Annotated in this window: 107 protein-coding genes, 1 tRNA gene and 5 pseudogenes (2 of these 113 cut by a window edge); 65 read left to right on the top strand and 48 right to left on the bottom strand. The window is 71.3% G+C overall.

Annotated features, from left to right (window positions below; all coding sequences use genetic code 11):
- Together ACWZEH_RS11760 and ACWZEH_RS11755 are read left to right on the top strand one after the other, a co-directional pair.
- Positions 1–997: the 3' portion of an acyl-CoA dehydrogenase family protein gene (locus tag ACWZEH_RS11760; RefSeq protein WP_456198022.1), read on the top strand. 161 nt of this gene lie to the left of the window's left edge; only the last 997 of its 1,158 coding nucleotides appear in the window; its start codon lies beyond the left edge, outside the window; its stop codon occupies positions 995–997.
- A 47-nt stretch (positions 998–1,044) separates the two neighbouring features.
- The gene (locus ACWZEH_RS11755; RefSeq protein WP_456198021.1) at positions 1,045–1,941 is read left to right on the top strand and encodes an acyl-CoA thioesterase; all 897 of its coding nucleotides are present in this window, start codon (positions 1,045–1,047) and stop codon (positions 1,939–1,941) included.
- 162 nt (positions 1,942–2,103) lie between these two features.
- Here ACWZEH_RS11755 and ACWZEH_RS11750 read toward each other — a convergent pair whose 3' ends face one another.
- Complete coding sequence (locus ACWZEH_RS11750) at positions 2,104–2,904, bottom strand: phosphatase (RefSeq protein ID WP_456198020.1); 801 nt, start codon at positions 2,902–2,904, stop codon at positions 2,104–2,106.
- Positions 2,905–3,216: 312 nt separating this feature from the next.
- Between ACWZEH_RS11750 and speB the strand changes: the two genes are divergently transcribed.
- From speB to ACWZEH_RS11720, 6 genes are all read left to right on the top strand, one after another.
- A complete protein-coding gene (speB, locus tag ACWZEH_RS11745) occupies positions 3,217–4,197 on the top strand; it encodes an agmatinase (protein ID WP_456198019.1) in 981 nt (326 codons plus the stop codon).
- On the top strand, positions 4,194–5,879 hold the full coding sequence (locus tag ACWZEH_RS11740) for a thiamine pyrophosphate-binding protein (RefSeq protein ID WP_456198018.1): 1,686 nt from the start codon (positions 4,194–4,196) through the stop codon (positions 5,877–5,879). The genes speB and ACWZEH_RS11740 overlap by 4 nt, the downstream gene beginning before the upstream one ends.
- A gap of 78 nt (positions 5,880–5,957) precedes the next feature.
- On the top strand, positions 5,958–7,223 hold the full coding sequence (locus tag ACWZEH_RS11735; RefSeq protein ID WP_456198017.1) for an MFS transporter: 1,266 nt from the start codon (positions 5,958–5,960) through the stop codon (positions 7,221–7,223).
- Between the two features lie 77 nt (positions 7,224–7,300).
- Positions 7,301–7,693 carry a helix-turn-helix domain-containing protein gene (locus ACWZEH_RS11730; RefSeq protein ID WP_456198016.1) on the top strand — a complete coding sequence of 131 codons (393 nt, stop codon included), beginning with the start codon at positions 7,301–7,303 and terminating at the stop codon, positions 7,691–7,693.
- Positions 7,694–7,774: 81 nt separating this feature from the next.
- On the top strand, positions 7,775–8,185 hold the full coding sequence (locus ACWZEH_RS11725; protein ID WP_456198015.1) for a VOC family protein: 411 nt from the start codon (positions 7,775–7,777) through the stop codon (positions 8,183–8,185).
- 288 nt (positions 8,186–8,473) lie between these two features.
- Positions 8,474–9,820 (top strand): AAA family ATPase, encoded by a 1,347-nt coding sequence (locus ACWZEH_RS11720; RefSeq protein ID WP_456198014.1) that lies wholly within the window; start codon positions 8,474–8,476, stop codon positions 9,818–9,820.
- Between the two features lie 144 nt (positions 9,821–9,964).
- On the opposite strand, the gene ACWZEH_RS11715 is transcribed toward ACWZEH_RS11720, so the two are convergent.
- Both ACWZEH_RS11715 and ACWZEH_RS11710 read right to left on the bottom strand, forming a co-directional pair.
- Positions 9,965–10,186: a DUF397 domain-containing protein gene (locus ACWZEH_RS11715; RefSeq protein WP_456198013.1), complete on the bottom strand. Its 222-nt coding sequence runs from the start codon at positions 10,184–10,186 to the stop codon at positions 9,965–9,967.
- Complete coding sequence (locus ACWZEH_RS11710) at positions 10,179–10,973, bottom strand: helix-turn-helix domain-containing protein (protein ID WP_383807628.1); 795 nt, start codon at positions 10,971–10,973, stop codon at positions 10,179–10,181. The genes ACWZEH_RS11715 and ACWZEH_RS11710 overlap by 8 nt, the downstream gene beginning before the upstream one ends.
- A 77-nt stretch (positions 10,974–11,050) precedes the next feature.
- Between ACWZEH_RS11710 and ACWZEH_RS11705 the strand changes: the two genes are divergently transcribed.
- From ACWZEH_RS11705 to ACWZEH_RS11695, 3 genes are all read left to right on the top strand, one after another.
- A complete protein-coding gene (locus ACWZEH_RS11705; protein ID WP_456198012.1) occupies positions 11,051–11,533 on the top strand; it encodes a hypothetical protein in 483 nt (160 codons plus the stop codon).
- Complete coding sequence (locus ACWZEH_RS11700) at positions 11,530–11,892, top strand: hypothetical protein (RefSeq protein WP_456198011.1); 363 nt, start codon at positions 11,530–11,532, stop codon at positions 11,890–11,892. Before ACWZEH_RS11705 ends, ACWZEH_RS11700 begins: the two co-directional genes overlap by 4 nt.
- Before the next feature lie 350 nt (positions 11,893–12,242).
- The gene (locus tag ACWZEH_RS11695; protein WP_456198010.1) at positions 12,243–12,548 is read left to right on the top strand and encodes an ALF repeat-containing protein; all 306 of its coding nucleotides are present in this window, start codon (positions 12,243–12,245) and stop codon (positions 12,546–12,548) included.
- Positions 12,549–12,651: 103 nt separating this feature from the next.
- Here ACWZEH_RS11695 and ACWZEH_RS11690 read toward each other — a convergent pair whose 3' ends face one another.
- On the bottom strand, positions 12,652–13,479 hold the full coding sequence (locus ACWZEH_RS11690) for an endonuclease I family protein (protein WP_456198009.1): 828 nt from the start codon (positions 13,477–13,479) through the stop codon (positions 12,652–12,654).
- 378 nt (positions 13,480–13,857) lie between these two features.
- Between ACWZEH_RS11690 and ACWZEH_RS11685 the strand changes: the two genes are divergently transcribed.
- The 3 genes from ACWZEH_RS11685 (at position 13,858) to ACWZEH_RS11675 (ending at position 19,690) form a co-directional block, all read left to right on the top strand.
- Entirely contained in the window at positions 13,858–17,589 is a 3,732-nt protein-coding gene (locus ACWZEH_RS11685) for an ABC transporter ATP-binding protein (protein WP_456198008.1), read from the top strand.
- 135 nt (positions 17,590–17,724) lie between these two features.
- Entirely contained in the window at positions 17,725–18,111 is a 387-nt protein-coding gene (locus ACWZEH_RS11680) for a hypothetical protein (RefSeq protein ID WP_456198007.1), read from the top strand.
- 145 nt (positions 18,112–18,256) lie between these two features.
- Positions 18,257–19,690 carry a S28 family serine protease gene (locus tag ACWZEH_RS11675; RefSeq protein WP_456198006.1) on the top strand — a complete coding sequence of 478 codons (1,434 nt, stop codon included), beginning with the start codon at positions 18,257–18,259 and terminating at the stop codon, positions 19,688–19,690.
- A gap of 71 nt (positions 19,691–19,761) precedes the next feature.
- Here the strand turns inward: ACWZEH_RS11675 and ACWZEH_RS11670 are convergent, their stop codons facing one another.
- The 3 genes from ACWZEH_RS11670 to ACWZEH_RS11660 all read right to left on the bottom strand — a co-directional run bounded on the left by ACWZEH_RS11670 (position 19,762) and on the right by ACWZEH_RS11660 (position 23,789).
- Positions 19,762–20,415, bottom strand: a complete 654-nt coding sequence (locus tag ACWZEH_RS11670) for a hypothetical protein (RefSeq protein ID WP_456198005.1) — start codon at positions 20,413–20,415, stop codon at positions 19,762–19,764.
- A gap of 169 nt (positions 20,416–20,584) precedes the next feature.
- Positions 20,585–22,480, bottom strand: a complete 1,896-nt coding sequence (locus ACWZEH_RS11665; RefSeq protein WP_456198004.1) for a glycoside hydrolase family 3 protein — start codon at positions 22,478–22,480, stop codon at positions 20,585–20,587.
- Positions 22,481–22,811: 331 nt separating this feature from the next.
- Positions 22,812–23,789 (bottom strand): LysR family transcriptional regulator, encoded by a 978-nt coding sequence (locus ACWZEH_RS11660; RefSeq protein WP_456198003.1) that lies wholly within the window; start codon positions 23,787–23,789, stop codon positions 22,812–22,814.
- A gap of 89 nt (positions 23,790–23,878) precedes the next feature.
- On the opposite strand from ACWZEH_RS11660, the gene ACWZEH_RS11655 reads away from it, so the two are divergent.
- A complete protein-coding gene (locus tag ACWZEH_RS11655; RefSeq protein ID WP_456198002.1) occupies positions 23,879–24,901 on the top strand; it encodes an EamA family transporter in 1,023 nt (340 codons plus the stop codon).
- Between the two features lie 191 nt (positions 24,902–25,092).
- Here ACWZEH_RS11655 and ACWZEH_RS11650 read toward each other — a convergent pair whose 3' ends face one another.
- The 3 genes from ACWZEH_RS11650 to ACWZEH_RS11640 all read right to left on the bottom strand — a co-directional run bounded on the left by ACWZEH_RS11650 (position 25,093) and on the right by ACWZEH_RS11640 (position 27,875).
- Positions 25,093–25,893 carry a sugar phosphate isomerase/epimerase family protein gene (locus tag ACWZEH_RS11650; protein WP_456198001.1) on the bottom strand — a complete coding sequence of 267 codons (801 nt, stop codon included), beginning with the start codon at positions 25,891–25,893 and terminating at the stop codon, positions 25,093–25,095.
- Positions 25,894–25,904: 11 nt separating this feature from the next.
- Entirely contained in the window at positions 25,905–26,438 is a 534-nt protein-coding gene (locus ACWZEH_RS11645; protein ID WP_456198000.1) for a dihydrofolate reductase family protein, read from the bottom strand.
- Positions 26,439–26,828: 390 nt separating this feature from the next.
- Positions 26,829–27,875, bottom strand: a complete 1,047-nt coding sequence (locus ACWZEH_RS11640) for a LacI family DNA-binding transcriptional regulator (RefSeq protein ID WP_456197999.1) — start codon at positions 27,873–27,875, stop codon at positions 26,829–26,831.
- Between the two features lie 311 nt (positions 27,876–28,186).
- Here ACWZEH_RS11640 and ACWZEH_RS11635 point away from each other — a divergent pair, with 311 nt between their 5' ends.
- From ACWZEH_RS11635 to ACWZEH_RS11620, 4 genes are all read left to right on the top strand, one after another.
- Positions 28,187–29,338, top strand: coding sequence for a Gfo/Idh/MocA family protein (locus ACWZEH_RS11635; protein ID WP_456197998.1), 1,152 nt, complete (start codon positions 28,187–28,189; stop codon positions 29,336–29,338).
- The gene (locus tag ACWZEH_RS11630) at positions 29,335–30,486 is read left to right on the top strand and encodes a dihydrodipicolinate synthase family protein (RefSeq protein ID WP_456197997.1); all 1,152 of its coding nucleotides are present in this window, start codon (positions 29,335–29,337) and stop codon (positions 30,484–30,486) included. Before ACWZEH_RS11635 ends, ACWZEH_RS11630 begins: the two co-directional genes overlap by 4 nt.
- 41 nt (positions 30,487–30,527) lie before the next feature.
- Positions 30,528–31,328, top strand: a complete 801-nt coding sequence (locus ACWZEH_RS11625; RefSeq protein ID WP_456199549.1) for a sugar phosphate isomerase/epimerase family protein — start codon at positions 30,528–30,530, stop codon at positions 31,326–31,328.
- 497 nt (positions 31,329–31,825) lie between these two features.
- Positions 31,826–32,479, top strand: a complete 654-nt coding sequence (locus ACWZEH_RS11620) for a DUF7691 family protein (RefSeq protein ID WP_456197996.1) — start codon at positions 31,826–31,828, stop codon at positions 32,477–32,479.
- Positions 32,480–32,575: 96 nt separating this feature from the next.
- Here ACWZEH_RS11620 and rbsD read toward each other — a convergent pair whose 3' ends face one another.
- From rbsD to ACWZEH_RS11570, 10 genes are all read right to left on the bottom strand, one after another.
- The gene (gene rbsD, locus ACWZEH_RS11615) at positions 32,576–32,965 is read right to left on the bottom strand and encodes a D-ribose pyranase (RefSeq protein ID WP_456197995.1); all 390 of its coding nucleotides are present in this window, start codon (positions 32,963–32,965) and stop codon (positions 32,576–32,578) included.
- Complete coding sequence (locus tag ACWZEH_RS11610; RefSeq protein WP_456197994.1) at positions 32,962–33,867, bottom strand: ribokinase; 906 nt, start codon at positions 33,865–33,867, stop codon at positions 32,962–32,964. Before ACWZEH_RS11610 ends, rbsD begins: the two co-directional genes overlap by 4 nt.
- Positions 33,868–33,943: 76 nt before the next feature.
- A complete protein-coding gene (locus ACWZEH_RS11605; RefSeq protein ID WP_456197993.1) occupies positions 33,944–35,899 on the bottom strand; it encodes an ABC transporter permease/substrate-binding protein in 1,956 nt (651 codons plus the stop codon).
- Positions 35,889–37,454 carry a sugar ABC transporter ATP-binding protein gene (locus tag ACWZEH_RS11600; RefSeq protein WP_456197992.1) on the bottom strand — a complete coding sequence of 522 codons (1,566 nt, stop codon included), beginning with the start codon at positions 37,452–37,454 and terminating at the stop codon, positions 35,889–35,891. The genes ACWZEH_RS11605 and ACWZEH_RS11600 overlap by 11 nt, the downstream gene beginning before the upstream one ends.
- On the bottom strand, positions 37,451–38,554 hold the full coding sequence (locus tag ACWZEH_RS11595; protein ID WP_456197991.1) for a LacI family DNA-binding transcriptional regulator: 1,104 nt from the start codon (positions 38,552–38,554) through the stop codon (positions 37,451–37,453). The genes ACWZEH_RS11600 and ACWZEH_RS11595 overlap by 4 nt, the downstream gene beginning before the upstream one ends.
- Before the next feature lie 417 nt (positions 38,555–38,971).
- Positions 38,972–40,372 carry an FAD-dependent oxidoreductase gene (locus tag ACWZEH_RS11590; protein WP_456197990.1) on the bottom strand — a complete coding sequence of 467 codons (1,401 nt, stop codon included), beginning with the start codon at positions 40,370–40,372 and terminating at the stop codon, positions 38,972–38,974.
- Entirely contained in the window at positions 40,365–41,555 is a 1,191-nt protein-coding gene (locus ACWZEH_RS11585; RefSeq protein WP_456197989.1) for an MAB_1171c family putative transporter, read from the bottom strand. Before ACWZEH_RS11585 ends, ACWZEH_RS11590 begins: the two co-directional genes overlap by 8 nt.
- Positions 41,552–42,163: a toxin gene (locus ACWZEH_RS11580; protein WP_456197988.1), complete on the bottom strand. Its 612-nt coding sequence runs from the start codon at positions 42,161–42,163 to the stop codon at positions 41,552–41,554. The genes ACWZEH_RS11585 and ACWZEH_RS11580 overlap by 4 nt, the downstream gene beginning before the upstream one ends.
- A complete protein-coding gene (locus ACWZEH_RS11575) occupies positions 42,160–42,654 on the bottom strand; it encodes a hypothetical protein (protein ID WP_456197987.1) in 495 nt (164 codons plus the stop codon). The genes ACWZEH_RS11580 and ACWZEH_RS11575 overlap by 4 nt, the downstream gene beginning before the upstream one ends.
- 582 nt (positions 42,655–43,236) lie before the next feature.
- Positions 43,237–43,743: a CGNR zinc finger domain-containing protein gene (locus ACWZEH_RS11570; protein WP_456197986.1), complete on the bottom strand. Its 507-nt coding sequence runs from the start codon at positions 43,741–43,743 to the stop codon at positions 43,237–43,239.
- A gap of 108 nt (positions 43,744–43,851) precedes the next feature.
- Here ACWZEH_RS11570 and ACWZEH_RS11565 point away from each other — a divergent pair, with 108 nt between their 5' ends.
- Positions 43,852–44,727 (top strand): alpha/beta fold hydrolase, encoded by an 876-nt coding sequence (locus ACWZEH_RS11565; RefSeq protein WP_456197985.1) that lies wholly within the window; start codon positions 43,852–43,854, stop codon positions 44,725–44,727.
- A 444-nt stretch (positions 44,728–45,171) separates the two neighbouring features.
- On the opposite strand, the gene ACWZEH_RS11560 is transcribed toward ACWZEH_RS11565, so the two are convergent.
- The gene (locus tag ACWZEH_RS11560) at positions 45,172–45,744 is read right to left on the bottom strand and encodes a Uma2 family endonuclease (protein ID WP_456197984.1); all 573 of its coding nucleotides are present in this window, start codon (positions 45,742–45,744) and stop codon (positions 45,172–45,174) included.
- Between the two features lie 69 nt (positions 45,745–45,813).
- Here ACWZEH_RS11560 and recD2 point away from each other — a divergent pair, with 69 nt between their 5' ends.
- Together recD2 and ACWZEH_RS11550 are read left to right on the top strand one after the other, a co-directional pair.
- On the top strand, positions 45,814–48,066 hold the full coding sequence (recD2, locus tag ACWZEH_RS11555; RefSeq protein WP_456197983.1) for an SF1B family DNA helicase RecD2: 2,253 nt from the start codon (positions 45,814–45,816) through the stop codon (positions 48,064–48,066).
- 243 nt (positions 48,067–48,309) lie between these two features.
- Positions 48,310–49,599 (top strand): citrate synthase, encoded by a 1,290-nt coding sequence (locus ACWZEH_RS11550; protein ID WP_456197982.1) that lies wholly within the window; start codon positions 48,310–48,312, stop codon positions 49,597–49,599.
- 822 nt (positions 49,600–50,421) lie between these two features.
- On the opposite strand, the gene ACWZEH_RS11545 is transcribed toward ACWZEH_RS11550, so the two are convergent.
- Together ACWZEH_RS11545 and ACWZEH_RS11540 are read right to left on the bottom strand one after the other, a co-directional pair.
- Positions 50,422–50,661, bottom strand: a complete 240-nt coding sequence (locus tag ACWZEH_RS11545) for a heavy-metal-associated domain-containing protein (RefSeq protein ID WP_456197981.1) — start codon at positions 50,659–50,661, stop codon at positions 50,422–50,424.
- Between the two features lie 380 nt (positions 50,662–51,041).
- Positions 51,042–51,236 (bottom strand): helix-turn-helix transcriptional regulator, encoded by a 195-nt coding sequence (locus ACWZEH_RS11540; protein ID WP_042170865.1) that lies wholly within the window; start codon positions 51,234–51,236, stop codon positions 51,042–51,044.
- 486 nt (positions 51,237–51,722) lie between these two features.
- On the opposite strand from ACWZEH_RS11540, the pseudogene ACWZEH_RS11535 reads away from it, so the two are divergent.
- From ACWZEH_RS11535 to ACWZEH_RS11510, 6 genes and pseudogenes are all read left to right on the top strand, one after another.
- Positions 51,723–51,834 (top strand): annotated as a pseudogene (locus tag ACWZEH_RS11535) (5-deoxy-glucuronate isomerase); the annotation flags it as partial.
- Between the two features lie 158 nt (positions 51,835–51,992).
- Positions 51,993–54,650 carry an alpha/beta fold hydrolase gene (locus tag ACWZEH_RS11530; protein ID WP_456197980.1) on the top strand — a complete coding sequence of 886 codons (2,658 nt, stop codon included), beginning with the start codon at positions 51,993–51,995 and terminating at the stop codon, positions 54,648–54,650.
- Complete coding sequence (locus tag ACWZEH_RS11525; RefSeq protein ID WP_456197979.1) at positions 54,647–55,567, top strand: ABC transporter permease; 921 nt, start codon at positions 54,647–54,649, stop codon at positions 55,565–55,567. Before ACWZEH_RS11530 ends, ACWZEH_RS11525 begins: the two co-directional genes overlap by 4 nt.
- A gap of 184 nt (positions 55,568–55,751) precedes the next feature.
- A complete protein-coding gene (locus ACWZEH_RS11520; protein ID WP_456197978.1) occupies positions 55,752–57,419 on the top strand; it encodes a vWA domain-containing protein in 1,668 nt (555 codons plus the stop codon).
- Between the two features lie 145 nt (positions 57,420–57,564).
- Entirely contained in the window at positions 57,565–59,481 is a 1,917-nt protein-coding gene (locus ACWZEH_RS11515; RefSeq protein ID WP_456197977.1) for an AMP-dependent synthetase/ligase, read from the top strand.
- A 370-nt stretch (positions 59,482–59,851) separates the two neighbouring features.
- Entirely contained in the window at positions 59,852–60,775 is a 924-nt protein-coding gene (locus tag ACWZEH_RS11510; protein ID WP_456197976.1) for a chaplin, read from the top strand.
- Positions 60,776–60,895: 120 nt separating this feature from the next.
- Here ACWZEH_RS11510 and ACWZEH_RS11505 read toward each other — a convergent pair whose 3' ends face one another.
- Both ACWZEH_RS11505 and ACWZEH_RS11500 read right to left on the bottom strand, forming a co-directional pair.
- Positions 60,896–62,164, bottom strand: coding sequence for an FAD-dependent oxidoreductase (locus ACWZEH_RS11505; RefSeq protein WP_456199547.1), 1,269 nt, complete (start codon positions 62,162–62,164; stop codon positions 60,896–60,898).
- A gap of 2 nt (positions 62,165–62,166) precedes the next feature.
- Positions 62,167–63,420 (bottom strand): carboxylate--amine ligase, encoded by a 1,254-nt coding sequence (locus tag ACWZEH_RS11500; RefSeq protein WP_456197975.1) that lies wholly within the window; start codon positions 63,418–63,420, stop codon positions 62,167–62,169.
- Positions 63,421–63,624: 204 nt separating this feature from the next.
- Between ACWZEH_RS11500 and ACWZEH_RS11495 the strand changes: the two genes are divergently transcribed.
- Positions 63,625–64,968 (top strand): glycoside hydrolase family 26 protein, encoded by a 1,344-nt coding sequence (locus ACWZEH_RS11495; protein WP_456197974.1) that lies wholly within the window; start codon positions 63,625–63,627, stop codon positions 64,966–64,968.
- A gap of 71 nt (positions 64,969–65,039) precedes the next feature.
- Here ACWZEH_RS11495 and ACWZEH_RS11490 read toward each other — a convergent pair whose 3' ends face one another.
- From ACWZEH_RS11490 to ACWZEH_RS11455, 8 genes are read right to left on the bottom strand one after another with little or no spacing between them, the layout of a single operon-like run.
- The gene (locus ACWZEH_RS11490) at positions 65,040–65,696 is read right to left on the bottom strand and encodes a YveK family protein (RefSeq protein WP_456197973.1); all 657 of its coding nucleotides are present in this window, start codon (positions 65,694–65,696) and stop codon (positions 65,040–65,042) included.
- Positions 65,693–66,865, bottom strand: a complete 1,173-nt coding sequence (locus ACWZEH_RS11485; protein ID WP_456197972.1) for a glycosyltransferase — start codon at positions 66,863–66,865, stop codon at positions 65,693–65,695. The genes ACWZEH_RS11490 and ACWZEH_RS11485 overlap by 4 nt, the downstream gene beginning before the upstream one ends.
- Before the next feature lies 1 nt (position 66,866).
- On the bottom strand, positions 66,867–67,676 hold the full coding sequence (locus ACWZEH_RS11480; RefSeq protein WP_456197971.1) for a polysaccharide deacetylase family protein: 810 nt from the start codon (positions 67,674–67,676) through the stop codon (positions 66,867–66,869).
- A complete protein-coding gene (gene murJ, locus ACWZEH_RS11475; protein WP_456197970.1) occupies positions 67,660–69,369 on the bottom strand; it encodes a murein biosynthesis integral membrane protein MurJ in 1,710 nt (569 codons plus the stop codon). Before murJ ends, ACWZEH_RS11480 begins: the two co-directional genes overlap by 17 nt.
- Positions 69,366–70,733, bottom strand: a complete 1,368-nt coding sequence (locus ACWZEH_RS11470; RefSeq protein WP_456197969.1) for an O-antigen ligase family protein — start codon at positions 70,731–70,733, stop codon at positions 69,366–69,368. The genes murJ and ACWZEH_RS11470 overlap by 4 nt, the downstream gene beginning before the upstream one ends.
- Positions 70,734–70,738: 5 nt before the next feature.
- Complete coding sequence (locus ACWZEH_RS11465) at positions 70,739–72,166, bottom strand: exopolysaccharide biosynthesis polyprenyl glycosylphosphotransferase (RefSeq protein WP_456197968.1); 1,428 nt, start codon at positions 72,164–72,166, stop codon at positions 70,739–70,741.
- Positions 72,163–73,485 (bottom strand): glycosyltransferase, encoded by a 1,323-nt coding sequence (locus ACWZEH_RS11460; RefSeq protein ID WP_456199545.1) that lies wholly within the window; start codon positions 73,483–73,485, stop codon positions 72,163–72,165. Before ACWZEH_RS11460 ends, ACWZEH_RS11465 begins: the two co-directional genes overlap by 4 nt.
- 50 nt (positions 73,486–73,535) lie before the next feature.
- Positions 73,536–74,645: a DUF3344 domain-containing protein gene (locus tag ACWZEH_RS11455; RefSeq protein WP_456197967.1), complete on the bottom strand. Its 1,110-nt coding sequence runs from the start codon at positions 74,643–74,645 to the stop codon at positions 73,536–73,538.
- Between the two features lie 544 nt (positions 74,646–75,189).
- Between ACWZEH_RS11455 and ACWZEH_RS11450 the strand changes: the two genes are divergently transcribed.
- The 3 genes from ACWZEH_RS11450 (at position 75,190) to ACWZEH_RS11440 (ending at position 76,962) form a co-directional block, all read left to right on the top strand.
- The gene (locus ACWZEH_RS11450) at positions 75,190–75,462 is read left to right on the top strand and encodes a hypothetical protein (RefSeq protein ID WP_456199544.1); all 273 of its coding nucleotides are present in this window, start codon (positions 75,190–75,192) and stop codon (positions 75,460–75,462) included.
- A 137-nt stretch (positions 75,463–75,599) separates the two neighbouring features.
- Positions 75,600–76,112, top strand: coding sequence for a tyrosinase family oxidase copper chaperone (locus tag ACWZEH_RS11445; protein ID WP_456197966.1), 513 nt, complete (start codon positions 75,600–75,602; stop codon positions 76,110–76,112).
- On the top strand, positions 76,096–76,962 hold the full coding sequence (locus tag ACWZEH_RS11440; RefSeq protein ID WP_456197965.1) for a tyrosinase family protein: 867 nt from the start codon (positions 76,096–76,098) through the stop codon (positions 76,960–76,962). Before ACWZEH_RS11445 ends, ACWZEH_RS11440 begins: the two co-directional genes overlap by 17 nt.
- 74 nt (positions 76,963–77,036) lie before the next feature.
- Here the strand turns inward: ACWZEH_RS11440 and ACWZEH_RS11435 are convergent, their stop codons facing one another.
- Positions 77,037–77,288, bottom strand: a complete 252-nt coding sequence (locus tag ACWZEH_RS11435; protein WP_456197964.1) for a chaplin family protein — start codon at positions 77,286–77,288, stop codon at positions 77,037–77,039.
- A 306-nt stretch (positions 77,289–77,594) separates the two neighbouring features.
- Between ACWZEH_RS11435 and ACWZEH_RS11430 the strand changes: the two genes are divergently transcribed.
- From ACWZEH_RS11430 to ACWZEH_RS11415, 4 genes are all read left to right on the top strand, one after another.
- Positions 77,595–77,864 carry a hypothetical protein gene (locus ACWZEH_RS11430; protein WP_266081413.1) on the top strand — a complete coding sequence of 90 codons (270 nt, stop codon included), beginning with the start codon at positions 77,595–77,597 and terminating at the stop codon, positions 77,862–77,864.
- Between the two features lie 142 nt (positions 77,865–78,006).
- Entirely contained in the window at positions 78,007–78,285 is a 279-nt protein-coding gene (locus ACWZEH_RS11425; RefSeq protein ID WP_456197963.1) for a hypothetical protein, read from the top strand.
- 148 nt (positions 78,286–78,433) lie between these two features.
- Positions 78,434–78,700, top strand: a complete 267-nt coding sequence (locus tag ACWZEH_RS11420) for a hypothetical protein (protein ID WP_456197962.1) — start codon at positions 78,434–78,436, stop codon at positions 78,698–78,700.
- Positions 78,701–78,842: 142 nt separating this feature from the next.
- Positions 78,843–79,121, top strand: a complete 279-nt coding sequence (locus tag ACWZEH_RS11415; RefSeq protein ID WP_456197961.1) for a hypothetical protein — start codon at positions 78,843–78,845, stop codon at positions 79,119–79,121.
- Between the two features lie 121 nt (positions 79,122–79,242).
- On the opposite strand, the gene ACWZEH_RS11410 is transcribed toward ACWZEH_RS11415, so the two are convergent.
- From ACWZEH_RS11410 to ACWZEH_RS11400, 3 genes and pseudogenes are all read right to left on the bottom strand, one after another.
- The gene (locus ACWZEH_RS11410) at positions 79,243–80,217 is read right to left on the bottom strand and encodes an alpha/beta fold hydrolase (protein WP_456197960.1); all 975 of its coding nucleotides are present in this window, start codon (positions 80,215–80,217) and stop codon (positions 79,243–79,245) included.
- A gap of 253 nt (positions 80,218–80,470) precedes the next feature.
- Positions 80,471–80,765: pseudogene (locus tag ACWZEH_RS11405) on the bottom strand (chaplin).
- Positions 80,766–80,917: 152 nt separating this feature from the next.
- Positions 80,918–81,880 (bottom strand): annotated as a pseudogene (locus tag ACWZEH_RS11400) (D-2-hydroxyacid dehydrogenase family protein).
- 613 nt (positions 81,881–82,493) lie between these two features.
- Between ACWZEH_RS11400 and ACWZEH_RS11395 the strand changes: the two are divergent.
- The 3 genes from ACWZEH_RS11395 (at position 82,494) to ACWZEH_RS11385 (ending at position 84,446) form a co-directional block, all read left to right on the top strand.
- Entirely contained in the window at positions 82,494–82,712 is a 219-nt protein-coding gene (locus ACWZEH_RS11395; RefSeq protein ID WP_456197959.1) for a hypothetical protein, read from the top strand.
- A gap of 93 nt (positions 82,713–82,805) precedes the next feature.
- The gene (locus tag ACWZEH_RS11390) at positions 82,806–83,876 is read left to right on the top strand and encodes a sporulation protein (RefSeq protein ID WP_456199542.1); all 1,071 of its coding nucleotides are present in this window, start codon (positions 82,806–82,808) and stop codon (positions 83,874–83,876) included.
- A 114-nt stretch (positions 83,877–83,990) separates the two neighbouring features.
- Complete coding sequence (locus tag ACWZEH_RS11385) at positions 83,991–84,446, top strand: tellurite resistance TerB family protein (protein ID WP_456197958.1); 456 nt, start codon at positions 83,991–83,993, stop codon at positions 84,444–84,446.
- 472 nt (positions 84,447–84,918) lie between these two features.
- Here ACWZEH_RS11385 and ACWZEH_RS11380 read toward each other — a convergent pair whose 3' ends face one another.
- The 3 genes from ACWZEH_RS11380 to ACWZEH_RS11370 all read right to left on the bottom strand — a co-directional run bounded on the left by ACWZEH_RS11380 (position 84,919) and on the right by ACWZEH_RS11370 (position 86,816).
- Entirely contained in the window at positions 84,919–85,848 is a 930-nt protein-coding gene (locus ACWZEH_RS11380; protein WP_456197957.1) for a M56 family metallopeptidase, read from the bottom strand.
- Positions 85,849–85,853: 5 nt separating this feature from the next.
- Positions 85,854–86,258: a BlaI/MecI/CopY family transcriptional regulator gene (locus ACWZEH_RS11375; RefSeq protein WP_456197956.1), complete on the bottom strand. Its 405-nt coding sequence runs from the start codon at positions 86,256–86,258 to the stop codon at positions 85,854–85,856.
- Between the two features lie 159 nt (positions 86,259–86,417).
- Entirely contained in the window at positions 86,418–86,816 is a 399-nt protein-coding gene (locus ACWZEH_RS11370; RefSeq protein WP_456197955.1) for a BlaI/MecI/CopY family transcriptional regulator, read from the bottom strand.
- Between the two features lie 198 nt (positions 86,817–87,014).
- Between ACWZEH_RS11370 and ACWZEH_RS11365 the strand changes: the two genes are divergently transcribed.
- From ACWZEH_RS11365 to tatA, 5 genes are all read left to right on the top strand, one after another.
- Positions 87,015–88,418, top strand: coding sequence for an LCP family protein (locus ACWZEH_RS11365; protein WP_456197954.1), 1,404 nt, complete (start codon positions 87,015–87,017; stop codon positions 88,416–88,418).
- Positions 88,419–88,570: 152 nt separating this feature from the next.
- A complete protein-coding gene (locus ACWZEH_RS11360) occupies positions 88,571–89,146 on the top strand; it encodes a TerD family protein (RefSeq protein ID WP_456197953.1) in 576 nt (191 codons plus the stop codon).
- A gap of 134 nt (positions 89,147–89,280) precedes the next feature.
- Complete coding sequence (locus tag ACWZEH_RS11355) at positions 89,281–90,027, top strand: hypothetical protein (protein ID WP_456197952.1); 747 nt, start codon at positions 89,281–89,283, stop codon at positions 90,025–90,027.
- 175 nt (positions 90,028–90,202) lie between these two features.
- Positions 90,203–90,781, top strand: a complete 579-nt coding sequence (locus tag ACWZEH_RS11350) for a TerD family protein (protein WP_456197951.1) — start codon at positions 90,203–90,205, stop codon at positions 90,779–90,781.
- 42 nt (positions 90,782–90,823) lie between these two features.
- Complete coding sequence (gene tatA, locus ACWZEH_RS11345; RefSeq protein ID WP_456197950.1) at positions 90,824–91,099, top strand: Sec-independent protein translocase subunit TatA; 276 nt, start codon at positions 90,824–90,826, stop codon at positions 91,097–91,099.
- A gap of 908 nt (positions 91,100–92,007) precedes the next feature.
- Here tatA and ACWZEH_RS11340 read toward each other — a convergent pair.
- The 4 genes and pseudogenes from ACWZEH_RS11340 to ACWZEH_RS11325 form a co-directional block, all read right to left on the bottom strand.
- Positions 92,008–92,436, bottom strand: coding sequence for a VOC family protein (locus tag ACWZEH_RS11340; RefSeq protein ID WP_456197949.1), 429 nt, complete (start codon positions 92,434–92,436; stop codon positions 92,008–92,010).
- Positions 92,437–92,589: 153 nt separating this feature from the next.
- Positions 92,590–93,045 (bottom strand): type II toxin-antitoxin system VapC family toxin, encoded by a 456-nt coding sequence (locus ACWZEH_RS11335; RefSeq protein WP_456197948.1) that lies wholly within the window; start codon positions 93,043–93,045, stop codon positions 92,590–92,592.
- Positions 93,035–93,304, bottom strand: coding sequence for a type II toxin-antitoxin system Phd/YefM family antitoxin (locus ACWZEH_RS11330; RefSeq protein WP_456197947.1), 270 nt, complete (start codon positions 93,302–93,304; stop codon positions 93,035–93,037). The genes ACWZEH_RS11335 and ACWZEH_RS11330 overlap by 11 nt, the downstream gene beginning before the upstream one ends.
- 489 nt (positions 93,305–93,793) lie before the next feature.
- A pseudogene (locus ACWZEH_RS11325) lies at positions 93,794–94,553 on the bottom strand (GntR family transcriptional regulator).
- Between the two features lie 78 nt (positions 94,554–94,631).
- Between ACWZEH_RS11325 and ACWZEH_RS11320 the strand changes: the two are divergent.
- From ACWZEH_RS11320 to ACWZEH_RS11285, 8 genes are all read left to right on the top strand, one after another.
- Positions 94,632–94,910 carry a hypothetical protein gene (locus ACWZEH_RS11320; protein WP_456197946.1) on the top strand — a complete coding sequence of 93 codons (279 nt, stop codon included), beginning with the start codon at positions 94,632–94,634 and terminating at the stop codon, positions 94,908–94,910.
- A 12-nt stretch (positions 94,911–94,922) separates the two neighbouring features.
- Positions 94,923–95,237, top strand: a complete 315-nt coding sequence (locus tag ACWZEH_RS11315; RefSeq protein ID WP_456197945.1) for a hypothetical protein — start codon at positions 94,923–94,925, stop codon at positions 95,235–95,237.
- A 196-nt stretch (positions 95,238–95,433) separates the two neighbouring features.
- Entirely contained in the window at positions 95,434–95,658 is a 225-nt protein-coding gene (locus tag ACWZEH_RS11310) for a hypothetical protein (protein WP_456197944.1), read from the top strand.
- A 7-nt stretch (positions 95,659–95,665) separates the two neighbouring features.
- Positions 95,666–96,397, top strand: coding sequence for a GntR family transcriptional regulator (locus ACWZEH_RS11305; RefSeq protein WP_456197943.1), 732 nt, complete (start codon positions 95,666–95,668; stop codon positions 96,395–96,397).
- Positions 96,394–96,696 (top strand): hypothetical protein, encoded by a 303-nt coding sequence (locus ACWZEH_RS11300; protein WP_456197942.1) that lies wholly within the window; start codon positions 96,394–96,396, stop codon positions 96,694–96,696. Before ACWZEH_RS11305 ends, ACWZEH_RS11300 begins: the two co-directional genes overlap by 4 nt.
- A 785-nt stretch (positions 96,697–97,481) precedes the next feature.
- A complete protein-coding gene (locus ACWZEH_RS11295; protein WP_456193830.1) occupies positions 97,482–98,330 on the top strand; it encodes an IS5 family transposase in 849 nt (282 codons plus the stop codon).
- Positions 98,327–98,725 (top strand): hypothetical protein, encoded by a 399-nt coding sequence (locus ACWZEH_RS11290; protein ID WP_456193829.1) that lies wholly within the window; start codon positions 98,327–98,329, stop codon positions 98,723–98,725. The genes ACWZEH_RS11295 and ACWZEH_RS11290 overlap by 4 nt, the downstream gene beginning before the upstream one ends.
- Positions 98,726–99,010: 285 nt before the next feature.
- Positions 99,011–99,850: an IS5 family transposase gene (locus tag ACWZEH_RS11285; protein WP_456192207.1), complete on the top strand. Its 840-nt coding sequence runs from the start codon at positions 99,011–99,013 to the stop codon at positions 99,848–99,850.
- A 215-nt stretch (positions 99,851–100,065) separates the two neighbouring features.
- Here ACWZEH_RS11285 and ACWZEH_RS11280 read toward each other — a convergent pair whose 3' ends face one another.
- A complete protein-coding gene (locus ACWZEH_RS11280) occupies positions 100,066–100,521 on the bottom strand; it encodes a hypothetical protein (protein ID WP_456197941.1) in 456 nt (151 codons plus the stop codon).
- Positions 100,522–100,756: 235 nt separating this feature from the next.
- The gene (locus tag ACWZEH_RS11275; RefSeq protein ID WP_456197940.1) at positions 100,757–101,245 is read right to left on the bottom strand and encodes a polysaccharide deacetylase family protein; all 489 of its coding nucleotides are present in this window, start codon (positions 101,243–101,245) and stop codon (positions 100,757–100,759) included.
- Between the two features lie 464 nt (positions 101,246–101,709).
- Here ACWZEH_RS11275 and ACWZEH_RS11270 point away from each other — a divergent pair, with 464 nt between their 5' ends.
- Positions 101,710–102,735, top strand: a complete 1,026-nt coding sequence (locus ACWZEH_RS11270) for an HNH endonuclease signature motif containing protein (protein WP_456197939.1) — start codon at positions 101,710–101,712, stop codon at positions 102,733–102,735.
- Between the two features lie 332 nt (positions 102,736–103,067).
- On the opposite strand, the gene ACWZEH_RS11265 is transcribed toward ACWZEH_RS11270, so the two are convergent.
- The gene (locus ACWZEH_RS11265) at positions 103,068–103,532 is read right to left on the bottom strand and encodes an NUDIX hydrolase (protein WP_167534432.1); all 465 of its coding nucleotides are present in this window, start codon (positions 103,530–103,532) and stop codon (positions 103,068–103,070) included.
- Between the two features lie 18 nt (positions 103,533–103,550).
- Here ACWZEH_RS11265 and ACWZEH_RS11260 point away from each other — a divergent pair, with 18 nt between their 5' ends.
- From ACWZEH_RS11260 to ACWZEH_RS11210, 11 genes and pseudogenes are all read left to right on the top strand, one after another.
- Positions 103,551–104,330: a GntR family transcriptional regulator gene (locus tag ACWZEH_RS11260; RefSeq protein WP_456197938.1), complete on the top strand. Its 780-nt coding sequence runs from the start codon at positions 103,551–103,553 to the stop codon at positions 104,328–104,330.
- Positions 104,331–104,469: 139 nt separating this feature from the next.
- Positions 104,470–104,826, top strand: a complete 357-nt coding sequence (locus ACWZEH_RS11255) for an SCO3933 family regulatory protein (RefSeq protein WP_456197937.1) — start codon at positions 104,470–104,472, stop codon at positions 104,824–104,826.
- A 3-nt stretch (positions 104,827–104,829) separates the two neighbouring features.
- On the top strand, positions 104,830–106,188 hold the full coding sequence (locus ACWZEH_RS11250; protein WP_456197936.1) for an FtsK/SpoIIIE domain-containing protein: 1,359 nt from the start codon (positions 104,830–104,832) through the stop codon (positions 106,186–106,188).
- Positions 106,189–106,272: 84 nt separating this feature from the next.
- Positions 106,273–106,941, top strand: a complete 669-nt coding sequence (locus ACWZEH_RS11245; RefSeq protein ID WP_456197935.1) for a DUF2637 domain-containing protein — start codon at positions 106,273–106,275, stop codon at positions 106,939–106,941.
- 27 nt (positions 106,942–106,968) lie between these two features.
- Positions 106,969–107,163 carry a hypothetical protein gene (locus ACWZEH_RS11240; protein WP_456197934.1) on the top strand — a complete coding sequence of 65 codons (195 nt, stop codon included), beginning with the start codon at positions 106,969–106,971 and terminating at the stop codon, positions 107,161–107,163.
- A 1-nt stretch (position 107,164) separates the two neighbouring features.
- Complete coding sequence (locus ACWZEH_RS11235) at positions 107,165–107,356, top strand: mobile element transfer protein (RefSeq protein WP_456197933.1); 192 nt, start codon at positions 107,165–107,167, stop codon at positions 107,354–107,356.
- Positions 107,357–107,368: 12 nt separating this feature from the next.
- Entirely contained in the window at positions 107,369–107,524 is a 156-nt protein-coding gene (locus ACWZEH_RS11230) for a hypothetical protein (RefSeq protein ID WP_456197932.1), read from the top strand.
- A gap of 12 nt (positions 107,525–107,536) precedes the next feature.
- On the top strand, positions 107,537–107,851 hold the full coding sequence (locus ACWZEH_RS11225) for a SpdD-like protein (RefSeq protein WP_456197931.1): 315 nt from the start codon (positions 107,537–107,539) through the stop codon (positions 107,849–107,851).
- Positions 107,852–107,940: 89 nt separating this feature from the next.
- Positions 107,941–109,329 carry a replication initiator protein RepSA gene (gene repSA / locus ACWZEH_RS11220; RefSeq protein ID WP_456197930.1) on the top strand — a complete coding sequence of 463 codons (1,389 nt, stop codon included), beginning with the start codon at positions 107,941–107,943 and terminating at the stop codon, positions 109,327–109,329.
- Positions 109,326–109,522, top strand: a pseudogene (locus ACWZEH_RS11215) (helix-turn-helix transcriptional regulator). Before repSA ends, ACWZEH_RS11215 begins: the two are co-directional and overlap by 4 nt.
- A complete protein-coding gene (locus ACWZEH_RS11210) occupies positions 109,522–110,916 on the top strand; it encodes a tyrosine-type recombinase/integrase (protein WP_456197929.1) in 1,395 nt (464 codons plus the stop codon). The pseudogene ACWZEH_RS11215 and the gene ACWZEH_RS11210 overlap by 1 nt, the downstream one beginning before the upstream one ends.
- Positions 110,917–111,094: 178 nt before the next feature.
- On the opposite strand, the gene ACWZEH_RS11205 is transcribed toward ACWZEH_RS11210, so the two are convergent.
- Positions 111,095–111,167: transfer RNA gene (locus ACWZEH_RS11205), tRNA-Arg, on the bottom strand.
- A 320-nt stretch (positions 111,168–111,487) separates the two neighbouring features.
- On the opposite strand from ACWZEH_RS11205, the gene ACWZEH_RS11200 reads away from it, so the two are divergent.
- Positions 111,488–112,443 carry the 5' portion of a dynamin family protein gene (locus ACWZEH_RS11200; RefSeq protein WP_456197928.1) on the top strand. 649 nt of this gene lie beyond the right edge of the window, so only the first 956 of its 1,605 coding nucleotides appear in the window; the start codon lies at positions 111,488–111,490; its stop codon lies off the right edge, out of view.

The raw sequence follows: 112,443 nt of genomic DNA, 5'->3' as shown, positions 1-112,443 counted from the left end.
CAACGTGCCCGAGGAGTTCGGCGGCGCGGGCCTGGACAGCCACAAGTTCGAGGCCGTCCTCTACGAGGAGACCGCTCGCGCGGGCGTGCAGTTCGGCGGCTCCGGCGTGCACGTGCTGCTCGCCCTGCCCTACATCAAGATGCTCGCCACCGACGAGCAGAAGAAGCGCTACCTGCCCAAGTTCGCCACCGGCGAGGAGATGTGGGCCATCGCGATGACCGAGCCGGGCACCGGCTCCGACCTCGCGGGCATGAAGACCACCGCCAAGCCGAGTGCGGACGGCACGCACTACGTCCTCAACGGCGCCAAGACCTTCATCACCGGCGGCGTCCACGCCGACAAGGTGATCGTCTGCGCCCGCACCGACGCGCCCACGGCGGAGGACCGCCGCCACGGCATCTCCCTGTTCGCCGTCGACACCAAGTCCGAGGGCTACTCCGTCGGCCGCAAGCTCGACAAGCTCGGCCTGAAGACCTCCGACACCGCCGAGCTGGCGTTCGTCGACGTCAAGGTCCCCGTCGAGGACCTCCTCGGCGAGGAGAACAAGGGCTTCTCCTACCTCGGCCACAACCTGGCCTCCGAGCGCTGGGGCATCGCCTTCGGCGCCTACGCGCAGGCCAAGGCCGCCGTCCGGTTCGCCAAGAGCTACGTGCAGGAGCGCACCGTCTTCGGCAAGCCGGTCGCCCACTTCCAGAACACCAAGTTCGAGCTGGCCGCCTGCCAGGCCGAGGTGGACGCCGCCGAGGCCGTCGCCGACCGCGCCACCGAGGCCCTCGACGCGGGCGAACTCACCCCCGCCGAGGCCGCCTCCGCCAAGCTGTTCTGCACCGAGGTCGCGCACCGCGTCATCGACCGCTGCCTCCAGCTGCACGGCGGCTACGGCTACATGAACGAGTACCCGATCGCCCGCCTGTACGCGGACAACCGCGTCAACCGCATCTACGGCGGCACCAGCGAGATCATGAAGACGATCATCGCCAAGGACATGGGCCTGTAAGGCCACCGACATCCCTGGCCTCTACAAGTACCGGTACAACTGACCCCATGAGCCAGGCACTACAGGAACTCCTCGATCTGCTCGACCTCGAGCAGATCGAGGAGAACATCTTCCGCGGCCAGTCCCGCTTCGCCGTCGTCCCCCGCGTCTTCGGCGGGCAGGTCGCCGCGCAGGCGCTGGTCGCCGCCGGGCGGACCGTCCCCGCGGACCGGCCCGCCCACTCGCTGCACGCGTACTTCCTGCGCCCCGGCGACGCCGGCGCGCCGATCGTCTACACCGTCGACCGGATCCGCGACGGCCGCTCCTTCACCACCCGCCGCGTCGTCGCGGTCCAGCACGGCAAGCCGGTCTTCCACCTCTCGGCGTCCTTCCAGACGCACGAGGAGGGCCTGGAACACCAGGAGCCGATGCCGTCCGCACCCGACCCGGCCACCCTGCCCACCTCCGAGGCGCGGCTGCGCGACTACGGGCATCTCGCCCCCGACGTCGTCGAGCGCTTCCTGGAGGCCCGCAGGGCCGTGGACCTGCGCTACGTCGACGAGCCGCCCTACGGCCGCTTCGGCGTGCCCCGCGCCCCCCACTCCCAGGTGTGGTTCCGCACCAACGGCAAGCTGGGCGGTGAGGTCGACGAACCCCTGCTGCACGTCGTCCTCGCCACGTACGTCTCCGACATGACGCTGCTGGACTCGGTCCTCCTCGCCCACGGCCGCGGCGGCTGGGCGGTGGGGGACGTGGTCGGGGCCTCCCTCGACCACGCCATGTGGTTCCACCGCCCGTTCCGCGCCGACGAATGGCTGCTGTACGACCAGCAGTCCCCGTCCGCGCACGGCGGCCGGGGACTGGGCCAGGCCCGCATCTACACCCAGGACGGCCGCCTCGCGGTCTCGGTCATCCAGGAGGGCCTGGTCCGCGTCCCCCGCGAGGAGGCCCCACCGGCGCCCTGAGGTGTGTTTCGAAAGTCCCGTCCGGCCCGCGACGCCCGGCACGGCACCTCACCGCGTTGTCGGGGCCGTCCGCGGGCCCGGTACGCGGACGGCCCCCCCCCGCCCTGCGACGCACCGCACCGAACGCCGCGGGCCCCGCCCTCCGGGCGGACGACGCCCTTGTCAGAACACGCCCTGGTCCAGTCCCGCCTCCGCCAGCAGGTACGCCGTCATCGGGTCGTAGTGGCGGGGGCTGACCACGTGGTCGTCGAGGGGGACCGTCACCTGGACGGTGCCCTCCGCCTCGGCCAGGAACAGCGCCGGGTCGTTGCAGTCCGCGTAGCCGACGGAGTCGACGCCGTGCTGCCCCGCGTAGCCCGCCCAGCCGTGGTCGGCGACCACCAGGTCCGGCAGCGGGCGGCCCTCGCGCTCCAGGGCGGTGAGAACGGCCTTCATCGGCTCACCGGAGTGCGTGTGCCACAGCGTGGCACCGTGCTCCAGCACCGCCACGTCCGCGAACTGCATCACGTAGCCCTCGTCCGTGGCCAGCCCCTGAGGGATCACCACGATCTCGCAGCCGGCGGCGCGCAGCGCGGCGGCCGTGGCCCGGTGCACGTCGAGCAGCCCGCCGGGGTGACCGGTGGCGAACAGCACCCGCTGCTGCCCGTCGGCCGCCTTGCGCAGCCGCCCCGCCATCCGCTCCAGGCCGGCCACGGTCAGCTCGGGATCGATGGTGTCCTGGCCGTACCGGTGCTCGGCGTCGTCGCTGACACCGACCCGCTCCGCCATCACCGCGAGCACGTCCTGCTCGTCGCTCCAGCGGTCGCCGAGCTCCAGACCGAGCCAGTAGTGGCGGTCGCCGTTCGCCAGCTTGCGGTAATGGGAGAGGTTGTTCTCGCGCGGGGTGGCGACTTCCCCCGCGATACGGGTGGCGGCGAGGTGGACGAGGAGTTCGGCGCGGCTGGGCGTCCCGGATATCGGCATGCCTCCCATTGTGAAGCAGCCCGGGGCGGGCGTACCCGGCGTATTACCCCCTGGGACGTGCGTCACGTACTCGGACGGCCTGCGTACGCGTACTCACCGTGGCCGTGTCCCCAAAGGGACGACCGTGGGGTCCGGCGGGGTGGACGTTTCCTCCATGTCCGCCGTCCGAAGTGGATGAAACGTACACTTTGCAGCCCGCTTTCCGGCCGCCTAACGTCGCTGACAGTGAGGCCGGGCCAGGCCCCCGGCGTCAGTGGAGTCATGCGACAGACAGTGCCCACGCGACGAAGCGCAGGAAAGAAGGCAGTACCCATGAGCAGCAACGAGACGCCCCGCGGGCCCGTCGACTCGTCCCGCGTCCCCCGGTACGCGGGCCCCGCGACCTTCGCCCGGCTGCCCCGGCTCGACGAGGTCGGCCGCACCGACATCGCCGTGGTGGGCGTGCCGTTCGACTCGGGCGTCTCCTACCGGCCGGGCGCCCGGTTCGGCGGCAACGCCATCCGTGAGGCGTCCCGGCTGCTGCGCCCCTACAACCCCGCGCAGGACGCCTCCCCCTTCGCCCTCGCCCAGGTCGCCGACGGCGGAGACATCGCCGTCAACCCGTTCGACATCAACGAGGCCGTCGAGACCGTCGAGGCCGCCGCCGACGACCTGCTCGGCACCGGCGCCCGCCTGATGACCCTCGGCGGCGACCACACCATCGCGCTGCCGCTGCTGCGCTCGGTCGCGAAGAAGCACGGCCCGGTCGCCCTGCTCCACTTCGACGCCCACCTGGACACCTGGGACACCTACTTCGGCGCCGAGTACACGCACGGCACCCCGTTCCGCCGGGCCGTGGAGGAGGGCGTCCTCGACACCGAGGCCCTCTCCCACGTCGGCATCCGGGGCCCGCTCTACGGCCGGCAGGACCTCACCGACGACGAGAAGATGGGCTTCGGCATCGTCACCTCGGCGGACGTCTACCGCCGGGGCGCCGACGAGGTCGCCGACCAGCTGAGGCAGCGCGTCGGCGACCGTCCGCTGTACATCTCCATCGACATCGACTGCCTGGACCCGGCGCACGCCCCCGGCACCGGAACCCCCGAGGCGGGCGGTCTGACCTCCCGCGAGCTGCTCGAGATCCTGCGCGGGCTGGCCTCCTGCAACCTGGTCTCGGCCGACCTCGTCGAGGTGGCCCCCGCGTACGATCACGCGGAGATCACCTCGATCGCCGCCTCCCACACGGCGTACGAGCTGACCACGATCATGTCCCGCCAGATCGCCGGGGCCCGCGAGGAGAACGAGAGCAAGTGACCCACGACCACGACCTGGTGCTCCGCCCGACCGCCGCGCAGACGGAGGCCGCGCTGAACCCTCCCGGCGGCCGCACCGGCGGCGACCTGGTCGTGGAGACCCTGGCCGGCCTCGGCGCGACGACCGTCTTCGGCCTGCCCGGCCAGCACGCGCTCGGCGTCTTCGACGCCCTGCGCCGCTCGGACCTCAGGTACGTCGGGCTGCGGGTGGAGAACAACGCAGGGTTCGCGGCGGACGCGTACGGCCGTGTCACCGGCGAGGCGGCCCCGCTGCTGCTGTCGACCGGGCCGGGCGCGCTGACCGCGCTGCCCGCGCTCCAGGAGGCCGCCGCCGCCTCCGCCCCCGTGCTGGCGATCTGCAGCCAGGTGCCGACGGCGGGACTGGGCGGCGGCCGCCACGGATATCTGCACGAACTGCCCGACCAGGCCGCCTCGTTCCGGGGCGTGGTCAAGTCCGTCCACACCGCGCGCACCGCGTCCCAGATCCCGTCGGCGGTCACCGAGGCCTGGAAGTCGGCGCTGACGGTGCCGCACGGTCCCGTGTGGGTGGAGATCCCGCAGGACGTGCTGGCGGCCCCGACGCCGCTCCCGGTCGTGACGGCCATGGACGCCACTCCCGACGAACTGCCCCCGCGCCCCGAACTGACGGCGGTGGCCGCCCACTGGCTGACGCACGCGGAGCGCCCCGCGATCATCGCGGGCGGGGGAGTGATCCGTTCCGACGCCTCGGGCAAGCTCCGCAAGCTCGCCGAGCGCCTCCGGGCGCCGGTCGTCACCACCCCCGGCGGCAAGGGTGCCTTCCCCTGGGCGCACCCGCTGTCGTTGCGGTCCTGGCTGGAGGACCGGCACACGACGGACTTCCTCCAGGACGCCGACGTCCTCCTGGTCGTGGGCTCGGGACTGGGCGAACTCTCCTCGAACTACCACACGTTCACGCCGCGAGGCCGGGTCGTCCAGATCGAGGCGGACCTCGGCAAGCTGGAGTCCAACCACCCCGCGCTCGGCATCCACGCGGACGCCCGCCTCGCCCTCCAGGCCCTCCTGGAGACGGTGGAGCCGCGCGAGGACGAGGCGGCGCCGGAACGCGTCCGCACGCTGTTGTCGAAGGTCGCCGAACGCATCGCGTCCCAGGAACTCACCCTGGAGCAGGAGGTGCTGGCGTCCGTCCGCCGCGCCCTGCCCGACGATGCGCCCTCCTTCTGGGACATGACGATCCTGGCCTACTGGGCCTGGTCCGCCTTCGACGCCAAGGGCCCCAACCGCCTGCACTCCGCCCAGGGTGCCGGCGGCCTCGGCTACGGCCTCCCGGCCGCCCTCGGCGCGGCGGTCGCCGACCCCACCCGTCCGGTCCTCGCGGTCTCCGGTGACGGCGGCGCCCTGTACTCCGTCGCCGAACTGGCCACGGCCCGCCAGTACGACCTCGACGTCACCTGGCTGATCGTCGACGACGGCGGCTACGGCATCCTGCGCGAGTACATGACCGACGCCTACGGCGAGGCCACGGCGACCGACCTGACCCGCCCGGACTTCGTGGCTCTGGCCGAGTCCTTCGGCGTCCCGGGAGTGCGGACCACCCCCGAGTCACTGGAACGCGACCTGGCGGCGGCCCTGGCCACCCCGGGCCCGTCCGTGGTCGTCCTCCCCGTGGTCCTGCGGATGTTCGCACCGACGCACCTGGACTGAGCACCGTCGGCCGAACTACCCTGTTATACTGTGCGAGTTGGCCTCCGGCGCCCAGCGGGCGTATCCGGAGGCTTTTTCATGCCTTCCGACGACGCCTCCGCGCCCCCTTCCGCGCCCCCTTCCGCGCCCCCTTCCGCGCGCACTCCCGCTCCCACCGGGGCTCCCCCCACCGGCTACCGCACCCTGCTCCGCAACCGTGAGTTCGCCGGTTTGTACGTCGGTTCCACGCTGACGGTCGCCGCGAGCACCCTGTCGGGCTTCGCGCTCGCCATGCTGGTCGACGACAGGACCGGGTCCCCGTTCCTGACAGCCGTGAGCATGTACGGCGCCACGTTCGCCACGGTGCTCGGCGCGCTGACCCTGATGTCGGTCGCGGACGGGCACCACCCGCGCCGGACCCTCGTCACGCTCCAGTGCGTCTCCCTGGCGGGCGTCGCCGCGCAGGCGGTCCCGGGACTGCCCCTGACCGCCCGGTTCGGCCTGCTCCTGGTGCTGGGGTTCTTCCAGTCCCTCGGCACCGGAACGCGGTTGGGGCTGCTCACCGAAGTCGTCCCCGCCTCCACGTACGCGTTGGCACGGTCGCTGATGAACATCACCTCGGGCGGCACGGCAGTCCTCGGCTTCGCCGCCGGCGCGGTCCTGCTCCGCCACCTGAGCCCGCACGAGGTCTTCGCCGTCGCCGCCGCCCTGACCGCACTCGGGCTCGTCACCGTGGCGACCACCGTCCGGGAACACTCGGCCCGTACGGCCGATCCGGCCCGTACGGCCCGTCGTCCCGGACCGCGCCGGACCTGGGCGGTCAACGCCGAACTCCTCTCCCACCCCGGCAGGCGCGCGCTGCTGCTGAACCTGTGGGTTCCCAACGGTCTGATCGTCGGCTGCGAGGCCCTGTTCATCTCCTACGACCCGGAGCACGCCGGCCTCCTCCTGGCCGCCGGTTCGGCGGGCATGCTGCTCGGAGACCTGACCGTCGGACGACTGCTCACCGCCGACCGCCGACGCCGCTGCGCCTTCGCCCTGCGGCTGCTGCTCGCCGTGCCGTACCTGCTGTTCACCATCGGCCCGCCCACCTGGACGGCGGCGGTCGCCGTGTTCGTGGCCGGCGCCGGGTTCGCCGCCACCCTGCCGCTCCAGGAGCAGCTGCTCGCACTGACCCCGGACCCGGTCCGCGGCCAGGTCCAGGGCGTCGAGTCCGCCGGCCGGATGACCTGGCAGGGCATCGGAGCCGCGATCGCCGGAGGCCTCGCCCTGTACCTCGGTCCCGGCCCCACGATCACCGCCCTGGCCGCCCTCTCCGTCGCCGTCACCGTCCTCTCCAGGCCCTTCGTGGTCCGTGCCCGGTAGTCCCGGGCCGAGGCGGCGATCGAGCAGAGCCGGTCCGCGCGTGGTGGGCGGCCGGTGGACCGTGCTGGGATGGCACCGTGAGCCGAGCCGTCGAAGAGACCAACCGCCGTATGCTCCGGGCGCGGGACGCGATGGACCGCGACTACGCGCAGCCGATGGACGTCCCCGCCCTGGCGCGCATCGCGCACGTGTCACCGGCGCACTTCACGCGGACCTTCCGGGCCGCGTTCGGTGAGACACCGCACCGCTACCTCCAGCGCCGTCGGGTGGAACGGGCGATGTTCCTGCTGCGGGAGACCGACCACAGCGTGACGGACATCGGCTTCGAGGTCGGCTTCAACAGCCCGGGAACCTTCAGCCGCACGTTCCGCGACATCGTCGGCCGGTCACCGCGCACGTACCGCAAGGAGGCGGCGGCCGTGGGCGTGCCGACGTGCTTCACGATGGCGTGGACCCGGCCGAGTACCTGACCTTCCGGCAGTCGGTGGACACCCGGCAACCGAGTAGTTCTGGATAAGTTTTTGTCCCGCCGACTGGATAGCGTGGGCGTCATGTTCAACGCCATCACGCAGTCACAGATATACGTCCTCGACCAGGACGAGGCCCTCGACTTCTATGCCGGCAAGCTCGGTCTGGAGGTCACCGCGGACATCGACATGGGCTTCATGCGCTGGCTGACCGTCAGCGTCCCCGGCCACCCCGAGCGGCAGATCCTCCTGGAGAAGCCGGGCCCTCCGGCGATGTCGGAGGAGACGGCGGAGCAGGTGCGCGAGCTGCTGACCAAGGGCGCCATGGGCGGTTGGCTCGTCCTCACCACGGACGACTGCCGCAAGACCTACGAGAGGCTGCTGGAGAAGGGCGTGGAGTTCACCGAGGAACCCACCGAGCGCCCGTACGGAATCGACTGCGGTCTGCGTGACCCCTTTGGCAACCGCATCCGCTTCACCCAGCCGAAGGCCTGAGGCGCTCCGGGCAGATGCCGGGCGGGCCAGGACGGGCTCGCACACTCCGCGAGGCACCTGCGCGGAGCGGATGTCCGGTGCCCGTCGCCGCCCGTATCAGGGGACCGGCCGCTACCGGATCGCCTCGACCCACTCCGAGCAGTCGACCTTCCGATGACCGCGGAATCCTGATCACTCGATCGGCTGCGGAGGCGATCCGGTGAGCGATATGTTCTCCGAGTTCACAGGCCTCCCGGTCAGGCTGTTGTCGGACGCGACGACTACCCTGAGCGCGGAGAGGAGGACGGCTTGCTACTGAGATTCCGCGTCGCGAACGTGCGGTCCCTGCGTGACGAGCAGGAGCTGTCCTTCGTCGCGCCCGGTGACGGACCGGACGCATCGGCGAACCCGGTGGACCTCGCGGGCGGCGGATCCCTCTCCGTGCTCCCGCTGATCGGCATCTTCGGGGCCAACGCCTCCGGCAAGTCCAACGTGCTGACCGCGATGACCGACATGCGCAACGCGGTCCTCAACTCCTACGCGCACTGGGCCTCTTACGACGGCATACCGCGTCAGGTCTTCTCCCTGGACCCCAAGAGCGAGAGCGAACCCTCCTTCTTCGAGGTCGATGTCGTCATCGACGGGGTCCGCTGGACGTACGGCTTCGAGCTCGGAGCCACCCGTGTCGAGTCCGAATGGCTGCACAGCTACCCGCGCGGTCGCCGTCAGGAATGGCTCGACCGCGACGCCTCCCGGCCGGACGTCTTCAAGTGGCCCGGCGGACGGGTCAGGGACCGGGCCCAGCTCGTACGGCGTACGCGGCCGAACGCACTGCTGCTCTCCACGGCCGGCACGGACAACCACCCGCAGCTCTCCCCGCTGTTCCACTGGTTCCGCCGCAACTTCTGGATGATCAGCCCGGAGGTCGAGCGGGACGAGCGCGCGCGGTACACCACGAAGGAACTGTCCGGTCCGAGGGCCACCAGGATCCAGGGGCTTTTGAGGGTCGCCGACCTCGGCATCACCGGAGCGACGGTCGTCCAGGACGGCCCGGGCCAGGACACGGTGAAGCTGACGCACCACTCGGCTGCCGGGGACGTGTCCTTCGACTGGCAGGAGGAGTCCTACGGCACCCGGTCCTGGTTCGCCCTCCTGGGCCCTCTGCCCCTCGCCCTCGACGAAGGCGCGGTCCTCCTCGTCGACGAACTCGACGCCAGCCTGCACTCCCGCTTCGCGGCCGAGGTCGTCCGGCTCTTCCACGACCTGTACGCGAACCCCAGGGGCGCCCAGCTGGTCTTCACGTCGCACGACGCGACGGTGCTCACCACCCCGGGCGGCGAGCGGCTCCTCGACCCGGCGCAGGTGTGGCTGACGGAGAAGGACAAGGACGGGGCGACCGGGCTGTATCCGCTCACTGATGTGGAGCCGGGCGAGGACGAGGACCTCACGCGGTCCTATCTCGCGGGGGCCTTCGGCGGGGTTCCGGCTCTCCTGGAGGGGCAGATCGCGCGGCGGCTGCTGGTGGCGCGTGAGGCCGGCGCGTACGACGGGACGGGCGAGCGAACGGTCGTAGGGAGTCGTACGTGGCCAAGCTCACGCTCGCCCAGCTGGAACGGCATCTGTGGGCCGCCGCGGACATTCTGCGCGGCACGATGAGCTGAACAAGCTCCGTCAGCTCAAGCAAGGGCTTGTGGACGATCTGTTGTCGGGGCGAGTCAAGGCTTCTGACGTGGCGGTCTGAGGGAACGGTGTCCGGCCCGCCCAAGGGACGCGGGCCGGATGAATTGTGGCGGTGAGCGGTCAGGCGGACAGGTGGCCGTCCTTGACTGCTGTGACGAACGATGTCCAGCCGGTCGACAGGAAGACCAGTGCAGGCCCCTGAGGGACCTTGGAGTCACGGACCGGGACGCCGGTCGGGCAGCCGTCCAGGACCTCGATGCAGCTGCCGCCTTCGTTGCCGCTGTACGTCGACCTGCGCCAGCCGTGCAGGGAGGAGGCGTCGGGGATGCTGGGTTCATTCACGGTGTTCGTAGTCCTTTGCTGTCGCCCTCATCAGGGTTACTGACTCCTTGAGCGGCATTGCGTCGCCTAGCGCGAGATCGTAGGTGCCTTCAAGGCGGTCGACCATGGCGGGGGAGTCGTGAATCTTGCCCACCTGGATGCCTTCGGAGTACGCCACCGGCGGCTGATCCTCGAACTTGAGCAGGGTGAGCATGCTCTGCATGAGGGGGTGGACCCCCAGTCCGAAGGGCAACACGTGGACGCGTACGCGTCCTGATTCCACCAGCTTCACGATGTGGCGGAGTTGTTCCGCCATGGCCTCCGGCCCGCCCACCACTCGCCGCAGCACAGCCTCGTCAAGCAGTGCCCACACTACGGGTGTCACCGGGTCTTCCAGGATCTTCGCCCGCTCAAGGCGTGTGACAACGAGCCTGTCACATTCCACTTCACCCACCGGAGGGAACGACGTGCTCAGAACCGCACGCGCGTACCTTTCCGTCTGGAGGATGCCAGGGATGAACGACAGGGCGAACTCCCGGATCATCGTTGCCTGCTGTTCGAGTTGAAGGGCCGCCTCGAAGTACCCCGCGACAGCGGTGTCCTCGTCCGGCAGGAAGCTGCTGAGTACATCGCCCGTGTTCAGCGCCCTGTCGAGGCGTCTCGCGTCCTCCTTGGACGGGGTGCGCCGGCCTGCTTCGATGTGCGCGATGTGCGAACGCGTCATGACGGCGGCCGTGGCCAGTTCCTGCTGCGTCAGCCCGGCCGCCTCGCGTTGCGCCTTCAACCACTCCCCGTAGATGTTGCTCATCGTCAACTCCCGTGTGACGGATGCGTTGTCACCCCTGACCCCCTGGCGAGCCTAGCTCGGCCGGTCTCACTCTGTGAGTGGATCGCTACACAGCGACGTCCATGCACGTCGACCTGCCCTCGGGCACGGAAGACCCCCGCGACCGCTACCGACGGCCCGGGGGCATGGCCCTCAACCGCATCGGAGTTGAAGACGTGTTGAACCGTATCGCCCGCCTCGTTGAGCCGCTGCTGCGGCTCCTGTGGCCCGCCTCCGGGCGCCACCGGCACCGGAACCGGCACCGCGCCGGGGGAGTGGCGCGGCCCACCCCCGTACCGGCCGGCCCCGTCGCACCCGGCCGCCACCCCTCCCCGCACGAAGTCCTCCTCCACGGCGAGGACTCCCGGCTCGTCCGCCCCTACCTCCTCGCCCACGAGCGGCGTACGCAGGCCAGGCAGCAGCGCGCCCGTCGCCGGACCATCTGGCTCGCCGTGCACGGCATCGACGTAGGGCCACGGCACATCCACGGTGTCGACGTCGGCCCGCGCCGATTCCGGGGCAACGAGGCGGCTGTCTCGTGATCTACAAGAGCCACGACGGCGCCGCCACGGTCGGCCGGCCCCGCCTCCTCCCCTGGTCCAACCTCGACGGCAACCCTTGCTACCTCGTCACCGACGGCACCGGCACGGGCCGTCTTGCACGCCTCGCCGACGACGTCGAGGCGGTCCAGCTCGGCATGGCCGACGACCTTCTCGGCCACGCCGTCGATCTCCTGGGCGACGGCAAGGCCACCGCGCCTCGACTCCGTTACCTCGCGGCTTGCTTGGCCGAGGCGCTCCATGACGTGCATCGCATCGCCCGCAGCAGGGGAGCGCGTCTCCCCGTGCCCCACGACGACGAAGCCTCCCACGTCACCCCTGAAGAGGCCCCCGGCGTCTGACCCGCCCCCTCCGCCGAGCGTGCGGACGTACCGGAACAACGCCCCGTACGTCCGCACGCTCAGCCGTGTCCTGATCCGCTTCACCCGGCCGAAGGTCTGAGTTCGTCCGGACAACCGCAGGCAGGCGCGGGATGGTTGCGGGCGGGCGCGGGCAATGAGCGGGCGGTGAAGGCTCCCTGATTCGGGCATTGATGCGGACGGTTCCGCCCGGGGAGAACCTCTCGGCCGTACGACATGCCTACGACACAAGGTGGTTGCCCCTGTGAGACTGTCCCGCGCGACCCTCGCCCTGGCTGCCGGCGCCCGCCGCTGTCGCCGAGGCGTCGGAGACGGGCTCCCCGTACGACGAGATGGACGTGCACGGCCTGCGCATCGCCATCCTCCGGATCCTGTCCGCCCCCGACAGCGGTAAGCGGGTGACCCGGGAGGCGAACCAGCTCCTCGACAACGGCACCGTGGAGGAGATGCGGGCCTGGCTCGGGACGGGCTATCGCGTTGCCCGGTTCGAGGGTGACCGTGTTGCCGTCTTCCGGATCCTCGCCGGCCCCGGTATCAGTGACGCCCTGCGCGCAGCGGCGGAGACGGCTCCGGACGAACGCACCCCGGAGGCGCTGCGGCACTTCCTCGAGGTCGGACGGTACGAGGTCGACGGGTAGGGCTTCGTCCGGGCGGGCGGGCGTCCGGGCAGGCAGGCGGGGCTGCCGGGGTGGTGCCGTGGTGCCCGGGGCGGTGTCGCCGGGCACCACGGGAGACGGTGGGCTACCAGATCGCCTCGACCCACTCCGGGTGGTCGATGAACGGGTTGCGGTTGTGCTGGTAGGAGTCGTAGATGACCTGGTTGCGGCGCTCCTCGAAGGCGTCCGGCGGGTCCTGCTCATTCCAGGCCTTCAGTACGGAGAGCCTGCCCATGTACGGGGCGCTGCCGTTGTTGACGTTGCCGTTGACCTCCAGGTCGGCCCAACCGTCGCCGCCCTCGTAGCGGACCGCCATGTAGAAGATCATGCGGGCCACGTCGCCCTTGACGGCGTCGCGGGGCTCGAAGGAGTCGGAGTCGGTGAGGCTGCCGCCGCCGCCGGAGACGGCGCTGCCGCCGTTGTCGAAGTCCTTGTTGCCGCGGACGCTGTTGACCCGGACGTCCGTCGGGCGCAGGTGGTGGATGTCGGTGCCGGGGCCGGTGGAGGTGCCGAAGTCGCCGTGGGACTTGGCCCACACGTGCTCGCGGTTCCAGTCGCCGGTGTCCCCGCCGTTGAGGGACTTGCTGCGGGAGAGGCCCGAGTACAGCAGGACCACGTTGTTGCTGTTGCGGGGGTCCTGGTCGGTGGCCTTCAGCGCGTTCCAGACGCCCGAGTAGGACAGCTTCGTCTGGCTGCTGATGATCGTGTGCAGCGAGGACCTGAGAGCGGTCCCCGTCTTGCCGACCGCGTTCTTGTAGTACGTCGAGTCGTAGGACGTGGTCGTGGCCGTGGCGGGGACCGCGGCCGTGGCGGGGGTCGCGGTCAGGGCGGGGACGGCGAGGGCGGTGAGCGCGGCGGCCGTGGCGAACGCCACCGCCTTGTGGCGCCGGGTGCGCATGCGTATCGCGAGCATGTGGGGGCGTCCGATCTACGCGGGTTGAATGAAGGTGCTCGCATCGTGACATGGACATGAGGTCGAGGGAATGTACGTGACGTGTCGGTCGCGTGACGTCCTTCAGGAGGAGCGCCCCGCTCCGGGGTGACCGGCCTGGGCGCGACGGGATCCGGCGACGGGCCGGAAGGTGCCCGGCCCGGGGCCGGGGCGACGGAGCTGGGGGCGACGGGGTCCGAGGCCGGCCGGGCGAACCGGGGCCGCCGGTCCGCCCAGCCCGGTCGTCCCGCCGGAGGCGGCCGCCCCGAAGGGGTCGGAGGGATGAAATCCGGTGCGGTGGACGTTGGTGTCTTCCGGTAGATCAGAACAATCGGATCAGTACGACCGGAGGGCACCCGCGTGACACCGCAGCAGGGATGGGCACGGCGACTGGGCACGTACGCGTGGCGTCATCCGGGGGACGTCGTGCTGGCCCTGGGCTCGTCCCTCGGCGGCATGGCCGTGATGGCGCTGGTCCCGCTGTTCACCAAGGTGATCATCGATGACGTGATCGGCGACCACACCCGCGCCATGGCCCCCTGGGCGGGCGCACTGATCGGTGCCGCGGTCGTCGTCTACGTCCTCACGTACATCCGCCGCTACTACGGCGGGCGGCTCGCCCTGCACGTCCAGCACGACCTGCGGACCGACATGTACCGGACGATCACCCGGCTCGACGGCCGCCGTCAGGACGAGCTGTCCACCGGGCAGGTCGTCGGACGGGCCACCAGCGACCTCCAGCTGATCCAGGGCCTGCTCTTCATGCTGCCGATGACCATCGGCAACATCCTGCTGTTCCTGATCTCGCTCGGGATCATGGCGTCGCTGTCGCTGCCGCTCACGGCCGTCGCCGTCGCCGTCGCCCCCGCCCTGTGGTGGATCGCCAGGCGCAGCCGCACCCGGCTGCACCCGTCCACCTGGTACGCGCAGGCCCAGGCGGCCGCCGTCGCCGGCGTGGTCGACGGCTCCGTCAGCGGCGTCCGCGTGGTGAAGGGCTTCGGGCAGGAGGAACAGGAGACGGGCAAGCTCCGCGAGGTCGGCCGCCGGCTGTTCGCGGGCCGGCTGCGCACCGTCAAGCTGAACTCCCGGTACACCCCGGCCCTCCAGGCCGTCCCGGCCCTCGGCCAGGTGGCGATGCTCGCGCTCGGCGGCTGGCTCGCCGTGCGCGGCAACATCACCCTGGGCACGTTCGTCGCCTTCTCCACCTACCTCGCCCAGCTGGTCGGCCCGGTCAGGATGCTCGCCGTCGTACTGACCGTCGGGCAGCAGGCGCGGGCCGCCACCGAGCGCGTCCTGGAACTGATCGACACCGAGCCGTCCCTCGCCGACGGCACCAAGGAACTCCCCGCCGACGCCCCGGCGACCGTCGAGTTCGACGACGTCTCCTTCGGCTACGACCCCGCCCGCCCGGTCCTCAACGGTCTGTCCTTCGAGATCCGGCCCGGCGAGACCCTCGCCGTCGTCGGCGCGTCCGGCTCCGGTAAGTCCACCGTCTCCCTGCTCCTGCCGCGCTTCTACGACGTCACCGGCGGCGCCGTCCTCGTCGGTGGGCACGACGTGCGCGAGCTGACCAGCGAGTCGCTGCGGGCCGCGATCGGGCTGGTCCCGGAGGACTCCTTCCTCTTCTCCGACACCGTGCGGGCCAACATCGCGTACGGCCGCCCGGACGCGACCGGGGAACAGATCGTGGCCGCCGCCCGCGCCGCCCAGGCCGACCGGTTCATCGCGGAGCTGCCCGACGGTTACGACACCACCGTCGGCGAGCACGGACTGACCCTCTCCGGGGGCCAGCGCCAGCGCGTCGCGCTCGCCCGCGCCATCCTCACCGACCCGCGCCTGCTGGTGCTCGACGACGCCACCTCCGCCGTGGACGCCCGTGTCGAGCACGAGATCCACGAGGCGCTGGCCGGGGTCATGCGCGGCCGCACCACCCTGCTGATCGCGCACCGCCGCTCCACCCTGGGCCTCGCCGACCGCATCGCCGTCCTCGACGGCGGCCGGCTCGCCGACATCGGCACCCACGAGGAGCTGCAGCGGCGCTCCGCCCTCTACCGACGGCTGCTCACCGACCCCGACGAGCTGGGCGGCGTCTCCCCGGGCCACCACCCGACCGTCGTCCTGCGCGAGGACGACACCGCCGACACCACGGTCCGCGCGGAGCTGGACGCCGAGTTCGACGCCGAACGCGGAGTCACCCCCCGCCTGTGGACCGGCGACCGCGAGCCCAAGGACACCGCCCTGGCCGACAGCCCGGCCACCCCGGAGCTGCTCGCCCAGGTCGCGGCACTGCCTCCGGCCGACGACGTCCCCGACGTCGACGAGCGCCGGGCCGTGCAGCCGGAGGAGTCCTACGGACTGCGCCGCCTCCTGCGCGGCTTCCGCACGCCCCTGCTCATCAGCCTCGGCTTCGTCGCCGTGGACGCCGGCGCGGGCCTGCTGCTGCCGGTGCTGATCCGGCACGGCATCGACGACGGCGTCACCCAGGCGGCCCTCGGCGCGGTCTGGGCGGCGGCCCTGCTCGGCCTGCTCGTGGTGGGGGTCCAGTGGGCGGCGCAGACCGGCGAGATCCGGATGACCGGACGCACCGGCGAACGCGTGCTGTACTCGCTGCGGCTGAAGATCTTCGCCCAGCTCCAGCGGCTCGGCCTCGACTACTACGAGCGCGAGCTGACCGGCCGGATCATGACCCGGATGACCACCGACGTCGACGCGCTGTCGACGTTCCTGCAGACGGGCCTGGTCACTGCGTTCGTCTCGGTGGTCACCTTCTTCGGCATCATGGCGGCCCTGCTGGTGATCGACGTCCAGCTCGCCCTGGTCGTCTTCGCCACGCTGCCCCCGCTGATCATCGCCACGTACTTCTTCCGCCGGGCCAGCGTGAAGGCGTACGAGCTGGCCCGGGAGCGGGTGTCGGCGGTCAACGCCGACCTCCAGGAGTCGGTCTCCGGGCTGCGGATCGTGCAGGCCTTCGGGCGTGAGCGGGAGGGCAACCGGCGCTTCGCCGAGCGCAGCGACGGCTACCGGGCCGCCCGTATCCGGGGCCAGTGGCTGATCTCGGTGTACTTCCCGTTCGTGCAGTTCCTGGCGTCGTCGGCAGCGGTGGCGGTCCTCGTCGTGGGCGGGATCAGGGTCGACAACGGGACGCTGACGACGGGCGCGCTGGTCGCGTACCTGCTCTACATCGACCTGTTCTTCGCCCCGGTGCAGCAGCTCTCCCAGGTCTTCGACGGCTACCAGCAGGCGTCCGTCTCGCTGGGCCGCATCCAGGAGCTGCTGCGGGAGCCGACGTCCACCCGGGACGCCGCGAAGCCGCTCGGCGTGCCCTCGCTGCGCGGCCGGGTCGCCTTCGAGGACGTGCGCTTCGCCTACGGGGACGAGGAGGAGGCGCTCAGCGGCATCGACCTGGACATCCCCGCCGGGCAGACCGTCGCGTTCGTCGGCGAGACCGGGGCGGGGAAGTCCACCCTGGTCAAGCTGGTGGCCCGGTTCTACGATCCGACCGGGGGCAGGGTCACCGTCGACGGCGCCGATCTCAGGGACCTCGACATCACCGCGTACCGGCACCGGCTCGGCGTGGTCCCGCAGGAGGCCTACCTCTTCCCGGGCACGGTCCGCGACGCCATCGCCTACGGCCGTCCGGACGCCACCGACGCCGAGGTCGAGGCGGCGGCCCGCGCGGTCGGGGCGCACGAGATGATCGCCACGCTGGAGGGCGGCTACCTGCACGAGGTCGCCGAGCGCGGCCGGAACCTCTCCGCCGGCCAGCGCCAGCTGATCGCGCTGGCCCGCGCCGAACTCGTCGACCCCGACGTCCTGCTGCTCGACGAGGCCACGGCCGCGCTCGACCTGGCCACCGAGGCCCAGGTCAACCAGGCGACGGACCGGCTGGCGGGACGGCGTACCACGCTGGTGGTCGCGCACCGGCTGACCACCGCGGCCCGCGCCGACCGGGTCGTCGTCATGGACCACGGCCGGGTCGTCGAGGACGGCACGCACGGCGAACTGCTGGCCCGCGACGGGAAGTACGCCGCGCTGTGGCGGACCTTCGTCGGGCAGGCCGAACCGGAGGAGCCGGTCGGCGCGGGACGGTGAGCTCGCGGCGGCCGGCGCGGGGCCGGGGTGGCGGTCGGGAAGGCGGGCGGGCAACCATCCGGGGTACGCCGTGCGTCCGTACACCCGTACGTCGTCGGTCGCGGCACACGCGGTGCGGTACGGGGAGGAACGGCAGTGGGAAGTGGAGCGACACACCGGCGGCTCGCGCTCGGCCTGGCGGTGCTGACCTCGGCGGGGCTGCTGGTGGTCGCCGCGCCGGCCGACGCACAGGCCGCCGCGCACTGCCCCGGGCGCAAGATGCGCACCCTGCCGTTCTCCACCGGCTCGGTCGTCGTCTACAAGCGCGGCGGCTACCTCTGTGCCGTCACCCTCGCCAAGAAGCCCGGCACCAAGCGGAAGATGTCGGTGAGCATCCGGGCGCGCGGCGGCCGTCCGGTGGTCGACGAGGGCCACTACAAGCGGCACGCCGGCCCGGTCACCGTGCACGCCGGGCGCCGCTGCGTCTGGGCGAAGGGCAGGGTGGCCGGCGGTTCGGTCAGCTCCGGTTGGATCCTGTGCTGAACGCGCGCCCGGACCCGAGCCGCGATTTCTGTCCGGCGTAAGGCCTTTGCCCTCTTCTGCGCAGAGGGTTATCCCCATGTCCCCTGGTGCTCGGGCGAGTTGGTCGGTTAGCTTCCGGCCACATCTGTTCGACAGGGGAGTGTGCATGCGCAAGGCGCTCAGATGGCTGCTGACGCTCACGATGCTGATCGGCACGGTGGGCGCGGCGAGTGCGGCCACCGCCGCCGAGACCGACGTCACCGCCGGCACCGACATCAAGGAGAGACTGCTCTCCGTCCCGGGCATGAGCCTTCTCGAGGAGAAGCCGTACACCGGGTACCGCTTCTTCGTCCTCGACTACACCCAGCCGGTCGATCACCGCAGGCCCTCCAGGGGCACCTTCCAGCAGCGGATCACCGTGCTGCACAAGGACGTGGCGCGGCCGACCGTCTTCTTCACCGGTGGCTACAACGTCTCGACGACGCCCCGCCGCAGCGAGCCGGCCCAGATCGTGGACGGCAACCAGGTCTCCATGGAGTACCGCTTCTTCACCCCCTCCCGCCCGGACCCGGCCGACTGGTCCAAGCTGGACATCTGGCAGGCCGCCAGCGACCAGCACCGCATCCACCGGGCGCTGAAGGGGATCTACTCGAAGAACTGGATCTCCACCGGCGGCTCCAAGGGCGGCATGACCGCCACGTACTACGAGCGTTTCTACCCGCGCGACATGGACGGCGTCGTCGCCTACGTCGCCCCCAACGACGTGGTGAACAAGGAGGACTCCGCCTACGACCGCTTCTTCCGGAAGGTCGGCACCAAGGAGTGCCGCACCCGCCTGAACGGCGTGCAGCGCGAGGCGCTGGTGCGCCGCGGGGCGCTGAGCGAGAAGTACGAGGCCCTCGCCGCCGAGAACGGCTACACCTTCGACACCGTCGGCAGCCTGGACAAGGCGTACGAGGCGGTCGTCCTCGACTACGTGTGGGGCTTCTGGCAGTACGGCAGCGTGGCGGACTGCGCGCAGATCCCGGCGGACGCCGAGAACGCCACCGACGACGAGATCTGGAACTCGGTCGACACGATCTCCGGCTTCTCGTTCTACACGGACCAGGGCCTGGCCCCGTACACGCCGTACTACTACCAGGCCGGTACGCAGCTCGGTGCGCCGACGATCCACTTCCCGCACATCGAGAGGAAGTACGTCCGCTATGGCTACCAGCCGCCGCGCCACTTCGTGCCCCGCTCGATCCCGATGACGTTCGACTCCCGGGCCATGCGGGACGTCGACACCTGGGTGCGGCACAACGCCCGGCAGATGCTGTTCGTCTACGGCGAGAACGACCCGTGGGGTGCCGAGCCCTTCCGCCTCGGCAGGGGCGCGCGCGACTCGTACGTCATGACCGCCCCCGGCATGAACCACGGTGCCAACGTGGCCGGTCTGGTCGACGAGGAGAGGGCGCTCGCCACGGCCCGCATCCTCGACTGGGCGGGCGTCGCGCCGGACGCGGTCAAGGACGACCCGGCCGAGGCGAAGCCGCTGGCGAAGTTCGACCGCAAGCTGGACGTGCGGGACATCGAGCGGGAACCCGCGCTGCACCGTTAGGGTCTGCTGCGAAAGTGACGCCTGCCGCGGCGTCACTTTCGCAACAGGCCCTGGGCGTGGGCGGTGACGGCTCACACCGGGCGGGCGCAGCCCACCGGTGAACTGCCGCCGAGCCGGACGTAGAGCGTCGTGGACGCCGGGCACTCGTGCCTGGCGTCCACGGCCTTCGTCACCTCGTACTCCGGCGCGTGCTCCCCCGTGCCGTCGCAGGCCGTCTCACGGACCTGTCCGTCGTCCAGGTCGCGGACGCAGTCGCCGACGATGGTGCGCGGCCCGCCCCCGCCGCCGGGATCGCCCGGGTGAGGGGGCTGGAGGTTGCGCATGCAGGCGTAGCCGCGCGGCACCGCCCCGTCGCCGTCCTCGTCGGACGCGGGACGCTGCTCGCCGATGTGCAGGACGAAGTCCGTGGTGGCGGGGCAGCGCGGCCCGTCCCGGACGGTTCCGTCGTGGCGGGCGACGACCCGGGCCGCCGCCCGCTCACTCGTGCACGGCACCTCGGTGAAACTGGTCCGGCCGAACGAACTGCACTCGTCGATCGCGAGGAACACCGCCCCGTACCCGGAGGGCCGGGCCGGCACCGGCGACACCGTCACCGTCCGCCGTCCGTCCGGGTGGCCGTTCTTCTCGGCGCCGCCCGGCGCGCTCTGGCAGCCGGCCGACAGGGCCGCGGCCAGCACGGAGAGCGCGCACACCGCACCCAGGGAACTTCTCACGTGCGTCACCATCCCCCGAACACCCCCGTCCAGCGTGACCCGCCACAGCGGGTCACACCAGGGATACGGCATGCTTTGCGCACGTCGGTGAGGATGTGTCGGGTGTGTGACGTACGGGTGCTACGTCAGGCGGGCTACCCGGGGCGGGCGAGACCACGGACGCCGTGGCCGCCTGCCGTGGTCAGTACGTCAGCCCGTGCCCGACCGGGTACAGCACCGCCGCCGGGTCGTCCGCCCGCTGCACCGGTACCGGCAGCGTCCCGCGCGGGTCCACCCGGCCCGCGATCACCCGGGCCGCGGCCCGCAGTTCCACGTCGGTCCAGGAGTACGTCGCCAGGTACGCCGGTACGGCGGGCAGACGGGCCACGTCGTACGGGTTGCGGATCGCCACCGCGACCACCGGCCTGCCGGTCGCCAGGAGCCGCTCGACCAGCGTCCGCTGGCTGCTCGCCGCCGTCACGTTGTACGTCCCGACGACCACGGCGTCCGCCTCCTCGGCGGCGGCCACGGCCCGGTCGATCATCGCCGCGGACGGTGCCGTACCGGTGGACAGGGCGGTGGCGGTGAACCCCAGTTCGCCCAGCGCGCCCGCCAGCACGCCGGTCGGCGGTCCCGTCGTACCGGACGGGGAGGCCGGGTCGGCGCCGACGACCAGCAGCCTCGGCTGCCTGCGCCGGGACAGTGGCAGCACGCGGTCCTCGTTGACCAGCAGGGTGGTGGTCCGTTCGGCGATCCGGTCGGCCGCCGCCCGGTGCGCCCGGGTGCCGACCGTGCGGTCCACCCCGTCCGGGGAGGCGTACGGGTCCTTGAACAGGCCCAGTCTCGCCTTCAGCCGCAGCACGCGCAGGATCGATTCGTCGAGCCGGGCCTCGGTCAGTTCGCCGTCCTGGACGGCCTTCAGGACGGCGTTCCACGCCACGTCCAGGGACGGCGGGTTGAGCAGCTGGTCCACACCCGCCTTCAGGGCCAGCACCGGCACCCGGTCGTCACCGTACTTCGTCCGCACCCCCTCCATGCCGAGGGAGTCGGTGACCACGACCCCGTCGTAGCCCAGCTCCTCGCGGAGGATGCCGGTGAGGATCGGGCGGGAGAGGGTCGCCGGGTCGTCGGAGGCGTCGAGCGCCGGGACCATCAGATGGGCCGTCATGATCGAGTCGACGCCCGCGGCGATCGCCGCCCGGAACGGCGGCGCGTCCAGCTTCTCCCACTGCTCACGGCTGTGGGTGATCACCGGGAAACCGGTGTGGCTGTCGACGCCGGTGTCGCCGTGCCCGGGGAAGTGCTTGGCGGTCGCCGCGACCCCGGAGCGCTGGTACCCGGACACCTCGGCCGCGACCAGCTCCGCCACCGCCCGGGGCTCGGACCCGAAGGACCGTACGCCGATGACCGGGTTGGCCGGGTTGACGTTCACGTCGGCCACCGGGGCGTAGTCCTGACGAATGCCCAGGGCGCGCAGCTCGCGCCCCGCGATCCGGCCGAGGTCGCGCGCGTCGGAGCGGGAGGCACCCGCACCGACGGCCATCGCGCCCGGGAACAGGGTCGCCGGCTCGCCGACGCGCGCCACGATGCCGTGCTCCTGGTCGGTGGAGATGAGCACCGGCAGCCCGCGCGGCAGACCGAGGGACGCCTTCTGGATGCCGTTGGAGAGGCTCGCGATCTGGTGCGGATCGCGGGTGTTGTGCGCCCAGGTGAAGTAGATGATGCCGCCGACCCGGTACCTCTCCAGCAGTTCGGCGGCCGTGCGCACGCCGATCTCCTCGAGGTTGGCGTCGATGTCCGCCTGGTCGGGTTCGGTGGCGGAGTGGCCGTAGACCCGCGCCACGAACAGCTGGCCGACCTTCTCCTCCAGGGTCATCCGGGAGAGGAGGGCGCGGAGCTTGCGGTCGTCCGGGGAGGCGGGGTCCGCGGCGACGCCGGAGGCGCCGGCCGCGTGCGCGGTGGCTCCGGCGGCGAGGGCGGTGGTGACCGCCGTCGTGGCGGCGAGGACGGCACGTCTGGACGGACGCGCGGCAGCGCTCCCCTGCGTGCTCTCCGTGCTCTCCGTGTTTCCTGTGCTTCCCGTGCTGCTGTCGGGCACGTGCGCTCCTTTGGGAGATGATCCGCGGGGACCCGCTGAAGGAAACTGCCGAAGAGTCACCAATATCCGGGAAGTTTCTGCCAGTCAAGGGTGTGGACGTGGTGGGCGCGGTCGGCGGGCGCGGTCGGCCGGGGGTGCGGGCGGGGCCGCCATCGGCGCTTCGGGAGGGGGCGCGCCGATGGCGGTGCTGCCGGCCGCGGCACGGAGGAGAGGGTGGGTCGGCGTCGCAGCCAGTGGCGAGTGGCCGACACCGCGCCGCGCGGACCCTTCCGGCAGTCCGCGTAGGGGACGGGAGGGCGCGGGCGTGGGTTCCCGGGTGCGGGCGGAGAACTCAGCTCGGGGCGGACACCGGGTCCTGGGACGCCTGGGATGACCGGGGTGTCCGGGGCACGGGTGGCCGGTGTGCCGAGACGGCGGGCCAGTGGGCGCCCAGGGTGCGGACGGTCTCCGCGATCGCCGGACGGCGGGCCGCGCCGGCCCGCCACAGCGCGTACACGTGCCGTACGGGCATCGGGTCGAGCGGGACCTCCACCACCCCGTCAGGCAGCGGGCCGCGCCCGAGCCGGGGGATCAGCGCGATGCCGAGTCCGGCCGCGACCAGGGCGACCAGGGTCGGGTTCTCGTCCGCCTGGTGCACGATGTCCGGCTCGTGCCCGGCGGTACGCAGGGTGCGCACCAGCCACTCGTGGCAGACCCGCCCCGGCGGCTGGCAGATCCACCGCTCGCCGCCCAGCTCCTCGCGCCGTACCGCCGTGCCGCGCTCCGCGAACGGATGCCCGCGCGGCACCAGCAGATCGCACAGGTCGTCCCCGACGACCGCCTGCTCCACGCCCGCCGGGGCGGGCAGCGGCGCGATGTCCCAGTCGTGCGCGACGACGAGATCGACCGCGCCCTTGGCTACCAGGTCCACGGACAGGTGCGGGTCGACCTCGGTCAGCCGGGTGTCGAGCGCGGGATGCCGCCCGGCCAGGTCGGCCAGCACGGGTGGCATCAGTCCGCGCGCCGCCGACGCGAAGGCGGCGATGGTCAGCCGTCCGGACGGCACCCCGCGCCGTTCCTCCAGCTCGGTCTCGGCCCGCTCCACGATCGCCAGCAGTTCCTGCGCGGTGGTGACGAGATGGTGCGCCGCGTCGGTCAGGCGTACGCCCCGGCCCTCCCGCTCCAGCAGCACGGTCCTGGTCTCCCGCTCCAGTTTGGCGATCTGCTGGGAGACGGCGGAGGAGGTGTAGCCGAGCGCCGCGGCGGCGGCCCCGACGGTGCCGTGCACGGAGACGGCGTGCAGCGCGCGCAGACGCTGGAGGTCGAGCATGACGGCTCCCGATCGGTAAGCGGTGCTTCATCCCACCATGCAGGAATCTTCGCTGGTGCTGAAGGGTCGCGGGCGGTGATCCTCGACGTATGCGACCTTCCCACGTCCTGCTCGCCGTTCTCGTCGCCGCCGTCTGGGGCGTGAACTTCGTCGTCATCGAGATCGGCCTCGACCACTTCCCGCCGCTGCTGTTCTCCGCGCTGCGCTTCCTCGTGGCGGCGGTGCCCGCGGTCTTCCTGGTGGGGCGTCCGAAGGTGGCGTGGAAGTGGATCGTCGGGGTGGGCCTCGCGCTCGGGGTGGCCAAGTTCGGGCTGGTCTTCGTCGGCATGGACGCCGGCATGCCGGCCGGGCTGACCTCCCTGGTGCTCCAGATCCAGGCGGTCTTCACGGCCCTGTTCGCGTTCCTGCTCCTCGGTGAACGGCCCGCGCGCGTCCGGCTGGTGGGCATGGCGGTGGCCCTGGCCGGAATCGGCGTCGCCGCCGTCGACGAGGGCACCTCGGGCCCTCTGGGCGCGTTCGCCCTGATCATCGCCGCGGCGGCCTGCTGGGGCGTGTCGAACGTGCTGACCCGCAGGGCCGCGCCCGACGACGCCCTGAACTTCATGATCTGGGTGAGCACGGTGCCGGTCCTGCCGCTGCTGGCGCTCTCGCTGCTCCTGGAGGGCCCGTCGCGGGACCTGGAGGCACTGGGCGCGCTGGACCCGCCAGGGGCGGGCGCCCTGCTGTTCGTCGCCTGGGGCGCCACCGTGTTCGGCTTCGGGGCCTGGGGCTGGCTGCTGCGCCGTCACCCCGCGTCGACGGTGGCGCCGTTCTCCCTTCTGGTACCGGTCTTCGGGATGTCGTCGGCAGCCCTGTTCCTGGGCGAACCGGTGAGCCCGCTGCGGTGGTGGGCGGCGGCCCTGCTGGTGGGCGGGGTGGCCCTCGCGTCGTTCGGGGGACGGGAGCGGCGGGCGGGCCGGGAGGGGGAGCCCGCGGCCGGGGCGGACGGGGCCGGCGGCGAGGTGAGCGGGCCCGGCGACGGCGTGCACGGATCCGGCGGGCGGGGGGCCGTGCCGGCGGGGCGGTGCGCGGGGCCGGCCGGGGGACGGGAGCCGGCTGTGCCGGGTCGTTGAGGGGTGGAACCGGCGGGCGGGCGGGCCGGGAGGAAGGGCCCGGGGCCGGGCGTGCGGGGCTTGCGGCGGGGTGGTCCGGTTCGGTGGCCGGGTGGCCGGGAGCAGCGGGCCCGGCCGCAGAGCCGCCGGCCCGCCGACGGGGGCCCGTCGGCAGGCCGGGGTGCCGGGTCGGCCGACGTGACGGGAGCCGGTTACGCCGAGTCGTTGAGGAGGCGGGAGAGGTGGGCCCGGCCGGGACCGAGGAGGTCGGGGAGCGGGGCGGCCTCCTCGTACCAGCGCTTCTCGTACTCCCAGCAGAGCCAGCCGTCCCAGCCGTGGCGGGAGAGGATCTCCACGCAGTCGGCCAGCGGGAGGATGCCCTCACCGAGGGGGAGCGGGGTGGTGTCCTCGGTGGAGGCGATGTCCTTGACCTGGACGTAGCCGAGGTGGGGGGAGAGGGCCGCGTGGCTCTCCGCGGGCTGCTCACCGCCCATCCAGGTGTGCATCACGTCCCAGAGGGCGCCCACCTGGCGGTGGCCCACGAGGCCGAGGATCCGCATCGCGTCGGCGCCGGTGCGGTGGGAGTCGTGGTTCTCCAGCAGGATGCGCACGTCGAGGTCGGTCGCGTACTCGGCGGCCGTGCCCAGCCGCCGGGCGGCCGTCGCGTCGGCTTCTTCGGGGGTCTGCTCGGGGGAGCCGCCCGGGAAGACCCGGATGTAGGGGGCGCCGAGGTCGCGGGCGAGGTCGAGGAGGGCGCGGAGCTCCGCGACGACGGCCTCGTCGTCGCCCGGCGCGGCGACCCTGGTGTAGCCCGCGACGCTCAGGATCTCGATGCCGGCCGCCTTGAACTCGGCGGCCACATCGGCCCGTTCGGCGGGGGAGAGACCGGGATGGACCGGTTCCTCGGGGTGCGCGCGCACTTCGACGCCGTGGTAGCCGTGCGCGGTCGCGAGACGCAGTACGTCGGCCATCGGAAGGCCGGGGACACCGAGGGTGGAGAACGCCAGCTTCATGAAAACGGACCCTACCCGGGACCCGCGCGGTCACTCCCCCCTCGCCGCTCCTCGCCACTCCGGTGTCGCGCGAGGGTTCGGGGGCGCCGGTCCGGTCGTGCGGGCGGTGGCGCCCCCGTCCGGGGACCCCAGGCTCCGGCGGGCGCCTTTGTGGCGCGGCGGCAGACGCACACCTGGGCGCCGGACTTCGCGGTCTTCGCCGAGGCCGGCTCGAACGGGCGCTTCGCGCCGTCCATGGGGAAGACCGACCTGCCGCCGCCCAGGACCACCGGCATGACGAGGAGCCGGAGTTCGTCCACCAGGTCCTCGCCCGGCAGGGTGCGGGCGAGCGTGGGTCTGCCCATCGTCACGAGGTCGCCGCCCTCGGCCGCGCGCAGCTCCCGGATGCGGGCGACGGCCTCCCCGGCGGGAAGGAGCCGGCTGTTGTTCCGGATGAGGCCGGACTCGCCGAGGGCGCCGGAGACGACGTGCTTCGGCAGGCCGTTGATCCGGTCGGCTGGGGGTCCCCCGCTAGCGGGGGAGGGCCCCCAACCTGCCGGGGCCACGCCTCGGCCGTGGTCTGCCAGGTGCGGCGCCCGTACAGGAGCCCCTCGGTTTCTCCAGCGCCGCGTCGAAGGCGCCGCCGAGGACCTCCGGACCGAAGTGGGCGTGCGACCAGCCCCGCCGTGGGCGAAACCGCCGTCGGTGTCCTCCTCGGGACCGCCGGGGGCCTGCACGACACCGTCGAGGCCGATGGACTCGGTGATCACGATCCGCACGGCTGCCACTCCTGTTGTCCGCTCGTCCGCTCGTCCGCTGAGGCGGTGACGGAAGTGCGGACCGACAGTAGCGGCGGTAGCGGCGGTAGCGGCGGGACTCATCGCCGCCGTCGGCAACCGCGTACTCCGACCGGGCGGCACAGGTACCGGCGTCGGCGCGGACACCGGCCCGCAGCCTCACACCCGAGGCGCCCCCGAGGACCCCCGCACCATCAACTCGCCCCGCACGGAGGCGATCCCCCCGGGCGGCGACTCCTCGCGGCCCATCGCGATGCGGCCGGCCCGCGCCCCCGCCTCGGCGAGCGGCAGGCGCACCGTCGTCAGGGCGGGCACCGCGTCGATGCTGAACGGCAGGTCGTCGAAACCGGCGACCGACACGTCGTCGGGGATCTTCCGGCCGGAGTCCCGCAGCGCCGCGCACGCGCCCAGCGCGACGGAGTCGTTCGCCGCGACCACCGCCGTCAACTCGGGGTCCCTGCGCAGGAGCTCGAGGGCGGCCTCGTAGCCGGAGCGGCGGTCGTAGCGGCCGTGGACGGTCCAGCGGGGATCCTCCTCGATGCCGTGCGCGGCGAGCGCGGCCCGGTGCCCTTCGAGGCGGTGGCGGGTGGTGGTGCGCTCCTGCGGGCCCGCGACGTAGCCGAGGCGGCGGTGACCGAGCCCGATCAGATGCTCGGTGAGTTCCCGGCCGCCGCCGCGGTTGTCGAAGGTCAGCGCGATCGCCCCGGTGTCCGGTGCCGGCGGCCGGCCGCACAGCACCACCCGGGTCCCGGCCTCCGCCAGCCTGCGCAGCTTCGCGTCCATCGCCGCCCGGTGCGGGACGTCCTCGATGGCACCGCCGGTCAGCACCACCGCCGCGGCCCGCTGCCGCTGGAGCAGCGTCAGATACGTCAGTTCGCGCTCCGGGGAGCCGCCCGTGTTGCACACGACCGCGAGTCTCTCCCCGCCGGCCCGCCCGCCCGGCCCTCCGATCTCGCCCTGGATCGCGCTCGCCATGATCCCGAAGAAGGGGTCGGCGATGTCGTTCACCAGGATGCCCACCAGGTCGGAGGTGGCGGCTGCCAGGGCACTCGCGGGGCCGTTGAGCACGTAGTCGAGTTCGTCCACGGCCTTCAGCACCCGCTCGCGGGTGGAAGCCGCCACGGGATAGTTCCCGTTCAGCACGCGCGACACCGTCGCGGGGGAGACCTGCGCGCGGGCCGCCACGTCCGCCAGGGTCACCGTCATCTCTCGTCCTCCGGTCGCGCATCTCGTCGTATCGGCGCCGGCCGCGGTGCCCGGGCGCGTCCGGGCACGGAACCCGATGTCCCGCCCCCGACCAGACCCTATGGCCCCGCGTCCACTTGTTCGCCCCCTCGAACAAGTCGGGTTCGCCATGGTCTTGTCCGGACCGCCGTTCAGAGGCTAGCTTCTAGATACATAGAAAGCGCTTGCTGTGACGTTCACCGGACCCGTCGCGCGTCGGCCGCCACTCGCCGGCCGACGCGTGACGGGTGGGGCGTACGCGGCGCGCGGGGACCGCGTACGAAGGGAACGACGTGACACGCAAGACGGTGCGTATCGCCATGAACGGTGTGACGGGACGGATGGGTTACCGGCAACACCTCGTCCGCTCCATCCTGGCCCTGCGCGAGCAGGGCGGCCTCGACCTCGGTGACGGCACCGTGCTGTGGCCGGAGCCGGTCCTGGTCGGCCGCCGGGAGCACGCGCTGCGCGCGCTGGCCGAGCGGCACGGCCTGGAGCACGTCTCCACCGACCTGGACGCGGTGCTCGCCGACGAGAGCATCGACATCTACTTCGACGCCCAGGTCACCTCCGCCCGCGAGGAGGCCCTCACCAAGGCGATCGCGGCCGGCAAGCACGTCTACACCGAGAAGCCGACCGCCACCGGCCTCGACGGCGCCCTGGAACTGGCCCGGCTGGCGAACGCCGCCGGAATCAAGCACGGCGTGGTGCAGGACAAGCTGTTCCTGCCGGGCCTGCTCAAACTGAAGCGGCTCATCGACGGCGGCTTCTTCGGCCGGATCCTGTCGGTGCGCGGCGAGTTCGGCTACTGGGTCTTCGAGGGCGACTGGCAGGACGCGCAGCGCCCGTCCTGGAACTACCGCGCCGAGGACGGCGGCGGCATCGTCGTCGACATGTTCCCGCACTGGGAGTACGTGCTGCACGAGCTGTTCGGCCGCGTGCGCTCCGTCCAGGCCCTGACCGCCACCCACGTCCCGCAGCGCTGGGACGAGAACGGCAAGCCCTACGACGCCACCGCCGACGACGCCGCCTACGGCGTCTTCGAACTCGAGGGCGGCACCGTCGCCCAGATCAACTCCTCCTGGACGGTCCGCGTCAACCGCGACGAACTCGTCGAGTTCCAGGTCGACGGCACCGAGGGCTCCGCCGTGGCCGGCTTGCGCAACTGCCGCGTCCAGCACCGCTCCGCCACCCCCAAGCCCGTCTGGAACCCGGACATCCCCGCCACCGAGGTCTTCCGCGACCAGTGGCAGGAGGTCCCGGACAACGGCGAGTTCGACAACGGCTTCAAGGCCCAGTGGGAGCTGTTCCTCAGGCACGTCTACGCCGACGCCCCCTACCACTGGGACCTGCTGGCCGGGGCCCGCGGCGTCCAGCTCGCCGAGCTGGGGCTGAGGTCGTCGGCCGAGGGCCGCCGCCTCGACGTACCGGAGATCTCGCTGTGACCATCGAACTGCCCGACGCACAGGGCCGGCTGCGGACCTACGAGCCCCGCGCCGAGCCCCTCGCGTTCACCACCGGAGCCCCCTTCACCTCCCGTACGGTCTTCTCCGCGGCACACGTCGTCGCCGACCCGTACGCCGACACGACCCCCGACTCGCCCGCCGCCGTCGACTGGGACGCCACCCTCGCCTTCCGCCGCCACCTGTGGTCGCACGGCCTGGGCGTCGCCGAGGCGATGGACACCGCCCAGCGGGGCATGGGCCTGGAATGGGCGGGCGCGGCCGAGCTGATCCGCCGGTCCGCCGCCGAGGCGAAGGCCGTGGGCGGCCGCATCGCCTGCGGCGTCGGCACCGACCAGCTCGCCACGGGCACGCTCGAGGAGGTGCGGGCGGCCTACGAGGAACAGCTCCTGCTCGTCGAGGAGTCGGGCGCGCAGGCCATCCTGATGGCGTCCCGCGCCCTGGCCGCCGCGGCCCGCTCCCCCGAGGACTACCTCGAGATGTACGGGTACCTGCTGCGCCAGTCCGCCGAGCCGGTGATCCTGCACTGGCTCGGCCCGATGTTCGACCCGGCGCTGGAGGGCTACTGGGGCTCGTCGGACCTGGACGCGGCCACCGAGACCTTCCTGGAGGTCATCGCCGCCCACCCCGACAAGGTCGACGGCATCAAGGTCTCGCTGCTGGACGCCGGCCGTGAGGTCGCCCTGCGCCGCCGCCTGCCGCAGGGCGTGCGCTGCTACACCGGCGACGACTTCCACTACCCCGAGCTGATCGCGGGCGACGAACAGGGCTTCAGCCACGCCCTGCTCGGCATCTTCGACCCGCTCGGCCCGCTGGCGGCCCAGGCCGTCCGCGCCCTGGACACCGGGGACACGGCGGGCTTCCGCGCCCTGCTCGACCCGACGGTGGAGCTGAGCCGGCACCTCTTCCAGGCACCCACCCGCTTCTACAAGACGGGCGTGGTGTTCCTGGCCTGGCTGGCCGGCCACCAGAGCCACTTCGCCATGGTCGGCGGCCTGCAGTCGGCCCGCTCGCTGCCGCACCTCGCCCGCGCCTACGAACTCGCCGACGGAATCGGCCTGTTCCCCGACCCGAAGCTCGCCGAGGACCGCATGCGGACCCTGCTGCACCTGTACGGAGTGACCCCGTGACCGAGTCCGACAACGCTCTCGCGCGTTTCAGCGTCAACCAGATGACGGTCAAGCAGCTGTCCCTGCCGGAACTCGTCGACGGCTGCCGCGACCTGGGCATCCCGGCCGTCGGCCTGTGGCGCGAACCCGTCCAGGCCTACGGCGTGGACGCGGCGGCGAAACTGGTCCGGGACGCGGGCCTCACGGTGACGACCCTGTGCCGCGGCGGTTTCCTCACCGCGACCGACCCCGCCGAGCGGGCCGCGGCCCTGGCCGACAACCGCCGCGCCGTCGACGAGGCCGCCACCCTGGGCACCGACACCCTGGTCCTGGTCTCCGGCGGCCTCCCGGCGGGCTCCAAGGACCTGCGCGGCGCCCGCGAACGCATCGCGGACGCCCTGGCGGAGCTGGGCCCGTACGCCGAGGAGCACGGGGTGCGCCTCGCCATCGAGCCGCTGCACCCCATGTACGCCTCCGACCGCTGCGTGGTCTCCACCCTCGCGCAGGCCCTCGACCTCGCCGAACGGTTCCCGGCCCGGCAGGTCGGCGTCACCGTCGACACGTACCACATCTGGTGGGACGACACGGCGCCCGCGCAGATCGCCCGCGCCGGCGCCCAGGACCGCATCCACACCTTCCAGCTCGCCGACTGGACCACCCCGCTGCCCGAGGGCGTCCTCAACGGCCGCGGCCAGATCGGCGACGGGAGCATCGACATGCGGGAGTGGCAGGGCCACGTGGAGGCGGCCGGCTACACCGGCGCCATCGAGGTCGAACTCTTCAACGACGTCCTGTGGGCCAGGGACGGCCGCGAGGTCCTGGCGGAGACGGCACGGAGGTTCACGGAGAACGTCCGGCCGTGAGCGGTGAGCGGTGAGCGGTAAGAGGTGAGCGGCGACCCGGGTCCTGTACCCCGTGACCCGGGTCCCGCCCGAGGCGCCGCCGGCGCGCAGGACGACGTCAGGCCTCCGCCTCCGTCTCCGCCCCCGTCGTCGACGGTCCGCGAACACCTTGCCGCCCTGCGGGCCGGCACCGCCGAACCGGGCCGGGCCGGGATCCCGGGCCCCCGCACGGTCACTTCGTGGATCATGCGGTCGCGTGAAGCGCCCACCGAGAGCCGGACCGACCGGCTGCTCCAGGTCCGTCTCGCCGGCCCGGACATCACCCGGGCCCGCGACCCCGCCCGAGCGTTCGCCGATCTGGTCCGCCACCAACGCGGATACAACACTCAAGCGAGCGATGTACGGCCGGGCCTCGTTCGAACTCCTCCGGACCCGCGTCCTCTCTCACCGATGAGAATCCGTGAGAGAGGCCCTGTCCGCCGAGTCGGATGTCAGTGGTGGCTGACAGCATTGCGATCATGAGCCGGATCATTTCGTACAGCACAGCCGACAAGGCCGACGTCCTGGGCTTTCTCGGAGCCGCCGGAAACCTCACGTCCGACCAGCAGCGCATCCTCGGCAGGGTGCGCGAGAGGGCGCAGAGAAGCCAACTGGAACTCGACCGCCAGGGCATCGACTGGGGTCTGTCGATCCCTGACGCCCTCGAACACCTCCTGGCCGGTCACGCGAGTTCGAACGCGGAGTACGCGGCCGGCGCCTACTACCGTGCCCTTCAGCACATCATCGACTGCAACGCGTCCGACCCCTCCGACCTGGGCGTGTACTCCAAGCCGTCCACCTTCTTCGGCCTCGTCGACGAAGAACTGCGCCGCCTGGAGGTGAGCGCTGATCTGCTGCTGCACGAGCACCTGTTCTCGGGGCCACCGAAGGAGATCCCCTTCCACATCCCCCACCCCGTGGACGGCCCGCACATCGGCATGCTCCCGTTGGCCAAGGCCAAGCCCGCTGCCGACGCCTACCGTGCCGTGCTGGACCGCATGGAAGAGGGACTCCGGTACGACATCCAAGAACTCATCGAGAAGCTCGAGTTCGAGCACGACGAATGGGAGTACTCGACGAAGAACATCGACTGGTACACCCAGGACACCATCTTCTTCTCCATCACCGGATGATCGATCGGGACGCGGCACCCTGTCGTCGCCCACCTCGGGGGCGACGACAGGCTGCGGGCGTCACGGAACCGCGGACAGAGCCTCGCGGGCCGTCCCTCAGAAGAACACCCCGCACCGCAGCAGCACGTTCGCGTACGGCCGGGCCTCCCCGGTGCGGACGACGAGCCGGGCGCCGGCGGTCAGTTCCTTGAGCCGTTCGTGCGGGACCAGGGCGAGATCGGGGAAGTGGCCCGCCAGCAGCTCCGCGGCCGCCGGGTTGGCCTGCCGGATCTCGGTCGCGGCCGTCGCGCCCTCGATCACCAGCTCGGCCAGCAGCCCCTCCAGCACCTCCGCGAAGGACGGCACCCCGGCACGGAACGCCAGGTCCACCACGCGCGGCCCGTCCGGGATGGGCATGCCCGCGTCGCACACCAGCACCCGGTCCGTGTGGCCCAGTTCGGCCAGCGCGGCGCTGAGGTGCCGGTTCAGGATTCCGCCCTTCCTCACAGCGCCGCGACCTCCTCCGCGGTCGGGAAGGACACCTGCGCGCCCTCCTTGGTGACCGTCGCCGCCCCCACCCGGGCCGCGTACGCCGCCGCGTCGGGCAGGGACTCGCCGAGGCCCAGCCGCCAGGCCAGCGCGGCGGTGAACGAGTCGCCCGCGCCCGTGGTGTCCACGGCGCGCACCTTCACGGAGGGGATACGGGTGACCCCGTCGGACGAGGCCACCAGCGCGCCCTCGCCGCCCAGCGTCACCACCACCGAACGGGGCCCCTTGGCGAGCAGCAGCCGCGCCCAGTCCTCGGGCCCCTCACCGGCATGTGCCGCCTCGCCGAGGATCACCTTCGCCTCGTGCTCGTTGACGATCAGCGGGTCGCACGCCGCCAGCACCTCCCCCGGCAGCGGCCGCGGCGGCGACGGGTTCAGCACGAACCGGCTGTCCGGCGCCAGCGAGCGCACCACCTCCACCACCGTCTCCAGCGGGATCTCCAGCTGCGTGGAAACCACCCTCGCGGCGTGGAAGAGGCTCCCGGCGGCCCGTACGTCACCGGGCGTCAGCCGGCCGTTGGCGCCCGGCGAGACGACGATGCTGTTGTCCCCGGACGGGTCCACCGTGATCAGCGCGACGCCGGTCGGCGCCCCGCCCACCAGCACACCCACCGTGTCCACCCCGGCCGCCCGCTGCGAGTCCAGCAGCAGCCGCCCGTGCGCGTCGTCGCCGACCCGGGCCAGCAGGGCCGTACGGGCGCCGAGCCGGGCGGCGGCGACCGCCTGGTTCGCGCCCTTGCCTCCCGGGTGGACGGCCAGGTCGGAGCCGAGCACCGTCTCCCCGGCATCCGGCCGGCGCTCGACGCCGATCACCAGGTCGGCGTTGGCCGACCCCACGACCAGCAGGTCGTAGTCGTACATGGAATGGCTCCCCACATGGTCGCTTCGGGGGCGGGCGGTCGTCACGACCGCCCGCCCCCGTTGATGATCCTCGGTGTCAGCCGCTGAACTCGGCCACGTTCTCCTTCGTGACCACCTTCACCGGAACCATCACCGTCTCGTCGAGCTTCCTGCCCTCGGCGGCGCGCAGTGCGTTGTCCACCGCGATCCTGCCCAGTTCGCGCGGCTGCTGCGCGACGGACGCGTACAGCGTGCCCTGCTCGACCGCCTTGAGGCCGTCCGGCGTGCCGTCGAAGCCGACGACCCGGACGGACTTCCCGGCCTTGGAGCCGAGCGCCTTGATCGCGCCGAGCGCCATCTCGTCGTTCTCGGCGAACACGCCGTCGATGTCGGGGTGGGCCTGGAGCAGGTTCGTCATCACGTCGAGGCCCTTGGTGCGGTCGAAGTCCGCGGGCTGCTTGGCGACGACCTTGATGCCCGGGTACTCCTTGAGGCCCTCGGCGAAGCCGGAGCCGCGCTCGCGGCTGGCGGAGGTGCCGGCCTGGCCCTGGAGGATCACGATCGTGCCCTTGCCGCCCAGCTTCTCGGCGAGTGCCTCGGCGCCCTGCCGGCCGCCGGCCACGTTGTCGGAGGCGACCAGCGCGGACGTCTCGGCCTTGTTGACGCCGCGGTCCACGGCGACGACCGGGATGTCCGACTCGTTGGCGGAGCGCACCGCGGGTCCCGCCGCGTCCGAGTCCACCGGGTTGACGATGATCGCGTCGAGGCTGCCGCTGGTGAAGTTCTGCAGCTGGTTGGCCTGCTGGGAGGCGTCGTTCTGCGCGTCGGTGACGGTCAGGTCGAGGCCCTGCTTCTTCGCCTCAGCCTCCGCACCGTCCCGGATCTGCACGAAGAACGGGTTGTTGAGGGTCGACACGGACAGGCCGACCTTCTGCGCCTTCGCCTCCGAGGAGCCGTTGTGCAGGAAGGACAGCGCGCCGACGACCGCCGCCGCGACCACCGCGGCGAGCAGATAGGTCGCCGCCTGCTTCTTCCGGTCGCCCCCGCCCGTCGCACCGGACGCGGTCGGGGTCGCCCCCGCCTTGCGGCGCAGCGTGTCCAGGAGCACGGCCAGCGCGATGACCACGCCGATCACGACCTGCTGCCAGAACGCCGACACGGAGAGGAGGTTGAGGCCGTTGCGCAGCACCGCCAGGATCAGCGCGCCGATCAGCGTCCCGGACGCCTTGCCGGTGCCGCCCGCGAGGGAGGCGCCGCCGATGACGACGGCGGCGATCGCGTCGAGTTCGTAGCCCTGCGCGGCCTGCGGCTGCGCGGAGGACAGCCGGGAGGCGAGGACGATGCCCGCGGCGGCGGCGAACAGGCCGGAGAGCGCGTAGATGGCGAGCTTCTGCTTCTTCACCCGCAGCCCGGACAGCCGGGCCGCCTCCTCGTTGCCGCCGATGGCGTACATGGAGCGGCCGATGTACGTACGGCCGAGGATGAATGCCGTGATCAGGCCCATGACGATCATCACGAGCACCGGCACTGGCAGCCAGCCGCCGAGGGTGTCGCCGAGGTGCGAGACGGAGTCGGGGAACGGGATCGGGGAGCCCTGGGAGATCACCAGGGACAGACCGCGGGCCACCGACAGCATGGCGAGTGTCGCGATGAACGACGGCAGCTTGCCGTACGACACCAGGATGCCGTTGACCAGGCCGCACGCGATGCCGGTGGCGATGGCCAGCAGCACCGCCAGGGGCACCGGGACGCCCTCGGACGTGGCGCTCCAGGCGAGGACGGTGGCCGACAGGGCGGCGACCGAACCGACCGACAGGTCGATGCCCGCGGAGACGATCACGAAGGTGACGCCGAAGGCGAGGATCGCGACGACCGCCGCCTGCACACCGATGTTGAGCAGGTTGTCGGCCGTCAGGAAGTCGCCGGACAGCGCCGACATCGCGATGACGAGGACGATGAGCGCGGTGAGCGCCCCGTTGTCGAGCAGGAGGCGGCGCAGGCCGCCCGAGGAGGCGCTCCTGCCCCCCGAGCTCTTGAGCGTGTCAGTGGCCACGGGGGGCCTCCTTGCCGTTCTTGTCGTTCTTGTCGTTCTTGTCGGTCTGGTCGTTCTTGTCGGTGGGGCCGGTGCCGACCGCGAGGGCCATCACCGCGTCCTGCGTGGCGTCCTCGGCCGGGAGTTCGCCCGCGATCCGGCCCTGGGCCATCACCAGCACCCGGTCGCTCATGCCCAGCACCTCGGGCAGGTCGCTGGAGATCATCAGCACGGCGGCGCCGGCCGCGGTGAGTTCGTTGATCAGCTGGTAGATCTCGACCTTGGCGCCGACGTCGATCCCGCGCGTCGGCTCGTCGAGGATCAGCACCCTGGTGTCGGCGAGCAGCCACTTGCCGATGACGACCTTCTGCTGGTTGCCGCCGGAGAGCGTGCGCACGTGCTGGCCGAGGCCCGCCATCCGCACCCCGAGCTGCTCGGCGATCCGGGCCGCCGCGGCGCGCTGGCCCCTGAGGTCGACGAGCCCCGCGCGGGTGGCCGAACGCAGCGTGACCAGGCCCAGGTTCTCCTCCACCGAGGCGTCCAGGACGAGGCCCTGGCCCTTGCGGTCCTCGGGGACGAGCCCCATCCCGGCCGTCATCGCCGCGTTGACGTCGTGGCCGCGCAGGGAACTGCCCGCGACGTGCACGGTCCCGCTGTCGTACGGGTCGGCGCCGAACACCGCGCGGACGACCTCGGTACGGCCCGCGCCGACCAGGCCCGCGATGCCGACGACCTCACCGGCGTGCACCTGGAAGCTCACGTCGTGGAAGACGCCGTCACGGGTGAGGCCCTCGACCCGCAGCAGGGTGTCACCGGTGGCGGGCCGCCGGCGCGGGTACTGCTGCTCGATGGACCGGCCCACCATGAGGCGGACGAGTTCGTCCTCGGGCGTGGTGGCCGGGACCTGGCCGACGCTGCGGCCGTCCCGGATGACCGTGACCCGGTCGCCGAGGGCGGCGATCTCCTCCAGGTGGTGCGTGATGAACACGACGCCCACGCCGTCCTCGCGCAGCCTGCGCACGATGGAGAAGAGCTTGTCGACCTCCTCGGAGGTCAGCACGGCGGTCGGCTCGTCCATGATCAGTACCCGCGTGTCCAGGCTCAGCGCCTTCGCGATCTCGACCATCTGCAGCCGTGCGATGCCGAGTTCGCGGACCCGCGCGGACGGCGACACGTTCACGCCGACCCGCTCCAGGAGGACGGCGGCGTCGGCCTCCATCCTCTTGCGGTCGATCATCCCGAAGCGGCGCGGCTGCCGCCCCAGGAAGATGTTCTCGGCGACCGTCAGATCGGGTACGAGGTTGAACTCCTGGTAGATGGTGGCGATGCCGAGGCGCTCGGAGTCCTGCGCACCGTGGATGCGCACCTCCTCGCCGCCGACCAGGATGCGGCCCTCGTCGGGCGTGTAGGCGCCGGACAGCATCTTGATGAGGGTGCTCTTGCCCGCGCCGTTCTCACCGAGCAGCACGTGCACCTCGCCCCGGCGCAGGTCGAAGTCGACACCGTCGAGGGCGACCACGCCCGGGAAGGTCTTGCGGATGCCCTCGATGCGCAGCAACTCGTCCGGGTCGCTCACGACGTACTCCTTCGTACGGGGGACTGGGTGGGGGTCTGCTGTCCGGGGGCCGGTGGGTCGGATTCCGGCGGCTCGGGTGCCGGTGGTCGGTGGGCCGGCGGTCGTTGGGCAGGTTCGCCGCACGAGCGGCGGACGACGAGCCGGGCGGGGAGGGTGACGGACTCGCCGGGCCGCCCCTCGATCCGGTCGACCAGCGCGCGCACGGCGGCCCGCCCGAGGTCGCCCGTGGGCTGGGCGATCGCGGTGACCGGCGGATCGGTGTGCACGAACCAGGGGATGTCGTCGAACGCGGCGAGCCCGATGTCCTCGGGAACCCGCAGCCCGCGCGCGCGTACGGCGTCCAGCGCGCCGAGCGCCATCAGGTTGTCGGCGGCGAAGACGACCTCGGGCGGCTCGGGCAGCGCGAGGAAGCCCTCGGTGACCCGGCGCCCGCTGTCGGCCTGGAAGTCGCCCTGGCCGATGTAGACCTCGGGGAGGGGGAGCCCGTACGCGCCGAGCGCCTCGCGGAAGGCGTCGACGCGCTCGCGTCCGGTCGTCGTGGCGGCCGGCCCCGCGATGATCGCGAGCCGGCGGTGCCCGAGCCCGTACAGGTGCGCCACGAGGTCCCGTACGGCGGCCCGCCCGTCCGACCGGACCACGGGCACGTCCACGCCCGGGATCCAGCGGTCGACGAAGACCATCGGCGTCCCCGCGCGGGCGGCGTCCAGCATCCGTGGCGAACCGCCGTCGGTGGGGGAGACCAGCAGCCCGTCGATCCGGCGGTCCAGCAGGGTCGTGACGTGGTGGTCCTGGAGGTCGGGCCGCTCGTCGGCGTTGCCGATGATGACGCTGTAGCCCAGCGCGCGGGCCTCCTCCTCGACGGAGCGGGCCAGCTCGGTGAAGTACGGGTTCATCACGTCGCTGATGACCAGGCCGAGGGTCCGGGTCTGGTCGGTGCGCAGCGACCGGGCGACGGCGTTCGGGCGGTAACCCAGCGTCTCGACGGCGGCCAGCACCCGCTCGCGCGCGGCCGCGCTGACCGACGGATGGCCGTTCAGGACACGCGACACCGTGGCGACGGACACGCCCGCCTCGGCGGCGACGTCCTTGATGCCCGCCATCGCCCCCACCTCCTCGTGGAATCGATTACACCTGCTGTGCACCAAGGATTGGAATCGATTACACGAAGGGAAACAAGGGGGTGCGGGTGGCCGAAATCGAATCGTGACCGGGGTGCGGGCCGCCGTGGGCGCCCTCCCACGACGGGCCGGAACCGAGCACCGCCGGCCGGTGTCGTGATGCTCATGGAGCACGGCGGGAGCACGGCGGGAGCACGATGGGTGAGGAACCGACGTGGGCGGAGGCAGTGCTGAACCTCGTCCTCATGGCGTCGATTCCCACGGCGTCGGGGGAGCGGTGATCCTTAATGATCGGCGTGTGGTGGCGGGACCTGCCCGAACGGTTCGGGCAGTGGAGACCGTCTGTGAACGCCACCGGCCGTAGTCGCCCTGCCTGCCTTGCCGCAGTGGCGCACCGGACTACGGAATAGCGGTCTTCCGCTCCGCTTCCGTAAGAGGTGGGCCCTGCAGGTGCGGCTTCTTCGGGCCGAAGAGCATAGGGACGAGCATGTCGGACGAGAACAAGCGGATGGCAGGTTTCTCCAGGCTCATGACGTCCAGGAGTGCTGCCATGGCGCGCGGGTTGCCCGCACCGGTTTCAACGGCTTTGTCGACGAAGCGTGCCAGGAGGCGTTCGACGGTGTTGGGGCGGGCGTCGGCCGCTCCCGGGTAGAAGGCGTCCTGGCCGACGGCCAGGTTCCAGGCGGCGGCAACAGGCCGAGCGGCGGCGCGCTGGAGACGGCGTGCGAGGCCAGGGCTTTCGAGCTCGGCCGTGCGGAGCAGGTCGCGGACGGCGAGAGCGCACTGGGCGGCCACCGTGAGGCCGTGGCCGTAGACGGGGTTGTATCCGGCGATGGCGTCACCGAGGACGACGAAGCCGTCCGGCCAGCGTTTGGCCTGCTCGTAGTAGCGGCGGTGGTTGGCTGTGGCGCGGGTGGTGCATACGTCCCCGAGGGGCTGAGCGTCTTTGATCAGCTCGCCGATGACGGGTTCGTCCAGGCCGAGTGCGAAGTCGACGAAGGCGTCGGGGTCGCCGGTGGGTTCGCCGCCGCGGGTGCCGGAGAGGGTGACGATCCAGCGGTTTGCCTCGATGGGCAGGATGATGCCGCCCCGCCCCGGTGCCTTGGCCGGGTTGGCCTGCACGTTGATGAGGGGGAAGTTGATGTCCCTGGTCGTGCCCGGGGCTCGGTAGAGACGGGTTGCGTAGGCGACGCCGGCGTTCACCTCGCGCTCGGCGACGGCCGGCAGTCCCAGATCCATGAGCCACTGTGGTGCGCGAGAGCCTCGGCCGGAGGCGTCGATGACCAGGTCCGCGGAGAGAGCGAGTTCCTCCTCGCCGGTGCGGATGTGGATGCCGGTGACGCGCGTGGCGTCTCCTTGAAGACGGAGTGCGGTGGTCTCCTGGCGGAGCGTGATGCGTTCGTCGGCCAGGACGCGGTCGCGCAGGACGAAGTCGAACAGGTCGCGAGAGCACACCAGGTTGCGGTGGTGGGTGGCCAGGAAGCGGCGGAACCACACCTCATTGGGTGCTCGGGAGACCATGTCACCCATGATGTGCACCAGGCGGCCGCCGTGGGCGACCACCTCCTCGGTGAAGCCCGGCAGGAGGCTGCCGAAGGCCTTGACCCCGCCACTCCACACCAGGTGGGCGTGGCGTGCCTGGGGGACGCCGCGGCGTGGTCGGGGTCCGTCGGGCAGGCGGTCGCGTTCGACGATGGTGACATCGGCGAAGTCGGTGAGAGCCGCAGCGGTGAAGAGGCCGGCGGCGCTGGCACCGATGACCACGGCGGTGGGCCGGCGGGGGGTGGGTATCTCAGGCATGGCTGTTCGTGCTTTCTGTGGTGGTTGCCTTCTGGCGGATGTCTTCGACGGTGTGGGGATGGTGCAGAGCGATGGCGACGTCTTCGATGTGGTCGCTCACGGCCGGGCCCAGGGGCAGGGCTTGGGGGTGTGCGGGTGGTGGTCCACCTCTTCGGTGGGCGTCGATGGCGGCGCGGATCGTTATGGCTCCTGCGATGCCCCGCGCCTTCCGGGGGCCATGTGCGGCTTGTGCCGCTTGACAGGCCTTCTGGTGGAGGGCCGCGTCGAAGTAGGGGTTGAGCACACGCAGGGCGTCGTGGATGCGCTGCTGGCGTTGCACGAGCCGTAGGTCGAGGGGAGCCCACAACCCGAAGCGTGCTTTGGCTGCCGACGGGGCGAGGACGCGGACCGCACGCCATAACGGGCGCAGTCGGTGGTAGTCGCGTTGGTCGCGGAGCCACTTCTGCAGGAACGGTCCGGCTTGGGGAACGATGAAGCCGAGTGCGACGAGTGCGGCCTCCAGGAGCGCGAACGGTGGTGCCGCCTGAGTACTGAGCATGTCCCAATCGCGCCCTGCCCAGCGGGCACTGATCGCGGCCAGCTTTGCCGCGTCGAAAATGAGCCCTGAGGCGAAACCCAGTTGCAGGAACACGACTCCTGCCTTCAGCCAGCGGTTGACGACCTCGGGAAACCACTTCCAGAGCATGGAGGCGGCCACGAGGGAGGAGACCATGTGCGCGGCGATGTAGAGCAAGATGTGTTCGCGCATCCAGGGGGTGCCGGCGTAGTAGGTGTCCAGGTCGTAGACGCGTGCCGTCGGCACGTCGGCGAGGAGGAACGTCAGCCACAGGACGGCGATGATGCCGGCGTAGGTCCAGTAGACGCGGCGCATTCTGCGCCGGCGTTTGTCGGAGGGTTCCTCCCGCCAGCGCATGATCATGGTCAGGCCGGTGGCACAGAACGCGGTGAGGAACGAGTAGGCCCAGGGGGCGGCGATGTTCGGTATGCCGGTGAGGACGTTGAGACGCTCGATGTTGACCGGGGTAATGACGACGAGAACGGCGGTGGCCCAGGTCAGCAGGAGGGTCGTGGCCCGGACATCGGGGTCGCGTGAGGCCCGTAGGAACGTCGGGAACTTCAGTACGAGGGCCAGTGCCAGCAGTGCGGTGGGCAGGATGTAGGGAACGTGGAAGGAGGGATTCATGACAGGATGCGTCCGCCGCGGTTACTCAGCGACAGGTTGATGCGTCCTTCCACGGTGGCCGGATTGACCGGGCCCTGCGCGTAGCGGCCCTTCATCCATGTGCGGACTTCACGGCCGAAAAGCAATCCGAACGTCTCGGCGTCCACCTCGTGGTCGTGGGCTGATCCGGCGCGGGCCGCAACGGCAAGGAATGCGTCGCGGGGCACCTCGTGCGCCGTGAGGATCTGCTCGACGGCCCGTTGCATATCCCCAGTTGTCCGATCTGCGGTCGGCGCGCGGGCAGCCGCCGGCATCCCTGCGACGTGGTGACCGCAGTCGCCCTGCTCCTCGTGCCACAGCTCGTGGCCGAGGATGACCAACTGGGCTTCAGGCACCGTATGTTCCTCCACGACGATGATGGAGTGATCCCCGCAGTCCAGGCGCATGCCGGAGACGGGGATGTCGGGCGGGAAGGCCCGGAAGACGAGGCGGATCGGCCGACCGGTGCGTAAGGTCATGGCCTTGCAGAACGCTCCCATGACGTCCCGTGGTTCGGCGGGTCTGTGAAGGGACCGCGCCGCGTGCCGGCCCAGTACGGTGAGCAGAGACTTCATGGCCTTGGTGCTCACTGTCTGTGGTCTCCTTCCGGAGGCACCACCGACCGCAGAACGCCTTCGAGGAGACGCTCCAACTGCTCGCGGGTCAGGGAGCCGTGCACACGCAGATCCGTCGACTTCACGCCGTAGCGGTCCATCAGGGCGAGCACGGGGTCACCCTCGGGGTCTTCGAGACCGTGCAGGAGAGGGAGCAGGGCACGGTTGAGGGCGTCGGTGGCCGACGCGGTGAAGAACCCCTCTCCTCCGTCGACCTCGAAGTACTCGACGAGCCCGTGGAGAAGCTCGATACTGGGTACTTTCCTGCCGTCGCAGACTTGACGGACCCAGTACTCGGACACACCCAGGTGTTTGGAGACTTCCGCGGCCAGATCCGACATGCGCCTGCCCGTTGCCGCCAGATTGGCCTGGGCCAGCGTCTTGAGACGCGTCCGAACCCGGTCGTTGACCGTGTCGACCGGCGGCGTACCGCCTTCGAGCAGGAGGCGGACGGTGGACTCGGGCAAGGACGTTTTGACCGACAGTGCAGCCGGATCAAGGAACTCCGGCCACTCCAGGCCCTGTTCTGCAGCAAGTGTCCCAAGGCGCTCCAGCGTCTCGGGGAGAGGCGGGACTGGTTCCACCGAATGTGCTCCTGAGGTCTGGGGCCTTATGGGGAGCGTGCGAGTGGAAGCCTAGCCACTCCACCCCCGGCACTCAACGATAGTTTTCGGCTATACAACGATCGTTGAGACCCGTTGTTCGCGCATGGCGCCGTCCGGGATCGCGAAGGCGGGGCGTCCGGCCACCGGGCCGGAGCGTTTTCGAGCTGCATCCTGCCCGTCCTGCTGTAGTGGAGAGCCGCGCGCACAAGCGCCTGAATCGGACGGAACCGATGGCTGCCCGTCCTTCCTGGGTGCCGGGCAGCAGGCATCGGAGCGGAGCGGATCGGCTCGCACGCACAGCTCGTGGCCGGGGCTTTTGCTCACCTCGGGCCTGAACCGGGCCCGGTGCGCTCTCCTGTCCTCCGTGCAGTGCGGAGTGTGCCCCGGCTGCGCCGGTTGCCGTGACCGCCCGGGCCGATGTGCGAGCGCCGACTCGCCGGCGCTCTACTCGGGTCGTGGGGTCTCGCGCGTCCGAGCCTGGTGCCGGCGGGCTTTGAGCCGGTTTCCGCAGGTCTTCATCGAGCACCACCGTGCGGTGTTGGCGCGGCTGCGGTCCAGGAGGAAGAGGCGGCATTCGGGGTTCTCGCACGGCCGCAGACGGCCGGGCATGCGCTCCTTGACGTCCGCCCACGCGAGCACGAGTTCCACGGCGAGCCTGCGCTCCGGCGGCACCTCCAGGTGCCACTCGATGCCCGACGCGCCGGGCTGCGGGACTTTGCGAACGCCTGCGAGGACCCGGCGCAGCCGGGGCTCCGCCGGCGTGCCCGACGCCACCGCCTGGAGCGCGTCCCGGGCGGTGCGCAGCCACCGGCGCTCCTCGTCGCCGCCGGGACCCCCGTGCTCCCGCGCCCACCTGTCCACCTCGTGGTCGTCGTCCCACAGGTCCTGGCGTCGGCCCTCTGTGACAGGGGTGCTGTTCAGCGCCTGCATCAGGGCTTGGTCGTCCAGCACGGCCCTCACCTTCCCACCTAACTCCATCAAGTTGTTTGACAGGTTACTCCAGGAGCGGTCTACTGGGCACCGAAGGGTAACCCCCAAGAGGCATTGAAGGAGTTAGTCATGGCTGAGGTCCGCCACCAGTACGCGACAGTGCGGGGACATCGCGTCTTCTACCGCGAGGCAGGACCCCGCGAGGCGCCCACGCTCGTACTCCTGCACGGATTCCCCTCCAGTTCACGCATGTTCCGCCACCTCGTTCCGGCGCTGGCCGATCGATTCCACGTCATCGCCCCCGACCACCTCGGCTTCGGCAACTCCGACACCCCGGCCGTGGACGAGTTCACCTACACCTTCGACTCCCTGACCGACATCACCGAAGCCCTTCTGGCCCAGCTCGGCGTCACCCGCTACGCCCTGTACGTCCAGGACTACGGCGCCCCCATCGGCTGGCGGCTGGCCCTGCGCGCCCCGGACGCGATCACCGCGGTGATCACGCAGAGCGGCAACGCCTACGAGGACGGCTTCGTACCGGATTTCTGGAAGCCCGTATGGGCGTACGCGGAGAACCCGGGCCCCCGGACCGAACCCGCCGTCCGCGGTGCCCTCTCGCTCGACGCCATCCGCTGGCAGTACCTGCACGGAGTGGACCGACCCGAGCTGGTCGACCCCGACACCTGGGCCGCCGACCACCGCGAGGTCAACCGGCCGGGCAACGACCTCGTGCAGCTCGCCCTGTTCCGCGACTACGCCGGCAACCCGCCCCTCTACCCCCAGGTGCATGCCTACTTCCGGGAACGCCGGGTTCCCCTCCTCGCGGTCTGGGGCGCGAACGACGAGATCTTCGGCCCGGACGGAGCACGCGCCTTCACCAGGGACCTGCCGGACGCGGAGATCCACCTCGTTCCCGGAGGCGGCCACTTCCTGCTCGAAAGCCACCTGGACACCGTGGCCGGGTACATGCGCGGATTCCTGACCGCCACCGCATCACCGGCGTGAAGCCCGCGAAGAGTTCCCGGGGCGGGCGAACAGGCTTTCCGAGGCCGAGGCCCGGCCGCCCCTGCCGCCACCGCCTCGACCGGCGGGCCGGCCGCCGCCCGCATCCGGAAGGGCTCCAGGCGGTTTCGAAGAGGGTGGCCGGCTCGCACCCACGCACCTGCCCCGGTTGCCCTCCCTGGCCAGGGGCTGCCGTCCCCTACGTCGGCGCAGGCCCGCACCAGCGCGAGTCCTCGCCCCGGCTTCAGCTCCTCCCCCGAACCGCCGGAACCGGCGGCTCTGGCGGTTCGGGGTCCGCGTCCCATGCCCCGAGTGGAAGTCGCGGTCTCCCCCCCCGCGTCGCCGTCCGTGACTCGAAGGACCCCACCCGAGCCGCCCTCGCGTTTCCCGCCACCGCCTTCATCGGTTTCCGGGACTACGAGTTCCAGAATTCGAGGTCGCATGGCTTTAGGGGTCCTTGCCGTACCGCCGGAACTCCGACGTCTCCACCGTCCACGGCCCGAACGGCACCGAGTCGCCGAAGATGTACGGCTCCTTACTGCTGTAGCGGCCCTTGCAGGGGTCGGAGTGCACCCGGATCGTTCCGGTGCGTGGGTCGACGATCCTGTAGTGCGGGATGCCCATGGCCGGACAGTCGGCCGGCTTCTCGTCGTAGTCGTTGCTCGGATTGGACGGCGAGACGATTTCGACGACAGCCGGCGCCTGCGTCGCGTCGACGGCGAGGCCTTCTTCGTCGAGGGTGGCCTCGGGAATCACGACGGCATCGGGGCGGCGCATACGGCCGATCGCCGGATGCTCGATCTCGGGGCCGCTCGCGCAGATGTGACCGGGACGGGTGCTGAGGAGTTGCGTGTCCAACTGCTTGCAGACGCGACGGATTGTGCCCTCGCGGCGCTTGGACGGGCACATCATGGCCAGTGTCGGGCCGGACGGCCCGATCTCGACGCTCCAGGCCCCTTCGAGCCGCTCCGCGTATGCCCCGAGGTCTTCGGCGATGGCGCGCATCCTGGCGCAGTCCATGTCCCAAGAGTTATGGGCAAGCCCCCTTCCGGGCCGCCCTTTGTCACACCCCACCGGTACCGTCGGACCATGTCCAACCAGTCCGCAGCGGCCTCGGGCGAACGGCGTCTCGCCACCCTCGAAGGCGTGCTGGAGCGCGTCACGTACTCCAACGAGGAGAACGGCTACACGGTCGCCCGCGTCGACACCGGCAGAGGCGCCGGCGACCTGCTCACGGTCGTCGGGGCGCTGCTCGGCGCGCAGGTGGGCGAGTCACTGCGGATGGAGGGCCGCTGGGGGTCGCACCCGCAGTACGGGAAGCAGTTCCACGTCGAGAACTACACGACGCTGCTCCCGGCCACCGTCCAGGGCATCCGGCGCTACCTCGGCTCCGGGCTGGTCAAGGGCATCGGGCCGGTCTTCGCCGACCGCATCACGCAGCACTTCGGCCTGGACACCCTGGCCGTCATCGAGGAGGAGCCCAAGCGGCTCATCGAGGTCCCCGGCCTCGGGCCCAAGCGGACCAAGAAGATCGCCGACGCCTGGGAGGAGCAGAAGGCGATCAAGGAGGTCATGCTCTTCCTCCAGACCGTCGAGGTGTCGACGTCGATCGCGGTCCGGATCTACAAGAAGTACGGGGACGCCTCGATCTCCGTCGTGAAGAACCAGCCGTACCGGCTGGCGTCCGACGTCTGGGGCATCGGCTTCCTCACCGCAGACAAGATCGCCCAGTCCGTCGGCATCCCGCACGACAGCCCCGACAGGGTCAAGGCAGGCCTGCAGTACGCGCTGTCGCAGGCCACCGACCAGGGCCACTGCTATCTGCCCGAGGAGAAGCTGATCGCCGACGCGGTGAAGCTGCTCCAGGTGGACACCGGGCTCGTCATCGAGTGCCTCGCCGAGCTGGCCGCCGAACCGCAGGAGGGCGAGGACCCCGGAGTCGTACGCGAGAAGATCCCCGATCCGGAGGGCGGCGACCCGGTCACCGCCGTCTATCTCGTCCCTTTCCACCGTGCCGAACTGGCCCTCTCCGCCCAGCTGCTGCGCCTCCTGCGCACCGGGGAGGACCGGATGCCGGGCTTCCGGGACGTCGCCTGGGACAAGGCGCTGACCTGGCTGAAGGGGCGTACCGGGGCCGATCTCGCTCCCGAGCAGGAGGCCGCCGTGAAGCTGGCGCTCACCGAGAAGGTCGCGGTCCTCACCGGCGGCCCCGGCTGCGGCAAGTCCTTCACCGTGCGCTCGATCGTGGAGCTGGCCCGCGCCAGGAAGGCCAAGGTGGTGCTCGCGGCCCCGACCGGCCGCGCCGCCAAGCGCCTGGCCGAGCTGACCGGCGCCGAGGCCTCCACCGTCCACCGCCTGCTGGAGCTCAGGCCCGGGGGCGACGCGGCCTACGACCGGGACCGCCCGCTGGACGCCGACCTGGTGGTGGTCGACGAGGCGTCGATGCTGGACCTGCTCCTGGCCAACAAGCTGGTCAAGGCCGTGGCTCCCGGCGCCCACCTCCTCTTCGTCGGCGACGTGGACCAGCTGCCCAGCGTCGGCGCGGGCGAAGTGCTCCGGGACCTGCTGGCCGACGGCGGCCCCGTCCCCGCCGTCCGTCTCACCCGCGTCTTCCGCCAGGCCCAGCAGTCGGGCGTGGTGACCAACGCGCACCGGATCAACGCCGGACAGCACCCGCTCACCGACGGCATGAAGGACTTCTTCCTCTTCGTCGAGGACGACACGGAGGAGGCGGGCCGGCTCACCGTGGACGTGGCGGCCCGGCGCATCCCGGCGAAGTTCGGGCTCGACCCGCGCCGGGACGTCCAGGTCCTGGCTCCCATGCACCGCGGCCCGGCCGGCGCCGGCACGCTGAACGGCCTGCTCCAGCAGGCCGTCACCCCGGGCCGCCCCGACCTGCCCGAGAAGCGGTTCGGCGGCCGGGTCTTCCGCGTCGGCGACAAGGTCACGCAGATCCGCAACAATTACGAGAAGGGTGAGAACGGGGTCTTCAACGGCACCGTCGGAGTGGTCACCTCTCTCGACCCGGTCGACCAGCGGCTGACGGTGCTGACGGACGAGGACGAGGAGGTGCCGTACGAGTTCGACGAGCTGGACGAGCTGGCCCACGCCTACGCGGTGACCATCCACCGTTCCCAGGGCAGCGAGTACCCGGCCGTCGTCATCCCGGTGACCACGGGGGCCTGGATGATGCTGCAGCGCAACCTGCTCTACACGGCGGTCACCCGCGCCAAGCGGCTGGTCGTCCTCGTCGGCTCCCGCAGGGCGATCGGGCAGGCGGTGCGCACGGTCTCGGCCGGCAGGCGCTGTACGGCGCTCGACTTCCGGCTCGCGGGCGCCTGAACCGTCGTTGTTGCGGCCCTTCGTCCCCACCCCGGAAGAAAAATGATCGATCAAACGAGTCGGGAACGTCACAGGAGCCTTCCGGAAGGGGAACGCAAGAGGCAGGATGGGCAAGTTGGCGGCACTCAGTGCCGTCGATAGGCCCGATGGTCGACCCCGAGTGCACTCTCCTGAGCCAAGTGGGGGATGGTAGAGGCAGTCAGGGCACCTCGAAGATGAGGCACTACGTCGGTGAGGGAAGACGTGAGCGACAACTCTGTAGTACTGCGGTACGGCGACGGCGAGTACACCTACCCGGTGGTCGACAGTACGGTCGGTGACAAGGGCTTCGACATCGGGAAGCTCCGCGCCAACACCGGTCTGGTGACGCTGGACAGTGGCTACGGCAACACCGCCGCATACAAATCCGCGATCACGTACCTGGACGGCGAGGGAGGCATCCTCCGTTACCGCGGGTACCCCATCGAGCAGCTGGCCGAGCGCTCCTCCTTCCTGGAGGTCGCCTACCTGCTGATCAACGGCGAGCTGCCGACCGTCGACGAGCTCACCGCGTTCCAGACCGAGATCACGCAGCACACCCTGCTGCACGAGGACGTCAAGAACTTCTACAAGGGCTTCCCGCGCGACGCCCATCCGATGGCCATGCTGTCGTCGGTCGTCTCGGCGCTGTCGACGTTCTACCAGGACAGCCACAACCCGTTCGACGAGCGTCAGCGCAACCTCTCCACGATCCGGCTGCTCGCCAAGCTTCCGACGATCGCGGCCTACGCGTACAAGAAGTCGATCGGTCACCCGTTCGTCTATCCGCGCAACGACCTCGGCTACGTCGAGAACTTCCTGCGCATGACGTTCTCCGTGCCGGCCCAGGAGTACGACCTCGACCCGGTCGTCGTCTCGGCCCTGGACAAGCTGCTCATCCTGCACGCGGACCACGAGCAGAACTGCTCGACCTCCACGGTGCGCCTGGTGGGCTCCTCGCAGGCGAACATGTTCGCCTCGATCTCCGCCGGCATCTCCGCCCTGTGGGGCCCGCTGCACGGTGGCGCCAACCAGTCGGTGCTGGAGATGCTCGAGGGCATCCAGGCCGAGGGCGGCGACGTCGACTCCTTCATCCGCAAGGTGAAGAACAAGGAGGACGGCGTCCGTCTGATGGGCTTCGGCCACCGGGTCTACAAGAACTTCGACCCGCGCGCCAAGATCATCAAGGCTGCCGCGCACGACGTGCTGTCCGCCCTCGGCAAGTCCGACGAGCTGCTGGACATCGCGCTCAAGCTGGAGGAGCACGCGCTCTCCGACGACTACTTCGTCTCGCGCAGCCTCTACCCGAACGTGGACTTCTACACCGGTCTGATCTACCGGGCCATGGGCTTCCCGACCGAGATGTTCACGGTCCTGTTCGCCCTCGGCCGCCTGCCGGGCTGGATCGCCCAGTGGCACGAGATGATCAAGGAGCCGGGCTCCCGCATCGGCCGTCCGCGCCAGATCTACACGGGCGTGGTGGAGCGCGACTTCATCCCGGTCGAGGAGCGCTGACCGAACGCGCGAACCGCGACACGGGAACGACGACGGACAGCACGCCCACCTCACCTCGAGGGGCGTGCCGTCCGTCGTCGGTTCGTCTTCGGCCGGCCGGCCGGTCCGGGGCCGGTGTGCCGACGCGTGCCCCGTCGAAAAGAAGAAGGCGCCCTGCGCCGGTCCCCCCACGGGCCGGCGTCAGGGCGCCTTCCCATGTCCCGGTGCGGATTCCCCCCACGGGATCCGGCCGGGCGTCTGTGAAGATCAGCGCCTGAATCGCTGTCTGGTGAGCACGGTGAGCGGAGCTCACGGCACTCGTTGCGGTCTGCCGGGACGCGCACCGTCGGGAGGGCCGCTCAAAGCTCTCCGATGTACGTGCCCCGGCAACGCAGCTCCGGGAAAGTCCCCCAAGACATTCCCAGATGCCAGGTCGCGCCCCCCAAGACGCTTCCCGACATCGCCAACTTAGACCTTCGAACCCCTTCGATGGTTACGTTCACGTCACTGTGATCTGCGTCTCTTGCATATGTCCGCTAGGTACGCAAGGGCCCTGAATTACCGACGCGCCCCAAGCGTAAGGAAGATGCGCGAGCCTTGTGAAGAGCTTATGTGAAATGTCGTACCGGACTCCAGGGGGTGAGGTCGGTTGAGACCTCAATGAAACGAGCGTGGCCGCAGGCCGTCGGTGACGACGGAGGCGAAGGGGGTCGTGACGGCGCGCCCGGTGAGCGGCCCGACCCCGGAGGCGGGTGGGCCTCCGGGGTCGGGGGGCTGCCGGAGTCGCCGCGGCGCCTTCGGCGGGCTCGGGGCGCGCCGTCGTGGCGCCGCGCCGTCGTCGCGTCAGGCGGGGCCGACGAGCTCGAAGCCGGCCTCGTCGACGGCGGCGCGGACGGCCTCCTCGTCGAGTGGGGCGGCGGAGACGACGGTGACCTCGCCGGTGGCGGCGACGGCCTTCACCGAGTCGACCCCGGGGATCCCGGAGATCTCGCCGGAGACGGCGCCTTCGCAGTGGCCGCAGCTCATGCCGCTCACCTTGTAGACGGCGGTGACGGAGCCCTGGGTGTCGGTCTGGGCGGTCATGTCGTTGCTCCTCGTCGAGGTGTACGGGATCGAGGAGGCCCGCGGGAGCCGGGGTCTCCTCGACCAGTTTATACCCCTGGGGGGTATTAATCCACGACCGGTGGACCGAGGTGGCGGAACAGGGCGTCCGGGTCCGCCGCGCCGGGTCCACGAGCGGTTCGGGCTCGGCGGGGGCGGGGGCGGGGGTGGGGGTGGGTCGGCGTCGAAGGCCGGAGGGGCCGGAGGGGCCGGAGGGGCCGGCCCGGACCCGGGGCCGACTCCCGGTCCAGGACCGGGCCGGTCCGCGCGGCCGTGCGACCGGACCGTGCGACGGGGGCGACTGAACGGCTGTGCCCCGCCTGCCTGGTGGGGCACAGCCGTCGTCGTGGGCGGGGCGGGGTTCAGCGGCGGGGCCGGTTGCCCGGCCGGGAGGCCACCCAGCGGCGCACCGTGTCCGCGTACCAGTACGGCTTGCCGCTCTCCACGTGGTCGGGCGGGGGCAGCAGGCCGTGTTTGCGGTAGGAGCGGACGGTGTCCGGCTGCACCTTGATGTGCGCCGCGATGTCCTTGTAGGACCACAGGCGTCGGTCGGTCATGCGTCGTACCTCCCCGCGAGCACCACGGAGGCGGCCAGGGGTCGGCCGTCAGGGGGAGCCGGGTGCTGCGCTTGCGATCACCAGGCGTTCTGCCCGGTGAACGACGCCCTACGGGTGCGGAGCCCCGTTGTGCGCCGGGCGTGACGGAAGAATCGCGTACACGGGACATGTGCGACACGAGCGGGATGTTTGTGACACAGGTGATGCAAAGGTGCGTACGCGTTCATCGGCGGGGCGGATTGACCCGCCCCGCGGCGGCGCTTCACCCGCACCTCTCACCCGCCACTCGCCCGTGCCGACCGCTCCGTCCCTACCGGCTGCCCGCCCGCTTTCCCGTTCCGGGGGGTGTACGGTCAAGATCTCGTCCGAATGTCCGGACAAAACATTGACAGGGCTTCGCCTCCACGACTAGAAACCGTGGGAGAGCCGTCGGGGACGACAACGACACGTCACGAACGCCGCCGCCGGCCTCTGTACCCCGGGGCGCCCCTGACGGCCCCGGCACCGATCGCCTCCGGCGCGGGCGGCCGCTTCGCTTTGGCAGGAGCGAAGTGCGTGCGACGACTCCCCGCCCGCTTACGGCCCCGCGCCGGAGGTTTCCCGTCCGCCACCGATATGGGCGCTCCCGGGGCGTTCGCGGCGTGTTCGCGTACCACGGACGCGGTACGGGGCAGTGGGTGCGTACGCCTGGAGGATGTGGCGAGGTCGGTCTGCGGTCGACATCGGGCCGGCAGGTCGACCCCGTACCGTTGACGCATGGATCTTCGACTGCCCGGACCGCGGTGGCCCAGGTCATGGCGTCCGCGACGGACCGTCGCCGCCGTGGCCGCCGTCGTCGTGCTCGCCGGGGCCGGCACCTGGACCGCCGTCGCCTCCGAGGACCCGGCGTCCCCGGTGGAGCGGGCCGACCGCGTCGTCACGACGGCCGACGAGGTGCGCATCGACACCTCGTACTTCACCGCGGGCCCGGCCGGCCGCCGTCCCGCCGTCCTGCTCGGGCACGGCTTCGGCGGCAGCAAGGACGACGTACGGCAGCAGGCCGAGGAACTGGCGCGCGAGGGGTACGCGGTGCTCACCTGGTCCGCGCGCAGCTTCGGCGAGTCCACCGGGAAGATCGGGCTGAACGACCCGGACGGCGAGGTCGCCGACGTCTCCCGGCTCATCGACTGGCTCGCCGAGCAGCCCGAGGTCGAGCTGGACGAGGACGGCGACCCGCGCCTCGGCATGGCCGGCGGCTCCTACGGCGGCGCCATCGCGCTGCTGACCGCCGGGCACGACGACCGGGTGGATGCCATCGCCCCCGCGATCACCTACTTCGACCTCGCCGAAGCGCTGTTCCCGAACGGCGTGTTCAAGAAGCTGTGGGCGGGCATCTTCGTCAACTCCGGCGGCGGGTGCGAGAAGTTCGAGCCCGCGCTGTGCCGGATGTACGAGCGGGTCGCCGAGTCCGGCGCCCCGGACGCGGCGGCCGTCGAGCTCCTGAAGGAGCGGTCCCCGTCCGCGGTCGCCGACCGCATCGACGTGCCGACCCTGCTGATGCAGGGTCAGTCCGACTCGCTGTTCCCGCTCGGCCACGCCGACGCCGCCGCGCAGGCGATCCGCGCGAACGGCGCCCCGGTCGTCGTCGACTGGATCGCCGGCGGGCACGACGGCGGCGACTCCGAGGGGGAGCGCCTCCGCGCCCGGACCCGGGCCTGGTTCGACCGGTACCTGAAGGACGACGAGGGCGCCGCCACCGGCCCCGCCTTCCGCGTCACCCGCACCGGGGGCGTCGACTCCACCGACGGGCGGGCCGTACTGAGCGGCGCGAGCGCGGACCGCTACCCGGGCCTGACCGGCGGCGGGAAGGCCTTCCCGCTCACCGGACGCGAGCAGAGCTTCGCCAACCCGGCCGGCGCCAGTCCGCCCGCCGTCTCCGCCCTGCCCGGCCTCGGCGGCGCCGGCGGTCTCTCCCAGCTGTCGTCCCTCGGCGTCGGCGTCTTTCTGGACTTCCCCGGCCAGCACGCCCGCTTCGAGTCCGCCCCGGTCACCGAAGACCTGCGGATCACCGGCTCGCCGACCGCCACCGTCCACGTGAAGTCGACCAGCGACGACGCCGTCCTCTTCGGCAAGGTGTACGACGTCGGCCCGGACGGCCGGCAGCAGGTGCTGCCCTCCCAGCTGGTCGCGCCGGTCCGGGTCGAGGGCGCCGAGGCGGGCAAGGAGGTCACCGTCACGTTCCCGGCCGTCGACCACGAGGTCCGGCAGGGCCACCGACTGCGGCTCGTCCTGGCCTCCACCGACCTCGGCTACGCCTCCCCGGCCGCCCCGGCCACGTACACGGTCTCCCTGAAGAGCGACCTCACCGTGCCCACCGCGCCCGAGGTGGACACCGCGGCGGCCCCGCTGCCCTCCTGGGTGTGGTGGCTGCCGCTCGCCTCGGCCGTCGCCGCCCTCGCCCTGGTGCTGACCGGCCGCCGCCGCACGACGGCCACGCCCCCCGATCCCGAACTCGCCGGCGTACCGCTGCAGATCACCGGCCTCGGCAAGCGCTACGCCCGCTCCGCCGACCGGTACGCCGTACGGGACCTGTCGTTCCGGGTGGAGAAGGGCCAGGTCCTCGGCCTGCTCGGGCCGAACGGCGCGGGCAAGACCACCACCCTGCGCATGCTGATGGGGCTGATCAAGCCCGACGGCGGCGAGATCCGCGTCTTCGGTCACGCCATCCGGCCCGGCGCGCCGGTGCTCTCCCGGGTCGGCGCCTTCGTCGAGGGCGCCGGCTTCCTCCCGCACCTGTCCGGCCGGGAGAACCTGGAGCTGTACTGGCAGGCCACCGGCCGCCCGGCGGAGGACTCCCGCATCGAGGAGGCCCTGGAGATCGCGGGCCTCGGCGACGCCCTCGCCCGCGCCGTGCGCACCTACTCCCAGGGCATGCGCCAGCGACTCGCCATCGCCCAGGCCATGCTCGGCCTGCCGGACCTGCTCATCCTGGACGAACCGACCAACGGCCTCGACCCGCCCCAGATCCGCGAGATGCGCGAGGTGATGATCCGGTACGCGGCCGCAGGACGCACCGTGATCGTCTCCAGCCACCTGCTCTCCGAGGTCGAGCAGTCCTGCACCCACCTCGTCGTCATGGACCGCGGACGGCTGGTCCAGGCCGGGCCGGTGCAGGAGATCATCGGCTCCGGCGACACCCTGCTCGTCGGCACCGGGTCCCCCGTGGACGAGCCGCTCGCCGAAAAGGTGGCCGCCCTGCCGGGCGTCGCCTCGGCGGTCCTCACCGACGACGGGCTGCTGGTCCGCCTCGACGCCGACGGCACCGCCCCGCGCCTGGTCGCCGAACTGGTGCGGCTGGAAGTGCCGGTGACGTCGGTGGGACCGAACCGCCGCCTCGAAGACGCCTTCCTCACGATGATCGGAGGTTCCGCATGAGCGCGCTCGACGAACGGACCGGGCCCGCCGGACCCGCCGGAACGGGGCAGGCGGCCGGCAACCCGGCGAAACCGGTGGAGGTCGCCGACGGCTACCGTGCGGGCCGCACGCTGCCGCTGCGCGTCGAACTCGTCCGGCAGCTCAAGCGCCGCCGCACGATCGTCATGGGCGCGATCCTCGCCGCCCTGCCGTTCGTGCTGGCCGTCGCCTTCGCCGTCGGCGGCGAGCCGGAGGGCCGTGAGGGCCGGGTGACCCTGATGGACACGGCCACCGCGTCCGGCGCCAACTTCGCCGCCGTGAACCTGTTCGTCTCCGCGGGCTTCCTCCTGGTCGTCCCCGTCGCCCTGTTCTGCGGGGACACGGTCGCCTCGGAGGCAGGCTGGTCCTCGCTGCGCTATCTGCTCGCCGCCCCGGTGCCGCGGATGCGGCTGCTGTGGTCCAAGCTCGTCGTCGGCCTCGGACTCAGCCTCGCCGCGATGGTGCTGCTGCCGGTGGTCGCGCTGCTCGTCGGCACGGCCGCCTACGGCTGGGGCCCGCTGCAGATCCCCACCGGCGGCTCGCTGGACCCCGCCACGGCGGCCCAGCGGCTCGTGGTGGTCGTGGCGTACGTCTTCGTGTCCCAGCTGGTCACCGCCGGGCTCGCGTTCTGGCTGTCGACGCGCACCGACGCCCCGCTGGGCGCGGTCGGCGGCGCGGTCGGCCTGACCATCGTCGGCAACGTCCTGGACCAGGTGACCGCCCTCGGCGACTGGCGCCACTTCCTGCCCGCGCACTGGCAGTACGCCTGGGCCGACGCCGTCCAGCCGACCCCGCAGTGGTCCGGCATGATCCAGGGCACCGCGATCTCGGTGACGTACGCGCTCGTCCTGTTCGCGCTGGCCTTCCGCGGCTTCGCCCGCAAGGACGTGGTCTCCTAGCTCCGGTGGGAGCGGTAGGAGCGGTAGGTCCGGTTCAGGTCGACGGAGGATCACCCACCGGTCTCGGCGGGCGCGTTCCGTGCCCGCTTCGAGACCCATCCGCAACGCCCCGTAGCGCACGTTTGGCCCCGCCCCGGCGTCACAGTCGAGAAGTCGACGCCAACGGCAGTAGGGGGAACGGACGATGAAGAGGACGACGGACCGGACACCGGACGGGACGAGGGTGACACGACGGAACGGAGCCCGGACCCCCCACCGGACACCCCAGGGGGCCCGCCGCCTCCGCGCCGCGCTGGTCGCCCTCACGGCGGCGAGCGGTCTGCTGCTCACCGCGTGCGGCGGCGGGAGCGGGAACGGCGGCAAGGCCTCCGACTCCTCGTACGAAGGCGGAGGCGGGCCCGGGGGAGGCGTCGGCGGCGGGGAGCGGGGCCGCGACGGTGACGCGGCCCCGCTCCCCGCGCCCGACGGCACCCGGGGCACCGACCGGCAGCGCGAGGGGGAGCAGGACGGGCGCCGGGACGTCGCGCCCGACCCCGGCCACCTGTCCACCTTCGCCCTCGACGTCGACACCGCCTCCTACGGCTATGCCCGGCGCACCCTCTCCGAGGGCAGGCTGCCCGACCCGTCGACGGTCCGGCCCGAGGAGTTCGTCAACAGCTTCCGGCAGAACTACGAACGCCCGGACGGCGACGGCTTCACGGTCACCGTCGACGGCGCCCGCACCGACGAGGACGACTGGTCCCTGGTCCGCGTGGGCCTCGCCACCCGGTCCGCCGGACCGGGCGGGGACCGCCCGCCCGCCGCCCTCACCTTCGTCATCGACATCTCCGGTTCCATGGACGAGCCGGGCCGCCTGGACCTCGCCCGGGAATCCCTCGCCACCATGACGGACCGGCTGCGCGACGAGGACTCCGTCGCGATCGTCACCTTCAGCGACGAGGCCGAGACCGTCCTGCCGATGACCCGCCTCGACGGCAACCGGGGCGAGATCCACGACGCCGTCGACGCCCTGGAGCCCGCCCGGTCCACCAACCTCGGCGCGGGCGTCGAGACCGGCTACGGGGCCGCCGTCGAAGGACTGCGCAAGGGCGCCACCAACCGGGTCGTCCTGGTCTCCGACGCGCTCGCCAACACCGGCGACACCGACGCCGACACGATCCTCGAACGCATCGGGGAGTCCCGCCGCGAACACGGCATCACCCTCTTCGGCGTCGGCGTCGGCAGCGACTACGGCGACGCCCTCATGGAACGCCTCGCCGACAAGGGCGACGGCCACACCGTGTACGTGTCCGACGAGGAGGAGGCCCGCGAGGTCTTCAGCGAACAGCTGCCCCGCAACATCGAGCTGACCGCCCGGGACGCGAAGGCCCAGGTCGCCTTCGACCCCGGTACGGTCGCCGAGTTCCGCCTCGTCGGCTACGACAACCGCCGGGTCGCAGACGAGGACTTCCGCGACGACGACGTCGACGGCGGCGAGGTCGGGCCCGGCCACACCGTCACCGCCCTGTACGCGGTCCGTACCCGGTCCGACGCCCCCGACGGCCACCTCGCCACGGCCACCGTCCGCTGGCTCGACCCCGACTCCCGCGCCCCGTACGAGGAGAGCGGCGACCTGGAGGCCGGCGACCTCGGCGACTCCGTCTGGACCGGCGACCGCGGCCTCACGGTCACCGCGACCGCCGCCTACTTCGCCGACGCCCTGCGCACGGACGGCCGCCGCCACCGCGCCCTGCCCGGCGCCCCGCGCCTGGACGAACTCGCCGACCACGCGGCCGGCCTGGCCGACCGCACCGAGGACGAGGACCTCCACGACCTGGCCGAGGCGATCCGCACCGCCGACCGCCTCCACTGACCGGAGCACAGATCCCCAGGGCCCGCCCGGCCCGCCCGGGCGGGCCCACCCCATTGACTCGTCATTACGCACCGGTAAGTTTACTTCGGAGTAAGTAAGCGGGGCAGCACCAGCACGACCGCATCAGCCGCGACCGGGAGCCGTCATGGGTGTACGCAAGGATCTGAAACGGGCGAAACGACGTACCGACCTGGCCGCCCGCACCAGAACCGGGACCACCAGGGACGAGCACGGCGTCGTGCGCGAGGTCCGTACGGAGCCCCTCGCCCCGCCGCCGGCCACCGGCAGCACCGCCGACATCCCCTTCACCAACGCGGCCGAGGCCCCCGACGACGTCGTCCTGCGCCGCGAGCGGCACGGCACCTGGCACGCCGTCACGGCGGCGGCCTTCGCCCGGGAGGTCACCGCCGTGGCCAAGGGCCTCGTCGCGGCCGGCCTCGCACCCGGCGACCGGGTCGCGGTGATGTCCCGCACCCGCTACGAATGGGCGGTCCTGGACTTCGCGATCTGGTCCGCCGGCGGCCAGAGCGTCCCGGTCTACCCCACGTCCTCCGCGGACCAGGTCGAATGGATCGTCCGCGACTCCGGCACCCGGTTCGTCGTCACGGAGACCGGGCAGAACACCGCCACCGCCACCGCCGCCACCGCCGACCTGCCCGAACCGCCGCGCACCTGGGAACTCGACGCGGACGCCCTCGCCGGCCTCACCGCCCTCGGCCGGGACGTCCCCGACGAGGAGATCACCGAGCGCCGCGCCGCGCTCACCCCCGGCACCACCGCGACGATCTGCTACACCTCCGGCACCACCGGCCGCCCCAAGGGCTGCGTCCTCACCCACGCCAACCTGCTCGCCGAGGCCGCCAACACCGTCGAACTCCTCCACCCCGTGTTCAAGGAGGTCACCGACCAGGCCGCCTCGACCCTGCTCTTCCTGCCGCTCGCCCACATCCTCGGCCGCACCCTGCAGATCGCCTGCCTGATCGGCCGCATCGAGACCGGCCACTGGCCGAGCATCAAACCCGCCGAACTGCGGCCCGCCCTCAAGCAATTCCGCCCGACCTTCCTCGTCGGCGTCCCCTACCTCTTCGAGAAGATCCACGACACCGGCCGCGCCACCGCCGAGAAACTCGGCCGCGGCGCCTCCTTCGAACGCGCCCACCGCACCGCCGTCCGCTTCGGCGCGGCCCACCTCGACCGCTTCCTGGGCCGCGGCAAGGGCCCCGGCCCCGGCCTGTACGCCGCCTGGGCGCTGTACGACCTGCTGGTCTACCGGCGCGTGCGCAAGGAACTCGGCGGCCGGGTGCGCTACGCCATCAGCGGCGGCTCCCCGCTGGAACGCGACCTCAACCTCTTCTTCTACGCGGCCGGCATCCTCGTCTACGAGGGCTACGGCCTGACCGAGACCACCGCCGCCGCCACCCTCGTCCCGCCGCTCGACCCCCGCCCCGGCACGGTCGGCCTGCCGATCCCCGGCACCGCGGTCCGTATCGCCGACGACGGCGAGGTCCTCGTCCGGGGCGGCATCGTCTTCGGGACCTACCGGAACGACCCGGCAGCCACCGACGAGGTGCTCGACGACGGCTGGTTCGCCACCGGCGACCTCGGCTCCCTCGACGAGGACGGCTATCTCACCATCACGGGCCGCAAGAAGGACATCCTCGTCACCTCCGGCGGCAAGAACGTCTCCCCGGCCGTCCTGGAGGACCGCCTGCGCAGCCGCCCGCCCGTCGGCCAGTGCCTGGTCGTCGGCGACAACCGCCCCTACGTCGCCGCACTCGTCACCCTCGACCCGGAGACGGTCGCGCACTGGCTGGCGGTACGCGGAATGCCCGCCGGCACCCCCCTGTCCGAGGTGATCGAGGACCCGCGGATGCGCGCCGACGTCCAGAAGGCCGTCGACTACGCCAACGAGGCCGTCTCCCGCGCCGAGTCGATCCGCGCCTTCACCCTCGTCGAGGGCGAGTTCACCGAGGAGAACGGGCTGCTGACCCCGTCCCTCAAGGTCAAACGCCAGGCGGCACAGGCGGCGTACGCACAGGAGATCGAGAAGTTGTACGTCTGAGGGGGCCGGGCGGGGTCGGGCCGGCCCGCCGAGGGGCCAACCGGGTGAATCTGCGAAACCGTTTCCCGTGTGTCGGGTTACTGAAGCAGTAGGGCACGCGACGCCACGAGAAAGGAACGCGCTGTGCTGCTCCGTCCGCGGTTGCACGGGCTTGTCCCGCAGGCACTCCCGCCTGCGAGTCGAGGGCCGGACACGGGAGCCGCTGCCGACGCCGGGTCCGCCGCCGTCGGACCTCCGGGTGTTCTCCTCGACGCGTAGCACGCTGTGGCGTCCGACGCGCCGGCCTCCCGGCTCCGCCAAGGCCGGCTCCGGACGTCGATCTCCGTGCCCGGGCCGGCTTTCCACCTCTTCAAGCAGGAAGACCACGACATTGCGACAGACCCTGAGCAGGGGAGCGTTCGCGGCGGCCGCCGCCACGGGCATTCTCTCGCTGTACGGCGCCCCCGCCCTTGCCGACACCCACGCGGAGGGAGCCGCCACGAACTCTCCCGGCATGCTGTCCGGTAACAACGTCCAGGCACCCATCGAGGTGCCGGTGAACGCGTGCGGCAACACCATCGGTGCGGCCTCCGCGCTCAACGAGGCGTCCGGCAACACGTGCGTCAACGGTTCGCACCAGGACGACAGTTCCGATCAGCAGGCCTCCAGCACCCCGCAGGACCGCTCCGGCGGCGGCGCGTACGCGGAGGGAGTCGCCGAGGACTCACCCGGCGTGGCATCCGGGAACAACGTCCAGGCGCCGGTCCACGTGCCGGTGAACGCGTGCGGCAACTCCGTCGACGTGGTCGGGGTGCTCAACTCCGCCTACGACAACACGTGCGTCAACGGTTCGCACCAGGACGACAGTTCCGATCAGCAGGCCTCCAGCACCTCGCGGGACCGCTCCGGTGGCGGTGGCGCGTACGCGGAGGGAGTCGCCGAGAACTCCCCCGGCCTGCTGTCCGGGAACCTCATCCAGATTCCGGTCCACGCGCCGGTGAACGCGTGCGGCAACGCCGTCAACGTGATCGGGGTGCTCAACTCCGCCTACGGCAACGACTGCGGCAACGGGTACACGCCGGACGGGCCGGACGAGCCCGACGAGCCCGAGGTCAAGACGCCGCTGTCCCCGCCCGACCGTACGCACACCCCGCCCACGCACGAGACCCACACGCCGCCCCCGGCCACCGGCGAGGAGCCGCCCCACCTGGCCGAGACCGGCAGTGACAGCGTGCTGGCGGCCTCGGCCGCCGGGGCGAGCCTGCTCGTGGGCGGGGCGCTGCTGTACCGCCGCGCGCGCGCCGCCCGCGGCTAGCGGTTCCAGGAGCCGGACCTCCTCCCGTCCGGCTCCGACGGCCCGTCCGGCCGCACACGCCCCCGGGACCGGTCCGGGCCACCGTTCGAGGTGGCCCGGACCGGTCCCGGGGCTGCTCCGTCAGCCGCTCACCGGTGTCGGGGACTCGGCCCGGCTGCTGCCTCCGGGAACGGGGACCGCCGCCCCGCGCGGCGGAGGCGCACCGAGCCGACGGCGTACTCCCTGGACGAGGGCGGGCGCCGTGAACGTCGCGCCGTGGACGAAGCGCATGGCCGGACCGAACCCGGAGGCGGTCACCAGGCCCGCGAGGAACAGACCGGGGTGGGACGACTCGAAGCCGCGCCCGGTCGCCGGGGAGCCGTCGGGCAGGACCGCCAGCGCCCCGCGCAGCTCGGCGGAGAGCATGCCGAGCCTCTCGCGCTGCGCCCGGAACCCCGTGGCCGCGATGACGTGCTCGGTCTCCAGGGCACCCGCGGTGCCCTCACCGTTCATCGTGTCCAGCCGTACACCACCCGGCACCGCGCAGGCCGCGGTGACCCTGTGGCCCGGCAGCACCTCCACCGCGCGTTCCACCCGCTCCCGCACCCACCACGCGCCCGCCGGCCCCAGCGCCGTCGCCGCGATGCGGGCCCGGGTCGGCTGCGGCAGCCTCCGGAAGAGGCCGGGACGCTCCGCGTAGAACCAGTTCCGCCAGCCGGGGCCGAGACCGCTGTGCGGGGAGCGGGCCGACTGCCACCAGGGGCGCTCCAAGGGCGGCGGAACATCGTTCCACACCAGCCGCTCCGCCCGCGCCAGCACCCGTACGCGCGTGCCCTGTTCGGCGAGCAGCGCCGCCGTCTCCAGGGCCGCCTGGCCGCCGCCGATCACCGTGACGTCCTTGCCGCGGAACTGGTCGAGGCCGCTGTGGTGGCTGCTGTGCGTCACCAGCGACGGGTGCAGTCCGCGCAGGGCGGACGGGACCTCGATGAACGGCATCACCCCGACCGCCAGCGCCACCGTCCGTGTCTGCAGCGCCTCCCCGTCCGCGGTCGCCACCGTGAAGCCGTGCGGGCCCGACGACACCCGGGTCACCATGCGCTCGTCCACGTCCGGTACGGCGTGGCGCGCGAACCACAGGCCGTACGACGCGAACTCCGCCACCGGAATCGGCTCGGCGTGACGTGCCGTCAGTCCCTGCTCCTCGCAGTACGCGGCCAGGCCCCAGCGTCCGCCCGGATCGGAGAGATTGGACGCCCAGGGCTCCGACTTCAGGAACATGCCCCCGGGCATGTGGTCCCGCCAGGACGCCATGGGCCGGCCGAACACGCGCAGGTTCAGCCCGGCGGCCGCCGCGTGGGACGCGACCGACAGACCGTACGGACCGGCGCCGACCACCACAAGGTCGTACATCATCAACTGCTCGCTTTCTCGTTGTCGGTCGGGGAGGGGGAGGCCGCCCGGGGAATCCGGCGGAGTGCCGGTGCCGCCGCGCCGGAGCCCAGCCGCTCTCGCAGCCGGCCGGACACATGACGGGCCCACAGGGACCACATCGCCCGTCCGGGACCGCGGTCGTCCGGGGCGTACCAGGCCAGTTCGCGTCCACCCGGCGCCGCACGCAGCACCGCGAGCGGCGCGTAGTTCTCCACCACGAACGTCCTCCCGGCCACCGGGCCCCCGTCCGGCAGCGGGCGGCCCGTCAGGTCCAGGTGCAGGGCGCGTACGACGTCCAGTCCCGCCCTGTCCTCGAAGAGCCGGAACTGGGCACCGGGGCGGGGGTTGAAGTCGAGCAGGTGGTGGCGGCCCGTCGCGTGACAGCGGCGGAAGTCGAGGTCGAAGACGCCGCGGTAGCCCAGTTCGCCGGTGAGCCGCTCGGCCAGGGCGCGCAGTTGCGGATTGGGGGCCCAGCTGCCCACCGCGGTCAGTCCCGCGCCGCGCGGCCAGGCCAGCCGCTTGACGCCCGGTCCGCCGGCGCGCACGGCACCCGACCGGTCGGCGTAACCGTGGAAGAACCAGTCCCGGTCCGGGCCCGGCGGCAGGTACGCCTGCAGCAGGAGCGGGCTGCCCGCCTCCTCGGTGCGCAGGTACAGCTCCCGGGCCTGCTGCGCGGAGCGCACCAGCAGTGTGCTGCGCAGTCCGCTGCCGGCCGGCAGCAGCCAGGGCCGGCTCCACTTCGCCACCACCGGCAGCCCGAGCCGCGTCGCGTCGTCGGCGGCCCGCTGCGGGCTGTCGGGGACGAGTGTCGTGGGGTGCGGAAGGCCCGCCGACGCGCACACGGCCGCCAGTTCCGCCTTGTCGGCGACGCGTTCGGGCAACGTGCCCGGCATCTTGGGCAGGAGGTAGGAGGGGGCGAGAGCGTCCCGCAGGCGTCCCGCGGCGATCGCGCTCGCGTCGTCCATCGGGACGAGGACGGCGGGCCGCGCGATGTGCCGGGCGACGCGGCGCAGTACGGCGAGGACGTCGTCCGGGGACGCTCCGGGCAGCGGCGGGGGATGCAGCCGGTGCACGTAGCGCGAGCTGCGCACGGGGCTTCGGGACTCGTCGGCGACGACGTGCACCTCCACTCCCGCCCTGCCCAGCGAGCGCACGGCCCCGAGCGTTCCGTGATGGAAGGGATTTCGGTCGACCCGCAGAATCACGGCGGGGACACGTGTGTCGAGCAACGGCACGAACTCTCTCTTTCTTTTTGAATTCGCTCACCCGCACGGGCGAGCATGGCACTCGAAAGCCGCAGTGGCAGTGGCGCCGGGGGAATTCTTGTGACTGACTTTCGGATGACTGTTCGTCAACAGCGAGCCCAGGGACAGAAGGTCAAAAGGACGGACAGGCGAAAGGCCGGAAGGCCGGAGACGAGAGCGAAGACAGGAGCAGGCATGGCCCCACAGCACGAACGTGTCCGGGTTCGCGGGCTGGTCGTGGGCGCGGTGGCGATAGCCCTGTCGGCCACCCTGGCGTCCGGACCCGCGGCAGGGGCGGCGAGCGCCGGCGATCCCCGCGTTCCGGCGCCGGAGCCCACGGCGTCCGCGGCCGCTTTCCCGGACCTCGCACAGCGGCCCCTCCCCGTGCCGTCGGTCCCCGTCCCGTCGGTCCCCGCCCCGTTGATCCCGAGGCCGTCGCTCCCCGCACCGGCGGTCCCGGGCGGCGTGCCCCCGGCCGCCCCGGTGCCGGGCGCGCAGGGCCCGCCCTTCGGCGCCTTCCTCGGCTCCGACGAGCGGGGTGTGGCCCGGATCCGGGAGTTCAGCCGCTGGCTGGGCGGCGCCGAACTCCGTGTCGGCCACACCTACCTGCCCGGCAACCACTGGAGCGACATCGAGGGCGACATCGGCTTCCTCGAGTCGTGGGCGCGCTGGCGCAACGAGAAGGCCGACCGGATGCTCGTCCTCAACGTGCCCCTGCAGGAGCGCAACGAGGCGGGTGTCCCGGACCACGAGGTGCGGGAGCTGCTGCGGCGGGGCGCGGCCGGGGAGTTCGACCACCACTTCCGCGCGCTGGCCGAACGGCTGGTCCGGCTGAAGGTGCCGGACACGATCCTCGTGCTCGGCTGGGAGATGAACGGCATCACGTACACCCACCGCTGCGGGCCGGACCCGGAGGCCTGGAAGACGTACTGGAACAGGATCGTCACCACCATGCGTGCGGTGCCGGGCCAGAAGTTCAGGTTCGACTTCACGCCGAGCCGCGGCCGGGACGACGTTGCCTGGACGGAGTGCTACCCGGGGGACGACACGGTCGACATCATCGGTATGGATTCCTACGACCAGCCGGCCGGAATGCCCTTCGACGAACAGGTCGAGGAGCCCTACGGGCTGCAGGCGCACGTGGATTTCGCGAAAGCCCACGGAAAACCCGTCTCCTATGCCGAATGGGGGCTTTTCCACAACGGTGACAATCCCGATTACATGCGGCGCATGCTTGCCTGGATGGACCAGCACAAGCCGCTGTACAACACGCTGTCCGACTACTGCCCGCACGGTGTGTGGCGGTGCGACGGAAACCCTGCCTCGTCCCGCGTCTACCGGTCCGTCCTCTTCGGGCGCGGCACTTCGGTGCCCCCGGTACTCGCCCCTGTGCCGCCCGTCCCGCCCGTCCCGCCCACCCCGTCCGTGCCACCCGTCCCCGCCGTACCGCTGCCCGAGGAGGACTGCTCGCCGTTGGATCTGGGCAGCAGGGTGGAGTTCTGGCTCGGCGGGAAGTTCTGCCTCCGTTTCGACTGGTGACCGCGCCCCCGCCGACGCGCCCCTGAGCGCGCCCGCCCCAGCCGTCGCCGGCCCGGCCGGGCTCACCGTCGTCACCGTTGTCCGCGCGCATCGGCGGCGGGGGCGGGGCCGGGCACCGAGGCGGCGGGGACGGGGGCGTCGTCCCCGCCGGTCCGCCGCGGCCGGGCCAGCAGGGCGATTCCGCCCAGCAGGCCGCCCGCGCTCGCCCCCACCAGGGCGGTCAACGCCGGTGAGGCGGATGTCGGCCTGCTCGGCTTCACCGCACGCGAGAACTGCACGAGCCGGACCTGAGTACTGCTCCTGGTGGCGTCCGCGTGCCGGGTCAGTGCGCTGGAGACCGCGTTGGCCATGTCGACGGCGAGGTCGGGGCGCGAGGAGGTGGCCGAGACGGCGACCATCGGCGCGTCCGGCGAGGTCGCCGTGCGCACGCTGTCCTGCAGGGTCCGCACCGGCACGCCCGCCCACACCTGAGCGTCCCCGAGCACCGCGAGCTGCGTGGCCACCCGTCCGTACGCCTGTGCGAACCCGCGGGCGGATTCCGGGGTGGACTGCGAGGTCGGCACGGCGACGACGTAGCTGGTGGCCGTGTACGTCGTGGAGGTGAACAGGCCGTACGCGCCGCCGGACAGGCAGCCGGCCAGAGTGCCGGCCACGATCACGGACCAGGCCGGCAGCCTCCTGGCACGGGCCAGGAACAGACGGAGCCGGAGGGTCGGAGTGTCGGTCATGAGGAGCTTGCTCCCGAAGAGGAAGAGGAAGAGGAAGAGGAGGGGAACGACGACGGACGGGCGACAGCCGCCGCGTACACGTCCATGAGCCGGTCCGCGCTGCGGGTGATGCTGTAGCGGTGCGCGACCTGCGGGGCGGTGCGCGGCAGCGGGCCCGCCGCCCGGACCTCGGCGATCGCCCGCGCGTACGCCTCGGGGCCGCCCCGCACGCGCCGGGCACCGGCCGCGGGCGACGGCGGCAGGTCCTCGATCGCCGGGCAGGAGGCGTAGGCCACGGGCAGGCCCGACGCCAGCGCCTCCACGACCGCCAGGCCGAAGGCCTCCTCCAGGGACGGGGACGCCAGCACGTCCATCGCCGAGGTGAGCGACGGCAGGTCGGGTCCCGGGGAGCCGTCCGGAACGTAGGGGCGTTCGCCGGTGAACAGGACCCGGTCGGCCACGCCGGCCGCACGGGCCGTGCGGCGCAGGGCGTGCTCCTCGGGGCCGCCGCCCACCAGCAGCAGCCAGTGGTCCTCCGGGAGCCGGGCGAGCGCGTGGACGAGGACGTCGAACCGCTTTCCGGGGGTGAGCCGGCCGACGCCGCCCACGACGAAGGCCCCCTCCGGCAGGCCGAGACGGCGGCGGGTGTGCGCGCGACGCTCCGCCTCGAAGCGGAAGCGGTCCAGGTCGATGCCGTTCGGGACGACCTCGATACGGGGAGCGGGCACGCCCCAGCGCCTCAGGCGGTCGGCCACCGCCGGGGACACGGCGACCGTCGCCGAGCCGAGCCGCTCGCTGGAGACGTACAGCGCGCGCACCCCCGCCGTCAGCCTGCGGCCCTCCATCTGCGAGTCGCCCAGGGAGTGTTCGGTGGCGACGACCGCGCGGACCCCGGCGATGCGCGCGGCGAGCCGGCCGTAGACGCAGGCCCGGTACAGGTGCGTGTGCACCAGGTCGTAGCCGCCCGAGCGGATCAGCCGGACCAGCCGCGGGAGTGCGGTCACGTCACGGTTGCCGCCCATGCCGAGATGCGTGACGCGGACACCGTCGGCGGTCAGACCCTCGGCGACCGCACCGGGGTTGGTGAGCGTCACGACGTCGCAGTCGACGGGCAGGTGCCGCAGCAGCAGACGCAGCTGCTGCTCGGCCCCGCCGACGCCGAGGCCGGTGATGATGTGCAGGGCCCTCATGTCACAGGCCCTCCACCGGGCGCCGGCGCAGCCGGTGCAGCCGGTACTTCAGACGCAGGCGCCAGGCCGTGTCGTTCTGGCCGATGTGCACACGCGGCAGGGCGTGCGGGCCGGTCAGCGGGCCGGGGTCGATGGCGCAGGCGTAGGCGTAGCCCGCCTCCCGCACGGCCCGTACGGCGCGGGCGTCGACCGCGCCGTACGGGTAGCAGAAGCCGTCGACCCGGGCGCCGGTCAACTCCGCCAGCCGCTCGCGGCTTTCGGTCACCTCGGTGGTGAGGGCGAGGTCGTCCGCCCGGGTGAGATCGATGTGGGTCAGCCCGTGCGAGCCGATCTCCACTCCCTCGGCCGCCGCGTACCGGATGCCGTCCGCGGTCAGCAGCGGCTTGCGGGGGCCGAGCGGGTCCCACGCGTTGTCGCCGCCGAGCCGCCCGGGCAGGACGAAGAGCGTGGCGCCGCAGTCCCAGCGGCGCAGCAGCGGCAGGGCGTCGGTGACGAAGTCGGCGTACCCGTCGTCGAAGGTCAGCCCGACCAGGCGCCGCCCGGCGCCCCGGGCGCGGGCGCAGAGCAGGTCCGCCACGGACACACCCCGCAGCCCCCGCCGGCGCAGCCAGGCCAGCTGCCCCTCCAGCCGCTCGGGCGTGACCGTGATGCGGTACGGATCGTCCGAGCAGTCGTCCACCGAGTGGTACATCGCCACCCATGGGACAGGGCCCGGGGGCGCGGCGGGACGTCTGCCGGTGTCGAAGGAATCGACGGAGTCGACGGAGTCGGCCGGGTTCGCGGAACCGACGGAATCAACGGGAGCGGCCATGGGTGAGCCTTCGTGTGACGGTGCGTACGGAGCGCACGGCGGATGCGGAGCCCTGGACGCCCAGGGCCAGGGAGAGAGTGACGAAGACGCCGGTCACGCTCAGAACGCCGGCCGCGAGCCCCGCCACCGGGGACGCGAACCGGCTCGCGGCGAACGCCCCGGCGGCGGTGGCGAGGACGGCGGCGAGTACGGGCCTGCTCAGCTCGGCCAGGACCGGCCGGACCCGCAGGCGGACACCGTGAGGGCTGCCGCGCCGGGACGCCCGCAGACCGGTCAGCAGCAGGGCGGCCGTGACGGTGATGCCGAACGCGTTGGCGGCGGCGATCCCCGCGACCCCCCAGGGGCGCACGGCGACGGCGCCGATCACCGACGTGGCGGCGATGCCCGCGCCCATCACCGCGAGGGGGTACCAGCTGGGCCGGCCCGCCGAGAAGTACGAGCGCACCAGCGCCCCCACCAGGGTCTGCCCCAGCAGTCCGAGGGCGTACACGCGCATGACGTCCGAGGTCGCCACGGTGTCGTCCGCGGTGAACGCGCCGCGCTGGAAAAGCAGTTCGATCATCTGCGGGGCGCAGGCGATCACCGCTCCCATGCCCGTCAGCACCACACAGGAGGACAGCACCAGATCCCGCTCCACACGGTCGCGGGCGCGTTCGGTGTCCCCGTCCGCCAGCGCCCGTGCCACCACGGGGAAGGTGACGGTGCACACCATCAGCGACAGTGTCATCGGGATCTGGGCGACCTTCTGCGCGTAGTTCAGGTGCGAGATGGCCCCGGAGGGCAGCGAGGAGGCGAGGAAGCGTTCGACCAGGACCTGCGACTGGCGGCACAGCGCGAAGAGGAGTACGGCGGCGATCAGGGCGAGCCGTACCGGCCGCTCCTGCGCGTCACCCGCCGCCCCCTCCACGGCGGCCGGCGTGCGGGACGCCAGCTGCCGCCACAGCGAAGGCAGTTGCACCAGCACCATCAGACAGCCGCCCACCGCGACCCCGGCCGCGGCGGCGCGCACGCCCCACGTGCGGCCGAGCAGGAACATCGCGGCGATGATGCCGGTGTTGTAGGCGATGTAGATGGCCCCGGGCGCGGCGAAGCGGCGGTGCGCGCGCAGGGCGGCACTGCAGTAGCCGGCGATCCCGAAGGCCAGCAGGCTGATCGCCGTGAGCCGGGTGCAGTCGACGGCCAGCCGGGGGTCGGGCAGGCCCGGCGCGAGGACCCGGACCAGGAACGGCGCCACGGCGGCGACCAGGGCGGCCGTCGCGGCGAAGGCCAGGCACAGCCGGGGCAGCGTGGCGGCGACCAGGGCGCGGACCGGGTCGCCCGGTTCGCCCCGGGCACGTCGGGCCAGCGCCATGCTGAACGCCGGGATCAGCGCGATCGCCAGCCCGTCCTCGATCAGCAGCGTGGCGGCGATCTCCGGCACGGTCCACGCGACCAGGAACGCGTCCGTGTCGCTGCCGGCACCGAAAAGACGCGCCAGCGACTGGTCGCGCACCAGGCCGAGCAGGGAACCGGCGATGGACAGCGCCGCCGTGACGAGCGCGGCCCGGGCGAGGAATTTCCGGGAGGCCGGGGCCGAGCCCGGGTCGGCGCCGTTCCCGGCGGGCGTGGCGGCCCGCGCCGCGGGCACGGTCACCGCCCCGTCGGTGTCGGTGTCCGAGTCGGGTACGGGGCTCTGCGAGGGCACCACCGTCATCGCGTCGCGGCCCCCTCGACACGCTCCGCCACCGCGCCCGACGGCACGACGTCCTCCCGCTCGCCGGGGGCCAGTGCCCACCACGCCGCGAGCCCGAGGCCCAGGGCGACCAGCATCGTCGAGGGGCCGCCGATGTCGCCGTACACGAAGTCGGTCAGCAGCCAGATCAGCAGCCCGCAGGCGACGAGCCCGCAGTCGGGCCCGGGTCCGGGCCCACGGCCGGGGTCCGGCCGGCCGCTGCGGACGCGCAGCAGCCTCCGCAGCCCGCACACCAGCAGCGTCAGCCAGCCGCCGGCGAGTGCGAGCAGCCCGATCAGGCCCTGCTCGCTCAGCACCAGCAGGTACATGCTGTGCGGCGAGAGCAGCGCCTGCTTCCGGTACTCCGTCCCCGCGCCCCCGACGTCACTGCCCGAGGACAGCGCCAGGGTGGCGTGCCCGTCGCGGTACTCGGGGAAGTCCTTGAGACCCACGCCCGTCAGCGGCTGCTCGCGCCACATGCCGCCGGCGGCCGCCCACAGGGCGTACCGGTCCACGACGGACTGGTCGGGAGCGTCGCCGACCCGCGCGATGCTGTCGATCCGCTCCTGCAACTGGGCCGTGCCGATGCCGAACCCGCCGGTCAGGATTACGCCCGCGGCGGCCACGGCCAGGCCCACCTTCAACGCGCGCCGCGGCCCGGCCAGGACCAGCTGCACGGCGCACGTCAGGGCGGTCGCGATCCAGGCGCCCCGGCTGAAGGAGAGGGCGAGCGGCAGCAGCAGCGCCACCGCGCATCCGGTGGCCGCCGTCCGCTGCCACACGGCTGTCCGGCCCAGCGCGATCCCGACCGCGCACACCAGGCCGAGGGAGACCGCGGTCGCCATGCCCATCACGTCGTGGGCGCCGAAGGTGCCGACCGCCCGGATGTCCTCGCCCCGGTAGGAGGCGCCGGTCCCGGTGGCGTACTGGTGCACGCCGACGGCTCCCTGCCACAGCGCGAGGCCCACGAACGACCAGGCCAGCACCCGGAAGCCGGTGCGGTCACGGACCAGGACCAGCACGGCCGCCGGGACGAGCACGAAGACCTGCAGGTAGCGGCCCAGACCGGTGAACCCGGCCTCCGGCGAGGACGCCCCCATCGCGGCGAGCGCGAGCCCCACGACCGGCAGGCCCAGCACCACGGCCGCGGCGGGCGACAGCGGGCGCCGCCGCTCACGCAGCAGGAGGATCACGCAGTACACCACCACCAGGGCGGAGACCACGTCCGCGGGCCCCGCTCCGTCGTAGGTCAGGGGCAGGGCCAGCAGGGCGGGCAGAGCCACCAGGGGCAGCACCGGCACCAGCCCGGCGGCCCGGCGCGGGAGTGCTGCGGGGGCGGAACTCACGTCGGTCAGCTCCCCGTCGGACGGACCAGCGTGACCGCGGTGCGCAGCAGGATGCAGACGTCCTGCCACAGCGACCAGTCGTCGATGTAGGCGTTGTCGAACCGGCAGCGGTCCTCGATCGAGGTGTCACCGCGCAGCCCCTGGACCTGGGCGAGGCCGGTGATACCGGTCCGCATCCGGTGGCGGGCCGCGTAACCCGGATAGGTCTGGCTGAACTGCGAGACGAAATAAGGGCGTTCGGGACGCGGCCCGACCAGGCTCATGTCGCCGCGGAGCACGTTCCACAGCTGGAGCAGTTCGTCGAGCGAGGTGCGCCGCAGCATGCGGCAGAACCGGCGCATCTCGTTCTCGTCGGCCACGCTCCACCGGGTCGCCGACTCGTGTTCGTCGACCGGCCGGTGCGTACGGAACTTCAGCAGCGTGAACGGCTCGCCGTTCCTGCCGATGCGTTCCTGCCGGAACACCACGCCCGGCCCGTCACTGAGCCGCAGCGTCAGCGCGCACACCAGCAGCAGCGGACCGGCCAGCAGCAGCAGCGCCCCCGACACGAGGATGTCGAGCACGCGCTTGCCCGCACTGCCGCGGCGCGCCGGTGACAGGTCCAGGCGACGGCACGGGAACCCGGCCAGCCGTTCCTGAGCCGGGTACGCGGGGGAGTCGGCGTCGACCTCCCAGAGCACGCAGCCCGAGTCGGCCAGTGCGCGCAGCAGCGGCCCCTGCCCGGCGCGTACCGAGGGGTGGACGGCCAGCACGGCCCGCACCCCGTTCTGGATGACCGCCCGCTCGACCTCCTCACCGGTGCGCAGCACCGGCAGGCCCTCGGTGCCGTCCGGCTGCTCGGCGACCACCCCCACCGGCCGCACGCCGCACCGCGGGTGCCGCAGCAGAGCGGCGGCCACGCGCTGCGCGGTCGCCGCCGGGCCGACGACGAGCGCCGCGTGCGGGTGGCGCCGCAGCGCCGCGCGCCGCCGCCCGTGCACGGCCGCGCGCAGCGCGCAGCCGGCCGCCGACTGCAGGACGAGGCCCGTCAGCACGGTGCCGGCGGACAACGCCTGCTCCGGCCGGTACGCCGCCCAGAGCGCCGCGGGCGCCAGCCAGGCCACCGCGGCACGGCCGCACACGGCGGGCAGTTCGTCCAGCAGCCCCGGCCCCGGCCACCGGCCGCCGCGAGGGCGCAGCAGCAGTGACGCGGCGATCAGCAGGACGACGAGCGGGGAGTGCCGCTGGGTGCCGGACAGCGCCAGCGTGCCCAACAGGGCGGCGGCGGAGTCCGCGAGGAGCAGCGGGACGGGCGAAGCCGGCCGAGCCACAGACCGCGGGACGGGCGACCGCGACCCGTCTGCGGCGCCGCGCGGTGGCATGACGGAAACGGGTGAGGAGTCGTGGTCCCGCGGCGGTACGCCGGGGGAGGACACGGTGCGTTCGGCGGTCACGAGCGGATGGGCTCCCTGTACTCGGTGGGCTCGGTGAGCTCGGTGGGCTCGGTGGACTCGACGCGCTGCGCGGTCCGGTCCGCCGTTTCGGCACGGCAGCCCGCGGCGCCGAGCGGCCGCGCCCGCTCGGCGCCGCGGGCCCGGCCCCGCCCGACGGCCCGGGACGGACGTGCCCTCCTGCTGGAGGGCCGGGTGCCGAGCAGGTCGCGGTAGACGTCGGCGACCTGCGCGGCGGTGTGCCGTACGTCGTGGACGGACAGCACGTGCCGACGGCCCAGGTCACCGAGCGACTCACGCAGCGGCGGGTCGAGCAGCAGCCCGGACAGGGCCCCGGCCAGCGCCTCCGGGTTCTCCGGCGGTACCAGACAACGGGGGGCGAAGGACGGCGGCAGGCTCTCGCGGGCGCCGTCGACGTCCGTGACCACCACGGGACGCCCGCAGGCCATCGCCTCCAGCGGGGCGAGGGCCATGCCCTCCCAACGGGAGGGCAGGACGACGAGATCGGCGGCCTGGTACCAGGGCGAGGTGTCGGGGACGGCTCCCACGAACAGCACGGACCCCGGGGCCCGTGCGCGCAGCCGGTCGTGGTCCGGCCCGTCGCCGACCAGGACGAGCCGTGCGGCGGGCACCCGCCGCACGACGGCGTCCCACGCCCGCAGCAGGACGTCCTGCCCCTTCTGCCGGCAGAGCCGCCCCACACAGACCACGAGCGGCGTCGTGGGGTGGAGGGCGGCGAGCTGGGCGAGCCCGGCGCGCACGGTGTCGGTGCCGGCCGGGCAGAAGCGCTCGGGATCGACGCCGTTGGGGATGACGGTCCACCGTCCGGTGATCCCGGCGCGCACGCCGGTCGCCCGTTCCGCCTCGCTCACGCACACCACCCGTGCGGCCCAGCGCGCCCCCCACCGCTCCCACGTGAGCGCGAGCGCCGCGGTGGCTCCGCCCACCGCCTCGAACGACCAGGCGTGCGGCTGGAAGACCGTCGGAATCCGTCCGCGCACCGCGAGCCGCCCGGCGAGCCCGGCCTTCGCGCTGTGCGCGTGCACCAGATCGGGGCGCACCTCGTCGATCAGCCGTGCGAGGTGCGCCACCTCCCGCACGAGCGACGGACCGGGCGACCGCGTCGCCCGCCAGTTCCGTACCTGCGCGCCGAGCCCCCGCAGGTGGAGTGCGAGTGGGCCGTCGGGGCAGACCGCGGTGACGTCCAGGCCGTCCGCCACCTGCGTACGGACCAGATCGGTGAGCACGCGTGCGACTCCGCCGTCCACCGGCTGGGTGAGGTGCAGCACCCGTGGCCGACGGCCGGTGGGGGACAGGTCCATGCGCACGGACTCCTCGCTCGCGACGGCGTCCGGGGCGGGTGGTGGCGTGTTCATCGCCGGGCGTCGAGGGCGGTGAAGAGCACGCCGGCCCAGGCCGCGTCCGCCCGGGACGAGAGCAGGAGGCTCACCCGGTCGCCGGCGCGCAGCAGGCCACTTCCGAGGGTGAACACGTCGGAGTCGTAGCCGAGGGTGTTGGAGTACGCCGGCACCCGCGCCGGGGCGGCCCCGGCGGGCCCGCTGATGGTGGAGTTCAGGACGTCGCCGGCCGGGTTGGCGGAGTCGGCGAGCGCCGCGGTGGAGGCGGGCGAGCCGCTGGTCACGGTGAGCGAGTCGCCGGTGGTGCCGCGGTCGCCGTTGTACGCGACCAGCCCCACCAGGCCCTCCGTGCCACCGGGGAGGTCCAGACCGTCGAGCCCGACCTCGGGGCCCGTGCGGGACTTCAGCGGCGCGAAGCCGTCCCAGAGCGAGAGGTGCCGCAGCGGCTCCGCCGGGTTCTCGTACGCCACCACCAGGGTCCAGCCGCCCCACGCGCCGGCCGCCGACCGGCCGGCGGCCACGTTGACCTGTGCCACGGTGTACAGGCCCGGCCCGCTGTCGCGCACCAGCCCGGTCACGTCCGCCGAGGCCTGGAAGGCGTCCGCGCCGTCCGCCACGTGGTGTCCGACGACGGTGTCGGCGAGGAGCTCCTTGTACTCCCCGCCGGGTTCGGCGATCAGCACCCGCTCGTTGTCCTGTGCCGGTTTCTGTTCGCCCACGCGCAGGTTGCCGCCCCAGTACAGGCGCGCGTACGTCACCCGGGAGCCGGAGGGCAGGCGGACCTCCGAGCGGGAGGAGTTGTAGGTGTTCGGGTCGCGGTCGACGTCGACGTAGAACATGTCGAAGTCGCCGTTCACCGCCTGCGCGCCCGCCTGCACGTCCGTGCAGGCGGGGGGCCGGTTCGTGCGGCAGGTGGCGGAGGAGTTGGCCGCGCGCACGATGCCTCCGTGCTGGAGCGCGTGATACCGCTGGTCGAACGGGAGACTGCTCGCCTCCGGCGCGGGCGCCGCGGCAGGGGAGGTGACCGGCGAGGCGGCCGGGGAGCCGCAGGGTGCCCACATCGCGACAAGTGCGAGGACGCCCACCGTGGCAGGGCGGAGCAACTGGCCCAGGGAATGGCGCATGACCGTCGGAGCCTTTCGGAACGGATGGCGGTGACCGGATGGATGAGGACGACGTCCGCGGCCGGCAGCGCCGCCGGTGTCGGAGCCGTGCCTGAGGACGGCGACGACGAGCAGGACCACCGGGATGAGCAGGCAGCACGACGAGTGCGATGCGTCCGCCTCCGGGGGCGCGTCGGCGCAACTCTAGCCATCAGCCGGACAAATTTGCCGAAACTCAATCAACGCCGACAAGTGTGTTGGAATCGTGAAGTCGGTTCTGCGCGGGGCGATGCACAGACACTCCCCGCCCGCCCACTCGTCGGGCAGGACAGGGCCACACGGGTGAGAACGCGGCGCCAAAGACCCGCCGCGCCACTCGGGCGGGCCGGGAATCCCGGCGTCCGCGCCCACCGTCGCGCCGACGCCGGTGGTGCTGCCTGCCGTTTGATCTCATATGACGACTCGCCAATCCGTGGTCGCCCGGTTTCCGCACCGGCCGGGGATCGTTAGGCACGACGACACAAAGCCCCCTCCGGCGACGCGCGTTGCCGAAGAAAGGAACATGATGAAGTCCCTGAAGGCTGCTGCCGTCATTGCCGGGTCCCTGATCGCCGCCGGCATGGCCGCGCCCGCGTACGCGCAGGAGATCGACCTGGCGTCCACCGGCCTCGACACCGGCCTGAACACGCGCACCGCGGTCCCCTTCGAGCTCATGTCGCCGCAGGGCGAGTCGAGCGGCGACGAGACCCGGACCTCGGTGTTCGGCACCGCGGAGGAGGCGGCGGACGTGGTGAACCAGGCCAAGCCGGTGCACGGCGATCTGGGGCTGCACGCCTGAGGCACGCCGTACGAAGTCGGCCCCCGGTACGGACCGGGGGCCGACTTTCGTATGTGCACCCGTTCGCCGCGCGGCGGTGACCACGTGGCAGGTCCGGCGGTTAGAGCGGCGGCAACCGTTCGAACAAGGAGTGGATCATGGTCGTCGCCATCGGCTCGGCACCCGTGGGTGCCGAGGACGCAGCGCCGGGCCCGGCGCTGCCCGGGCCGGGGGGCAGAACACGGCGGGACGTGGCACGCGGTCTGCGGGCCGGCGTCCTCGCCGGCGCCCTGGCTCCGGTGCTCGCCGCCTTCCGGTCTCCGCGCCCCGGACCCGAGGCACCCGCGGCAACGGACGCGCCGGACCGTGCCGCCTTCGAGCAGACCCATCGCGGCCGTCGCATCCGGGGGGTGTGGGCGCCGGGGCGCACCGCGGCCGAGGACGGGCGGTGGCACGTCACGGTGGACGGCCGCCCCCTGCATCTGATGCGCCGCGCCGACGGCGGCTGGCTGAGCACGGTCGACCACTACTGCTCCTACCGGACACCGCTCGAGGCCGCCCGCGCCGCCGTCGACGCGCTCGGTCCCGGCGAGCGGCTGCGTGCTGCGGCGTCGGCACCGGCGGGCGCGGGACACGCGCACGGGGAGGACCGGCATGGCGTACGTGCGTAAGGACGCCGGCACGCTCACGGCGGCCGAGAGGCGACGGTTCGTCAAGGCGCTGCTGGAGGTCAAACGGCGGGGCGAGTACGACGAGTTCGTGCGGATGCACCTCGCGTACTACTCCTCCGACGGCGAACGCGGGCTGCGCACCGCCCATATGGCGCCCTCGTTCCTGCCCTGGCACCGCCGGTTCCTGCTCGACCTGGAGGACGCCCTGCGCCGGGTGGACCCGGCGGTGACCCTTCCGTACTGGGACTGGACCCGTGACCGCACGACCACGTCCGCACCGTGGACGGCGGACCTCCTCGGCGGCAACGGGCGCCGCTCGGACCAACAGGTGATGACGGGGCCGTTCGCGTACGGGGAGGGCAACTGGGCCATCGAGGTGGGTGTGACCGAAGGGGCGTTCCTGACCCGGGACCTCGGCCGCCGGCACGACCCGATCGCCCTGCCCACCACGAACGACCTGGAGCAGGCGCTGAAGGACCCCGTCTACGACGTGCGGCCCTGGGACTCGACGGTCACGCGGGGATTCCGCAACAGGCTGGAGGGCTGGAGCACCGGCCGGGGCAGTGCCTCCTGGCGCAACCACAACCGGGTGCACCGCTGGGTCGGCGGGGCCATGCTCGGTGCCGCCTCCGTTAACGACCCCGCCTTCTGGCTGCACCACGCCTTCGTCGACCTGCAGTGGTACCGCTGGCAGCGCCGGCACGGCGGAGCCCGCTACCTTCCCGCCACGCCGCCGGGCCGGGGCGACGAGCAGCACGGCCGGGTCGTGGCACGGCACGAGAAGCTGCCGCCGTGGGACGTGACACCGGACGAGCTGGAGGACGTCGGCCGGATCTACCGGTACGCCTGAGGGCGGTCACCGGTACACGGGGAGAGCCCCGGCGCTCGGGTGTGCCGGGGCTCTCGGGTGTGTCGCGACGGACGTCAGCCCGCGTGGCCGCCGTTCACGCAGGTGTTGCCGAACGCCGGGTTCAGCGCGCCGACGACGTCGACGGTGTTGCCGCACACGTTGACCGGCACGTGCACCGGAACCTGGACCACGTTGCCGGAGGCGACCCCCGGCGAGTGGGCCGCCACGGCGTCGGCGCCGGCGTCCGCCGCGGCCATGCCGGCACCGCCGAGCACCACGGCCCCCGTGCCGAGAGCGACAGCGCCGACCTTCGCGATGCGAGACATCACGTTCTCCCTTACTGATCCGGTGAGCACGGCGGCATGACACGCCGCCGCACGCCCCGCTCAACGCGAGGACCCCGCCTCGGTCACGGTGTTCGTCCCGGGACCACCCGAAGGTGACCGAGCCGGGCGGACACCCGCCGCCAGGGCCGCCCGGCGCGCGCGTGACAGGCCTGCGACCTGCAGATTCACAAGAAAATTACGCAGATGGGCGTTTTGGCTGTCCAAAGCCGCAAACGTCGCTTACGTTATCCACTGTCAGTAACCAACCCAACACGGGTTGTGTCGATTCGTGAAATCGGAGAAGTAATGCGCAAGTACCAGAAGACCGCGGTCGTCATGGCCATGCTCGGCAGTGTGGCCTTCCTCGGCGCCGGCGTCAGCCACGCCGGAGACGACCCCTCGTTCAAGCTCAGCAACGAGCAGGTCACGAACTGCGCCCAGGACAACTCCGTCCAGGGTCTCGTGAACATCGACGACGTCAACGCCGGCGTCGGCGCCATCCTGGGCCTCGGCAACGCGGAGAACACCGAGACCAACGCGGTGGCCTGCGCCTCCAGCTTCACCTTCGGCGGCTGATCACCGTCAGGTGATCCGGGTGGGTCCCGGGGCTCGAACCGAGCGTTCGGGCTCCGGGCCCGCCCGGCGGGTCGGCCGGTCCGGGTGTCCGGACCGGTTCCGCCGCCGAGTCGCGGCGGGGTGATCGTCAAGGAAAAGGCAGATGTCCAAGTCGAAGAAGATCACGGCGGCGGCGGGGGTCCTGGGCGGCGTGGCCCTGATCGGCGCCGGTGCCGTCCAGGCTGTCGGCGTCGAGGGCTCCGGCAGTTGCGTCAGGGACGGCAGGGGCGCCATTCGCTGCGAGCAGGTGAGGGAGTACCGACTCCCGGCCGGTACGCAGGGGAAGGTCCGCTTCGCCGGCGAACAGGAGCAGGCCTGCTCCGGTTCGGGTGCCGAGGTCTCCTGCGTGGACGGCTCCGTCCTCGGTGGCAGGAAGGCCTGAGGCCTCCGCCGCCCGGGTGCGGTGGTGCTTTGTTTCAAAAAAAGGCGCGACACGGCGTTTCATCTACCAATTGCCGTAATCGTCGCCTACATTAGCGACTGTGAGTGACCGGACCATCACGGACCGTGTCAAATCAGAAGGAGAAGTAATGCGCAAGTACCAGAAGGCTGCGGTCGTCATGGCCATGCTCGGCAGTGCCGGCTTCCTCGGCGCCGGTGTCGGTCACGCCAACGACGGCCCGGAGGTCGAGGTCAGCAACTCGCAGGCCACGACCTGCATCCAGGACAACTCGAAGCAGGGCCTCATCAACATCGACGACATCAACCTCGCGATCGGCATCCTGGGCCTCGGCAACGTGGAGAACGAGGAGACCAACGCGGTCTCCTGCACCTCCAGCTTCGCCATCGGCGGCTGATCACCGCCAGGTGCTCCAGGTGGGTCCGGGGTTCGAACCACGCGTTCGAACCCCGGGCCCGCCCGGCACATTGACCGGTCCGGGTGCCCGGACCGGCTCCGCCGCTCAGTCGCGGCGGGCTGACCGCCAAGGAAAAAGGTAGATGGTGAAGTCGAACAAGATCGCAGCGGCGGTGGGAGCCCTCGGTGGGCTCGCGCTGATCGGTGCCGGTGCCGTCCAGGCCTTCGCTGCCGAGGACCCGGACAACTGCGTCAAGGACGAAAAGGGCACCGTTCGCTGCGTGCAGGTGAGCGAGCAGAAGATCACGACCGACCAGTACGGGACGATCCACTTCGTCAACAAGTCGGAGCAGACCTGCTCCGGCGAGGACGCCGAGGTCTCCTGCACCAACAGCGTTGTCCTCCCGGACGAGAAGTCCTGACGTCTTCGACGGCCGAGTGCCCCTTCCCGGCATTCCTCACGTCGGCATCCCCGCGTCGGACCACCCGTACGGGGGAGAGTGGCCGGGACCCGGTACGGGTCCCGGCCACTCGTCGTGTCCGTCACCGGTGTGCCGTCGCGCAGGCGAGGCCGGCGCCCGGTGACTCCACGGGGGCGCAGTACGGCAGGTCGTCGATGGGGAGGTCGGTGCAGAAGCGGCCGATCAGGTCCGACGACTCCTGCCTGCGCTCGACGGTGACCAGATGGTCCGCCTCCTTGACCGTCGTGAACCGCGCCGCCGGAATCGTCGCGGCGAGCTCCCGGCCCATCCGGGGGGTGCACAGGGTGTCGTATTCACCGGTGAACACCAGGGTCGGCACATCGGGGACGGGCAGGGGCTCGTAACAGCCGTGCGTCACCAGCCTCGTGTTGTGCTCGACCGCCTTCTTCAGCTCCTCCGGCGTCTGGTTCATGAACTGGTGACGCAGGAGACGTGCGACGGCCGCGTGCCTGCGGACCTGACCGGCCCCCGGGTTCGACATGAAGAGTTCCACCAGGCCGCCGGCCGCCGCTTCGATCTCACCCCGTTCCAGCGCCTGCGACAGACGCGGTACCGCGTCGGTGTAGACGTCGGGGAGACGCATCGCGGCGCCGCAGAAGACGATGCGACGGACGGAGTCGGGATGCAGCTGCGCGAAGCGGAGGCCGACGACTTCACCGAAGCAGCCGCCGAAGAGATTCACCGGCGGCATCCCGGTCTCCACCAGCATGTGCTGGACCGCGGCGGCGAGGAAATCGATCCCGTAGTGGGAGGGCAGGAAGTCCGCACTGCCGTATCCGGGAAGATCCACGGTGATCACCGTGCACAACGGTGCCAGCCATTTCTCGTGCGCCTGCCAGGAGTACCGGTCCTGGGACGATCCGCCGAGCAGCAGCAGCGGGGCCGTTCGCGGAGCACTCTGATGGATGATCCGGCACCCGTACGCGAAGCCCTCGAAAGCCAGGTTCCGCTCCTCCACCCGCTCCGACGGCGGAGAAGCGGACCCGTGGCGCTGTGTGGTCAGTGAACCCTGGGCGGTGGGGAGGGCAGTGCGCATGGACGGCTCCGGAGCAAGGGAGATGACGGCGAACCAGTCCATGATTACCAGTAATCACGCGTTTTTCCCGTAATCACTCATTTGTGGGCGATCCTGGCGATAAGGTGTATGTGGCCCGCAAGGCGGCAACCGCCGTGGACCCACCGCCGAGTCCGAGGGCCGGGGTTTCGGGGAGGGTGCCAGGAGTGCCGAGAGCCCCGGCGCTCGAGGCGCCGGGGCTCCGGACGTCACTGCTGATGACGCGTGAGGGGGATCAGTTCCCGTACGCGCTCTTGTGGTTCTCGTGGTGCTTGTGGCCCTGGCCGTCCTCGTTCACGCAGGTGTTGCCGAACGCCGGGTTCAGCGCACCGATGACATTGATTGACGGTGTTCCCGCACACGTTGACCGGCACGTGGACCGGGGTCTGGGCGAGGTTGCCCGACAGGACTCCCGGGGAGTGGGCGGCGGCGCCCTGGGCGCCCGCGTCCGCCAGAGCCGTACCGGCCCCGCTCAGGGCCACGGCACCCGTGCCGAGTGCGACGCGGGCAGCCTTCGCGGTGCGCGGTATCACGTCCTCCTTCTGATTCGACGAGCACGGCCGCAGGGGGCGCGGCCGTGCTCCCCGTCCAACGCGAGGACGCACGACGGGTCATGGGTCGGCCACGGATCACCCAGGGCGAGGGGGATTTCTTTTGCCCCGGCCCTCGGCCACCGGCCCCTTCAGGGCAGGCGCCGGATCGGCGCGCCGTCGAGGAGGGCACGGATGCCCTCGATCGCCCGGCCGTGGTACGCGGCGTAGTCGGCGCGGGAGACATGGCCGAGGTGCGGGGTGGCCGGCAGACGCGGCGCGGTACGCGCCGGGTGGCCGGCGGGCAGCGGTTCGACGTCGAAGACGTCCACGCCGGCACCGGCGATGCGGCCCTCGCGCAGCGCGGCGAGCAGGGCGTCCTGGTCGACGATCGCCGCGCGGGAGGTGTTGACCAGGCAGGCGGTCGGCTTGAGCAGGGCGAGTTCGGCGGCGCCGAGCAGGCCGCGGCCGCGTTCGCCGAGCGCGAGGTGCACGGAGACGAAGTCGCTCTCGCGAAGCAGGTCCTCCTTGGACGGCGCGAACTCCACATCCACCTCGTCGGCACGCTCCCGGGTGAGGTTCGGGCTCCAGACCCCGACGCGCATGCCGAAGGCGAGACCGACCTGTGCCACCCGGCTCCCGATCTTCCCCGGGCCGAGCAGCCCGAGGCGCCGTCCGCGCAGGTCGGCGCCCACGGTGCGCTGCCAGGGGGCAGCCGGCGCGCAGGCCGTTGTTCTCCTCGACGATGCCGCGTGCCAGGCCGGGGAGCAGGGCCCAGGTCGGTTCGACGGGCGGGGTGCGGGAGATGGCCGTACCGCACACGGTGACGCCGTGCGCCTCGGCGGCGGCGTAGTCGATGACCGAATTGCGCATGCCGGAGGCGACGATCAGCCTCAGCCGGGGCACAGCCGGGCGATCAGCGACCCGGGGGCGGACACCCGTTCCCGCGGTGTCACCACGGTGTCGGCGTCGGTGAGCGCGTCGGCCAGACTGTCCTCGTCGGCGAAGTGACCCTCGTACGAGACCACTTCGATGTCCTTCGCGACCGGCCCCCGGCCGGCGGCCCCGACGGCCGCACCCTGGTAGTCGTCCAGCGCCGCACACCGCAGCCGCATGCCGCTCCTCCTCGCCGGTGGTCCGGGGCGATCAAGTTACTCCTCCTGCGGCCGGCGCCCGGTCCGGGTGCCGCCGGCCCCGCCCGGACCGCCCGGCCCGGACCGCCGCGGCCGGCCACCGGCTCCGCGAGCGGACGCCTCTCCCCGTCCGCGGGCACGGCCGGCTCGTACGCGCGGCGCGTGGGCGGATCGCACGGCACGGACGCCTGCGAGATCCCGCGGTCCGCGCGGCAGGCCGGCGAGAGACGGCCCGACGAGCATGCCGGTCACCGGTGAGGCCACCGTGATGGCCGGCTGCGCGTCGAAGAGCCGAAGGGCCGGCCCGCATGCGGCCTTCAACGCGCCGTCCGCGCAGGGGCGGGCTTCCGCCACCTCCGTAGGAGTGCTTTTCGGACGTTCCGCCGGGATGTCGTCCGTGAGCGGTGGCCTGCCTTTATGCTTCTACATGCGTGTAGATGACGCGCGGGGTGGCCCGGATGTTTCCGGTTGCCCTGCGGGCGGCGGACAAGGGGGCGGGAGGGTGCGCGCCGGTTTGAGCGGGAACGTACCGCCGGTCGCACCCCCGGCGGTACGTCGCCCTGACCATCCAACCGTTTTCCCTGGGAGGGCTGTCGTGGCTTCGATCGACCTGGACAAAATGCTGGACAAGGCGTGGGCGGACAAGAGTCTGCCGGAGATCCTCGCCGCGCCGGTCGCCGCGCTGAAGGGGGTCTCGGACCGGGACGGTGAACTCCTGCAGGAGGCGTTCGGCGTCAAGACGGTCGCCGATCTGGCCGAGCTGAAGTACGCGCGCTGGGCGCAGGCCCTGGCCGCGCTCGACGCCACCAAGTAACCCTTCCGCCGGGCGGCGGGCTCCACTTCCTTCGGGGTCTGCCGCCCGGCGGAGTCAAGAACCGTACGTACACATGAAGGAGTGAACGCCACGATGGTGTTCAAGCGGCTGCTCGGTTCGCTCGGCGTGGGTGGGCCCACGGTGGACACGGTCCTCGCCCCGGGCGCGGTGCTGCCCGGCGGGGCCCTGAGCGGACAGGTCCACCTGAAGGGTGGCGACGCCGACTTCACGATCGAGCACATCACCCTGGAGCTGGTGGCCCGCGTCGAGGCCGAGCACGACGACGGGGAGTCCGAGGGCGCGGTCGTCTTCGACCGGTTCAGCGTCGGCGGGAGCTTCCGGCTCGCGGCCGGCGAGACGCGCAGCGTGCCCTTCAGTGTGATGCTGCCGTGGGAGACCCCCGTCACCGAGCTGTACGGGCAGCCTCTGGGCATCGTGCTCGGGGTGCGCACCGAGCTGGCGGTGGCGGGCGCGAAGGACAAGGGCGACCTCGACCAGCTCGCGGTGCGCCCGCTGCCCGTCCAGGAGGCGGTCCTGGAGGCGCTCGGGCAGCTCGGCTTCGGCTTCAAATCCGCGGACCTGGAGTGGGGGCACATCGGCGGGACCGGCCAGCAGCTGCCCTTCTACCAGGAGGTGGAGCTCGCCCCGGCGCCGCAGTACGCGCACCAGGTCAACGAGATCGAGGTGACCTTCCTCGCGAACCCGGGCGGCGTGGAGGTGGTCCTGGAGGCCGACAAGCGCGGCGGCTTCCTCTCCGGGGGCCACGACGCCGTGACCCGTTTCACCGTCAGCCACCACGGCGTCGAGCAGGTCGACTGGAGTGCCGAGGTCGACGGCTGGATCCGCCGACTGGTCGAGCACCGTGCCTCCTACGGTGCTCACGGTTCGTACGGTCATGGCGCATCGCACCACGGCAGCCCCTACGGACACGGTGACCACTACGGTCACGGCGACCCCTACGCCTCCCACGGCCCTCACGCCCACAAGGGCGACCACGGCCACGGTGACGGTCACGGCGGCGGCTCCGGGCCCGGCATGGGCACCGTGATCGCGGCCGGTGCGGCGGGGCTCGCCGTCGGTGTGGTCGGTGGCATGGTCGCGGCCGAAGTCGTCGACGAGGTGGGCGACTTCTTCGAAGGTGACGACGAGGGCGACGAGGGCTGAGAAGTCCTCGCGCCGCTGCCGCCCCTGGTAGTTTCTACATCGATGTAGAAGTCGTGGTCGTCCGGGCCGTTCTCTCCTTCGGCCCGGGTGGCCCCTGGGACGTACGGAGTGGGCATGGCCCTGTGGGACCGGATCAAGGAGTCCGCATCGACGATGCAGACCCAGCTCATGGCGAAGAAGAACGATCTGAAGAGCGGCGCCTTCCGCGATGCGAGCATGGCGATGTGCGCGCTGGTGGCCGCCGCCGACGGCACCATCGACCCGTCCGAGCGGCGCCGCGTGGCGCAGTTGATCGCGAGCAACGAAGTGCTGCAGAACTTCGACGCCGCGGACCTGCAGCGACGCTTCGAGGGCAACCTGGACAAGCTGACCGCGGACTTCGACTTCGGCAAGGTCGGCGTGCTGCAGGAGATCGCCAAGGCGAAGAAGAAGCCGGCCGAGGCGCGCGCCGTGATCCAGATCGGCATCGTCATCGGCGGCGCCGACGGCGACTTCGACAGGACCGAGCAGGCGGTCGTCCGCGAGGCGTGCTTCACGCTCGACCTGCCGCCGCACGAGTTCGACCTCTAGGGGCCGCCCGGCGGGTCGAGGCGGAGGGAAACCGGCGGTGCCTGCCCAGCCCGGGGAGGGGCGTGCAGGCACCCGCGTCCGCGGCATGCTCCGCCGGAGCCCTGAGCCTTTCCGCACGGGGCGGGAAAGGGGACGGGCGCGGAGGTCTCCGGAGTCACCGATGCCCTCCTGACCGGCGTCGCCATCGGGGCGCCGGGACGGCTGGTTCTGCCGAACCGTCAGCGCGTGGCGTGCCGTGGACGGTCGGTGCGGGTATCGCCGAGAGCCTCGTGGGCACCGGTGTCGCCGCGGGCCGGGAGCGGCGGACACCAAGGTCGTCGGCCGGACCGGATGGTTCGTCCGGATCGGCCTCGATGCCGCGGGCGTGGCCGCCCTCGAACGCCTCAAGGCCCGTGGCCGGCCGGCAGGGCGCCCTCCAGGGGCCGGCGCCGAACGGAAGTCCCGCCCTTCGCACCGCAGGGCGGGACTTCCGTTACGGCGGGGTGGCCGCGTGCAGGATGAGGAACAGTGTGACGGCCGAGTTCGCCGAGGACAGCGCCGAAACGGCGGTGCCCGCGGCGGCTGTCCAGGCGGCCAGGCCCACCGTGGTGAAGACCGGCGGCCAGATCCGGGTGGCAGGAGCCGGCCCGAACAGGGCGGCGACCCGGCGCGGCACCGGACCCGGGGCCGCGAAGTGCGCGAGCGTGGCGACGGGCGCGCCCCGGGAGATCAGGGCGGACTTGCCGATCGCCAGTGCCACGGTGCGCCGGCTGCCCACAGCGGTGGCCGCCTCCTCGTCCGCCCACCGCTCCGCGCAGTACGTGACGGCGGTCCGCAACGGCCGCAGGAACGGGTTGGCCCGTGCGGCGAGCCGCACCGTGAGCAGGAACCGGTGGTGGCGGTGGGTCAGATGGGCACGCTCGTGGGCGAACAGCGCCCGCCGCTCGGCCGAATCGAGCCCGTCGAGCATCCCGGTGGTGACCACGATCCGGTTGCGCCTGCCGGGCAGCGCGTAGGCGTACGGCAGTTCGTCGGGCAACACCGCCACCGCCCTTGCCGGCAGGCCCGCGAGGGCGCTCTCGGCCCGGCGGCGTACGCGGTGATGGCGCCACGCCGTCCTGACGCACGCGGCGAGTACCGCGATCAGGGCGGGAATGGCGGCCTTTCCCGCGATCTCGTCGTAGGGCACCGCCTCGCGGACCTCCGGGTCCGACCAGCCGTCGGGCAGCGGGTTGCCGGGAAGCTGCGCGGTGCCGACCACCATCAGCAGGGCCAGGCACAGGGTGCTGCACACCGCGAGGACCCCGGCGACCGCCGACAGCAGCCAGGTCGCCGCCCTGGGCTGCAGATGCTGTTCGGCGAGGCGGGCGACCGGCCAGGCCGTTAACGGCAGCACCAGCGGCAGGAAGACGAAGACCCCCATGGCGTTCAGCCCTTCTCCTCACCGGGGCCCTGGGCCAGCAGATCGCGCAGCAGCTGACCGTCGCCCGGTGTCAGGCTGGTCAGGAAGTGGGCCAGGACCGCTTCCCGGTCGCTCTCGGCGTCCAGGACCTTCCGCATCCGCAGAGCGGCCAGCCCGGCCGCGTCGGCGACGGCGGTCCACTCGAACGAGCGGCCCGCCCGCCGGCGGGCGACCGCGCTCTTGGCATGCAGACGGGTCAGGATGGTCATCACCGTGGTGTAGGCGAGGGTGCCGCCGAGGCGTTCTTGGACCCAGCCCGCGGTGACCGCTCCGGGAGCCTGGTGCAGCGCAGCGAGCACCTGCGTCTCCAGCTCACCCTGGCCGCGCCGGCGCGGGGACTGCTCGGGGCCGCCCCTGTTCTGGTCCGTCATACCGCCAACCTCCCGCCTCTCGGCCCCGCCCGCCGCTGCGGGGACGGTTCATCGTACTGAGCCCGCCCCGCCCGCCCGGCACCGTTCCCACGATGCCCGCTCCCGGGCGTTGGGCAAGGCCCCGCTCCGGCGGGGCGCGGCCGTGGCGGGGCGCAGGCATCAGCCGCCCGTGTCCGTGGCGGCGTCGAGCCTCAGTCGCAGCGACCGTTCCTCGTCCGGGGACAGGCCGGCGACGAAACGGCTGAGTACGGCGTCCCGGTCGCTCTCCTCGTCGAGAACCCGGTGCGTGCGCCGGGCGGCCGGCTCCGCCGCGTCGGCGACGGCGCTCCAGACGTAGGAGCGTCCGTCGCGGTGGCGTACCACGGCCTGCTTGCCGTGCGGCCTCGTGAGCGTGGTCACCACCGTGGTGCAGGCGAGAGCGGGATCGACCCGCTCACGTACCCAGCCGGCCGTCACCGGCCCCGGCGCACCGCCCAGGGCGGCCGGCACACCGGCCTCCAGCTCGCCCGGCCCTCTGCGGGGACGGCCACGCGGCGGCTCGTCACGCTCCTCGTCCACCTGTCGCTCCTCTCCGCCGCTGCCGGACGCGAGGCAGGGAAGCATGCCCTCGCACACGTTCACGATGCCCCCTGGCCCCGCCATCTTCTACGCCGTTGTAGATTCTTGACTCCGCCGGTCCGGAGGCAGGGGGCCGCCGGGCGGAATCACGACACAGCACAGCCGACCGTCGAACCGGGCGGCAGGGGAGGCGGACACGTGGACGGACAGCATGGCGCGGCCCGCCGACGCGGCGGGCCGGGTGCCCGTTCCCGGGACGGCCGGCGCACCGGGACCCGGCTGACCCGGCGAGGGAGGGTCCTGGCCCTCACCGGCGCCGTCCTCGCCCTCCTGCTCGTCGTGGGCGGCGCCGGCTCCTGGCTGTACCAGCGACTCGACGGCAACATCCAGGCCGTTGGCATCGACGACAAGGTCGGCGGGGACCGACCGGCCAACCTCAGCCCCGGCACGAAGAACATCCTGGTGGTCGGCTCGGACAGCCGGGACGGCGACAACGCCGAGTACGGCAGGGGCCCGACCACCATGCAGTCGGACACCCTGATGGTGCTGCACATCGCCGCGGACCGGAACTGGGCCGCCGTGGTCTCCCTGCCCCGCGACTCCTGGGTGCGGATACCCGCCTGCGACCGCGGGAACGGCACGACCTCCACCCCGCACCACTTCAAGATCAACGAGGCATTCGCGATCGGCGGCACCACGGGCGACATCGGCGGCGCCGCCGCCTGCACCGTCAAGACCGTCGAGCAGAACACCGGGCTGCGCATCGACCACTTCCTCTCGGTCGACTTCCAGGGCTTCAAGGGCATGGTCGACGCGCTGGACGGCATCGAGGTCTGTCCGGAACAGGCGATCCGCGACACCAAGGCCCACCTCGACCTGGAAGCCGGATGCCAGACGGTCAAGGGCGAGCAGGCCCTCGGCTACGTCCGCACCCGCTACAGCGTCGGCGACGGCTCCGACATCGGACGCATCGGGCGCCAGCAGGAATTCATGCGGGCCCTGGCCGCCAGGGCCCAGGACAGGCTGGCCAGCCCGGGCGACCTGTACTCCTTCCTGGACTCGGCGACCAGGTCGCTGACCACCGACGAGGGCCTCGCCGGGATCAAACCCCTGGCCGGCCTCGCCTCCAGCCTCAAGGGCATACCCGAGGACCGGCTCACCTTCCTGACCGTCCCCAACTACCCACGCGAACTGGACGTCCCCTCGGACAAGGCCAACATCGCCTGGCAGTACCCCCAGGCGCAGACCCTCTTCACCGCTCTCGCCGAGGACCGGGAAGTCGACAAGGACGAACTGGCCGCCGCCAGGCCGGTCCCGGCCCGCACGGTCACCGTCCAGGTCCTCAACGGCACCGGCACGTCCGGCCGGGCGGCCACCGCCGCCGAACAACTGCGCGCAGCCGGCTACACGGTCACCGGCACCGGGAACGCCCCCACTCCGGCGAAGGAGACCACCGTGACCTACCCGCCCGGCCTCGAAGAGCAGGCGAAGGCCCTGACCGCCCGCCTCAAGGCCCCCGCCACCCCCCGGCAGGACCCGCAGGCCGCACCCGGCGTGGTGACCCTCACCATCGGCCCCGGCCACCCCGGACTGCGCGGCTGACCGGCCCGGCACCACCGCGAACCGGATCCGATCGCGGGCCGGGCGGCCCCGACACCGCACAACAAATTCTACAGTGCTGTAGATTTCGGGTTCGGTCACTCGGCGGACCGGGCGAATTCGCCTGGTCCCTGGACATGGAAGAGGGGTACGGCATGGGTGTGAGCCTCGCCAGGGGCGGCAACGTCTCGCTCAGCAAGGAAGCCCCCGGTATGACCGCGGTCCTGGTCGGTCTGGGCTGGGACGTCAGGACCACCACCGGCACCGACTACGACCTCGACGCCTCCGCGCTGCTCGTCGACGTGGCCGGCAAGGTCCCCTCCGACCGGCACTTCGTCTTCTACGACAACCTCAGGAGCCCCGACGGCTCCGTCGAGCACACCGGCGACAACCTCACCGGCGAGGGCGAGGGCGACGACGAGGTGGTCAAGGTGGATCTCACCGCCGTGCCCGCCGAGGTCGACCGCATCGTCTTCCCGGTCTCCATCCATGACGCCGAGGGCCGCGGTCAGAGCTTCGGCCAGGTCCGCGGCGCCCACATCCGCGTCGTCAACCAGGCCGGCGGTGCCGGGATCGCCCGCTACGACCTGTCGGAGGACGCCGCCACCGAGACCGCGATGGTCTTCGGCGAGCTGTACCGCAACGGCGCCGAGTGGAAGTTCCGCGCCGTCGGCCAGGGCTACGCCTCGGGCCTGACGGGCATCGCCTCGGACTTCGGCGTCGGCGTCTGACCCGCCGTCACGCACCGCGGAGAGGCCGGACCGTACGCCCGGCCGCCCATGACGGGCACGTCCGCTGCCGCACGCCCGCCGCGGGTCCGCACGGCCGCGGCGCCGACCCGCACCACACGATCCGGGGGATCCTCATGCTCGAGCCGGGCTGTCTCGAAACCGTCGACAGGACCGACTTCGAACACACGCTGCACGAGGCGCTGGGTGCCCCCGACATACGAGAGGCCCTGCGCCGGCCGACCGCGCAGGTCACCGAAGGCCAGCTGCGCTCCCGGGCGCTGGCCGCGGCGGACACCATCGCAGCCGAAGCCGCCACCGAGTACGCCGCCCTGCTCCGACTGCGGACCGCGGCCGTCCCGGACCGCCCCGGCCGGCCGCGGCGGTCCGCCCCCGCCCCCGCCCCCGCCGCCCCCGCCGCCCCCGCCGCCGTCGGCAACGGGCTGCCGGCGGCACTGGCCGTGCTCACTCCGGTCCTGTCCGTCGTGGCGGCGGTCGTATTCCTGTTCCTCGGTTACGGGCTCCACCTGGCCGGCGTCCAGCAGCCCCTTGCCGACACGCTGATCAGTGCCGGCTGGGTCGCCGGGGCCGTGGCGGTGCTCGCCGCCGCGGTGGCGGGTGCCGGGCTCGTGGTCACCGCGGTGCGGCACCGCGCCACCCCCCACCGCCCACAACCGGATACGGCCTCCGTGGCCCAGGCGCACGCGGAATGGCGCCGGGCTCTGCTGGAGCGCGGAATGCTCCCGTTCCTGCGGCGCCAGCTGCGCCGGGTGCCCACCCGCGAGCCGCGATCCCGCTCCGTCCCGCCTCCTGAGCGGCGGCGCACCCGCCCCGGCTACAGCAGCCCGGACTTCACCGGCCCCACCTACTCCTCCCGCGACTGACGCCGCTCCCGCGGGCGAGCCCGCAGACCGGACGGGTCCCGCGGGGCCGTGCCGTACCCGTCGAGGCCGGGCGCGCCCCCGCCCGCCACTTCTACAGTGCTGTAGATTCGCGTGGGCTGCCCCGGCGCACCGCCGGGGCTCCGTACTCAACTCCCGAAGCGCCAGGAGGAAACCGGTGGGAATCACGCTGACCAAGGGCCAGCAGATCAGCCTGGAGAAGACCGGCGGGCAACCGCTCAGCGTCGTACGCATGGGACTTGGCTGGCAGGCCGCCCCGCGCAAGGGTTTCCTCGCCAGGCTGACCGCCCGCGAGATCGACCTGGACGCCTCCGCGGTGCTCTTCGCCGGCACCCAGCCGATCGACGTCGTCTACTTCCAGCACCTGGTCAGCGATGACGGCTCGGTCCGCCATACCGGCGACAACCTCGTCGGCGGCGCCGGCGAGGGCGACGACGAGTCGGTCCTCGTGGACCTGTCGCGCCTGCCCGCCCACGTGGATCAGATCGTCTTCACCGTCAACTCCTTCACCGGGCAGACCTTCACCGAGGTGCAGAACGCCTTCTGCCGTCTGGTCGACGAGAACACCGGCCGGGAACTGGCCCGCTACACCCTCTCCGGCGGCGGCCCCTACACCGCTCAGATCATGGCGAAGGTCCACCGTTCCGGAGGCGCCTGGCACATGTCCGCCATCGGGGAACCGGCCGAGGGCCGCACCTTCCAGGACCTGATGCCCGCCATCGCCGGCCACCTCTAGCCGCCCTGCCGCCCGCTGTCCGGGGAGAAGACGAACACCCACATGTTCGGCATCAGTGAACTCGCCATCGTCCTCATCGTCGTCATATCGCTCTTCGGCGCCAAGAAGCTCCCCGAACTCGCCCGCTCCATGGGCAGGTCGGCCCGCATCCTCAAGAGCGAGGCCAGGGCGATGAAGTCCGACCAGGCCCCGTCCAGCCCGGCGGAGCCGGCCCTGGACGGGGCAGCGGCCCCGCGCGTCATCCAGGCCGCTCCCGGCGACGCGACAGGTCGTCCCGCGGCGCGGCCCGGCCCGGCGGCGACGCACCACGAACCGTGAGGCTTCCCCGGGGCGTGGGGCGTGGGGCGTGGGGAGAGGCGGCACAGGGGCAGGCGGGTCTCACGAGCGCCCGGGCGATGCCTGCCCCGAGGAAGCGCCCGCCGGAGCTGAGTGAGTGTGCGGTGCGGACGAACCCGCGCGGATAGCGCCTGCTCGGGCCGTTGCGCGGGCGGGCCACGGCGTGCCGGTGCCGCACACCGTCTGCGCACGGTGTGCGGCACCGGCCGGCCGCACACCTGCCTGAAGCCGATCAGAACCGTACGGTACGTCCCGGAAACGGCGTGAGGCGGCCAGGGGCCCACGAGAGTGGGCCCCTGGCCGCCTTCGTCATGTGCGGAGGCGCTGAACCGGGAGTCGCAGAAGAGGGGGATTCCGGGGGACGCCCGGGGGACAGACGGCCGTAGAGGCCCGGTTTCAGCCGGGGCAGCCGGACCTGCCGCCCGTCGCAGGAGGCGGGGCGGATTCGCGCGGATGGCTCAGAAGTCCATCCGGCCTGCAAGACGCCGCGCCCTGAGAGTGAGCTGGTGGCGCCCCGGCAGGACTCGAACCTGCGGCCAAGCGCTGAGGGGTCCTTGCACTATGCCCGCCCGGGTCGCACGGTCCGGCACCGCACCTCGCCGCGTTGCCGAGGAGCCCTGGTAGCTCCGCTGCGAGGGCTCTGTGGCGCCTTGCGACGCACGGCACCGGACCAACCGGACCACGCGACCTCATCGGGCGCTCATAGTGCAAGGACCCCTCAGAAGGTGTCAGGGGTTGAGCGATGTGCTCAACTGCGTCTTCGCCGGTCGCTCGCGCACGAATGCCGTCAAAGCGCTTGCTGTCATTTCCGGGTGACCTTTGGCTGATGACCGCCCCTCGTGCCTTCGCCGTGGCTCATGGGGACGGGGCGAAGGCACGTTCGCGGCCTCTCAGTCGATGCAGAACTCGTTGTCCTCGATGTCCAGCATCGGGATGCACGAATCATCGCCGTCGTACAGCGTGCGCACGTGCACCGCACCGAGCGGGACCAGTCGTGCGCATTCCGCCTCAAGTGCGGCGAGGCGTTCTTCCCCCACGAGTCCGGTGCCGACCCGCACATCAAGATGCACCCGGTTCTTGGCGGCCTTCCCCTCGGGGACACGCTGGAAGTACAGCCGCGGGCCCACCCCTGAGGGATCGACGCAGGCGAACCAGGAATCCCGCTGCTCAGGTGGCTGCGAGCGCTTGAAGGCGTCCCAAGTGGCAAACCCCGACGGTGGCGGCGGTACGACGTACCCCAGCACCTCGCACCAGAAACGAGCGAGCCGCTCGGGTTCTGCGCAGTCGAAGGTGACTTGGAACTTCCTGATCGGCGTCATCGGGTAACTGTATGGGCGCGTGCCGGCCGGTACCGAGGCTCCGGGCGCCATCTCCGTGCAGACCGGGTGACGTGATTCGGTGACGGGTGGTGGTGTCCGCGACCGGGAGTGGAACCACCCTGGCTTCCGGCGCAGGGCGGGGCCGACGGGGTACTACCGGTCGTGCAGGATCTCGGGCCGGGTGACGGGCACGATGGTGATCAAGTCGTCAAGGCCCTTGAAGTCGTCGGGGTTGGTGGTGAACAGAGGGAGTCCCTCGGCGGCCGCGACGGCGGCGATCATCAGGTCGGCCACACGGCGACGGGGCTTGCGGCCCGTGGAGACGACGGCGGCGCAGATTCTGCCGTAGATGCGGGCCGCCTCCACGTCGAAGGGGATGGGGTCGAATTCGTTTTCGGCGCGCTGCAGGACGTCCATGCGGCGGGCCCGCTCGGCGTGTTCGTCGTAGTCGCTCTGCTCGCCGCCACGCACCTGGTGGGGGCCTGCGGAGAGTTCCGCGAGGGTGATGGTGCTGATGGCCATCTCGGCAGGTAGCTCGTCGGCGTCGATCCACTTGCGCAGGATCATGATGTTGGTGTCGAGCAGGCCCTGCTCGTGCTCAACGGGCATACGGGTCACCCAACTCCTGCTCGACGACGGCGTCCTGGTCGTCGCGGAAGGCGTCCAGCGAGATGTCAGGGGCGGTACGTGACATGGCCGCGAACTCGGCGCGGGCAACGAAGCGGCGACGGCGGCGGAGCGGGATCAGCTCGCCGACACGATGCCCGTCGCGGGTGACGGTGAACGCCTGTCCTCCCTGGACGGCGTCCATGATCTCTTTGGAGCGGGTGCGCAGATCGCGCTGAGTGATCTCCGGCTGCGCTGTCATGCTGTCCACGATAGCGAAGGTGTGCTACCCGGTGCTACACCGTTACCCGCGATTACGGACAGGCGAAGGTGCCTGCTCCAGAGCGATGTGCATCCGGGCGCGAAAAAGCCCCTCACGCGTTTTCGCAGGTGAGAGGTTATATGCGCCCCCGGCAGGACTCGAACCTGCGGCCAAGCGCTTAGAAGGCGCTGGGTGAGATCACCGGTGTACGCCCTCTGACCTCGTGTTCTTCCATTGATTACTGCGGGCCTGTGGCGTCTTCGACACACATGCGACAGAGGGGTGGGCGATGCATGTCGGCTGGAGCCGCCCGCCCGGGGTATCCGCCTGAGCATGCTTGCTGTAGTGGCCTACCGCTCGTACCACGGTGCAACGACCGTATGGGCCTTCGTGGTCGCCATTCTCATCGTGCTGGTGGCGGGTTGGTACATCCGGCGTCGAAGGTGAGTACGGCACCCACAGACCTGCTTCTCGGGATCCGACGGACCGCTACGGACGGTTGATCGGGATCTCGTAGACGATCTCGCAGTGCGCGGCGGGCACCACGATGTCCGCCGTCTCCACGGGCCGCCCCTGGTCGCTGTAGTACGTCCGCCGGATGTGCGTGACGAGCGCGGACTTCTGGATGCCCAGGAGTGACGCCTCCTCGGCGGTCGCCTGCCTCGGTTCCGGCTGCTCCACGGCGTGGCTGACGGTCACGCCGATCGCGGCCATGCGGTTCACCACACCCGCCCCGGCGTGCGGCCCTCCCTCGGGGAGGACGACGAGCGTGCCGCCGGTGAGGTCGTACGGCTCCCAACTCGTCGACAACTGCATCGGCCTGCCGTCGGCCAGGAACTCGTACGTCGTGCGGACGCACAGGTCGCCCTCGGCGATACCGAGCCGCGCTGCGATGTCCGCGGGCGCCGGCACCTTGGCGTCGGTCCGGCTCTCCCAGTCCCCTTGCTTGCCCAAGGCCTTCATGTCAGCCCGGAACGGCGACCCGTCGGGCTGCTCGCGCGCGGACGACCGGACCATGCGCACGCGCTGCCGGGGCTCGGCGACGTACGTACCCGAACCGGCGCGGCCCTCCAGCACACCCTGGGAGATCAGCAGCTCCTGAGCCCGACGGACCACGTTCTCGCCGACCCCGCACTCCTGGCCGATCTGGGCGCGGGACGGCAGGCGACCCCCCCGGCTCCCATACGTGCTCCGCGATTCGCCGCCGGAGTTCGTCGGCGACGCGGAGATAGGGCGGCTGCTCAGGCATATGGAAAATCTAGTCCACTAGCTCTAATCTAGTTAACTAGCTTCACTCAAAGTGATCGCCGGTGACGGAGGCTGCCCTGTGCCCGCTTCGGGAGTAAGCGCGGTGGCCATCGCCGCTCGGCTGTCCGCCGTCGGGCTTTTCGCTCGCGTGGAGGAGCACGACTGGTACACGACGGTCAAGGCGGAGGTGCCGGAATCGCTCTCCGCCGAGTCATGGCGGGAGGTCCTTGAAGTGGTGGCGGAGGCCGATCGGTTCGGGCTCCTCGCCACCAGCCTGAACGACCGCACTCTCTGGGCGGTCGTACGCAAAGCGGTCCCCGCGACGGGCGATGTCGGGGGACCGAGCCATCAGCGATAGGAGCCGATCAGCGTGCTCAACCGTATCCGCCGTGCCGCCTCGCTCACCAGAGCGCGGTACTTCCCCAAGGGCAGGCACCGCCGCCCCTTAACGCCCTACCGGCCGCCGGCCGCTCTCGCTTCCCCCGCGTCCACCGGCGAGCCGGCGGCCACCCTGGGCCAGGCCCTCGACATCGTGAATCGGCGACACCCGCTCCCGGGTGAGGACGTCGCGCTCGTCCGTCCGTACGTGCTGGCCTGGGAGAGGCGCGTACGGACGCGTTCAGTCGTCGTCGCTCCTCGTCTACCGGCTGAGGCATGGTCGGCCCTCGTGGGGGTCCACGGATGACCTCTCGCCGACAGCCTCACAACACCGACGCCGCGGCCGTCCCCTACCGATCGACCGCATGCCGGATCGGCACGCATTCCACCTGCGCGGAATCCTCCCCGGCGTCGGCGCCGGTCGGCCTCCCGGTGGTCTACGAGACGTGCGACTGCCCGTGCCACTCGATGCCCGACCGGACCACGGACGCGGAGGTAGGGCAGTGATCGACCGGACCCCCAGGAGCGCGCTGGCCTCCAACATCGAGGTGACCGCGACCACGGTGCAGCGCGGCGACATCATCCAACTTGGCGGCCGAGCCTGCCGGGTACAGGACCTCTTCCAACTTCCCCAAGGCGCTAAGCAACTGCTCTTCGAGTCGGGCGAGCTGCTGACCATGCACACGCGTACCCGGCTCGTCGCCGTGCGGATGATGAGAAGGCGGTGACCGGTCCGTGTCCTCACGCCATCACGACATCGCCGACGACCTCCGGCATCAGATCACGACCGGCCGCATCAAGCCCGGTGAACGCCTGCCGTCCGAAGCCGGTCTGGCCGACCGCTACAAGGTCAGCACGGTGACACTGCGCAGCGCCCTCGCAGTCCTCCAGGGCGAAGGCCTCGTCGAGAAGATTCACGGCAAAGGCAACTTCGTCCGTCGCCCGCTCCGCAAGATCGTGTATGTCGGTGGATGGGGGACGCTGGACCCGTGGACGGCCGCTGAGGCAGCCCTGCGGGTCACCGTGCGCAGCAACACGGTTCAGGCGGACGGGCGTCTGACGACGTTGCTGAAGGTGCCGACGGGCAGCCCCCTCGCAGAGTACGTCTGCGTCAGCCATGAGGGGGAGTCACCGCATGGACTGGCACGCATCTACATCCCGCGGGACCTGGCACCGGCCGGGATGCTCGACCACGAACCATCGTGCCGTGAGGCGGTCACGAGATTCGCCGTCCTCGGCGTGCCGCCGGCTGCTGTCCGGGAGACGGTCTGTGCCCGCCCACCTACACCGGACGAAGCATCAACCCTCCGGACCAACTCCACCGGGCCGGTCCTCGCGATCACACGCGTCACGACTGACCCCACCGGGCGAGTCGTCGAGGCGGCGCTTCTGGTGTTCCCGGGGGACCGCGTCGATGCCGTCTTCACGACCCACCACATGACCGACGAGAGGCAGACGCAAGGATGACGGCACCGGACGAACTGCGACTCCTCCCGTGGTCGGGAGCGGAGGGCAAGCCCTGTTACCTGAGCACCGACGACAGGGGCGGGTACATGTCCCGCCTGGCGGACAACATCGAGGCGATACAACTGGGCACGGCAGCGGAGTTGTTGAACCAAGCCCCGGAAACCCTCGCTGACGAGGACGCCGACGCGGAAGACCTGTGTCGGCTGGCACAGGAGCTGACCGGGGTTCTGCGAGACGTGCTCCGCGTTGCGACCAGCCGGGGGCACCTCCTCGCGGTGAGTGAGCCCCAGCGGCACTGAGGGGCGAGCTGGCGGCGTACTCCCCGTTCCACCTCGACGGGAGAGGAACCCGGACCGCGATTCCGGGTTCCTCTCCCCGTTTTGTCATGGTGGCTCACATACTTTTGGTCAGGTGAGACCTGTCCACAGGCAGACCACGGTGGGCTGATCACCGCTTTAGGAGTTCGATCCGAGCCCGTTCCGGCTGCTGTTGTGGACTGGTGCGGCGGCCTGACAGAGACGCTGATGTACGTCGCTGTCCGGCCTCGTTGATGTCAGCCGTGGATGTCGATCCGAGCGAGCCAGGCTTCACCTCTTGCTCCTCATCTGGGTTGGTAGTCCCAGAAGCAATAGGCGCACGCGCCACGTCCCTCCGCCGTGGCTTCGGCCAGCGCGACACGACGCCGAGGATGAGTGTCCATGCCCACACTCAGGGCGTACTCCTGCCCATCCTCCAGGGCCTTACAGGCCGAAGAGCGGTGGAAGACCTCGCCCCCGGCTGTGATGTAGACGAACTTGACCAGGCCCTCAGGGACAGGAGCGCAGTCCACGCACTGTTGGACAACTAAGTCGTGTATGCATCGCTCATCCATGCCGCCAGGTTAGTCAGCGGGTCTGACGGGACCGTCAAAGTTCATGCCAATCTGAACCTTAGGTCCAACCCCAAAGCGAGGTTGACCTCTTCGTCCCGAAGCAAATTTGAGTGGGCGGTTCGTGAGTCTTTGAGTGGTTCTGCTGTCGCCTGATGGTGTGGCGGCAGGACGGAATCCGCCGGTCCACGGGTGCTGATCTGGTGAGGTGACCGGGTGAGTGAACGCAAGTTGTACCCGAGTGACTTATCGGACGAGCAGTGGTCATTGATCGAGCCGGTGATCACCGCGTGGAAGGACCGGCACCGCTCGGTCAGCGGCCACCAGGGCGCCTACGACATGCGGGAGATCGTGAACGCGATCCTCTACCAGGGGCGAACCGGCTGCCAGTGGGCCTATCTCCCGCACGACCTGCCGCCCAAGAGCGCGACCTACTACTACTTCGCCGCCTGGCGGGACGACGGCACCGACCAGGTCATCCATGAACTTCTGCGCTGCCAGGTCCGTGAACGCGCCCGCCGATTAGAGGACCCGACCCTGGTGGTCCTGGACACCCAGAGTGTCCACGTGGCCGCCGGGGTCCCTGCCGCCACGACCGGCCATGATCCGGCCAAGCGGGTGCCCGGCCGCAAACGCGGACTGGCCGTGGACGTCCTCGGCCTGGTCATCGCAGTCGTCGTCCTCGCCGCGAACACCCACGACAACGCCGCGGGCATCCTCCTGCTGGACCAGGTCGCCGAGCACGCCGGCGGAAGCGTCCGCAAAGCCCTGGTCGACCAGGGCTTCAAGAACCAGGTCGTCGCGCACGGCGCCGGCCTGGGCATCGACGTCGAGATCGTCGCACGCGACCCGCAGGTCAAGGGGTTCGTGCCGCAGCCGAAGCGATGGAGGGTCGAGCAGACCTACGGCATCCTGATACTGCACCGCCGCCTGGTCCGCGACTACGAGCACCGCCCTTCCTCCTCCGCCTCGCGCGTCTACTGGGCGATGACCCACGTCATGACCCGCCGCCTCACCGGCGCGAACGCCCCCACCTGGCACGAGGCGAAGGCGGCGGCAGGGTGAACCTCCAGCCCCTGCTCGACGCCCTGGACCTCCAGGAAGACGCCGCCCGGGCCCTGGCCGACGACCTCCGCACGCAGATTGACGGCCTGCAGACCCGGCTGCGGGAGGCCGAGATGCACCTCGAACACCTCGCGATCACCCGCACGACCGTCACCGGCCTCGCCGACCGGCTCCCGAACGTCGCACCGGACCTGCCCGAGCACCCGGACTACCCCCGCATCCTGACCGCCTTCAACCAGACAACCGGACCGCTACGGGCCAAGGACGTCTGCGAAGCCCTGGGCCACGACCTGCTGCCAAAGAACGTCGAAGGCACCCGCGCCAAGCTGAAACGCCTGGTCAAACTCGGGATCCTCACCGAGGCCGACACCGGCAACTTCGCCAGGAAGCAATAGCCGACGCAACCTTGCTCCAACCTCAGCCGGAAATGGACATCACCCCACGAACCGCCCACTTAGAGGGCGTTTATGCAGGTTAAGCCCTAAATGCGGCTCTCGCCCCTGCCCTGCTTTGGGGGCCTTCATCCCGTAGGTGGCGAATGGCGGTCTCCAGGGCGGATGCTCAGCCATCCGTCTCGTTCGCTTCCATGCCTGGAAGTCCGTCTGGTTTGAAGTTGCCGTGGAATCGCCCAATGAACAGCGGAATCGAACATTCCGCCTCGCTCATGATCACGCTACGTCGTGAGCGAGCGCAAGCCGTACCCCAGCGACCTGTCCGACGCCCGATGGGCCCTGATCGAGCCGACGTTGACGGCCTGGAGAAAGGCCCGGCTCGACCGCAGGCCAACCGGGCAGCCGGCCAAAGTCGATTTACGCGACGTCTTCAACGCGATCCTCTACGTGAACCGCACGGGAATCCCCTGGAAATACCTTCCACATGACTTCCCGAACCACGGCACCGTCTATGCCTACTACGCGGCCTGGCGCGACGAAGGAATCTTCGCCCGGCTCAATTACGACCTGACCGGACTGGCCCGCGTGAAGGAAGGGCGCAAGCCTGAACCGACCGCCTCCGTGATCGACACCCAGAGCGTGAAGACTTCCACCAACGTGCCCGTGACCAGCCAGGGAACGGACGCCGCGAAGAAGATCGTCGGTCGGAAGCGCGGCATCCTCACCGACACGATCGGCCTCATCCTCGCCGTTACCGTCACCGCCGCCAGCCTGTCGGAGAACGCCCTGGGAATCCGTCTCCTCGACCAGGCGAAGGAGACGTACCCGACCCTCTCCAAGAGCTGGGTCGACACCGGCTTCAAGAACGCTGTCGTCGAGCACGGCGCCCGCCTCGGAATCGATGTCGAAGTCGTCAACAGGAACCCGGAGACCCGCGGCTTTCAGATCGTAAAAAGGCGCTGGGTGGTCGAGCGGAGTATCGGTTGGCTCATGATGCACCGCCGCCTCGCCCGCGACTACGAGACCCTCACCACCAGCTCCGAGGCCATGATCCACATCGCCTCGATCGGCAACCTCACCAGGCGCATAACGGACGAGACGACACCCACCTGGCGAGGAACGTACTAGGACGTAAACGGCAAGTTGCCCACTTCAAACGCCCTCTTAGGAGAGCGGCTGGGGCGCCCTGCGGGTGACCTGCGGCTTCACCGGCCGAGCTAACAGGTGGGGATACGCCCGCTAGCTACTCCTATTGACCGTGGTTGACCTCTGTATCTGGCACGGCTGTGGCACGCGGCGAACAGGCGGCCCGGGGTTTCGCCGGTTCTTCCGTTGCCGGGTGGTCAGCCACCGTATCGGCTGCGCAAGTCCTCGGTGGTCCGAGACATCAGCCCGATCACGCCTTGCGGTGACGCCTCGGCCAGCGGACGCTCCACCTGGGGGTCGTAGGCAGTCAGCCCGGTCTCCTTCTCGACGATGGCCGAAAGGGCGAAGACCTTGCCAAGCACGACCGCAGCGTTGTCCCCCGCATGCCAATAAGGCACAGTGATGCTCACCTCGTCACCGAAGACGGACAGGTCGATGCCCGTGTCCGAGTGGCTCAGGTCCCGCGACTCCTGCTCATACTCCGTGATGTCCACTTCACCCAGCAGGGCCCGGGCGTGCGGGACTATTCGACCCCAGGCTTCGAGGAGCCGAGCAGGAATCGGCTCGCTGTCGTCGGCTGCCTCCATCGCCTCCAGGACCTCATCCCAGGACTGCCCGTCACGCCGGCGCAAGAAGTAGATGTCGTAGCTCACCGCGCGATCGTAGGCACTCGAACACCGCGAGGGCAGGGCTGAAGCCACTTGCCCCCGCCAACTCCGGTGGCGCCATCAGCTTGGGAAGCTCGGGTTCCACGGAGTCGATGGGCTTGCTTACCTGCTGCAGAGCGGCCTCACGACCTGAGGGCGTGCTGGGTGGATGACCGCTGTTCCCCGTAGTACCCGCACTGTCTGGCACGGGTTGGCATGGGGGCGTGTTCAGGAAGGTGAGTCAGTGGCGCCGCGGACCCGGCACGCCGATGCCGGGGCCGAGGTCGGTGGAGGTGGTCAACGAGTGGGCCGCGGTTTTCAGGTCGTTCTCCCATCCAGGGAGCTCGTCGGGGCTGATCCATTCGCTGTAGTCCGCTGCGACGGAGAGGAACCGTGTCTCCTCCCAGGTGCGGGCTGCGACCGTCATCGACAGTCGGTCGGCCACGTCCTTGGGGCTCAGCTCGCCTTTCACGAGACCGAACGCGAGGCTCACGAGAAGGTGTCGGCCGGCTGTCTCCTCGTCGGGTAGGGGTGTGCCGAGTTCGTGCAGGGCTCGGACGTACAGTTCACGGATTTCGGTCTCGTCGCTCCTGCGCGGCAGGCCGGCCAGTTCGCGCAGGGAAGGGGAATCACGTCCGTCAACGAGCGCATGCGCAGCGAGCATCGGAAGTTCTTCGGGAGGGAGTACCTCCGCCACGTACTGCCAAGCGCTGTGCTGCAACCGGTCCATGCGGCCATCGTGGGGGTGATGAGACGTCCTGGCCAGCCGATTGCCGCTGCGGCCTCGGCTTCTTCTTGCCCTGGGTGTTGTCGGGGATCTTGGTGAGCTGGGTTTTTGCAGCTCAGGAGTAGTGGGCCCGTGCGCCTGGTGGTCGTCGTTGGTCGTCATTGGCCACTGTTGAGCGACCTCGGACGGCCCAGAGGCGGCCCAGCTCCGCCACACTCACTTGACGGCCAGCGCCCTCGATGCGCCCCGTCCTGAACCTCAGCCGACGACAGCCAGCCACGACGGTGGGTGCGCCGACCGACCACGCACGCGTGTGCCTCGCTGCACCGCCATCGGCCTCAGCCACGATGCCATGCCGTCGGCCAGAGTGAGCCACGACGGCCGGGCCGCTACGACGGTGCTGAGCCATCAGCTTGGGAAGCCCGAAACGCGATACAACATGGCGCGCGCCGCTCTAACATCTTCTTATGCCTGCCAAGAAAAAGAGAGTTCGCATCCCGTCTGAGCTTGCTGCACAAGTTCTCTTTGCTTCTGACAGGGCTTGCTGCGTATGTCGAGCAAAAGGAAAACCGATCCAGATTCATCACATCGATGACGATCCATCGAATAATAACTTTTCCAACCTCTCGGTTCTGTGCCTTGACTGTCATGATCTGACGCAAATAACAGGCGGATTTGGCAGGAAACTTGACGCAGATCAAGTTCGTCTCTATCGCAACCATTGGATAGATTCAGTAGCCGAGTCTCGCAAATCCAGTGCGCCGAGCATCTCAGAGCTAGAGGATAGGGATCTAGAATTGCGGCTCGCCACCTCGATTGCTGAAATAAATATCGAAAAGGAGGATTGGGCCGACCTTGCGCTACATTATGCGAACATTGGCAACAGGGAGTTGCAGGAGAAGTACACGGAAAAGGCCATCGCGACCGGTGTTTCCGACGAGATGCATTGCTATCTAAGGAGTCGGCAGGGGAGACCGGATCTGATCCCAGCTGATGTTAGCGAAAGGGAGATTCGTCGGCTGTCGGAGGGGCCTTATGCTGACGTCACCCAGCTAGCCCGCCTGCTGCGTATCCTAGGGCGCACTCGTGACTCCATGCGGAACTACGCCCAAGGAATGATCGAGAGTTTGAATGATGATAACCCATTCTCTGTGGCCTACTACCTTAAAGAGGTGGTCCAAGAGGGGATCATTCAAGATTTGTTCATCGAGGCGCTGAAGGAAGCTCGAGATCGAGGGGATCTTTGGTGGGAGGTGCGAGCTCTGGAGGAGCTGGGATGGCGAGACGAGCTCGCTGCAACTGTGCAGGAAAAGCGGGTAGAAATTGAACAGGGAGGGGATCCCTTCTTGCGGAGAATGCTGTATCACGCTGATGGTGACATGAATCGTTACGCTGACACGATTGAACTCATCGAAAGGGCAGAGCAGGCCGTAGTTGGTCCGGACGGGACAAGTTATGTCGTTTATGATTTCGACGAACCTGACGCTAAGTAGGCGGAGCGGCTTTGGGATGGTGCTACTTTGGCGCGATTGATCATGGCCCCGTAAGCTTCCGGCGCGTCGGGCAGTCTGTGGACCTGCCCGGTAAAGCACGACGTTGGGGCCATGATCTTCGAGGCTCGCGCCAAAGTGGCTCCGTAAAAGCCATGGAGTCGACCGCCCCAGCCACGACAAACTCTTCTCTGGCATGAGGTGGCTGATTGCTCAGTGCGCGGCACGGACGCTGGCCGGGCTGGAGCGGGACGGAGGCAGGAGCGCAGGCCCGGCCGGGGGCCGGGCCGCGCGCGGGGAGCGGAGCGAGCCGCCTTGATGAAGTAGGGAAAGTCTTATCCCGCTGGGATGAGTTGCTTGCCGTCGTGGCTCCGTACGTGGGGGCCGTTGCCGTCCAAGGCGTCCAAGAGCCTGATCGCGTAGACCTCGGCCATGCGTTCGCTGACCTCGTCGGGTGTGAGCCAGGAAACGGCCGTCGACTCACTCGACGTGCGCTCGGTGCCGCCGGAGGGCTTGCAGCGGAAGACCAGGGCGACGATGCCGCGGGTGGTGTTCTTGTACACGCCGGTGAGTTCATCCACCTCGACGTGGATGCCGGTCTCTTCCAGGACCTCGCGGGCTACGCCGGCCTCGGGTGTCTCGTCGAGTTCGAGCACTCCGCCGGGGAGCTCCCACGTGCCGTTGTCGGCTCGGCGGATCGCCAGGAGGCGCCCGTCCTCGCGCACTACTACTCCGGCGACGGATACGGAGTGCAGGGGTGAGGGCGTTGCTTCCTGTGATTGACTCATGTACAGGAGCATAGGAGGCGGAGAACGGCTATGGGAACTGCGGTAGAGGGGGGCAGGTCGGGGCCTCGGTACGTGCAGATCGCCGATGAGATCGTGCGGCAGATCCGGGCGGGTGTGCTCAAGCCGGGTGACATGGTGCCGAGTGAGTCGGAGCTGGTGGAGCGCTACGGCGTCTCGGGCGGCACGATCCGTAAGGCCATGGTCGAGGTGCGGGCGAGCGGGCTTGTCGAGACTCGGCACGGCAAGGGCTCGATCGTGAAGGACCGGCCGCCGGTGCGGCACCGCTCCTCCGATCGTTTCCGACGGTCCCATCGGCAGGGGGGCAAGGCCGCGTATCTCGCCGAGTCGGCGCAGTCCGGTGCTACGGCGAAAGTGAGCGTCCTCTACATCGGCCCCATGGAGGCCCCCGAGGATGCCGCCCGGCGACTGGGCGTCCCCACCGGCACTCAGGTGCTCGCGCGCCGGCGCCTCTACTTCCGCAACGGCACCCCGGTCGAGACCGCCACCTCATATCTCCCGTGGGACGTTGTCAAGGAGATCCCGGAACTGTTCGCCGAGAACCCCGGCGGCGGTGGCATCTACGCCCGACTCGAAGACCATGGCCACGAGTTCGCCGAGTTCGTCGAGACGCTGCAAGCCCGGCCGGCCTCCAAGGCGGAGGCATCCGAGCTGGCGCTCAGTCCCGGCGCGCCGGTGGTTCACCTGATCCGTGAGGCTCGCACGACGGCCGGTCTTGTGGTCGAGGTCTGCGACACGCTCATGGCCGCTGACCAGTTCGTTTTCGAGTATCGGATCCCCGCCGTCGACTGACAGCCGCCCAACTCACCGCAATCCGTCGCGACTTCGCAGCCGCGGCGGGTTGACTCATGTATAGGAGTCAGGCACTCTTCTTCTCATTACTCATGTACATGAGTGACGAAGTTCGACATCTATAGAGGAGTGATCTGCTGTGCGTCAGATTCCCGTGGAGACGTCCGGTGCCACCGTGATGGTCGCCAAGGCTCCGCAGCCCAAGGTCCGCGACCGCCGTACCGGTGAGATCGCCACCGACGCCGAGACCGGCGTCAAGCTGATGACGGTCGACGTGATGTTCGCGGCCAACGACGAGGTGGAGATCCTGTCCGTCACCGTTCCGGAGACCGGCTTCTCCGGTGAGCTGGCCATGGGCACCCCGGTCGCGCTCACCGGCCTGGTCGCCCGACCGTGGGAGAACGAGTTCAACGGCCAGAAGCGGCACGGGATCGCCTTCCGCGCGGTCGCCGTCACCTCGCTGGTCGACGTCGACTCGGCCTCGAAGGCGGCCTGAGCCATGACGTGGCCCACGGTCTTACTGCTGGTGGTCGTCGCCGCTGCGGGTCTCCTGCGGTGGCGGCGCCCCGCCTGGTACTGGCTGACCTTCGGGGTCACCCTCGCCGTTCTGCGGGTCCTGGTCCGCTACGCCTCGGTCATGGACGCCTGCGGCCTGACGGTCCCGCCTTCCCGCTGGCGTCTCACCCTGGCCCGGATGACCAACCGCCCGACGCCGGAGTCCCGCGCACCGCGCATCCTGCGGCTGCGACCCACCCGTACCGGATTGGTCCTGCGGCTCAAGCTCCGGCCGGGACAGGACGCCTTCGACGTCGCCGCCGCCTCGGACCGGCTGCGCCACTCCTTCGGGATGTACGGCGTCACCTCCCGTGAGCTGCGCTCGGGCGTGGTCGAGATCCGGATGACCGGCTACGACGTGCTCAAGCGGGTGCAGATGCCTGCCAAGACAGACACCTGCCCGATGCGGGTCCCGGTCGCACTGCGGGAGGACGGTTCGGTCCACTACCGCGACTACCGTGCCGTCCCGCACGGTCTGACTCTCGGTGCGACGGAGTCCGGCAAGTCTGTCTATCAGCGCAACCTCGTCGCCGGCCTCGCTCCGCAGCACGTCGCCCTGGTCGGCATCGACTGCAAACAAGGGGTGGAGCTGTTCCCGCTGGCGCGCCGGTTCTCCGCGCTCGCCGACAACCCTGACACCGCGCTGGAGCTCCTGGAGGCGCTGGTCTCCCACATGGGGGACGTGTATCAGCTCATCCGGGCCGAGCAGCGCGTCAGTGTCGCTGTGCCGGATGCGGAGATCGCCGCCGACATCTGGGACCTGCCCGAAGACCTGCGGCCGGTACCGGTCGTGGTCCTGGTCGACGAGGTCGCCGAACTCGCTCTCTTCGCGAGCAAGAAGGAGGAGGAGAAGCGGCGGGACCGGATCATCACCGCCCTGGTCCGCCTCGCCCAGCTCGGCCGCGCGGCCGGCATCTATCTGGAGATCTGCGGGCAGCGTTTCGGCTCCGAACTCGGCAAGGGCATCACGATGCTCCGTGCCCAGCTCACCGGCCGCACCGCCCACCGCGTCAACGACGAAACCTCGGCGAATATGGCCTTCGGCGACATCGCCCCGGATGCTGTCCTGGCCGCGATCCAGATTCCTGCTGAGACCCGCGGGCTCGCCATCGCCGGGGACTCCACCGGAGGTTGGCACCGCATCCGCGCCCCGCACACTTCACTTCGGCAAGCCGTGAACACCTGCAACAAGTACGCCGACCGCACCCCGGATCTTCCCGCCCTGGCCGCGTACCGGCCCTCGGTCGCCCCCGTGCCCTCGGCCCGTGTGCCGCTGTCCAAGACGGCCCCCGCCACCGCCTGACCTCTCCCGCACCCCACGGTCGGCGCGACCGTCCTTCGCGCCGTGTCCCTACCCCCGCCATGCCTGATCACAGGAGGAGCCGTCATGACCCGCCCCGCCCTCCGCGTGGACGCCGTGCTCGTTCAGGCCGTCATCGCCGGGGCACTGTCCTTCGCCCACCTCCACGACCTCGCCGCCGCCGCTGGACAGGACGGCTGGAAGGCCTGGGCCTATCCGGTCTCCGTAGACCTGCTCCTGGTCGCCGCCTGGCGACGGCTGCGCACGGACGGGCCGTCCCGGCTGGCCTGGTGCTGGTTCCTCATCGCCCTGGTCGCCTCGCTCGGCGCCAACGTCGCCACCGCCGGACTCCTCGACCTGGACGACGTTCCGGCCTGGCTGCGCATCCTGGTCGCCGCATGGCCTGCCCTGGCCTTCATGGGCGGCACTCTCCTCGCCCACTCGTCAGCCGGTCATACCACGGCTTCGCCGGACCCTGCGCCGGTGCCGGATCCCATACCCGAGGTGGAACCCGAACCGGCCCCTGCTGCTGAGCCGGAACCGGCCCCGGTCGACTCCGCCGACGCTGCCCCGGCCCTCCCGCCCGTCCACTCCGCTCCGACGCCGCCGGCCGTTCCGGTCCCGGCCGCGCTGGTGGACCACGCCCGCAAGGTCGCCGCCGACCACCACGCCCGGACTGGTGTCCGGATCGACACCGACACCCTGCGCGCCCGCCTCGGCGTTCCGCCGCACCTGGCCGACGCCATCACCGCCTAGCTCACCTGACCCGAAGGGAGACCCCTCGTGCTCGTCGACCCGGCCGACCTGACCGCCGCCGACCACCTCGACGCCGCCCGCGAGATGGCTGCCGCGGGCCGGTCCTTCCTCGCCCACCTGCTTGCCGAGGAGGCCGCCCGCCTCACCGCCGATCCGGCCACCGCCGCCGCGATCCGCGCCGCCTTCCCCGACCCGAACCTGACCCGAACGGAGACCGACTGACATGCCCGCCCGCGACTTCTTCCACTCCGTGATGCAGATCGGCCCGGTGCAGATCGGCACCCACCGCGACCGCCACGGCACCACCAAGCACGCCGCCGTGTGCAGCAACGACGGCTGCGGCTGGTCCGCCGACTACTCCAGCCAGTCCGCCGCCCAGCTCGCCGCCCGTACCCACCGCTGTCGCGTCCGCTAGGAGGCCACCGCCATGGATGTCCCGCTCTGGCTCGCCCTGATCGTCGTCGGCTGGCTCGGCGTCAAGCTGGTCCGCCCGCCCTGGTGGCTGATCGCCGTGTTCCTCATCGGTGGCTTCCTCCTCGCCGACAGCGTGCTTGCCCCGCTCATCGACACCGCCGTCAAGTAAGGAGATCCGCTCATGTTCCGGCCCAAGCTCCCGACCATGCCCCAGCCCACCGGTCGGGTCACCCCGCCCGCGGTCGTCGTCGAGCCGACCACGATCATCCCGGGAACCCCGGCCCCCGGCGCCCCGGTCCCGGTTCCGTCCCGGCCCACGGTCCAGCTCACCCCCGGCACCGCGCTCGCCCTCGTCGGCGGCGGCACGGCCGTCGTCCTGGTCGTCGGCGCCGTCCTGGTCTCCATGCTCTTGGCCGTCGCCATCACCGGCGCCTCGGTCGCCGTCTGCGCCCTGGTGATCCGCTCGCTCGTCAACGCCGACGCCAAGCGTCGCTGACCGGCCCCCGGGCGGCCTCGATACCGCCAAGCATCCGCCGCCCGGGAGCCGTCCCTGTCCGATCTCTCAACCGGAAGGAAGCACCCAGCATGGCGCATCGCGCCTCTCTCGCGCCTGAGCCTCTGCTCGACCCGGTCGTCCTCGGCGATTTGCTGCGAGTGGCCTCGGCCGACGACTACACCCGATGGGAAGAACAGATCCGCCGCACCGGCGGCTGCTCCGACCCCATCCACCTCACCGGCTGGACCCTCCACAAGGACAAGACCACCGGCGAGACCCTGCACCACTACACCACCGCCGACGAGCCCGGCGGGCGCCTCCGCCTCGCCTGCGGCAACCGCCGCGCTTCCCGCTGCCCGGCCTGCGCCTGGACCTACGCGGGCGACACCTACCACCTCATCCGCGCCGGCCTCGCCGGTGACGACCGCCGCGACATTCCCGCCACCGTCCGCGATCACCCGCGCGTCTTCGCCACGCTCACCGCGCCCTCGTTCGGCCCGGTCCACAACCGGCCCGATCACGGCGTCTGCCGCTGCGGCACCCGTCACGCTCCCGACGCACCCGAACTGGGCACCGCTCTCGCCCCGGCGACGTACGACTACGCGGGCGCCGTCCTCTTCAACAACCACGCCGGGCAGCTCTGGCAGCGCTTCACCACCCGGCTCCGCCGCGAACTCGCCGCCCGCGGTGGCCTTCCCCGCCGGGAACTCGCCGACCACGTCCGCCTCTCGTACGGCAAGGTCGCCGAGTTCCAGAAGCGGGGTGCCCTGCACTTCCACGCGGTGATCCGGCTCGACGGGCCAGAGGGCCCTGGAACACCGCCGCCCGCGTGGGCCACGGTCGGTGTCCTCGCCGACGCGATCCGTGCAGCTGCGATGCACTCCTACACGTCAGTCTCGGTACCGGCCGCTGGGGACCAGCCGGCCCGGTCGTTCCGTTGGGGTACACAGCTCGACGTCCGGCCGGTGAAGGCGTTCGGGGACGGCTCCGACATCACCGAACAGGCCGTCGCCTCGTACGTCGCCAAGTACTCCACCAAGGCCGCGGAGAACACCGGAACTCTCGACCGCCGCATCGGGGAACTCTCCGAACTCGACCGTCACGGCGTCCCGGAACACACCCGCCGCCTCATCACCGCATGCCGCGACCTCGACCCGCTGTATCCGGAGCGGCGGCTGTGGGCCTGGGCGCACATGCTCGGCTTCCGTGGGCACTTCTCCTCGAAGTCCCGCCACTACTCCACCACCCTCGGTGCCCTGCGCCAGGCACGCGCCGACTACCGCGCAGCACAGGACGCCGGGGCCCTCGGCTTGGACGACCGCGAGCCGGACACCGTTCTCGTCCTGGCGGACTGGCAGTATGCCGGCCACGGTCACACCCCCGGTGAATCCGCCCTCGCCGCCACCATCGCCCGGGACATCCGGCTCAACCGTGAAACCGCTCGCGAAGCCCTCCTGAGCGAAGGGGGGACGGAATGACCACGGCCGTCCGGTCGCGCAGCATGCTCACCCTCGCGGAGGTCTGCGAGGAACTGGCCATCTCGCGCTCGACCTTCTACGACTGGCGGGCCAAGCGTCGTGCGCCGCGCTGCATCAAGCTCCCGAACGGCGACCTCCGGATCCGACGGGCGACCTCGAGGACTGGCTCTACGACCGTGAGGACGCCGCCTGATGGAGACGACGTACGACGTCAAGGTCTACAAGATCCTCACCTACAAGGGCGCCCGGAAGAATACGTACACGGTGCGTTGGGTGGTCGCGGGGAAGCGCTGGCGCGAGCCCTTCGACACGCTCGCGCTCGCCGAGGGCTTCCGCTCCGAACTCATCCGGGCCACCGGCAAGGGCGAGGCGTTCGTCGTCGCCACCGGTCTTCCGGTGTCCCATCGCTCGAAGTCGGCTGCCATGAGCTGGTACCGGTTCGCCGTCGAGTACGTGGACGCCCGTTGGTCCCAGCTCGGCGGCAACAGCCGGAAGAACATCGCCAAGACCCTGACCGCGACGACCGTCGCGCTGTTGCGGGCCAAGCCGGCCCAGTTCGCGCCCGCGGCCGTGCGCACCGCGCTGCGGGAATGGGCGTTCAACACCAACCGGCGCCCGGACGCGCCCCGGGACGTGGTGGCGATCCTCAGATGGGTCGAGCGGAACTCCCTGCCCGTGTCGGCCTGGGAGGACCCGGAGAAGGTCGACCAGGTCCTGCGGGCCATAGACACCCGTCTCGACGGCAGGCAGGCGGCGGCCTGGTCCCGGAAGCGCAACCGCCGGATCCTCAACGTCGTCATGAAGTACGCGGTCCGGCGGCGCATCCTGCGGGTCAACCCCCTTCCCAAGGGCAAGGAGTCGACGGCCGTCGCGAAGACCTCGAACGCCGTGGACAAGCGGTCCTTGCTGAACCCCGAGCAGGCGGCGGCGATCCTCGACTGGATACGGCGCCGGCCGCGTGGTGGCAGGCGGCTCCACGCCTTCTTCGCCACGCTGTACTACTGCGGCCCGCGGCCCGAGGAAGCCGTGGCCATGCGGGTGGAGGACGTCACGCTGCCCGAGCCCGGTGCCGAGGACCAGTGGTGCGAGCTGCTGATCCACACGGCGACCCCGGAGGTCGGAAAGCAGTGGACCGACACGGGTGAGATCCACGAGCGGCGCGACCTGAAGGGCCGTGCGGAGGGCGAGACGCGCACCGTGCCGGGGCATCCGGCTCTGACGCGCATCCTGCGGCAGCACATCGCCGACGAACATCTCAAGCCGGGTGACCTGCTCTTCCAGGGTGAGTCTGGCGGCATCCTCGCCGGATCGGTCATCCGCCGGGCGTGGCGCGGTGCGCGCAAGGCCGTACTGCCGCCGCACGTGTTCGAGTCACCCACCGGGCGGCGCGTGTACGACAACCGGCACACACGCCTGACGAAGTGGCTGAACGATGGCATCCCGCCCGCCCAGGTGGCGGAGTGGGCCGGAAACAGCGTGGCTGTGCTGCTCGCCACATACGCCCGATGCGTCGACGGGCAGCTGCCGGACCTGAAACGGCGGCTCGAAGCCGCGGGGGACCTGCCGGAGGCGCCCGGCGCCGGCTGATCCTCCGGCCGGGAACTTCGACACGTATTCGACACGGCCACCCGCGAAAACCCGGTGACAGCCGGACAGCCCCGGAGCCCGCCCTTGATCGTCAAGAGGGCGTCCGGGGCTTCGTCATGACGGTTGACACCCGCCCTGACCAGCAAAAATCCCTCCCCAGAAGGAGGGAGGAGACTTGCGCCCCCGGCAGGACTCGAACCTGCGGCCAAGCGCTTAGAAGGCGCCTGCTCTATCCACTGAGCTACGGGGGCCGGGTGTGGTGGCCTCTGTCGTGGTGCCCGGGTGGCCCCGGTCCCTGACGTGCCGGGGACAAGGATAGGGCTCCCGCGTCCTTGCCCCTGTCGCCTCTCCTCCGTGGCTCGATGTGGAGGTTCGGTGAAGCGGTCCCGATAATCGCAGGCAGGTACGAATCGTGCACCGCTTTTGGCCTCTCGCGCACCGGGTGTTGTGCACTCGTTATGCCTCGGCTGTGTGCGCGCCCCAGTCGTCCGTTCCATCCGCTTGTGTTCGATCGGCGCGCAGACATGGTCATATGCTTCAGAATTCCCATGAAATTGGGCATTCTTCACATGTGGTGACCTTGGACGTACGGCCTCAGCTGCTCGACGCACTTTCCGCCCTGCGCGACCGTGTCGCCGCCGCGCGCTTCCCGCTGCCTGTGGCGGGGGCCTCACGCGCACGTGCCAACCGCGACGAACTGCTCGCGCAACTCGACGACTATCTGGTGCCCCGCCTGAGGGAGCCCCAATCGCCGCTGCTCGCCGTGGTGGGAGGGTCCACCGGGGCCGGCAAGTCCACCCTGGTGAACTCACTCGTGGGGCGGCGCGTCAGCGAGGCGGGCGTGCTGCGGCCGACGACGCGGACACCGGTGCTCGTCTGCCACCCCGAGGACCACCACTGGTTCAGCGGCATGCGCGTGCTGCCCGACCTCACACGCGTGTGGGGGCCCCGACGGGAGACCGACGACCTGCTGCTCCCGGGCGAGAACCCCGCGCGCGTCCTGCGCATCGAGACCGCCGAGACCGTCCCGCCCGGCCTCGCCCTGCTCGACGCCCCCGACATCGACTCCCTCGTCGCCGACAACCGTGTTCTCGCCGCCGAACTCATCTGTGCCGCGGACATCTGGGTCATGGTCACCACCGCCGCCCGCTACGCCGACGCCGTGCCCTGGCACATGCTGCGCGCCGCCAAGGAGTACGACGTCAGCCTGGTGACCGTCCTGGACCGGGTGCCCCACCAGGTCGTGTCCGAGGTGTCCCGGCAGTACGGCGCCCTCCTCACCAAGGCCGGACTCGGCCACGTACCGCGCTTCACCGTGCCCGAACTTCCCGAGTCGGCCTGGGGCGGCGGGCTTCTGCCGGCCTCCGCCGTGGCGTCGCTGCGGACCTGGCTCGTCCACCAGACGCAGGACCCCGCCGCCCGCGCGCACGTCATGGCACGCACCGCCCACGGCATCCTCGACTCCCTCAACTCCCGCATGCCGGAACTCGCCGGTGCCGCCGCCGCGCAGCACGCCGCCGCGCTGCG

The sequence above is a fragment of the Streptomyces yamdrokensis genome, assembly GCF_053890455.1.
The sequence above is the reverse complement of the archived record's forward strand: the minus strand, read 5'-3'. Positions and strand labels throughout refer to the sequence as shown.

What these genes read in the sequence shown, in the direction of transcription:
- ACWZEH_RS11260 (WP_456197938.1), top strand. Translation starts at nt 103,551, where the DNA reads ATGGGAACTGCGGTAGAGGGGGGCAGGTCGGGGCCTCGGTACGTGCAG.
- ACWZEH_RS11545 (WP_456197981.1), bottom strand. Translation starts at nt 50,661, where the DNA reads ATGACCGCCCAGACCGACACCCAGGGCTCCGTCACCGCCGTCTACAAG.
- ACWZEH_RS11540 (WP_042170865.1), bottom strand. Translation starts at nt 51,236, where the DNA reads ATGACCGACCGACGCCTGTGGTCCTACAAGGACATCGCGGCGCACATC.
- ACWZEH_RS11335 (WP_456197948.1), bottom strand. Translation starts at nt 93,045, where the DNA reads ATGCCCGTTGAGCACGAGCAGGGCCTGCTCGACACCAACATCATGATC.
- ACWZEH_RS11640 (WP_456197999.1), bottom strand. Translation starts at nt 27,875, where the DNA reads ATGACGGTGACCCTGGCGGACGTGGCGGCCCGCGCGCAGGTCTCCCCC.
- ACWZEH_RS11460 (WP_456199545.1), bottom strand. Translation starts at nt 73,485, where the DNA reads ATGGACCTGTCCCCCACCGGCCGTCGGCCACGGGTGCTGCACCTCACC.
- ACWZEH_RS11360 (WP_456197953.1), top strand. Translation starts at nt 88,571, where the DNA reads ATGGGTGTGAGCCTCGCCAGGGGCGGCAACGTCTCGCTCAGCAAGGAA.
- ACWZEH_RS11435 (WP_456197964.1), bottom strand. Translation starts at nt 77,288, where the DNA reads ATGTCTCGCATCGCGAAGGTCGGCGCTGTCGCTCTCGGCACGGGGGCC.
- tatA (WP_456197950.1), top strand. Translation starts at nt 90,824, where the DNA reads ATGTTCGGCATCAGTGAACTCGCCATCGTCCTCATCGTCGTCATATCG.
- ACWZEH_RS11440 (WP_456197965.1), top strand. Translation starts at nt 76,096, where the DNA reads ATGGCGTACGTGCGTAAGGACGCCGGCACGCTCACGGCGGCCGAGAGG.
- ACWZEH_RS11485 (WP_456197972.1), bottom strand. Translation starts at nt 66,865, where the DNA reads ATGAGGGCCCTGCACATCATCACCGGCCTCGGCGTCGGCGGGGCCGAG.
- ACWZEH_RS11750 (WP_456198020.1), bottom strand. Translation starts at nt 2,904, where the DNA reads ATGCCGATATCCGGGACGCCCAGCCGCGCCGAACTCCTCGTCCACCTC.
- ACWZEH_RS11230 (WP_456197932.1), top strand. Translation starts at nt 107,369, where the DNA reads ATGGATGTCCCGCTCTGGCTCGCCCTGATCGTCGTCGGCTGGCTCGGC.
- ACWZEH_RS11450 (WP_456199544.1), top strand. Translation starts at nt 75,190, where the DNA reads ATGAAGTCCCTGAAGGCTGCTGCCGTCATTGCCGGGTCCCTGATCGCC.
- ACWZEH_RS11245 (WP_456197935.1), top strand. Translation starts at nt 106,273, where the DNA reads ATGACCCGCCCCGCCCTCCGCGTGGACGCCGTGCTCGTTCAGGCCGTC.
- ACWZEH_RS11530 (WP_456197980.1), top strand. Translation starts at nt 51,993, where the DNA reads ATGGATCTTCGACTGCCCGGACCGCGGTGGCCCAGGTCATGGCGTCCG.
- ACWZEH_RS11625 (WP_456199549.1), top strand. Translation starts at nt 30,528, where the DNA reads ATGACGGTCAAGCAGCTGTCCCTGCCGGAACTCGTCGACGGCTGCCGC.
- ACWZEH_RS11410 (WP_456197960.1), bottom strand. Translation starts at nt 80,217, where the DNA reads ATGCGCACTGCCCTCCCCACCGCCCAGGGTTCACTGACCACACAGCGC.
- ACWZEH_RS11210 (WP_456197929.1), top strand. Translation starts at nt 109,522, where the DNA reads ATGGAGACGACGTACGACGTCAAGGTCTACAAGATCCTCACCTACAAG.
- ACWZEH_RS11415 (WP_456197961.1), top strand. Translation starts at nt 78,843, where the DNA reads ATGGTGAAGTCGAACAAGATCGCAGCGGCGGTGGGAGCCCTCGGTGGG.
- ACWZEH_RS11735 (WP_456198017.1), top strand. Translation starts at nt 5,958, where the DNA reads ATGCCTTCCGACGACGCCTCCGCGCCCCCTTCCGCGCCCCCTTCCGCG.
- ACWZEH_RS11650 (WP_456198001.1), bottom strand. Translation starts at nt 25,893, where the DNA reads ATGAAGCTGGCGTTCTCCACCCTCGGTGTCCCCGGCCTTCCGATGGCC.
- ACWZEH_RS11675 (WP_456198006.1), top strand. Translation starts at nt 18,257, where the DNA reads ATGCGCAAGGCGCTCAGATGGCTGCTGACGCTCACGATGCTGATCGGC.
- ACWZEH_RS11585 (WP_456197989.1), bottom strand. Translation starts at nt 41,555, where the DNA reads ATGAATCCCTCCTTCCACGTTCCCTACATCCTGCCCACCGCACTGCTG.
- ACWZEH_RS11380 (WP_456197957.1), bottom strand. Translation starts at nt 85,848, where the DNA reads ATGGGGGTCTTCGTCTTCCTGCCGCTGGTGCTGCCGTTAACGGCCTGG.
- ACWZEH_RS11620 (WP_456197996.1), top strand. Translation starts at nt 31,826, where the DNA reads ATGAGCCGGATCATTTCGTACAGCACAGCCGACAAGGCCGACGTCCTG.
- ACWZEH_RS11590 (WP_456197990.1), bottom strand. Translation starts at nt 40,372, where the DNA reads ATGCCTGAGATACCCACCCCCCGCCGGCCCACCGCCGTGGTCATCGGT.
- ACWZEH_RS11430 (WP_266081413.1), top strand. Translation starts at nt 77,595, where the DNA reads ATGCGCAAGTACCAGAAGACCGCGGTCGTCATGGCCATGCTCGGCAGT.
- ACWZEH_RS11495 (WP_456197974.1), top strand. Translation starts at nt 63,625, where the DNA reads ATGGCCCCACAGCACGAACGTGTCCGGGTTCGCGGGCTGGTCGTGGGC.
- ACWZEH_RS11560 (WP_456197984.1), bottom strand. Translation starts at nt 45,744, where the DNA reads ATGGACTGCGCCAGGATGCGCGCCATCGCCGAAGACCTCGGGGCATAC.
- repSA (WP_456197930.1), top strand. Translation starts at nt 107,941, where the DNA reads ATGGCGCATCGCGCCTCTCTCGCGCCTGAGCCTCTGCTCGACCCGGTC.
- ACWZEH_RS11455 (WP_456197967.1), bottom strand. Translation starts at nt 74,645, where the DNA reads ATGCGCCATTCCCTGGGCCAGTTGCTCCGCCCTGCCACGGTGGGCGTC.
- ACWZEH_RS11595 (WP_456197991.1), bottom strand. Translation starts at nt 38,554, where the DNA reads ATGGCGGGCATCAAGGACGTCGCCGCCGAGGCGGGCGTGTCCGTCGCC.
- ACWZEH_RS11420 (WP_456197962.1), top strand. Translation starts at nt 78,434, where the DNA reads ATGCGCAAGTACCAGAAGGCTGCGGTCGTCATGGCCATGCTCGGCAGT.
- ACWZEH_RS11490 (WP_456197973.1), bottom strand. Translation starts at nt 65,696, where the DNA reads ATGACCGACACTCCGACCCTCCGGCTCCGTCTGTTCCTGGCCCGTGCC.
- ACWZEH_RS11505 (WP_456199547.1), bottom strand. Translation starts at nt 62,164, where the DNA reads ATGTACGACCTTGTGGTGGTCGGCGCCGGTCCGTACGGTCTGTCGGTC.
- murJ (WP_456197970.1), bottom strand. Translation starts at nt 69,369, where the DNA reads ATGACGGTGGTGCCCTCGCAGAGCCCCGTACCCGACTCGGACACCGAC.
- ACWZEH_RS11355 (WP_456197952.1), top strand. Translation starts at nt 89,281, where the DNA reads ATGCTCGAGCCGGGCTGTCTCGAAACCGTCGACAGGACCGACTTCGAA.
- ACWZEH_RS11445 (WP_456197966.1), top strand. Translation starts at nt 75,600, where the DNA reads ATGGTCGTCGCCATCGGCTCGGCACCCGTGGGTGCCGAGGACGCAGCG.
- ACWZEH_RS11270 (WP_456197939.1), top strand. Translation starts at nt 101,710, where the DNA reads ATGCCTGCCAAGAAAAAGAGAGTTCGCATCCCGTCTGAGCTTGCTGCA.
- ACWZEH_RS11670 (WP_456198005.1), bottom strand. Translation starts at nt 20,415, where the DNA reads ATGGTGACGCACGTGAGAAGTTCCCTGGGTGCGGTGTGCGCGCTCTCC.
- ACWZEH_RS11565 (WP_456197985.1), top strand. Translation starts at nt 43,852, where the DNA reads ATGGCTGAGGTCCGCCACCAGTACGCGACAGTGCGGGGACATCGCGTC.
- ACWZEH_RS11525 (WP_456197979.1), top strand. Translation starts at nt 54,647, where the DNA reads ATGAGCGCGCTCGACGAACGGACCGGGCCCGCCGGACCCGCCGGAACG.
- ACWZEH_RS11265 (WP_167534432.1), bottom strand. Translation starts at nt 103,532, where the DNA reads ATGCTCCTGTACATGAGTCAATCACAGGAAGCAACGCCCTCACCCCTG.
- ACWZEH_RS11610 (WP_456197994.1), bottom strand. Translation starts at nt 33,867, where the DNA reads ATGTACGACTACGACCTGCTGGTCGTGGGGTCGGCCAACGCCGACCTG.
- ACWZEH_RS11480 (WP_456197971.1), bottom strand. Translation starts at nt 67,676, where the DNA reads ATGGCCGCTCCCGTTGATTCCGTCGGTTCCGCGAACCCGGCCGACTCC.
- ACWZEH_RS11725 (WP_456198015.1), top strand. Translation starts at nt 7,775, where the DNA reads ATGTTCAACGCCATCACGCAGTCACAGATATACGTCCTCGACCAGGAC.
- ACWZEH_RS11690 (WP_456198009.1), bottom strand. Translation starts at nt 13,479, where the DNA reads ATGCTCGCGATACGCATGCGCACCCGGCGCCACAAGGCGGTGGCGTTC.
- speB (WP_456198019.1), top strand. Translation starts at nt 3,217, where the DNA reads ATGAGCAGCAACGAGACGCCCCGCGGGCCCGTCGACTCGTCCCGCGTC.
- ACWZEH_RS11330 (WP_456197947.1), bottom strand. Translation starts at nt 93,304, where the DNA reads ATGACAGCGCAGCCGGAGATCACTCAGCGCGATCTGCGCACCCGCTCC.
- ACWZEH_RS11755 (WP_456198021.1), top strand. Translation starts at nt 1,045, where the DNA reads ATGAGCCAGGCACTACAGGAACTCCTCGATCTGCTCGACCTCGAGCAG.
- ACWZEH_RS11385 (WP_456197958.1), top strand. Translation starts at nt 83,991, where the DNA reads ATGGCCCTGTGGGACCGGATCAAGGAGTCCGCATCGACGATGCAGACC.
- ACWZEH_RS11655 (WP_456198002.1), top strand. Translation starts at nt 23,879, where the DNA reads ATGCGACCTTCCCACGTCCTGCTCGCCGTTCTCGTCGCCGCCGTCTGG.
- ACWZEH_RS11390 (WP_456199542.1), top strand. Translation starts at nt 82,806, where the DNA reads ATGGTGTTCAAGCGGCTGCTCGGTTCGCTCGGCGTGGGTGGGCCCACG.
- ACWZEH_RS11340 (WP_456197949.1), bottom strand. Translation starts at nt 92,436, where the DNA reads ATGACGCCGATCAGGAAGTTCCAAGTCACCTTCGACTGCGCAGAACCC.
- ACWZEH_RS11225 (WP_456197931.1), top strand. Translation starts at nt 107,537, where the DNA reads ATGTTCCGGCCCAAGCTCCCGACCATGCCCCAGCCCACCGGTCGGGTC.
- ACWZEH_RS11375 (WP_456197956.1), bottom strand. Translation starts at nt 86,258, where the DNA reads ATGACGGACCAGAACAGGGGCGGCCCCGAGCAGTCCCCGCGCCGGCGC.
- ACWZEH_RS11275 (WP_456197940.1), bottom strand. Translation starts at nt 101,245, where the DNA reads ATGGACCGGTTGCAGCACAGCGCTTGGCAGTACGTGGCGGAGGTACTC.
- ACWZEH_RS11695 (WP_456198010.1), top strand. Translation starts at nt 12,243, where the DNA reads ATGGACGTGCACGGCCTGCGCATCGCCATCCTCCGGATCCTGTCCGCC.
- ACWZEH_RS11710 (WP_383807628.1), bottom strand. Translation starts at nt 10,973, where the DNA reads ATGAGCAACATCTACGGGGAGTGGTTGAAGGCGCAACGCGAGGCGGCC.
- ACWZEH_RS11515 (WP_456197977.1), top strand. Translation starts at nt 57,565, where the DNA reads ATGGGTGTACGCAAGGATCTGAAACGGGCGAAACGACGTACCGACCTG.
- ACWZEH_RS11660 (WP_456198003.1), bottom strand. Translation starts at nt 23,789, where the DNA reads ATGCTCGACCTCCAGCGTCTGCGCGCGCTGCACGCCGTCTCCGTGCAC.
- ACWZEH_RS11250 (WP_456197936.1), top strand. Translation starts at nt 104,830, where the DNA reads ATGACGTGGCCCACGGTCTTACTGCTGGTGGTCGTCGCCGCTGCGGGT.
- recD2 (WP_456197983.1), top strand. Translation starts at nt 45,814, where the DNA reads ATGTCCAACCAGTCCGCAGCGGCCTCGGGCGAACGGCGTCTCGCCACC.
- ACWZEH_RS11520 (WP_456197978.1), top strand. Translation starts at nt 55,752, where the DNA reads ATGAAGAGGACGACGGACCGGACACCGGACGGGACGAGGGTGACACGA.
- ACWZEH_RS11235 (WP_456197933.1), top strand. Translation starts at nt 107,165, where the DNA reads ATGCCCGCCCGCGACTTCTTCCACTCCGTGATGCAGATCGGCCCGGTG.
- ACWZEH_RS11425 (WP_456197963.1), top strand. Translation starts at nt 78,007, where the DNA reads ATGTCCAAGTCGAAGAAGATCACGGCGGCGGCGGGGGTCCTGGGCGGC.
- ACWZEH_RS11300 (WP_456197942.1), top strand. Translation starts at nt 96,394, where the DNA reads ATGACGGCACCGGACGAACTGCGACTCCTCCCGTGGTCGGGAGCGGAG.